Annotated in this window: 92 protein-coding genes, 3 tRNA genes and 1 pseudogene (1 of these 96 only partly in view); 38 read left to right on the top strand and 58 right to left on the bottom strand. The window is 66.5% G+C overall.

The features are described from left to right. Nucleotides 1-832, bottom strand: partial view of a DNA polymerase IV gene (gene dinB / locus MB901379_RS23500; protein WP_158018780.1) — the 5' portion only. It extends 377 nt beyond the left edge of the window; the window shows 832 of its 1,209 coding nt (coding positions 1-832); it begins with the start codon at nucleotides 830-832; the stop codon falls past the left edge of the window. A gap of 31 nt (nucleotides 833-863) precedes the next feature. Then, nucleotides 864-1,511 (bottom strand): TetR/AcrR family transcriptional regulator, encoded by a 648-nt coding sequence (locus MB901379_RS23495; protein WP_158018779.1) that lies wholly within the window; start codon nucleotides 1,509-1,511, stop codon nucleotides 864-866. Nucleotides 1,512-1,597: 86 nt separating this feature from the next. Here MB901379_RS23495 and MB901379_RS23490 point away from each other — a divergent pair, with 86 nt between their 5' ends. Beyond that, nucleotides 1,598-3,067 carry a flavin-containing monooxygenase gene (locus MB901379_RS23490; protein ID WP_158019411.1) on the top strand — a complete coding sequence of 490 codons (1,470 nt, stop codon included), beginning with the start codon at nucleotides 1,598-1,600 and terminating at the stop codon, nucleotides 3,065-3,067. On the opposite strand, the gene rraA is transcribed toward MB901379_RS23490, so the two are convergent. The 9 genes from rraA to MB901379_RS24125 all read right to left on the bottom strand — a co-directional run bounded on the left by rraA (nucleotide 3,064) and on the right by MB901379_RS24125 (nucleotide 8,823). Further along, a complete protein-coding gene (gene rraA / locus MB901379_RS23485; protein ID WP_158018778.1) occupies nucleotides 3,064-3,555 on the bottom strand; it encodes a ribonuclease E activity regulator RraA in 492 nt (163 codons plus the stop codon). The genes MB901379_RS23490 and rraA overlap by 4 nt on opposite strands. 2 nt (nucleotides 3,556-3,557) lie before the next feature. Beyond that, nucleotides 3,558-3,986, bottom strand: coding sequence for an Rv3852 family protein (locus MB901379_RS23480; protein WP_158019410.1), 429 nt, complete (start codon nucleotides 3,984-3,986; stop codon nucleotides 3,558-3,560). A gap of 84 nt (nucleotides 3,987-4,070) precedes the next feature. Next, nucleotides 4,071-4,553, bottom strand: coding sequence for a hypothetical protein (locus MB901379_RS23475; protein WP_232021947.1), 483 nt, complete (start codon nucleotides 4,551-4,553; stop codon nucleotides 4,071-4,073). 6 nt (nucleotides 4,554-4,559) lie between these two features. Then, nucleotides 4,560-5,216, bottom strand: a complete 657-nt coding sequence (locus tag MB901379_RS23470; RefSeq protein ID WP_158018776.1) for a DUF6474 family protein — start codon at nucleotides 5,214-5,216, stop codon at nucleotides 4,560-4,562. 125 nt (nucleotides 5,217-5,341) lie between these two features. Continuing rightward, nucleotides 5,342-5,740 carry a transcriptional regulator gene (locus MB901379_RS23465; RefSeq protein WP_158018775.1) on the bottom strand — a complete coding sequence of 133 codons (399 nt, stop codon included), beginning with the start codon at nucleotides 5,738-5,740 and terminating at the stop codon, nucleotides 5,342-5,344. A gap of 461 nt (nucleotides 5,741-6,201) precedes the next feature. Beyond that, the gene (locus tag MB901379_RS23460; protein ID WP_158018774.1) at nucleotides 6,202-6,897 is read right to left on the bottom strand and encodes a TMEM165/GDT1 family protein; all 696 of its coding nucleotides are present in this window, start codon (nucleotides 6,895-6,897) and stop codon (nucleotides 6,202-6,204) included. Nucleotides 6,898-7,147: 250 nt separating this feature from the next. Next, the gene (locus MB901379_RS23455) at nucleotides 7,148-7,681 is read right to left on the bottom strand and encodes a peptidase (protein ID WP_158018773.1); all 534 of its coding nucleotides are present in this window, start codon (nucleotides 7,679-7,681) and stop codon (nucleotides 7,148-7,150) included. 214 nt (nucleotides 7,682-7,895) lie between these two features. Then, nucleotides 7,896-8,519 (bottom strand): superoxide dismutase, encoded by a 624-nt coding sequence (locus MB901379_RS23450; protein ID WP_158019409.1) that lies wholly within the window; start codon nucleotides 8,517-8,519, stop codon nucleotides 7,896-7,898. Nucleotides 8,520-8,667: 148 nt separating this feature from the next. Next, a complete protein-coding gene (locus MB901379_RS24125; protein WP_174237063.1) occupies nucleotides 8,668-8,823 on the bottom strand; it encodes a hypothetical protein in 156 nt (51 codons plus the stop codon). 519 nt (nucleotides 8,824-9,342) lie between these two features. On the opposite strand from MB901379_RS24125, the gene MB901379_RS23445 reads away from it, so the two are divergent. Continuing rightward, nucleotides 9,343-10,392 (top strand): DUF4328 domain-containing protein, encoded by a 1,050-nt coding sequence (locus MB901379_RS23445; protein ID WP_158018772.1) that lies wholly within the window; start codon nucleotides 9,343-9,345, stop codon nucleotides 10,390-10,392. Between the two features lie 5 nt (nucleotides 10,393-10,397). Further along, entirely contained in the window at nucleotides 10,398-11,237 is an 840-nt protein-coding gene (locus MB901379_RS23440) for a glycerophosphodiester phosphodiesterase (protein ID WP_158019408.1), read from the top strand. On the opposite strand, the gene MB901379_RS23435 is transcribed toward MB901379_RS23440, so the two are convergent. The 3 genes from MB901379_RS23435 to MB901379_RS23425 form a co-directional block, all read right to left on the bottom strand. Continuing rightward, the gene (locus MB901379_RS23435; RefSeq protein WP_158018771.1) at nucleotides 11,234-11,779 is read right to left on the bottom strand and encodes a ferritin; all 546 of its coding nucleotides are present in this window, start codon (nucleotides 11,777-11,779) and stop codon (nucleotides 11,234-11,236) included. The two genes, MB901379_RS23440 and MB901379_RS23435, sit on opposite strands and share 4 nt — an antisense overlap. Before the next feature lie 189 nt (nucleotides 11,780-11,968). After that, nucleotides 11,969-13,222, bottom strand: a complete 1,254-nt coding sequence (locus MB901379_RS23430) for an LCP family protein (RefSeq protein WP_408632321.1) — start codon at nucleotides 13,220-13,222, stop codon at nucleotides 11,969-11,971. Between the two features lie 58 nt (nucleotides 13,223-13,280). Then, nucleotides 13,281-14,060: a DUF2470 domain-containing protein gene (locus MB901379_RS23425; RefSeq protein WP_158019406.1), complete on the bottom strand. Its 780-nt coding sequence runs from the start codon at nucleotides 14,058-14,060 to the stop codon at nucleotides 13,281-13,283. A 101-nt stretch (nucleotides 14,061-14,161) separates the two neighbouring features. On the opposite strand from MB901379_RS23425, the gene pheA reads away from it, so the two are divergent. After that, nucleotides 14,162-15,097 (top strand): prephenate dehydratase, encoded by a 936-nt coding sequence (gene pheA / locus MB901379_RS23420; protein ID WP_158018770.1) that lies wholly within the window; start codon nucleotides 14,162-14,164, stop codon nucleotides 15,095-15,097. Next, entirely contained in the window at nucleotides 15,094-15,780 is a 687-nt protein-coding gene (locus MB901379_RS23415) for a histidine phosphatase family protein (RefSeq protein ID WP_158018769.1), read from the top strand. The genes pheA and MB901379_RS23415 overlap by 4 nt, the downstream gene beginning before the upstream one ends. Nucleotides 15,781-15,783: 3 nt before the next feature. Here MB901379_RS23415 and MB901379_RS23410 read toward each other — a convergent pair whose 3' ends face one another. From MB901379_RS23410 to MB901379_RS23400, 3 genes are all read right to left on the bottom strand, one after another. Beyond that, nucleotides 15,784-15,990, bottom strand: coding sequence for a hypothetical protein (locus MB901379_RS23410; RefSeq protein WP_158019405.1), 207 nt, complete (start codon nucleotides 15,988-15,990; stop codon nucleotides 15,784-15,786). 80 nt (nucleotides 15,991-16,070) lie between these two features. Next, on the bottom strand, nucleotides 16,071-16,421 hold the full coding sequence (locus MB901379_RS23405) for a metallopeptidase family protein (protein WP_158018768.1): 351 nt from the start codon (nucleotides 16,419-16,421) through the stop codon (nucleotides 16,071-16,073). A 14-nt stretch (nucleotides 16,422-16,435) separates the two neighbouring features. Then, nucleotides 16,436-17,797: a septum formation family protein gene (locus tag MB901379_RS23400; protein WP_158018767.1), complete on the bottom strand. Its 1,362-nt coding sequence runs from the start codon at nucleotides 17,795-17,797 to the stop codon at nucleotides 16,436-16,438. Nucleotides 17,798-17,917: 120 nt separating this feature from the next. Here MB901379_RS23400 and serS point away from each other — a divergent pair, with 120 nt between their 5' ends. Then, nucleotides 17,918-19,177 carry a serine--tRNA ligase gene (gene serS / locus MB901379_RS23395; protein ID WP_158018766.1) on the top strand — a complete coding sequence of 420 codons (1,260 nt, stop codon included), beginning with the start codon at nucleotides 17,918-17,920 and terminating at the stop codon, nucleotides 19,175-19,177. Here serS and MB901379_RS23390 read toward each other — a convergent pair. Then, nucleotides 19,174-19,656 (bottom strand): DUF2834 domain-containing protein, encoded by a 483-nt coding sequence (locus MB901379_RS23390; protein ID WP_158018765.1) that lies wholly within the window; start codon nucleotides 19,654-19,656, stop codon nucleotides 19,174-19,176. The genes serS and MB901379_RS23390 overlap by 4 nt on opposite strands. A gap of 71 nt (nucleotides 19,657-19,727) precedes the next feature. Here MB901379_RS23390 and MB901379_RS23385 point away from each other — a divergent pair, with 71 nt between their 5' ends. Both MB901379_RS23385 and MB901379_RS23380 read left to right on the top strand, forming a co-directional pair. Further along, nucleotides 19,728-20,354, top strand: coding sequence for a TetR/AcrR family transcriptional regulator (locus MB901379_RS23385; RefSeq protein WP_158018764.1), 627 nt, complete (start codon nucleotides 19,728-19,730; stop codon nucleotides 20,352-20,354). Nucleotides 20,355-20,403: 49 nt separating this feature from the next. After that, nucleotides 20,404-21,981 (top strand): phytoene desaturase family protein, encoded by a 1,578-nt coding sequence (locus MB901379_RS23380; RefSeq protein WP_158018763.1) that lies wholly within the window; start codon nucleotides 20,404-20,406, stop codon nucleotides 21,979-21,981. 16 nt (nucleotides 21,982-21,997) lie between these two features. Here the strand turns inward: MB901379_RS23380 and MB901379_RS23375 are convergent, their stop codons facing one another. Genes MB901379_RS23375 through MB901379_RS23365 form a run of 3 tightly spaced genes read right to left on the bottom strand, consistent with a single transcriptional unit; the run spans nucleotide 21,998 to nucleotide 24,672 of the window. After that, nucleotides 21,998-22,330, bottom strand: a complete 333-nt coding sequence (locus tag MB901379_RS23375) for a hypothetical protein (protein WP_158018762.1) — start codon at nucleotides 22,328-22,330, stop codon at nucleotides 21,998-22,000. Further along, entirely contained in the window at nucleotides 22,327-23,877 is a 1,551-nt protein-coding gene (locus MB901379_RS23370; protein ID WP_158018761.1) for an MBL fold metallo-hydrolase, read from the bottom strand. Before MB901379_RS23370 ends, MB901379_RS23375 begins: the two co-directional genes overlap by 4 nt. 60 nt (nucleotides 23,878-23,937) lie before the next feature. Beyond that, nucleotides 23,938-24,672 carry a phosphotransferase gene (locus tag MB901379_RS23365; protein ID WP_158018760.1) on the bottom strand — a complete coding sequence of 245 codons (735 nt, stop codon included), beginning with the start codon at nucleotides 24,670-24,672 and terminating at the stop codon, nucleotides 23,938-23,940. 60 nt (nucleotides 24,673-24,732) lie between these two features. On the opposite strand from MB901379_RS23365, the gene MB901379_RS23360 reads away from it, so the two are divergent. Genes MB901379_RS23360 through MB901379_RS23345 form a run of 4 tightly spaced genes read left to right on the top strand, consistent with a single transcriptional unit; the run spans nucleotide 24,733 to nucleotide 27,916 of the window. Further along, entirely contained in the window at nucleotides 24,733-25,512 is a 780-nt protein-coding gene (locus tag MB901379_RS23360) for a lysophospholipid acyltransferase family protein (protein WP_158018759.1), read from the top strand. 3 nt (nucleotides 25,513-25,515) lie between these two features. Further along, nucleotides 25,516-26,271, top strand: a complete 756-nt coding sequence (locus MB901379_RS23355; RefSeq protein WP_158018758.1) for a lysophospholipid acyltransferase family protein — start codon at nucleotides 25,516-25,518, stop codon at nucleotides 26,269-26,271. A gap of 23 nt (nucleotides 26,272-26,294) precedes the next feature. After that, a complete protein-coding gene (locus MB901379_RS23350; protein WP_158018757.1) occupies nucleotides 26,295-27,080 on the top strand; it encodes a lysophospholipid acyltransferase family protein in 786 nt (261 codons plus the stop codon). Beyond that, nucleotides 27,077-27,916, top strand: coding sequence for an HAD family hydrolase (locus tag MB901379_RS23345; protein WP_158019404.1), 840 nt, complete (start codon nucleotides 27,077-27,079; stop codon nucleotides 27,914-27,916). The genes MB901379_RS23350 and MB901379_RS23345 overlap by 4 nt, the downstream gene beginning before the upstream one ends. Before the next feature lie 21 nt (nucleotides 27,917-27,937). Here the strand turns inward: MB901379_RS23345 and MB901379_RS23340 are convergent, their stop codons facing one another. From MB901379_RS23340 to MB901379_RS23330, 3 genes are all read right to left on the bottom strand, one after another. After that, complete coding sequence (locus MB901379_RS23340) at nucleotides 27,938-29,533, bottom strand: PE family protein (RefSeq protein WP_158018756.1); 1,596 nt, start codon at nucleotides 29,531-29,533, stop codon at nucleotides 27,938-27,940. A gap of 274 nt (nucleotides 29,534-29,807) precedes the next feature. Next, nucleotides 29,808-31,448, bottom strand: a complete 1,641-nt coding sequence (locus MB901379_RS23335; RefSeq protein ID WP_197717848.1) for an LGFP repeat-containing protein — start codon at nucleotides 31,446-31,448, stop codon at nucleotides 29,808-29,810. A 172-nt stretch (nucleotides 31,449-31,620) separates the two neighbouring features. Continuing rightward, on the bottom strand, nucleotides 31,621-32,610 hold the full coding sequence (locus MB901379_RS23330; protein ID WP_158018755.1) for a hypothetical protein: 990 nt from the start codon (nucleotides 32,608-32,610) through the stop codon (nucleotides 31,621-31,623). A gap of 290 nt (nucleotides 32,611-32,900) precedes the next feature. On the opposite strand from MB901379_RS23330, the gene glf reads away from it, so the two are divergent. From glf to MB901379_RS23275, 11 genes are all read left to right on the top strand, one after another. Then, nucleotides 32,901-34,109, top strand: coding sequence for a UDP-galactopyranose mutase (glf, locus tag MB901379_RS23325; RefSeq protein WP_158018754.1), 1,209 nt, complete (start codon nucleotides 32,901-32,903; stop codon nucleotides 34,107-34,109). Next, a complete protein-coding gene (locus tag MB901379_RS23320) occupies nucleotides 34,106-36,004 on the top strand; it encodes a glycosyltransferase (protein WP_158018753.1) in 1,899 nt (632 codons plus the stop codon). The genes glf and MB901379_RS23320 overlap by 4 nt, the downstream gene beginning before the upstream one ends. After that, complete coding sequence (locus MB901379_RS23315; protein ID WP_158018752.1) at nucleotides 35,997-36,572, top strand: phosphatase PAP2 family protein; 576 nt, start codon at nucleotides 35,997-35,999, stop codon at nucleotides 36,570-36,572. The genes MB901379_RS23320 and MB901379_RS23315 overlap by 8 nt, the downstream gene beginning before the upstream one ends. Beyond that, nucleotides 36,569-37,477: a decaprenyl-phosphate phosphoribosyltransferase gene (locus MB901379_RS23310; RefSeq protein ID WP_158018751.1), complete on the top strand. Its 909-nt coding sequence runs from the start codon at nucleotides 36,569-36,571 to the stop codon at nucleotides 37,475-37,477. Before MB901379_RS23315 ends, MB901379_RS23310 begins: the two co-directional genes overlap by 4 nt. A gap of 88 nt (nucleotides 37,478-37,565) precedes the next feature. After that, nucleotides 37,566-39,443 carry a terminal beta-(1->2)-arabinofuranosyltransferase gene (gene aftB, locus MB901379_RS23305; RefSeq protein ID WP_158019402.1) on the top strand — a complete coding sequence of 626 codons (1,878 nt, stop codon included), beginning with the start codon at nucleotides 37,566-37,568 and terminating at the stop codon, nucleotides 39,441-39,443. A gap of 382 nt (nucleotides 39,444-39,825) precedes the next feature. Continuing rightward, on the top strand, nucleotides 39,826-40,848 hold the full coding sequence (ag85A, locus tag MB901379_RS23300; RefSeq protein WP_158018750.1) for a diacylglycerol acyltransferase/mycolyltransferase Ag85A: 1,023 nt from the start codon (nucleotides 39,826-39,828) through the stop codon (nucleotides 40,846-40,848). A gap of 172 nt (nucleotides 40,849-41,020) precedes the next feature. Then, the gene (locus MB901379_RS23295) at nucleotides 41,021-41,926 is read left to right on the top strand and encodes an esterase family protein (protein WP_158018749.1); all 906 of its coding nucleotides are present in this window, start codon (nucleotides 41,021-41,023) and stop codon (nucleotides 41,924-41,926) included. Nucleotides 41,927-42,152: 226 nt separating this feature from the next. Further along, nucleotides 42,153-43,166 (top strand): carboxylesterase Culp6, encoded by a 1,014-nt coding sequence (gene culp6 / locus MB901379_RS23290; RefSeq protein ID WP_158018748.1) that lies wholly within the window; start codon nucleotides 42,153-42,155, stop codon nucleotides 43,164-43,166. 297 nt (nucleotides 43,167-43,463) lie between these two features. Continuing rightward, a complete protein-coding gene (fadD32, locus tag MB901379_RS23285) occupies nucleotides 43,464-45,353 on the top strand; it encodes a long-chain-fatty-acid--AMP ligase FadD32 (protein WP_158018747.1) in 1,890 nt (629 codons plus the stop codon). Between the two features lie 20 nt (nucleotides 45,354-45,373). Further along, nucleotides 45,374-50,713 (top strand): polyketide synthase Pks13, encoded by a 5,340-nt coding sequence (gene pks13, locus MB901379_RS23280; RefSeq protein WP_158018746.1) that lies wholly within the window; start codon nucleotides 45,374-45,376, stop codon nucleotides 50,711-50,713. Beyond that, the gene (locus tag MB901379_RS23275; RefSeq protein WP_158018745.1) at nucleotides 50,713-52,281 is read left to right on the top strand and encodes an acyl-CoA carboxylase subunit beta; all 1,569 of its coding nucleotides are present in this window, start codon (nucleotides 50,713-50,715) and stop codon (nucleotides 52,279-52,281) included. The genes pks13 and MB901379_RS23275 overlap by 1 nt, the downstream gene beginning before the upstream one ends. 26 nt (nucleotides 52,282-52,307) lie before the next feature. Here the strand turns inward: MB901379_RS23275 and MB901379_RS23270 are convergent, their stop codons facing one another. The 5 genes from MB901379_RS23270 to MB901379_RS23250 form a co-directional block, all read right to left on the bottom strand. After that, a complete protein-coding gene (locus MB901379_RS23270; protein WP_158018744.1) occupies nucleotides 52,308-55,262 on the bottom strand; it encodes a PE family protein in 2,955 nt (984 codons plus the stop codon). 338 nt (nucleotides 55,263-55,600) lie between these two features. Next, nucleotides 55,601-58,246 (bottom strand): PE family protein, encoded by a 2,646-nt coding sequence (locus tag MB901379_RS23265; protein ID WP_158018743.1) that lies wholly within the window; start codon nucleotides 58,244-58,246, stop codon nucleotides 55,601-55,603. A gap of 249 nt (nucleotides 58,247-58,495) precedes the next feature. After that, nucleotides 58,496-61,144: a PE family protein gene (locus MB901379_RS23260; protein ID WP_158018742.1), complete on the bottom strand. Its 2,649-nt coding sequence runs from the start codon at nucleotides 61,142-61,144 to the stop codon at nucleotides 58,496-58,498. A gap of 309 nt (nucleotides 61,145-61,453) precedes the next feature. Next, nucleotides 61,454-61,921, bottom strand: a complete 468-nt coding sequence (locus tag MB901379_RS23255) for a hypothetical protein (RefSeq protein WP_232021945.1) — start codon at nucleotides 61,919-61,921, stop codon at nucleotides 61,454-61,456. Between the two features lie 113 nt (nucleotides 61,922-62,034). Next, nucleotides 62,035-62,550, bottom strand: coding sequence for a hypothetical protein (locus tag MB901379_RS23250; protein WP_158018740.1), 516 nt, complete (start codon nucleotides 62,548-62,550; stop codon nucleotides 62,035-62,037). A 165-nt stretch (nucleotides 62,551-62,715) separates the two neighbouring features. Between MB901379_RS23250 and MB901379_RS23245 the strand changes: the two genes are divergently transcribed. After that, a complete protein-coding gene (locus tag MB901379_RS23245; protein ID WP_158018739.1) occupies nucleotides 62,716-64,170 on the top strand; it encodes an arylsulfotransferase family protein in 1,455 nt (484 codons plus the stop codon). Between the two features lie 102 nt (nucleotides 64,171-64,272). Here the strand turns inward: MB901379_RS23245 and embB are convergent, their stop codons facing one another. The 13 genes from embB to MB901379_RS23180 all read right to left on the bottom strand — a co-directional run bounded on the left by embB (nucleotide 64,273) and on the right by MB901379_RS23180 (nucleotide 83,484). Beyond that, nucleotides 64,273-67,563, bottom strand: coding sequence for an arabinosyltransferase EmbB (gene embB, locus MB901379_RS23240; protein ID WP_408632400.1), 3,291 nt, complete (start codon nucleotides 67,561-67,563; stop codon nucleotides 64,273-64,275). A 5-nt stretch (nucleotides 67,564-67,568) separates the two neighbouring features. Then, on the bottom strand, nucleotides 67,569-70,919 hold the full coding sequence (locus MB901379_RS23235; protein ID WP_158018737.1) for an arabinosyltransferase domain-containing protein: 3,351 nt from the start codon (nucleotides 70,917-70,919) through the stop codon (nucleotides 67,569-67,571). Nucleotides 70,920-71,114: 195 nt separating this feature from the next. Continuing rightward, entirely contained in the window at nucleotides 71,115-72,071 is a 957-nt protein-coding gene (locus tag MB901379_RS23230; protein WP_158018736.1) for an NHL repeat-containing protein, read from the bottom strand. Between the two features lie 66 nt (nucleotides 72,072-72,137). After that, entirely contained in the window at nucleotides 72,138-75,410 is a 3,273-nt protein-coding gene (locus tag MB901379_RS23225) for an arabinosyltransferase domain-containing protein (RefSeq protein ID WP_158018735.1), read from the bottom strand. Next, on the bottom strand, nucleotides 75,410-77,299 hold the full coding sequence (locus MB901379_RS23220) for a galactan 5-O-arabinofuranosyltransferase (RefSeq protein ID WP_158019401.1): 1,890 nt from the start codon (nucleotides 77,297-77,299) through the stop codon (nucleotides 75,410-75,412). The genes MB901379_RS23225 and MB901379_RS23220 overlap by 1 nt, the downstream gene beginning before the upstream one ends. A gap of 2 nt (nucleotides 77,300-77,301) precedes the next feature. Continuing rightward, on the bottom strand, nucleotides 77,302-78,066 hold the full coding sequence (locus MB901379_RS23215; protein WP_158018734.1) for a decaprenylphospho-beta-D-erythro-pentofuranosid-2-ulose 2-reductase: 765 nt from the start codon (nucleotides 78,064-78,066) through the stop codon (nucleotides 77,302-77,304). Then, nucleotides 78,067-79,461, bottom strand: a complete 1,395-nt coding sequence (locus MB901379_RS23210) for an FAD-binding oxidoreductase (RefSeq protein WP_158018733.1) — start codon at nucleotides 79,459-79,461, stop codon at nucleotides 78,067-78,069. Nucleotides 79,462-79,548: 87 nt separating this feature from the next. Then, nucleotides 79,549-79,914 (bottom strand): GtrA family protein, encoded by a 366-nt coding sequence (locus MB901379_RS23205; protein WP_158019400.1) that lies wholly within the window; start codon nucleotides 79,912-79,914, stop codon nucleotides 79,549-79,551. A gap of 134 nt (nucleotides 79,915-80,048) precedes the next feature. After that, complete coding sequence (locus MB901379_RS23200) at nucleotides 80,049-80,534, bottom strand: GreA/GreB family elongation factor (RefSeq protein WP_158018732.1); 486 nt, start codon at nucleotides 80,532-80,534, stop codon at nucleotides 80,049-80,051. A 191-nt stretch (nucleotides 80,535-80,725) separates the two neighbouring features. Continuing rightward, nucleotides 80,726-81,865, bottom strand: coding sequence for an SPFH domain-containing protein (locus MB901379_RS23195; protein ID WP_158018731.1), 1,140 nt, complete (start codon nucleotides 81,863-81,865; stop codon nucleotides 80,726-80,728). Nucleotides 81,866-81,896: 31 nt separating this feature from the next. Continuing rightward, entirely contained in the window at nucleotides 81,897-82,127 is a 231-nt protein-coding gene (locus MB901379_RS23190) for an NfeD family protein (protein WP_158018730.1), read from the bottom strand. A gap of 317 nt (nucleotides 82,128-82,444) precedes the next feature. Continuing rightward, nucleotides 82,445-82,978 carry a 6-carboxytetrahydropterin synthase gene (locus MB901379_RS23185; protein WP_158018729.1) on the bottom strand — a complete coding sequence of 178 codons (534 nt, stop codon included), beginning with the start codon at nucleotides 82,976-82,978 and terminating at the stop codon, nucleotides 82,445-82,447. Then, nucleotides 82,975-83,484, bottom strand: a complete 510-nt coding sequence (locus MB901379_RS23180) for a GTP cyclohydrolase I (protein ID WP_158018728.1) — start codon at nucleotides 83,482-83,484, stop codon at nucleotides 82,975-82,977. The genes MB901379_RS23185 and MB901379_RS23180 overlap by 4 nt, the downstream gene beginning before the upstream one ends. Before the next feature lie 390 nt (nucleotides 83,485-83,874). Here MB901379_RS23180 and MB901379_RS23175 point away from each other — a divergent pair, with 390 nt between their 5' ends. After that, on the top strand, nucleotides 83,875-85,341 hold the full coding sequence (locus MB901379_RS23175) for a MauE/DoxX family redox-associated membrane protein (protein WP_158018727.1): 1,467 nt from the start codon (nucleotides 83,875-83,877) through the stop codon (nucleotides 85,339-85,341). 104 nt (nucleotides 85,342-85,445) lie between these two features. Here the strand turns inward: MB901379_RS23175 and MB901379_RS23170 are convergent, their stop codons facing one another. Together MB901379_RS23170 and MB901379_RS25135 are read right to left on the bottom strand one after the other, a co-directional pair. Then, the gene (locus tag MB901379_RS23170) at nucleotides 85,446-88,628 is read right to left on the bottom strand and encodes a type 2 lanthipeptide synthetase LanM family protein (RefSeq protein ID WP_158018726.1); all 3,183 of its coding nucleotides are present in this window, start codon (nucleotides 88,626-88,628) and stop codon (nucleotides 85,446-85,448) included. Nucleotides 88,629-88,751: 123 nt separating this feature from the next. Continuing rightward, entirely contained in the window at nucleotides 88,752-88,877 is a 126-nt protein-coding gene (locus MB901379_RS25135) for a hypothetical protein (protein ID WP_269462773.1), read from the bottom strand. A gap of 271 nt (nucleotides 88,878-89,148) precedes the next feature. On the opposite strand from MB901379_RS25135, the gene MB901379_RS23165 reads away from it, so the two are divergent. The 4 genes from MB901379_RS23165 (at nucleotide 89,149) to MB901379_RS23150 (ending at nucleotide 94,166) form a co-directional block, all read left to right on the top strand. After that, nucleotides 89,149-90,459, top strand: a complete 1,311-nt coding sequence (locus MB901379_RS23165; RefSeq protein WP_174237128.1) for a cytochrome P450 — start codon at nucleotides 89,149-89,151, stop codon at nucleotides 90,457-90,459. A 407-nt stretch (nucleotides 90,460-90,866) separates the two neighbouring features. Continuing rightward, entirely contained in the window at nucleotides 90,867-91,838 is a 972-nt protein-coding gene (locus MB901379_RS23160; protein ID WP_174237062.1) for a class I SAM-dependent methyltransferase, read from the top strand. An 87-nt stretch (nucleotides 91,839-91,925) separates the two neighbouring features. Next, the gene (locus MB901379_RS23155) at nucleotides 91,926-92,597 is read left to right on the top strand and encodes a LuxR C-terminal-related transcriptional regulator (RefSeq protein ID WP_158018725.1); all 672 of its coding nucleotides are present in this window, start codon (nucleotides 91,926-91,928) and stop codon (nucleotides 92,595-92,597) included. A 12-nt stretch (nucleotides 92,598-92,609) separates the two neighbouring features. Then, entirely contained in the window at nucleotides 92,610-94,166 is a 1,557-nt protein-coding gene (locus MB901379_RS23150) for a GAF domain-containing sensor histidine kinase (protein ID WP_232021944.1), read from the top strand. A 60-nt stretch (nucleotides 94,167-94,226) separates the two neighbouring features. Here MB901379_RS23150 and MB901379_RS23145 read toward each other — a convergent pair whose 3' ends face one another. Continuing rightward, nucleotides 94,227-96,035: a PE family protein gene (locus tag MB901379_RS23145; RefSeq protein ID WP_158018724.1), complete on the bottom strand. Its 1,809-nt coding sequence runs from the start codon at nucleotides 96,033-96,035 to the stop codon at nucleotides 94,227-94,229. Between the two features lie 645 nt (nucleotides 96,036-96,680). On the opposite strand from MB901379_RS23145, the gene MB901379_RS23140 reads away from it, so the two are divergent. Further along, a complete protein-coding gene (locus tag MB901379_RS23140) occupies nucleotides 96,681-97,493 on the top strand; it encodes a substrate-binding periplasmic protein (protein WP_158018723.1) in 813 nt (270 codons plus the stop codon). 155 nt (nucleotides 97,494-97,648) lie between these two features. On the opposite strand, the gene wzm is transcribed toward MB901379_RS23140, so the two are convergent. The 5 genes from wzm to MB901379_RS23115 are packed head-to-tail and all read right to left on the bottom strand — an operon-like array spanning nucleotide 97,649 to nucleotide 102,818. Further along, the gene (wzm, locus tag MB901379_RS23135) at nucleotides 97,649-98,479 is read right to left on the bottom strand and encodes a galactan export ABC transporter permease subunit Wzm/RfbD (RefSeq protein ID WP_158018722.1); all 831 of its coding nucleotides are present in this window, start codon (nucleotides 98,477-98,479) and stop codon (nucleotides 97,649-97,651) included. After that, a complete protein-coding gene (gene glfT1 / locus MB901379_RS23130) occupies nucleotides 98,476-99,405 on the bottom strand; it encodes a galactofuranosyltransferase GlfT1 (RefSeq protein WP_158018721.1) in 930 nt (309 codons plus the stop codon). Before glfT1 ends, wzm begins: the two co-directional genes overlap by 4 nt. Continuing rightward, complete coding sequence (gene wzt / locus MB901379_RS23125) at nucleotides 99,398-100,240, bottom strand: galactan export ABC transporter ATP-binding subunit Wzt/RfbE (RefSeq protein ID WP_158018720.1); 843 nt, start codon at nucleotides 100,238-100,240, stop codon at nucleotides 99,398-99,400. The genes glfT1 and wzt overlap by 8 nt, the downstream gene beginning before the upstream one ends. A gap of 3 nt (nucleotides 100,241-100,243) precedes the next feature. Continuing rightward, nucleotides 100,244-100,780, bottom strand: a complete 537-nt coding sequence (locus MB901379_RS23120) for a bacterial proteasome activator family protein (RefSeq protein WP_158018719.1) — start codon at nucleotides 100,778-100,780, stop codon at nucleotides 100,244-100,246. A gap of 13 nt (nucleotides 100,781-100,793) precedes the next feature. After that, nucleotides 100,794-102,818, bottom strand: a complete 2,025-nt coding sequence (locus MB901379_RS23115) for a DUF6541 family protein (RefSeq protein WP_158018718.1) — start codon at nucleotides 102,816-102,818, stop codon at nucleotides 100,794-100,796. A 137-nt stretch (nucleotides 102,819-102,955) separates the two neighbouring features. On the opposite strand from MB901379_RS23115, the gene MB901379_RS23110 reads away from it, so the two are divergent. Beyond that, nucleotides 102,956-104,152: a cysteine desulfurase-like protein gene (locus tag MB901379_RS23110; RefSeq protein WP_158018717.1), complete on the top strand. Its 1,197-nt coding sequence runs from the start codon at nucleotides 102,956-102,958 to the stop codon at nucleotides 104,150-104,152. A gap of 13 nt (nucleotides 104,153-104,165) precedes the next feature. Here MB901379_RS23110 and MB901379_RS23105 read toward each other — a convergent pair whose 3' ends face one another. Further along, nucleotides 104,166-105,149, bottom strand: coding sequence for an NAD(P)H-quinone oxidoreductase (locus MB901379_RS23105; RefSeq protein WP_197717846.1), 984 nt, complete (start codon nucleotides 105,147-105,149; stop codon nucleotides 104,166-104,168). A gap of 49 nt (nucleotides 105,150-105,198) precedes the next feature. On the opposite strand from MB901379_RS23105, the gene MB901379_RS23100 reads away from it, so the two are divergent. Beyond that, nucleotides 105,199-105,285 (top strand) — tRNA-Ser (locus MB901379_RS23100). Between the two features lie 43 nt (nucleotides 105,286-105,328). On the opposite strand, the gene lipE is transcribed toward MB901379_RS23100, so the two are convergent. From lipE to MB901379_RS23090, 3 genes and pseudogenes are all read right to left on the bottom strand, one after another. Continuing rightward, complete coding sequence (gene lipE / locus MB901379_RS23095) at nucleotides 105,329-106,561, bottom strand: lipase LipE (RefSeq protein ID WP_158018715.1); 1,233 nt, start codon at nucleotides 106,559-106,561, stop codon at nucleotides 105,329-105,331. Between the two features lie 66 nt (nucleotides 106,562-106,627). Beyond that, nucleotides 106,628-106,701 (bottom strand): annotated as a pseudogene (locus MB901379_RS25395) (hypothetical protein); the annotation flags it as partial. 132 nt (nucleotides 106,702-106,833) lie between these two features. Next, a complete protein-coding gene (locus MB901379_RS23090) occupies nucleotides 106,834-107,658 on the bottom strand; it encodes a crotonase/enoyl-CoA hydratase family protein (protein WP_158018714.1) in 825 nt (274 codons plus the stop codon). A gap of 23 nt (nucleotides 107,659-107,681) precedes the next feature. Here MB901379_RS23090 and MB901379_RS23085 point away from each other — a divergent pair, with 23 nt between their 5' ends. Further along, a complete protein-coding gene (locus tag MB901379_RS23085; protein WP_158018713.1) occupies nucleotides 107,682-108,275 on the top strand; it encodes a TIGR03086 family metal-binding protein in 594 nt (197 codons plus the stop codon). Between the two features lie 21 nt (nucleotides 108,276-108,296). On the opposite strand, the gene MB901379_RS23080 is transcribed toward MB901379_RS23085, so the two are convergent. Together MB901379_RS23080 and MB901379_RS23075 are read right to left on the bottom strand one after the other, a co-directional pair. Further along, complete coding sequence (locus MB901379_RS23080) at nucleotides 108,297-108,764, bottom strand: DUF4334 domain-containing protein (protein ID WP_158018712.1); 468 nt, start codon at nucleotides 108,762-108,764, stop codon at nucleotides 108,297-108,299. Then, entirely contained in the window at nucleotides 108,761-109,846 is a 1,086-nt protein-coding gene (locus MB901379_RS23075) for a pyridoxal phosphate-dependent aminotransferase (protein WP_158018711.1), read from the bottom strand. Before MB901379_RS23075 ends, MB901379_RS23080 begins: the two co-directional genes overlap by 4 nt. An 84-nt stretch (nucleotides 109,847-109,930) precedes the next feature. Here MB901379_RS23075 and MB901379_RS23070 point away from each other — a divergent pair. The 4 genes from MB901379_RS23070 (at nucleotide 109,931) to MB901379_RS23055 (ending at nucleotide 112,823) form a co-directional block, all read left to right on the top strand. Further along, nucleotides 109,931-110,019: transfer RNA gene (locus MB901379_RS23070), tRNA-Ser, on the top strand. Between the two features lie 32 nt (nucleotides 110,020-110,051). Then, nucleotides 110,052-110,124, top strand: a tRNA-Arg gene (locus tag MB901379_RS23065). A 79-nt stretch (nucleotides 110,125-110,203) separates the two neighbouring features. After that, nucleotides 110,204-110,947: a TrkA C-terminal domain-containing protein gene (locus MB901379_RS23060; RefSeq protein ID WP_158018710.1), complete on the top strand. Its 744-nt coding sequence runs from the start codon at nucleotides 110,204-110,206 to the stop codon at nucleotides 110,945-110,947. 253 nt (nucleotides 110,948-111,200) lie between these two features. Then, the gene (locus MB901379_RS23055; RefSeq protein ID WP_158018709.1) at nucleotides 111,201-112,823 is read left to right on the top strand and encodes a PE family protein; all 1,623 of its coding nucleotides are present in this window, start codon (nucleotides 111,201-111,203) and stop codon (nucleotides 112,821-112,823) included. Nucleotides 112,824-112,833: 10 nt separating this feature from the next. Here MB901379_RS23055 and MB901379_RS23050 read toward each other — a convergent pair whose 3' ends face one another. Both MB901379_RS23050 and MB901379_RS23045 read right to left on the bottom strand, forming a co-directional pair. Further along, nucleotides 112,834-113,829 (bottom strand): phosphotransferase family protein, encoded by a 996-nt coding sequence (locus tag MB901379_RS23050; RefSeq protein ID WP_158019396.1) that lies wholly within the window; start codon nucleotides 113,827-113,829, stop codon nucleotides 112,834-112,836. Nucleotides 113,830-113,870: 41 nt separating this feature from the next. Beyond that, nucleotides 113,871-114,218 carry a nuclear transport factor 2 family protein gene (locus tag MB901379_RS23045; protein ID WP_158018708.1) on the bottom strand — a complete coding sequence of 116 codons (348 nt, stop codon included), beginning with the start codon at nucleotides 114,216-114,218 and terminating at the stop codon, nucleotides 113,871-113,873. Nucleotides 114,219-114,343: 125 nt separating this feature from the next. Here MB901379_RS23045 and MB901379_RS23040 point away from each other — a divergent pair, with 125 nt between their 5' ends. After that, nucleotides 114,344-115,288, top strand: coding sequence for a class I SAM-dependent methyltransferase (locus MB901379_RS23040; RefSeq protein ID WP_158018707.1), 945 nt, complete (start codon nucleotides 114,344-114,346; stop codon nucleotides 115,286-115,288). Nucleotides 115,289-115,343 lie beyond the last annotated feature (55 nt).

The raw sequence follows: 115,343 nt of genomic DNA, 5'->3' as shown, positions 1-115,343 counted from the left end.
GCATCCGGCCGGTGATCCGGTCGATCAGGGCGACCACCACCGTGTCGATCTCGGTGGGCGACATACTGTTGCCCGCGCGTCCCAGCGCTCGCTGGGCGCCCACCGAGCGACGCCGCACACCGGTCGTCACCCGGCGGTGGTCGATGTTGCGGGATAGTGCGTAGAGTCGGCGGCCCATCGCCCCACCCAGCATCGAGGCCAGCATCGACTCGCTGAGGTTGGCGATTTCGGCGACGGTGTAGATGCCGTGGGTGTGCAGCTTGTCGGTGGTCTTGGCGCCCACACCCCACAATCTGCGCACCGGCAGTGGACGCAGGAAGGCCAACTCTCGGTCCGGTGGGACCAGCAGCAACCCATCCGGTTTGGCTTCTTGGCTGGCGACTTTAGCGAGAAACTTTGTCCGGGCGATGCCTACCGTGATGGGCAAGCCGACCTGGTCACGCACGTCGGCGCGTAGCCGCGCGGCGATCTGAACGGGAGTGCCGGACACCCGGTACAGCCCCGAGACATCGAGAAACGCCTCGTCCACCGAGAGCGGCTCCACTATCGGTGTGCAGTCGTGAAACATGTCGAACACGGCATTGCTGGCCCGGGTGTAGGCGCTCATCCGCGGCGGCACCACCACGGCGTGCGGACACAACCGACGCGCCTGGGCCCCGCCCATCGCGGTGCGCACGCCGTAGGCCTTGGCCTCGTAGCTGGCCGCCAGAACGACTCCGCCGCCGACAATGACCGGCCTGCCCCGCAAGGCCGGGTCGTCACGCTGCTCGACGGACGCGTAGAACGAATCCAGGTCCGCGTGCAGGATGGTCGCCTCGCACCGCACGAACATATGTTCGCATGGCGGGGCGACAAGCGGGCGGCTAGCGGGCCTCGCCGTAGATGCTGCTGACCCAGACATGCACCAGCGTGTCCAGCACGTGCGATTCGGGCACGCAGGGCTCCTCGGCGAGAAGCGAGGCCGACAGCGTCCGCTCATTCATCAGGTTGAGCGCGGTGGCCAGTTCCACGGCCGGCAGGGTGTCCGGTGCTGCCCCCCGTTCGCGTTCGGCCGCGATGACTTCGGCGGTGTAGGCGATCCACTTCTGCATGAACGTCGACCACAGCTCCCGGACTTCGGCGCTGATCCCTCGGACGCCCTGGCCCCCTTGGATCACTGCGCGGTGGGCTCCGAAGGTCTCGAAGAACACGTTGATTCCGGTGCGCCACATTTTGACGCGGTCGACATCGGGGGTCTGGGCAAGATTTTCCAGCGCCGAATCGGCCTCGTTGACAACCCGGTCCAGCAAGGTCAGCAGCACGGCTTCCTTGGACGGGAAATAGAAGTAGAACGTCGGTCGCGAGATACCCGCGCCCTTGGCCAGGTCGTCGACCGAGATGTCCGCCAGCGGCCGGTCCTCCAGCAGTTTCTCGGCGGTATTGAGAATCGCGAGTTCCCGCTCATCGCCGGACGGTCGCGCGCTGCGCCGGCCCCGGTGCGACGCCGTCTCATTGGCGGTGGAAATGGTCACCACGCCATCTTACCCCGTGTTGAGATTCTCAACACCTCGTTGACGCACTCGACACGGCGTTGATAGCGTGGTTTGTTATGAGTCAGATCACCGAGCACCTTGACGTCGTGATCGTGGGGGCGGGAATATCCGGCGTGAGTGCGGCCTGGCACCTGCAGGACCGCTGTCCGACCAAGACCTATGCCATCTTGGAAAAGCGGTCGGCCATGGGCGGCACCTGGGACCTGTTCCGCTATCCCGGTATCCGCTCCGACTCGGACATGCATACCCTAGGTTTCCGCTTTCGTCCCTGGACGCAACGTCAAGCCATTGCCGACGGCAAACCGATACTCGAGTACGTGAACAGCACCGCGGCCATGTACGGCATCGACAAGCACATCAGGCTCAACCAGAAGGTCCTCGGGGCCGACTGGTCGTCGGCGGATAATCGCTGGACCGTGCGGATCGACAGCAGCGGCACACCCTGCGAGATCACCTGCTCGTTCCTGTTCCTATGCAGCGGGTATTACAACTACGACGAGGGCTATTCACCGAAGTTCGCTGGCGCGGAAGACTTCACCGGGCCGATCATTCACCCACAACACTGGCCCGAGGATCTCGACTACAAAGACAAGAACATCGTTGTGATCGGCAGCGGTGCCACGGCTGTCACTTTGGTTCCCGCACTCGCGAATTCCGGCGCCAAACACGTCACGATGCTGCAGCGCTCGCCCACTTACATCGTCTCGCAACCAGAGCGGGATGGGATTGCCGAGAAGCTCAACCGCTTGCTCCCGGAAAAAATGGCCTATGCCGCGGTTCGGTGGAAGAACGTGCTTCGTCAGGCGGCGGTGTACGGGGCCTGCCGGAAGTGGCCGCGGCGCATGCGCAAAACGTTCATGGGACTGGCCCAGCGTCAGCTCCCTGAAGGTTACGACGTACGAAAGCATTTCGGTCCGCACTACAACCCGTGGGACCAGCGGTTGTGTTTGGTGCCCAACGGCGACTTGTTCCGTGCGATTCGCCACGGACAGGTCGAGGTGGTCACCGAGACGATCGACCGGTTCACTCCGGCCGGCATTCGACTGCACTCAGGCCGCGAACTGCCAGCAGACATCATCATCACTGCAACCGGTTTGAATCTGCAGCTCTTTGGCGGCGCCGTTGCCACGGTTGACGGCCAACCAGTGGACCTCACCAAGCTGATGGCCTACAAGGGCATGATGCTCTCCGGACTGCCCAACATGGCGTACACCGTCGGCTACACCAATGCATCTTGGACGTTGAAAGCTGATCTGGTGTCGGAGTTTGTCTGCCGCGTGCTGAATTACATGGACGCCAAGGGCTTTGACACCGTGGTGGTGGAGCATCCGGGTTCAGAGGTCGAAGAGCGCCCGTTCATGGAGTTCACCCCGGGCTATGTCCTGCGTTCGCTGGATGAACTGCCCAAACAGGGCTCCCGGACCCCATGGCGCCTCAATCAGAACTATCTGCGCGATATCCACCTCATTCGGCGCGGCAAGATTGCAGATGAAGGCCTGCGGTTCTCCAAAAAACCTGCGCCAGTGGCTGTTTAAGCTATAGCAGTGGACACGACGACGATGCCGTCATCGTCGCTGTAGGCAAATTCGCCTGGCACGAATGTCACACCGCCGACCGTTACTTCCACGTCGCGTTCGCCGGCCCCGGTCTTGGTGCTTTTGCGCGGATTGGTGCCCAGCGCTTTCACCCCGATGTCGAGACCGCGCAGGGTGGCGGCATCGCGCACCGCACCATGGATGATCAACCCGGCCCAGCCGTTGCAGCGGGCCAAATCGGCGATGACATCGCCCACCAACGCGCTGTGCAGGGAACCGGCACCGTCGATCACCAGCACACCTCCGGCGCCCGGCTCGGAGAGCACTGACTTGAGTAAAGCATTGTCCTGAAGACACCGCACGGTCGTGATGCGACCGGCAAACTCCGCACGCCCGCCAAACTGGCGAAATTGCACATCGCAGCTGCGTACGTCGGGCCCGATGTCGTCGACGAGGTCGGCCGTCGGCCGAAATGGCACACCGTCCATCGTCAGCGCCGGCGCAACTGGCGGATCAGCAGCATCGCCAGCAGGCTGAGAGTGACGGCGACGACCACGGAAACGGTGGAGTGGCTCGGCGACTCTTCCGGTTCTGGAGGAAGTGGGTTATTTGCGCGGTCCACCGTCGATTTAGCTTGAGCCGCCGCGTCTTTCGCTGCTGCAGTCAGTTCGCCGCCGGCTTTCGCTGATGGCTTAGGGGTCGCCGGCTGGTCAGCAGATTTGGTGGGCGCAGATTCCGGCCGCTTCGTGGGTGCTTTGTTAGCGGGAGCCGTCTTGGCCGGAGCCTTTTTGGCGGGCGCCTTTTTGGCGGGCGCCTTTTTGGCCGGTGCCTTGGCCGCCTTCTTTGCGGGTTGCTTCTTGGCCGGCGGTGTCGCGGTGCCGTCCGATTCGCTGTCGGGTTGATCCTGCGGGTCTGCCATGCGGCCGCTCCTTTGCAGCTGTTTCTCGTTGCTCACCACGTCGCGAAGACTCGTGTCCCATCATGCCAGGACACCGCGATCGGGCTACGGCCTGCGCCGCACTGCCCAAATCGCCGCCGCACCGACTGCTGCGATTACGCCGACCGCCAACACCCAGGGTGGGATGTCGCCGCCGTCAGCGGCGGGAGGGTCACTGGCATAGACGGCAGCCGTGTCGGGCTTTCCGGTGACGGGCGCTATCAGGCGAGCTGGCCGCCAAACCGCGACTTCGGGTGGGGGTGTCACCTGGTGTTTCATCGGGTAGCCGACCGCCGGGCCCGATGCCGATGGGTGGCCGGTGGGCCACCGATGGCCGACGAGGTATGCGGCGGGATCGGTGTTCGCAGCGTGCGCCGGCGCCATCGGGACCGCCAGGCTCATGACGCTCAGCAGGGCGACCAGTAACAGCAATGGCCTGGTGACTCGACTTGGGCGGTTCGTGCGCAGTCGTACGGCTTCGACGCGACGAACATGCCCGGCACGCTCGGCAGCAGGACCCGACGAAAGCCAACCGGTGTCTGACCACATGGTGCGCTAGCCCAGCCCTAGGCGGGCCATCAGGTCGGCCTCGATGCCGTCGAGTTGCGATGAGATCGCCGAGTGAGCATCACGGCGCCGGGGCGCCGGCATGTTTTCTGCTGCGGTGATGGCCGCGGACAACTCGGACAGCCGTTGACCGATAGCCGATACGAACTGTTTGGTCTCGGCGTCCTTCGGTTTGTTTTCCTGAACGATCCGCAGCGACTGCTCCGCTCCGGCGACGCGGGCGGAAAGGCGCGCACCATGACCCGAGAACTGGCCTACCTGGGCCAGCGGGATCCCCAGCCGATCGGCGCGACGCTGGTCCATCAGCCCGCGGGCGGCGATGGCCGCACGATAGATCAAGGGCGTCAGCACCGGGGCAAGCAGCCGGGATACCGTCAGCATCCGCCGGATTCTCGTGGGCGACAGCACTTTACCCTCACGCGCCGCCTTGAGTTGAGTCTCGGCAACTTTCATTGCCGTCCGGTCGCTGTCGCGTTGGGCTTTGAGCTGCGCCTTGAGGGCCTTGTCGGCGGCCTTCTGCGCGGACTTGATGCGCCGTGCCTCGTTCTTGGCGGACAGCTTGGCCTCCAGCTTGGCACGGGCCTTGATCGCGCGGGCTTCAGCGCGACGAGTCGCGCGGCTCTTTCGCTTGCGGAACAGGCCCATTGCCGGCCGCCTCCCGGTATCTCGTGGACTATAGCGCTGCCTACGCGCCTCGCTGCGCCAACCCTAATCCGAGTAGGCCTTCGACAACCCGGCAGGTCAGAGGAGCGGCCCGCCGGCGGCCGCGGTCAAGCGTCGAGCCGCTCCGTCCGGCGCAGCTCATCGATGCGGTCCACGATCTCCTGCTGCGCCTGCGAGGACAGACCCTGGGAGCGCAGGGCAATGCGGCGTACGCCGTCGTCACGCATGGTGGCCAGCCACTGCAATTCCTGATCGAGCTTCCCGTAGTACTCGTCGTCGGTGAAATAGGCGGACTTGATACGAAAGAAGTTGGCCAGGGCGGCCATGGTCGCCACCGACGGGTTGGTGCGATTGCCGGAGCGTAGCTGTGACAGGTAGGGAGCCGACATCGTGATGCCTTCCGCTTTGAGCGCCGCGATCACTTCCGCGGAGGTGTGCGGCCCGCGGCCGGGCGGATACACCGTGTCAAACAAGCGGTTTAGGCGGGCAGCGAACGTCGTGCTCATCGATATGACCTCCACCGAGCTTTAAGATTGAACGCTTATCTATATGTATTTGCTGATCATGGTAGCGACAGTTATCTCCACAACCAAGTGCAAACCAGCGGGGATTGGGCGCCCGCGGGCAGGCCCGGCTACCAAGACCCCATCGATGAGGGTCTAACCGAATCGGTGAGGTGTCCACAGTATGAACGGATTTCACAGGCTATCCGCAGAATACGGGTTGCGGACCGCTGCGGGGAACCTTCGTTGTGGGCGCAGACAAGGGGTTGGTGCGGGGTTCGTCAGAGGGGTCAGCGGTGGTTTGGGCAACCTGCAAATCGCGAAAACCCGTCGATGGGCTGCTTTGCTGTCTAGGTGTGTGGTGTGGACGGCGGACGACGTGCTGCGTCCTGGTGGGTGCGTCGAAATCGTCGGGGGGAGGTCGTCGGCGGGGTCCGAGTGACGCGGATGTCGTTGAGTGCTGCTCAACCGAGGTGAGGTGAGTCGGACGCGGTCGCAAGCGCCGTGCGCCGCCGCCGCAGAGTTTGCGCCGTGGCGCCTGCTGCCGCGGCCAAACACACCGCGGCGGCCACACCGAGGGCGACCGAGCGCCATCCCAGCGCGGTGTCGAACAACATCCACAGTCCGAACAGCAGGAACAGCGCGCTGGCCAGAACGTGCAGCAGCTGCTCCGGCAGCCGCTGGTGTAATAGGAGCCCGGCGGCGATGGCCAGACCGTCGGCCAGGAGCATGCCAAGGGTTGTACCGATCCACACGCCGACCCAGTTGTGATCGCTGGCCAACGTGATCGTCGCGAGCGTCGTCTTGTCGCTAAGTTCGGCCAGCACGAACGAGGAGACCACGGTGAGCAGGGCGAACCGGGGTTCTGGCGGCGCGGCGGTCTTGTTATTGGCGGCTGCGCCTTCTCGCCAGGCCCACACCGCAAAAACGATGAAGGCGAACGCGCCCGCGAACGCCATCGGCCGGGCGGGCAGCGTGGCACCCAGGAAATGGCCGATTGCCACTGAGGCTCCGTGCACTGTAAAAGAAGCAATCGCCACTCCGGTCATGACGACCCACCAGCGATACCGAAGTGCATACGTCAAGGTGATGAGCTGCGACCGGTCGCCGAGTTCGGCAAGAAAAACCACGCCGAGGCTGAGTAGTGTGGCGGCGAGCATAAGAGGCGACCTTTCGACGCGTCGTCGGTGCCATGGGTCACCGAACATCGGTCGAAGGTCTCACCCACCGCCCCGTCGGGCGGTTCGCCGGCCGGGCTTTCGCCAGCATGTCGACCCGACGATTGGAGGCTACTCCCCTTCGCTAACGATCCCAGGCTAGCGGCCACCACCCGGATGCGCCAGCGGCATGATGGAGTTCGGGCACCCGTATTTTTGGATTCGATGATCGAACTGATTCGTTCGAATTTCCTTATGCTGCAAGCAGCATAGCCAGAATTGCGGTATCGGGGTGGCTGATTGGGTCGACGCCGACGCGACTCACCATCGATGTGATGGTGCCATCGGCTTCTGCCTCCACCCACGCGGCCCGATGCTCCAAGCCCAGATACGGTAGTCCCGGCAGTAGTACGCATCCCGATGCCGCGCCCGTGCATTCCGGCAATGACGGCGTGGTTTCCGATGGGGGATGCAGCATCAGCAGGGCGGGGGGCTGGTGATCGGCGAAATATCCCGGCTGGATCGCGGATTCACCGAAAACCGTGCCTTCGGCCAGCACCAAGCCGACGGTGCCGGGCGCGGGTTCTTCGGGTAGCTCCTCGCGCGCACCGAATACTGTTGTGGTCGATAGCAATCCGGGCAGGGAGGCGACCCGCACGGCAACCATGAGCAGTTGGGCCCATTCCTTCGTCGAATCGGGCCAACGTCCGGAGATGACAAACCCTTTCAGCGCGCCACGAGAATGAAAGGGAGCAACTCCGATAGGTCCATCCGACCCAGCATCCATTTCGCCCTCCGCGATGCCTCCATCCGACATAACAACGCTGGTAACTCGAATAAATGGTAGCTCGAATAATCAAGCATGCGCGGCGTTTTGGCGCGTTGCAAGTCGACACGGCCGGGGCGTGGCGGCGTTCACAGGGCCGCAATATTGCGGGCTGGACAAAGACAGGGGCGCCGTGCGATCCTTCGCGCGGCGCCCCAGTTCTGAGGTGTTCGAGTCAGCCGGAAATCAACCCCGTGGTTTTCGCGGTCGCCGCCTCATACCGTGACTGTACGTCGGCCCAGTTCACGACATTCCAAAAAGCCTTGGCGAAGTCGACCTTCACGTTCTTGTACTGCAGGTAGAAGGCGTGCTCCCACATGTCGAGCAGCAGCAGCGGAATGATGCCCAGCGGGAAATTGGTCTGATGGTCGTACACCTGGAAGATCAGCAGCCGGTTGCCCAGCGTGTCCCAGCCCAGTGCCGCCCATCCCGAGCCCTGCACGGTGGTCGCGGCCGCGTGGAACTGCGCACGGAATTTGTCGAACGATCCGAACGCCTCGTCGATAGCGGCGGCGAGTTCGCCGGTCGGCTTGTCACCACCGTTGGGCGACAGGTTCTTCCACCAGATGGTGTGATTGACGTGGCCGGCGAGGTTGAAGGCCAGGTTCTTTTCGTTGAGCAGGATCGCCGAGTGGTCATCCTTGGCGCGTGCGTCTTCGAGTTTGGCGACCGCGTCGTTGGCGCCCTTCACATAGGTCGCGTGGTGCTTGCTGTGGTGGAGTTCGTTGATCTGACCAGAGATATGCGGTTCGAGCGCTCCGTAGTCCCAGTCCAGGTCGGGCAGAGTGTATTCGGCCACGGCATTCCTTCCATTGATCGCTTGACAGGTCTTTCGCGTGGGCTTCCGCCACGCGGCGGGCTGACGTAGTAAACCCTGCTCCATGACCGCGCGCGAGGCAAGAACGACCCCTGTCGAGTCGATCACCGTATACCCCGGCTGGCGGGATCTAAGACAGCACGATCAGGACGAGTACCCCGAGTAATGCCAGTGCGATCAGGCCGGCGCGCAGTGCGGCCAAGACGTAGGCATGATTCCAGGCGGGCGAGCCGGAGTACGCACTCGACGGTGGAGTCGACCTCGGGCCGTAGGGATGTGTCGTCATGGAACGCCTTCCACCTGCATCGCCACCTGCCACCAGTGAGCCGAATCACAATGAACGTCGCGTCCGCGATCATAGCGCTTGGTGCTCGGTTAGGAAAATTCCGCGCTGAGCGGGGCTGTGAGCGGGGCTGAGCGGGGCTGAGCGGGCTGTCTCCCGTCCGATGGCGTGGCGTTGGCGCACCGGCCGAGTTCACGTGTGGCGCACATGTTTGACGAGGCGGCCGATCGGGTACTGATGCTTAGCGCGGCAATCCATTTCGCTCGGGCCCGTTTCGGGCTGTCTATCGACGCGCCCCATTTGCATCGCGTTATCCACAGTTCAAGTCAAACCTGGCCGATAGAAGGCGGCTGGACGACCCCGCGCTGCTGTGGATAAACCTGTGGAAACTGTGGATAGCCGTTGGTAGCTGAGTTCGCTTCCCGGGTTCCGGATGGCGGGTGGGATCGGGTTTGCTAATGGCCGACTCCGGTGCGGGCTACGTCTCGCCCTCCGCTCCGTCGCTGGGGATAGGCTTATGCGGTGATCCAGGTGTGCTCCCAGTGCGGCACTCGGTGGAACGTGCGCGACCGGCAACGGGTGTGGTGTCCGCGCTGTCGCGGCGCGTTGATGGCGCCGCTGGCCCCAGGTCCGGGCGGCGATCCACAGTGGCGTATGCTGGCTGGCCCGCGCCAGTCACCCCCGCTTCGTCGGCCCGCGCCGCCGCGGCTGCCCCCCGGCTTCCGGTGGATCGCGGTGCGTCCCGGCGCCGCCCCACGATTGCGAAGGGGAAGGCGGGTCCGTGGCCCGACTCCTCGGTATGCGGTGATGCCACGGTGGGGCTTGGCCGACCGGGTGGTCCAGCCCGGCCCTGTTGAGGTCGCCGCGCCGTCGCAGCCGAGACTGTCGGTGCCGACGGTGCGCGCCGTGCTCTTCGCCACCGTCCTGGCACTCGGTGGCGCCGCGGTGGTCTACGCGATGCGCTACGCGCTGTTGATCTTCAATCGCAACACGTTGCTGAACTCATGGGTGGCGGCCGTCGGGCTCTGGTTGGGGGTGCTCGCCAGCATCGCTGCCCTTACGGCGATGGCGGCCTGTTTCGGTGTGCTCACCCAGTGGCTGATCGGCCGGCGGGCCGCCGCTTTCACGCATCGAGGCCTGCCCGATCATCGTTCGACGCGGCAGTTGTGGGCGGGTTGTCTGCTGCCGCTGGCCAATTTGTTGTGGGCACCGGTGTACGTGATCGAGCTGGCGCGGGTCGAAGATCATTACCAGCGGCTGCAGAAATCGATCGTGGTGTGGTGGATCACCTGGGTTGTCAGTAACGCCGTTTCCCTCTTCGCCATCGCCACCAGCTTTTCCAGTGACGCCCAAGGCATCGCCAACAACACCGCGATGATGGTGGTTGCGTACGCGTTTGCCGCCGGCACCGTGGGCGCCGCCGCGAAGGTTCTTGAGGGATTTGAGCGGAAACCCGTCGAACGGCCCGCGCACCGATGGCTGGTGGTACCTCCCGAGCACTCAGAGCGGCCCGCCGCGGCGCCGTGTGCTGATGATGCCGAGGGGCCGGAAGGACAGGAATCCGCGGCATAATGGCGATGACCAGGGCCGACGAGGTGTTTGCTGGGCACCCATTTGTGGTTGCCCACCGCGGTGCATCGGCCGCCCGCCCCGAACACACACTGGCCGCCTACGACCTGGCTCTCAAGGAGGGCGCTGACGGCGTGGAATGCGACGTCCGGCTGACCCGTGATGGCCATCTGGTCTGTGTGCACGACCGGGACCTGGACCGGACCTCGACGGGAGCCGGCTTGGTCAGCACGATGACGCTGGCCCAGCTGCGTGAGTTCGAATACGGCGCCTGGCACGACAGCTGGCGCCCCGACGGTGCGCACGGCGACACCAGCCTGCTGACCCTGGAAGCACTTGTCGCGCTGGTCCTGGACTGGAATCGGCCGGTGAAGATCTTCGTGGAGACCAAGCACCCGGTACGGTACGGCTCGCTGGTCGAAAGTAAGGTGCTGGCGCTGTTGCACCGATTCGGCATCGCCCAGCCGCCCTCCGCCGATCGGTCCCGCGCGGTGGTGATGTCGTTTTCGGCCGCCGCGGTCTGGCGGATCCGTCGAGCTGCGCCGTTGCTGCCGACGGTGCTGCTGGGCAAGACGGCCCGGTACCTGGTGAGCAGCGCCGCCACCGCGGTCGGGGCCACGGCGGTGGGGCCTTCATTGGCGGCGTTGAAGGACTATCCGCAACTCGTGGACCGTGCGGCCGCCCAGGGGCGGGCGGTGTACTGCTGGAATGTGGACGAGTACGACGACATCGAGTTCTGCCGTCGGGTCGGCGTGGCGTGGATGGCTACCCATCACCCCGCCCGCACCAAGGCGTGGTTGCGGGACGGGCGGGCCGCCGAGAGTAGCGGCCCACCCGCCGGGGGTTAGAGGGCGCCGCCCGCAGGGCGCGGTGCCCCGGCGCCGGCTGGCGCCCGCTCCACCTCGCGGGCAACGTAGTTCTCCAGCTCGAACAGGTTGGCCCCGGCCCGGTCGGCGATCCGCACCAGGGTGGACATCAGCGATACCTCTTCGACCTGCTCCTGCAGGAACCACTGCATGAATTGCTCGCCGAGGAAATCGCCCTCATCGCGGGCGACGGCGGCAAGCCGGCTGACCTGGTCGGTCACCGCACGCTCCTGATCGAGGGCCAAGGCCAGTGCCTCGCGCGGATTGCCGAACTGGTTGCGCACCGCGTCGACCCCGGGAACCTCGACCCGAAGATCCCGGTCGAGCAGATGCTGTACCAGCATCATCGCGTGATTGCGTTCTTCGACCGCTTGGGCATAAAAGTGTTTCGCCAATTGCGGCAAATCTTCGCTATCGAAATATACGGCGATTGCTACGTATTGTTGGGCAGCGGTGAATTCGTTGAATATTTGTTCCTGCAATAGTGCATGGAATTTCGTCTTGGGTCCGTCGTAATCAGTCATGTAACTCAGGATAGTGCAGGTCGAAGAGCATTTGCAACGAAGGCTCGACTTAGTCAGGGAAGGTTTCCCTAAGGCCGATAACCAATTCGGCCAGGGCAGGATTACCTAAGTAAAGTAAGCCTTCGATCTCCCTTTTCCGGGGAAATGCATGGTGCGCTCGGCGTGGTTTGCGATAACAAATCGTGATTGTTATGGTTGCCCGTTTAGCGCCTCGTCAGGCACCGGTGCATCCGATGCCAACGCGTCGAACAATTCCGCGGCCGCACTGTGATTCCAGACCACGACCGAACCGACGTCGCTGCCGGTGAACTCCCCGATTGGGACCGTCATCGCGACGGTGTTGGCGTGTAGCGCCCAACCGAGTCGGGCGAGGTCGAACACGTGGTCGCCGCGATCGACGGTCAGCGCGGCCGCCACCGCGTGCGGTACCGAGTACCAGTGCCAGGGGTTGAGCCAGACCGCCGGGCGCTGGGCGCGGTGTAGCAATGCCGCCATGAACTGCCGTTGGTTGACCATTCGATCCAGATCTGCCCGGGGGGTGGCCCGAGACCTGACATAGCCCAGCGCGCTCGGGCCGTTCAGCTGCTGGCAGCCGGCCGGCAGATCGATGCCGGCCAAGGGATCGCTGATCGGCTCGGCGAGGCACATGGTCACTCCGCCGAGTGCGTCGACCAGGTCGGCGAACCCGTTGAATCCGACTTCGGCGTAATGGTCCATCCGCAACCCGGTGGCTCGCTCAACCGTCTGGGTCAGCAAGGGGGCGCCGCCGATGGCGAATGCGGCATTGATCTTGTCGCGGCCGTGACCGGGGATCGGCACATACGAGTCGCGCGGTATCGACACCATGGTGGTCGGCGTGCTGGACCCGAACCCCGGCACGTGCACCAGCAGTATTGTGTCGGTCCGCCCGGAGCCGACGTCGCCGCCGGTGGCAAGGTCCTGCTGCTGCTCGGCGGTCATGCCCTGACGACTGTCTGAGCCGACCAGCAGCCAGTTCGTGCCCCGCCCGGTCATCGGCCGATCGGGGTAGTCGTTCAATACGGGCTCGCGTCGCAGTGCGGTGTCCAGCCACAGTGTCCCGCCCAGCACGCCGGCGCTTGCCAGCAACACCATGAGCAGCAGACTCAGCGCCGCTATCCGGCCCCAGCGGCGTTTGGCCTTGTTGCGCCGTGCCTGCGGTGCCACCGGACGCGGGGGCGGCCCGGACGGAGAGGGGCCGCGCCGCCGTGGCGGATCGCTGGCGCCCGCGGGCCGGTGAGCTTCGGGTGGCTGGGCTCTTACGCGATGCTGCGGCGACGCAGCGCGGTCGGCCGCCCGCGGCAATGGCTGGCTTTCACGGCGGATCACCTGGGATGGTTCGGGCCGCGACGGCTGCGCTGGTGGCGCGATCGGCCGCTGCGGCCTGCCAGATGCTGGAGGCTCCGCGGATCGATCGCCATTCACCCGGACAACCTACGTGGGTTGATCCGTCAATGCAGCCGGCCGACGGCGTGATTGTCACCTAGCGGGCGCGCAGCCCGTTGACGAACGGGCAACCCAGCAACACCCGGATTGCCTGGCTTAGCCCGGTCATGTCATCCACCGGTCGGTGGAAGGGCAATCGGATGTCGCGATCGCCGGCGTTGCTTTCCACCCGAAATCGCACACCGTAGCGATCCAGGCCTAGTGGGCGGACCTGTCCGCGGCGCAGCTGCGCCGGCAGCCTGGACACCAATCGGGCGACGACATCTTCATGGGCGCTGGTCAGATGCCATAGCAAGGTGGATTCGATTTCACAGAACGGATCGGGTCGAGCGGCAAGCAGATCGATGACGCTGACCGGCTCGGCGCCGGTGGAGTCGGTCACCACCACAGACTCGATCTGCAGCCGCAGCAGGGTGTACCGGCTCTCCGTCTCGTCTGCGGGACCTGATTGCGGAGTCTCGACTTGCAGCAAGACCGGATCCGGGTTGGCGGCGGCTATCTCGTCGAGCATTGCGGTCACGGCTGCTGGCCGCACCTGGTGAAGTGGGCCACGGACCCATACCAGGGAACGGACGGGTTCGCGGACGGGCAATGGGGCGTAGTCGGTTAGCTCCAGGAGTGCGTGTGATCCGCCGTTAACCGCGCGACCGTGTTCGGTGGGAACCGCCACGGCGAAGGATCCGTCGTGCAACAGGTGGTGTACGGCCGTGGCCACCGGTTCTTTTCGGTCCACCGCGAGGAGAGCTCCTCCGGCCCGTGCGCACGCGCTGCGGATACGCTCGGCAGTCGTCGGCGTCGAGCTGGTGAGCGGCATCACGATCAAGACCCTCCTACATAAATTAGGCAAGGCTAAGTTAACTCAGTTGGGGGTGCGCCGCAAGGACCGGGGACGCCCGGTGCGCCGTTAGTGTTGTCACCGTGGTCCGCATCGCCTATCTCGGTCCCGAGGGGACATTCACCGAGGCCGCGCTGATCCAGATCGTGGCCGACGGACTGGTTCCCGACCACGATCCGGGCGCCGCGCAACGGCTGTCGGTGGAGAGCGCCCCTGCCGCGCTGGATGCCGTGCGGGACGGTAGCGCGGATTTTGCCTGCGTACCCATCGAGAACTCGATCGACGGGTCGTTGGCGCCCACCTTGGACAGCCTGGCCATCGGTTCACCGCTGCAGGTGTTCGCCGAGACGACGCTCGATGTGGCCTTCAGCATCGTGGTTCGCCCGGGCCGCAGCGCCGCGGACGTGCGTACGCTGGCGGCCTTTCCGGTGGCCGCTGCGCAGGTGCGGAGCTGGCTGACGGCGCATCTTCCCGAAACCGAGCTGTGCCCCGCGTATTCCAATGCCGACGCCGCGCGCCAGGTGGCCGATGGTCAGGTGGACGCGGCCGTGACCTCGCCGCTGGCCGCACAGCACTGGGCACTGGAATCGCTGGCCGATGGTGTCGTCGACGAATCCAGCGCGCGCACCCGATTTCTCCTCATCGGCCCGCCGGGGCGGCCACCGGCTCGTACCGGGGCTGATCGCACCTCGGCGGTACTGCGCATCGCTAACATGCCCGGCGCCCTCGTCCAAGCGCTGACCGAGTTCGGTATGCGTGGCATCGATCTCACGCGGATCGAATCCCGACCCACCCGCACCGGACTGGGCACCTACATGTTTTTCGTGGACTGCCTCGGTCACATTGACGATGACGCCGTCGCCGAGGCACTCAAGGCGTTGCGCCGTCGTTGTGCTGATGTGCGGTATCTGGGTTCCTGGCCGACGGGGCAGGCGGACGGTGTGCATCCACACCCACCGGACGAGGCATCGATCTGGCTGGCGCGGCTGCGCGGAGGCAAACAGGAGTCGGGACGATGAGTGGTCGGTTGGTGTTGGTACGACATGGCCAGTCCCTTGGCAACGTCGAGCACCGGTTGGATACGCTCCCGCCCGGAACGGAGTTGACGCAGTTGGGCCGGACCCAGGCCCAAGCCTTCGCGCGCAGCGGGGGTAGTCGCCCCGCCATGGTGGCGCACTCGGTGGCCACTCGGGCGTCGCAAACCGCCGCGGTGATCGCCGCGGAAATCGGCGTGTTGACCCACGAGGTTGCCGGCATCCACGAGGTCCAGGTTGGCGAGCTGGAAAACCGCAACGACGAAGAGGCCGTAGCGGAATTCAATGCGATCTACCATCGATGGCATCGTGGTGAGCTGGACATCGCGCTGCCGGGTGGGGAGACTGCCAGCGAGGTGCTGGACCGCTACGTACCGGTGCTTACCGACCTGCGGATGCGCTACCTGGACAACGACGACTGGGACACCGACATCGTCGTGGTGAGCCACGGAGCGGCGATCCGGCTCGCTTCGGCGGTGCTGGCTGGAGTGGACGGTAACTTCGCGCTGGACAACCACCTCGACAATGCCGAATCGGTGGTGTTGACCCCGATCACCGACGGTCGATGGAGTTGTGTCCGGTGGGGAACCAGGACGCCGCCTTTCTATCCGGAAGCCGAACCCACCATCTCCGACACCATGGCATCGAGCAAGGACCCCATGGGCTGACTGTCACCCAGCCAGGGTGACGGCGTCCTGGCCGCATGCGCAGCCAACGGCCGCGCAATCGATGACGAACGCGTGCGGGATCAGCTCGGGGCTTGCGCAGTCGGGTTCGGTACATTCCGACCGGCCGAAAAGTGGGCCTTCCGAATGGCGAATGATGGTGCCGTGGCAGTGATCCAAGCCTGCCCGGCAGTCGCGGCAGCCGGTGCTCATAGCTCCGTTCATAGCACCACCCTCGGACGAATTCGGGATGCCGCGCCCGACGCGGGCGTCGGGCGTTGCTGACGTTCACGTCAGGCCCAACCCAACTGCTCTAGTCGATCGTCGTCGATCCCGAAGTGATGGGCGATTTCATGGATCACCGTGATCGCTACCTGGGCGACCACCTCATCGGCGGATGCGCAGATCTCCAACAATGCATCGCGGTAGATGGTGATGGTGTCGGGCAGGGCGCCGGCGTAGTCCGAGTCGCGCTCGGTCAGCGCCACCCCCTCGTACAGCCCGAGTAGGTCGGCCTCGAGGGGATGGCGATCGGCGACCAGGACAACCACGTTGTCCATGGCGGCCGCCAGTCTGGGCGGGATCAGGTCCAGCGCGTCGGAAACCAGTTCGTCGAACCGCTGCGGGTCCATCCCGACGGCCACGGTGCCGGCCCGAACTAGCCGGCCGGCGCGGGCTCGGCGGGCGCTCCGGCGTCCGGCGCCTGGCCGGGCGGTGGCGCACCGCCATCCGCTGGCGGCGGCTGATCCTGCGCCGGCGCCTGGGTGGTCGGGGACGCAGGTGCTTGAGATGCCGGTGAAGCGGGTGCGCGGGACGGCGTCACCACCGGCTGTTGGTTGGGAAGGTGCTGGTTACCGGGCGGGGTCGTCGGGCCCGATTGCACCGGAGCGGCGGGCTGGGTGGTGGGCACCTGAACGGGGATCGGTGGCAGGCTGAGCCGTTCCTCGGGAATGTCGGGGGGCGGAACCGGTGGTTGCCCGTTGATCAGCAACTGCCCTTTGGCGCTGTTGACCAATGTTGCCCAGCCGCCATTGCCCAGGGTGGCACCGATGCTGCACGCCACCTCGCGGCTTCCCGCCGACCAGCTCGGCAGCGACAACGTCGGGTAGATCAGGGTCAGCGTGGTGGTGCGCAGCTTGATGGGCGCCAGATAGGCGTCGGTCATCCGGGTGCAGGCGTCCTTGATGAACGTGTCCTGCTCGGGTTCGGGCGGCAGGGCATCAGGGAACTTCTCGGCGAGGTTGACCGTGCCGGTGACCTCCATCGCGTGCGGCGCGGCGCAGTCGACGGGTACGTCGATCGGTTGGTTAGTGGTCGAATCGATGCCCAAACAGGTACCGGCCGGCCATACCTTGGACTGGTTGATCTCGGCGACCTTGCCCTTGAAGGCGGTCTGCTGATTGTTCGGCCCGGGTAGCTGCAGACCGCACAACATGCGGCGCTCGCCCGCCTGCCGCCACGCACGGTCGCCGGACCAGAGCATGCTGATGGTGAATTTGCTGTTGGGATCGAACTTGGTGCCCAGGTATCGGCGTACCGCGGCCTCGCACTGCTCCTGACTGATCTGTTGGATACGTGCCGGCGACGGGGGAGCCGCATCGGGTCCGTACTCCGATCCGGGGAAGGTCCGCATGTCGATGGACTCGGCGACCTCGAACCGGTGCTCTTCGGCACAGCTGACGATGGTGGCCGACTCCGGTGAGGCATTCGGCCAGGTGAGGCAGTCGCCGCTGGTGGCGCGGTTAAAAGCGGCGTTGTTCTTAGCGCCGGTGCTGGGCACCGGGTTGTTGCCGAAGTAGCCAGCCAGCCGGCCCGGCCCGGTGGCCACCGTGGGAATGGCTGTGACCAGGCCGGCGATCAGCAGGCCGCCCAGCGCGGTGAGGAGCAGCGACCGCCGGGTCGCCGACGCTTGGAGGGCGCGTGGCCAGCGAAACCCGGCCGGTGGCTGCTCCGCTTCGACGGGGGCTGCTTCGGCGGGTTCGCTGTCCGGTGAGAGTTCCTTCTCGGGCGCGTCCAACATCCGTTCCATTCTGACAGGGCCATAAAGCGCGCGTGACCAATGTTGCATATGTGAGATCTGAGCCGTACGTCCGGCGATCTGCCGTGAACCGGCCGTGCCGTGAAAAGTAGTCTTGCGGCCGTGATCGACCTGAAGCTGCTCCGGGACGACCCCGACGCCGTACGCCGTTCCCAACTGAGCCGTGGTGAAGACCCGGCGCTGGTTGACGCATTGCTAGCCGCCGACACCGAACGTCGCGCCGCGATCTCGACCGCGGACTCGCTGCGCGCCGAGCAGAAAGCCGCCAGCAAGAGCGTGGGCGGCGCGTCGCCCGAGGAGCGCCCGGCGCTTCTCCAGCGCGCGAAGGATCTCGCCGAGCGGGTCAAGACCGCCGAGGCGGGCCAGGCCGACGCCGAAGCGGCATTCAGCGCCGCGCACATGGCGATTCCGAACGTGATCATTGACGGCGTCCCGGCCGGTGGGGAGGACGACTACGCCGTGCTCGACGTCGTCGGAGAGCCATCGACCTTTGATAGCCCGAAAGACCATCTCGAACTCGGGGAGTCGCTGGGTCTGATCGACATGACGCGCGGCGCAAAGGTATCCGGTTCTCGGTTCTACTTCTTGACCGGCCGGGGCGCGCTATTGCAGCTGGGCCTGCTGCAGCTGGCCTTGCGGCTGGCCGTGGACAACGGCTTCATCCCGATGATCCCGCCGGTATTGGTGCGCCCCGAGGTGATGGCCGGCACCGGATTTTTGGGCGCCCATGCCGACGAGGTCTACCGGCTCGAGGCCGACGACCTCTACCTAGTGGGCACTTCCGAGGTTCCATTGGCCGGCTATCACGCCGACGAGATCCTGGATTTGTCCGACGGGCCGCTGCGCTATGCGGGCTGGTCCTCATGTTTCCGGCGCGAGGCGGGCAGCTACGGGAAGGACACCCGCGGCATCATCCGGGTGCATCAGTTCGACAAGGTGGAAGGGTTCGTCTACTGCACGCCCGCCGACGCCGAAGCCGAACACCAGCGGCTGCTGGGATGGCAACGCGAGATGCTGGCGCGGATCGAAGTGCCGTATCGAGTGATCGATGTGGCCGCGGGGGATCTCGGTTCCTCGGCGGCCCGCAAATTCGACTGCGAGGCGTGGGTTCCCACCCAGCAGACCTACCGCGAGCTGACATCGACGTCGAACTGCACCACCTTCCAGGCCCGCCGGCTGGCGACGCGCTACCGCGATGCCAAGGGCAAACCGCAGATCGCGGCGACGCTCAACGGCACCCTGGGCACCACTCGATGGCTGGTATCGATTCTGGAAAACCACCAACAGCCCGACGGCAGTGTGCGCGTTCCCGCGGCCTTGGTGCCTTTCGTGGGCACCGAGGTGCTTGAGCCCGGGGCCTAGACGCCCACCCTGTCGCCGGCCTGTTCGTGCCGGTGTTGACGTTCGATGGTGGCGAAGTAGAAGGCAAACGCGAAGGCGAAGCTGGTGAACAGACTGCTGACGAAGTACAGCCAGGGGCGCCGCAGGCCACGCCGGTAGCCGTCGGTGATGCTGAACAATGGCAGCAGAATCACGTTCGCGATCGTGTAGTCCTGGCTGGCAGAGCTTGCGGCCGGGTTGGTGAACATCAACCGGATGTAGTCCGCCCAGCTGCCGGGTCCCCAGATCGGGTTGGCCGATCCGTGCGCGTATTGCTGCACGAAATGAATGTTGAAATACCAGCCCAGCGCGATGGACGCGATGCCGACCGCGTAGTAGGTGCACTCCAGCGGTGAGAACCACGATCCGCCGGCCGGCTTGGCATAGACACCGGGGTTGGACTTGACGATCCAACCAATGACGGCGAGGCCAAGAATTGCGTGAGCGAGAAGCGAGACCATGGCCGCAGTTTTACTCGGTCCCAAAGTTTTGTCAATAATGACATAACGATCCTCTGCGGTAGTTTACTGCCATGGTGAGGCCAGCACAGACGGCGCGCAGCGAACGCACCCGAGAGGCGCTGCGGCAGGCCGCGCTGGTGCGGTTTTTGGCTCAGGGTGTGGAGGACACCTCCGCGGAGCAGATCGCCTCGGATGCCGGGGTATCGCTGCGCACCTTCTATCGGCATTTCCGGTCCAAGCATGACCTGCTGTTTGCTGACTACACCGGCTTGAACTGGTTCCGCGCTGCGCTGGCGGCCAGACCGGCCGACGAACCCATCATCGACTCCGTGCAGTCGGCGATCTTCGCATTTCCCTATGACGTTGAGGCCGTAACGAAAATCGCCGCGCTAAGGGGTGATGAGCTTGACCCGGGTCGCATCGTCCGACACATCCAGGAAGTTCAAGCCGACTTTGCCAGTGCGATCGCCGCCCAGCTGCAATGTCGTAGCTGCGCCGCGGGCCAGCCGCGCGATGCCCGGCTGCGGATCGCGGTGACCGCGCGCTGTATCGCGGCGGCAATCTTCGGGGCGATGGAGGTGTGGATGCTCGGCGAGGATCGCTCGCTCGGCGAGTTGGCGAGGGTCTGTCACGTGGCGCTGGAATCGCTGCGGGTCGGTCTCGCCGACTCCGGGACGGCGCATCCAGTTTCGTCATAATTGACAAAACTTCGGGTCCGTGCCAGCCTCCAATCCTGGAGGTCAGGACATGTCGGAATATGACGCCATAGTCATCGGCGCAGGTCACAACGGATTAACCGCGGCGGTGCTGCTGCAGCGAGCCGGGCTTCGCACCGTGTGCCTGGACGCCAAGCTCTACGCCGGCGGCATGGCCTCGACCGTGGAGCTATTCGACGGCTACAAGTTCGAGATCGCCGGCTCGGTGCAGTTCCCGACGTCCGCGGTGGTCATCCGCGAGCTTGGTCTGGATACCTTGCCGACGGTCGACCTGGACGTGATGGCGGTCGCATTGCGTGGTGTCGGTGACGATCCACTGGTCCAATACACCGACCCGGTCAAGATGTTTACCCACCTCAACGAGGTGCACGGGGCAGATGCGGTCACCGGGATGGCCGGCCTGTTGGCCTGGAGTCAGGCGCCCACACGAGCGCTGGGCCGCTTCGAGGCGGACACGCTGCCGAAGACCTTCGACGAGATGTACGCGTGCGCCACCAACGAATTCGAGCGCTCTGCGATCGACGACATGCTGTTTGGCTCGGTAACCGACGTGCTGGATCGCTACTTCCCGGACCGCGAGAAGCACGCAGCGGTACGCGGTTCGATGACCGTGCTAGCCGTCAATACCATCTACCGGGGACCGGCCACGCCCGGCAGCGCGGCCGCGCTCGCCTTCGGCCTCGGCATCCCCGACGGGGATTTCGTCCAAATGAAGAAGTTGCGCGGCGGCATCGGAGCGCTCACCGCTCACCTATGCCAACTGCTGGAGAGCCACGGTGGCGAGGTGCGGTTGCGATCCAAGGTGACCGAGATTCTGGTCGACAACGGTGCGGCCCAGGGCCGGGTGAGTGGTGTGCGCACCGAGTCGGGGGACACCCTGCACGCGCCGATCGTCGTGTCCGCTATCGCGCCTGACGTCACACTCAACCAGCTGGTCGACCCCGCGCTATTACCCACCGATGTCCGTGACCGCTATGCGCGTATCGACCACCGCGGCAGCTACTTACAGATGCATTTCGCCCTGCAGGAGGCACCGGCGTTTGCGGCACCCTATGAGGCGCTCAACGATCCGAGCATGCAGGCGTCCATTGGCCTGTTTTGCACACCGGAGGACGTGCAGCAGCAATGGGAGGATTGTCGGCACGGCATTGTGCCGGCCGACCCAACCGTGGTGCTGCAAATTCCCTCGGTGCACGATCCCGACCTGGCCCCCCCGGGCAAGCACGCCGCGTCGGCGTTCGCGATGTGGTTCCCCATCGAAGGCGGTCACGAGGACGGTGCCTACGGGGCGGCCAAGGTCGAAATGGGGCAACGCGTGATCGACAAGATCACTCGATTGGCACCCAACTTTGAACGCAGCATCATCCGGCATACCACCTTCACCCCACGGCACATGGGTGTGATGTTCGGTGCGCCGGGCGGCGACTATTGCCACGGGCTGCTGCACCCGGACCAGATCGGTCAGAATCGTCCGGGCCCGAAAGGCTTTATCGGCCAGCCGATCCCGATCGCCGGACTGTACCTGGGTAGCGCAGGATGTCACGGCGGACCGGGAATCACGTTCATTCCCGGCTTTAACGCCGGTCGCGCCGCACTGGCTGATCTCTAGGGTTTCGGGCTAAACGTCAGCTGCGTTCGCTCAGCAGGTCGTCCAGCAACGCGGTGAAGTCGTCCGGACGCTCCGGCGTGAAAGCTGGTTGCCATCGAGCCCCTGGTATGTCCAGAGTGATCAACGTCGACTTAAGGGGTCGGTAGACGTCCATCGGCAGCCAACGACGTAGATCCGAACTGCCCCAAATCCGGAATCGCTGTGTGAGCAGGCCCAGTGGTTCGGACTTGTAGCCACCGATAGCGTTGAGCGGAATAACCTTGGCCGTGCCCGAAGGAAAGTGATACCGGCGCAACGTTAGTGCCTGGCTGTCCAATTGGACCACACCATCGTCGTAAAAGCGCATCATTGCCGTGAACTCCGTAGCTGGTGACCACGGGTGGTGAGGCACCGGCCGTCATCCAGACGCCACTGCCACCCATGCAAGTTGCAAGTCAACGTATTGCCCTCCACCACACCAAATTTCGATAGGTCGGCTTTGAGGTGAGGGCAACGCCGCTGAATCTCCCAGCCGTCCATCGTGATCGAGGCGGATTCGTCGTGAGTTTCGGCGAACCAACCGTCGGCATAGGCGATCCGCTCGGCAGTGAGACATTTGAAAAATGTGTACAGATACTCGTTGTAGCCGCCAACGCGCCAAGCGCGAAACCGGGTGGACAGGAATATGGTATTGACCCAGTCCGGTTCGCCGTCGCGCAACACGGTACGCACAAGCGCGGGCTCGATCTCGAAACCGTAGCGTACCTTCTCATCGGGAATACGCTCCCGCACTGTGCGTTTCGGAAAATCCAACACCACCGTCTCGGGGCCCAGGACCAGCTCCACCGGGTACCCGATGCCGTCACAGATCTCGTCGCTCTGCATCATGATCGGCTCGAACAATGCGCGCAGCGGTGCCAGCAGCGCCTCGCCGGAATCGGGGGCCCAGCGCGCCCGCTCCGCTGCGAGTACGGGCGCCATCCGCTTTGCGTAGTCGGCGATGTACTCTGCTTTGCCGGTGGTGAAGATGGTCTCGACCTGATCGACGGGCAGCGGGTGGTCAAGCGAATTCAGCTCCGAGCCAGTGAAATTCGCGATCGACCCGGGGATCATGAGCAGGCCACGATCGTGGCCGTGGGTGCGCATTTGGTCCAGGAAGACCACCTGGTCAGGGAAAATGTTGGCTGGATCGCTGCCGTCGTCGTTGAGGTGACGCAGCTCGGGGTCCAAAAAGCAGGGCGGACCGGCCGACGGCACTACCCAGGTCGCCCCGACCTGCGCGATGTATTGGCGGGCGCGGTCCATCTGCCGCTGGCGCTTTTGGCTGCCGAATGCCGACTTGGCGCGCGCCGGCATGTCGTACACCATCGGGTACCAGATCGCGCCGGAGTACTGCAGCATATGCACGTCGATCTCGCCGAACTCCAGCGCAAGTACGTCCAAATCGACCGGGCGGGCGTCGTTCATGTTGAAAACGGTTGTCTCGTCATCCGAAACCACTAGCGCCGAGTCGCCGATCGGCCCGTCGGCCGGGGCTCGCAGCGCAATGATCATGATGTCGAGCTCGCCCTTGGGCCCACTTACCCGCTGTTTGACCGAGTCAGTGGTTTCGATGAACCGGTTAAACCCCAGCTCTTGCAACGCATTTTGCAAGTCGGGCACCGGAAAGTCCGGGAGCAGGACCACCGCATTTTTGTTGACATGCGCTCGCAGGTTTTCCGCGTCGTAGTGATCCCTATGCAGGTGCGAGATGTAGAGATAGTCACAGTCTCCAATGGTGGCCCAGTCCAGCGAGCTGTTGTCCGGAAACGGGAACCAGGACGCGAAGTATGCCGGATTGACCCAGGGGTCGCACAGAATGCTGCCTGACTGGGTTTGGATCAGAAAGCCGGCGTGACCGACGCTTGTGATCTGCACAAATACCTTCCCGGAACACCTGTTGTGCACCCTTACGCATCGCAAAACGCAGCATCGAGCTTAGCTTGCGTCGGCATCGTCGTACTGCCACAGCCGTTGGTAGTAGTCCAACCGCAGCGGGTCCGGGGCGACCCCGTAGGCGGCGAAGAACTCCGTCTCCCAGACCCGGCCGGGATAATTCCAACGCAAAGACAGCGTTGCCACCGCCAGGTCGGCCCATCGGTCGGCCACACCCAGCGCGCCGAAATCGACATGTCCACAGCAGTGGCCGTCCTCGTCGATCAGCGTGTTGGGGGAACACGCGTCGCCATGACAAACCACCTGCCGATCCACCGGTGGCGGGGCGCCGAGCTCGGCCCGGCGGGCCGGGGACAGGACCGCTAGCCGGCCGGCCGCCGACCAGTCGAAGGGACACGTCGACGCCGGCAGGGTGTCGTGCACGGCGCGCAAGCCCGCCGCAATCGCCCGAACGGCCACCTCCGGTGTGGCCGCCCAGCGTGGATGGACCGCCGATAGGCCGTTGAGGCCCGCGGTACGCAGCCACGCCCAGTCGCCGTCGACGCCGAAATCCAAGACCTTCGGCACGGTGATGTATTGGATTGCCCAGCGCAAGCGGCGCGCCTCATCGGCGAAGTCGAAGGTGCCCGGCCGGGCCACCTTGATGAACTCGGTGCCCGAGCCCACCCGGAAGGTGACACCGCCCAGCTCATTGGTCCAGATCGCGCGCACGGCCCGTCCGGCGGCAAGCCGGCGGACAACCGCGGGCACGGTGGGCGGGGACGCCGGATAAGTCAACGAACACCTCTTCTCCCCACTTCGGGTGGATGGCGACCCGGAGCACTAGGCTGGATAGCTGTGGAACCGGTATACGGGACTGTCATTCAGCTTGCCCGGTTGACCTGGCGCATTCAGGGGCTCCGGATCACCGTCATGGGTGTGGAAAACATACCGACCACTGGGGGTGCGGTCGTTGCGATCAACCACACCGGATACCTCGACTTCACCTTCGCCGGTTTGCCGGCCTACCTGCAGGGCCGGGGGCGCAAGGTGCGGTTCATGGCCAAGGAGGAGGTGTTCGCCCATAGGGTCACCGGCCCGATCATGCGCAGGCTGCGGCACATCCCGGTGGACCGCCAAGACGGGGCCGCGTCCTACGACGAGGCAGTGCGCCGGCTGAAAGCCGGTGAGCTGGTGGGCGTGTATCCCGAAGCCACGATCAGTCGCAGTTTCGAGATCAAGCAATTCAAGACGGGCGCCGCGCGGATGGCGGTCGAGGCCGGGGTGCCGATCGTTCCGCACATCGTCTGGGGTGCGCAGCGGATCTGGACAAAGGGTTACCCAAAGAAGCTGTTCCGTCCGAAGGTCCCGATCACGGTGGTGGTCGGCGAGCCGATCGAGCCGACGCTGCCCACGCCGGAGCTGAACAATCTGCTGCATTCGCGGATGCAGCACTTGCTGGAACGGGCGCAGGAGCACTACGGACCGCATCCCGCTGGCGAATTCTGGGTGCCGCACAGGCTGGGTGGCGGGGCGCCATCGCTGGCTGAGGCGGCCCGCATGGACGCGCAGGACGCGGCGGAGAAGGCGGCCCGACGGGCTCAACGTGCGCACCCCGCCGGAGCGTCGGAGCAGTGACCGATGGCGGAACCGACGTACCGCATCTTGGAGATCCTGGCTAAGTCGCTGGTACTAGCCACCGGAACCCGGGTCAGCTATGTCGGTGCGGAGAACGTGCCGGACCGGGGTGGTGCGGTGATCTCGATCAACCACACCAGCTATGTCGACTGGCTGCCTGCCGCACTGGCCATGAATCGCCGGCACCGTCGGATGAGGTTCATGATCAAGGCCGAGATGCAGCGGGTGAAGGTGATCAATTTTTTGATCAAGCGCACCAAAACCATCCCGGTCGATCGCGGCGCCGGCGCCGGCGCATACGCCGCAGCGGTGCGGCGGCTACGCGAGGGGGAGCTGGTCGGTGTCTATCCAGAGGCTACAATCAGCCGCAGTTTCGAGCTCAAGGAGTTCAAGACGGGCGCCGCCCGGATGGCGCTGGAGGCAGACGTGCCGATTGTCCCCGTTATTGTTTGGGGTGCTCAGCGGATCTGGACCAAAGACCATCCGAAGCGCATAGGACGCGCCAAGGTGCCGATCACTGTGCAGGTGGGCCCGCCGTTGCAGGCCGCTGGTGACCTCGAGCAGACAGAGGACGCCCTGCGCGCGGCGATGACCAACCTGCTGCACCAGGTACAGCAGGGCTATCCGCAGCCGGCTGGCGAGTATTGGGTGCCGCGGCGGCTGGGCGGCGGAGCGCCGACGCTTGCCGAAGCGGCGCAGATGGACGCAGATGAGGCGGCTGCCAGGGCCGCCAGCCGTACACCGCATCGGTCGCGGTAGCGGGGGAAGGAGAGGTTTGACAAATGGCAGAGCCATTCTTCCGCATGATGGAATTTCTTGTTCCATCAATCGTCGCGGCGAACGGAAACAGGATCACCTACCACGGCCTGGAGAACATTCCTGACAGCGGCGGCGCGTTGATCGCCCTCAACCACACCAGCTATGTGGACTGGATTCCCGCCTCGATCGCCGCCAAAGAGCGTAGGCGGCGGCTGCGTTTCATGATCAAGGCCGAGATGCAGGAAGTGAAAGCGGTCAATTACGTGATCAAGCACGCGCAGTTAATCCCGGTGGACCGCTCGGAGGGGGCCAACGCGTACGCGGTGGCCGTGCAGCGCCTGCGCGAGGGCGAAATAATCGGGTTACACCCGGAGGCGACCATCAGCCGCAGCTTGGAGCTCAGGGAATTCAAGACGGGAGCGGCGCGGATGGCGATAGAAGCGCAGGTGCCGATAGTTCCCATGATCGTCTGGGGCGCACACCGGATTTGGCCCAAGGACCGTCCCAAGAACCTGTTTCGTAACAAGGTTCCCATCACCGTCGCCGTTGGGCCGCCGCTGCAGCCCGGCGAGGATGCGGGCAAGCTCAACGACACGTTGCGCCAAGCGATGGAATCGATGCTCTATCGGGTCCAGGAGGCCTATCCCCACCCCAAGGGGGAGTACTGGGTTCCGCGTCGGCTCGGAGGCTCCGCGCCGACCCCGGAGGAGTCGAAGCAATTTCGGATAGCCGAACTGGCCGAACGAGCGCGCAAGCGCGGTCACGACGGCGTGACGTCCCAGGGCTCAAGCAAAGGCAGGCAGCACTGACCACGCCCGCCAGCTGGCCGGTCAGCCGGCCGGCGCTGATCGCCTGCGACGTCGACGGCACACTGTTAGATGACGACGAAACCGTCACCCCCCGCACCCGCGATGCGGTGCGTGCCGCGGTCGCCGGCGGCGCGACGTTCATCCTGGCGACCGGCCGCCCACCGCGTTGGGTGCGGCCCGTTGTCGATGCGCTCGGCTTCGCGCCGATGGCCGTGTGCGCCAACGGCGCCGTCGTCTACGATCCCGCGACCGACCGGGTGGTATCGGCTCGAACCCTGTCCGTTGACGCGCTGTCCACGTTGGCAGAGGTTGCCAAGCGCGTCATCCCTGGCGCGGGGCTTGCCGTCGAGCGGATCGGCGAGAGCGCTCACGACACGGCGACCCCGCAGTTCGTCAGTTCACCAGGCTATGAGCACGCCTGGCTCAACCCGGACAACACCGAGGTGTCGATCGAAGATCTGCTCAGCACGCCGGCGATCAAACTGCTAATCCGTAAGGCCGGCGCCGCCAGCGCGGAGATGGCGGCGAAACTAGCCAAACATGTTGGCATTGAGGGTGATATCACTTATTCGACCAACAACGGGCTGGTGGAGATCGTCCCGTTGGGCGTGAGCAAGGCCACCGGCGTGGAAGAGATCACCCGGCCGTTAGGAATCGGTGAGGCTGCGGTGCTGGCTTTCGGCGACATGCCCAACGACGTGCCGATGCTGCTGCACGCCGGGATGGGCGTGGCGATGGGTAATGCTCATCCCGAAGCCGTCGCCGCCGCTAACGAAGTCACCGCGCCCAACACCGAGGACGGCGTCGCCAGAGTGTTGGAGCGCTGGTGGCGTTGACCTGGCCGCCGATGACGCCGGCTACGCCGCCGGGGTGATCGCGCTGGCGAGCTGCTGGGGCACGTAGTTGATCACCAGCGGCACCATTCCGGAGAACGGTGTGCCGCCGATGGGTACGTCAATGGTGCCGCCGCCGATCGACCGCAGATCTACCGTTGCCGTAACGGCATGGGGAGGAACGAGAATCCCGTCGATGGGCATGTGCAACACGACCGCTAGGGTCTGGGTGAATGGCTGGGGAAGTGGGACCGGCACCGTCAGATCCAGGACGGAGTGGTTGTTGAGGAAGCCGTTGGCGATGACGGCCGGTGCATCGACGAGGCTGCCGAGCGCTGCGAATCCGTTCCCGGTCGCCAAGGCCTGTTGAATCGCCGTCGCGCTGCTTGCCGCTGCGTACATGGCGGAGACCGGCGCACCCGCCGCCGCGTAGGTGAGCACCAACGGTGTGCCGAACAGCGCGCTGACGTCAACGCCCAGAGGCGACACCCGTAACGTGGCGGTCGCCGAGATGGTGGGGTCGGTCAGCGTTTTGATCATGTTGGCGAAGTTCTGCGACATCTGTCGCGGGATCGATCCGGCAGGCAGCTGGTTGGTCAAGTACTGCGCCTCTTGGCCCGGGATCCCGGCGAGCGTGAAGAGGTGTCCCAGCGGGCCAAGCAGCTTGACGTTCTCGGTCACGCGGAGATTGGGTATGTCAAACACCACGTTGCTGGTATCGACCCCTGTGACGAGAAGATTCGCGTGGGCCTTCGCCAACTCGACTGCTGCGCCGCTGAAATCGCCGGCTAGCAGCGTGTGGAAGGCGAGCTCGAGTCCCGACGAATAGGCGGGTAACCCGGCCATGACCTCGTTAATCGCCGCGCTGAGCTCGGAACCGGCCGTCTGGGCGAAGCCGAGCTGTGTGGCGATGAACTGCTGCAAGTAATACGCCACATCGAAGTTCAAGAGTTGCTGGATGGCGGCTTGAATGGTGGCCGGCAAATTCGCCAGCGCGGCAGGGAAATTCGCAATGGCATTGGCCAGCGCCACTGCCAGTTGCTGACCGTAGACTTGCTGGTTGGCGATGATCTGGCTGAGCAGCGGGAACGGGCGTGCCGCCCAGGCACTGCCGAGCGATTGCAGGTTCGCGGCAGTGTTGGCAAAGAGCTGTTGGTATGCGCCGCCGGGAAGCGGAGCGGCGGCCGCGCTGGACGCTGACAACCCGCTTACCAGCGCCGCCCCGAATCGTCGCAATGCCGGTGCGCCCGCAATGGCCCCGGAGGCGGCTTGAATCTCTGCCCCGATCTGACCGGACATCAGCCCGCTGGCCGGCCCGGACGCCAGATTCTGTTCGGCGTTGGCGATCTCGGCGTTGAGGTATGCCGTCGCCCCGCCATTCAACAGGTCCACAAAGTCGGCATGAAATGCCGCCGCCTGGGAACTGATGGCTTGAAACTCCTGCCCGAACGTGCCGAACAGCTGCGAGATTGCAATCGAAACTTCGTCCGCGGCGGCCGTTGCGACTTGGGTCGTGGGGCCCACTGCCGCTGCGACCGCGTTCTCGATCGTCGAGCCGATTTGCGCCAGGTTCCCGGCGGCAGCCGTGACCATCTCCGGCGCCGTGACCACAAATGACACGTTGGTTCCTTTCCGTGCAGATCCCGAGACCTCGCGATCAGCAATGGGAATGGAGCGTAGTGTTACGCGGCCCGATTGCGCCGAAGATTCGACGCCGCGAACTGTGGACTGTGAACAGTGCACAGGTTGCTGTGAATAGTGCACAGACGTCAAGCCATGGATTTCCACCGTGTGGGCCGAACCGCCGCGCGAAAGGCCGACCATTTCGCCAACCGTATGGCGGCCAGAGACGAGTCCTTCACCGGCCCAGGCCAATTCGCCTGACCTCGGTTGCTCAGGGGATCGGGTGTTTCGGCAGCGAGAAGTGTTCGGGCGGAATCATGGGGCCGCTCGGGGGTTTGGTCGCCAATGGAGTTGTGATTCCATCGACGACTTCGGTTATGTTGCCGGTGAGCCGTTCAAAGTTGAGCACACCATGCTGGAAATTCTGGGTGATCCGCAGGGGCTCTTGGATTTCCGCGCTGGTCGGCAGCCCAAGCGGGCCGCGTTCATAGCTCAGCGCGGCCCACGCGTCGTAGATCGCGCCGGTGACGGGCTGGGCGCCGGTGTCGGAAGACCAGTACATGGCACCTTTGGCGAAGGTTGAATAGCGTGCTGTGCCAGCGGCTTCGGCCTCGGGCGAGGTTGGTGCGCCCAGCACGCTGTTCATCCCGCCCAGCGCTAGCCAACGCTCGTAGATTGCGCCACCTTCCAGTGACTTAAGCAGCTCCTCTGGGGGATCATTGAAATGCGCTGCAATGTCTCGAATTTCGTCCATCAAGGCGTAGGCGGCGTTGCCGGGGCAGTCGGTGTTGCCCACATCGCGGTGGGTGAAGATGGCCGGCAGTTTCGCAATTGCGCCACCCGGATAGGTGGTGTATGAACTGCCCGTCGACTCGAGTTCCACCATGCCCCTTGGGTCTACATCGGCTAGGCCTAGTCGCCAGCCGAGCAGGCGGCCGACGGTCCGGATCTGGATCGGGGTGGGCGCGACGTCATCGAAATTGCCGATCATCGCCACGCCCCATGTGTCGCGGTTGAAACCGCCGGTGTGAAACCCTTCCACCGGTTTGGTGAGCCCGCCGGCGCCGCCCTCGAACACCTGGCCGTACTTGTCAACCAGAGCGTTGTATGCGATGTCGCACCAACCCAATGTCTTGCTGTGATAGGTGTAGATCGCCTTGACAATTCCTGCTGATTCCAGCGGAGAGTAGTCATTGCTGCCGGCGGTGTGGTGGATCACCGCGGCGCGGACGGCCCGGTCGTATTGGGGGCTTTCGCAGCGCAGTGACTCGTCGGCTCCCCACTCCGCACGGCTAATGATGGGCGGTGCCTGGCCGGGCATGGTGACCCCCGTCGGCGGTGTCCAATGTGTTCCGGCGGGTGCCTGCGGCGGCGAGATCAGGATCGCCGAGATGTTCTGCCCGAATGGTTGTTCCTTGGTGGCCGGGCGGTACCCGAGGTCGGCGGGGTCGGACTGGGCCGCAGGCGGTGGCTGGGTCAGCGGCGCATCGATCGGGCGGGTGACCGCGATCTGGATCGTGGTGGTGCTGCCGACAAACGTTGGGACGGTGCTGCGCGGCTGCTCGGCGGGTCCGGTCGGGTTTGGCATGTCCTGGTCGGGTGCGGCGGTCTCATACTCGGTCTGATACCAAGGGCCCCACGATCCGTCGGGACGTTTGGCGCGCACCCGCGTCGAGGTGCCGGCGAGGTCGCCGGTCAGCGCGACCAGGGAAAATGGTGTGTCCTGGCTGAGTTCGCGCACCGTGACGCCCCCGCCCAGGCCGACCAGCGGCTGCTCGACGAGGCGGGTGTCCTGAGCCGGCGGTCGCTCATGGGTGCTGTTGGGAGGACGGGTCAGCACCCACGAGACGATGACCACCGTCGCCGCGATAGCGGTGAGCAACATCGTCGGTGCGCGGCTGCGGGACGGCACCAGCCGATGTTACTTGTGTGTCTAATGTTTCTGATGAGGCGACACGGTATTTGCCAGGAAAACTTGTCGACGACACCGCAGAGGTTGATTGGCTGGGCGGGGTTTCGGGGATTCGAGTCCAGCGCATCTCTGCGGTGCCGTCGGGTGACAGGTCCTTGGGCCGCCGGGTGCCTTAGACCGGCGGCACCGCTGCCGCGGCGGCCGGTGCGGCGGCCGCCGGTGCGGCAGCCACTGGGGCCGCCGCCGCCGGTGCGGCCGGTACCGCGGGCACCGCGGGCACCGCAGGCAACTCGGGGGTGGCGGCTGCCGGTGCGGCCGCGCCGCCGCTCTGCACGGCTTGCATGATCGAGGGCATCAGCACGCCCTTGAGCAAGTCGATCGCCTGGCCGGCGCCCAACTGATTCGCGGCCTGCATCACGTCGTTGAGGAGTCCGCCCCCACCGCCGGTGCTCCCCAGGCCGGTGCCGGCGCCGGAGCCGATCGGGCTGGTCGCGGGCCCGTAGCCAAGGGTCGGATCACCCAGAATCGGATAGGTGCCGTCGGCTCCCGGGTCCAGTGCGGCCGGGGTCGTGATGGGAATCTCGTTGGCGCCCCCGAGTGCGGGATCCAGGCCCGTCGGACTGGTCAGGCCCGGCGCCAGCCCGGTCGGGCTGGTCAGTGCCGGGTTGACTCCGGCTCCCGGCGTCGGCGAGATTGTGGTGCCAGGCAGGGCCAGCGATCCTGGCGTCGAGGGTGTCAGTCCGGGTGTAGTCAGGCCCGGACTGGTCAGGCCCGGACTGGTCAGGCCCGGACTGGTCAGACCCGGACTGGTCAGACCCGGACTGGTCAGACCCGGACTGGTCAGACCCGGACCGGCGAGGCCGGGGTCATAGAGTCCCGGACCGGTCAGTCCCGGGCTGGTCATGCCCGTGGCGCCACTGCCGGTCAGGCTCGGCACCGGCGGCAGGTTGATCCCAAAGGACGACAATCCCTGCGATAGGGCCGTCATCAGCTCGGTGGGCAGGTCGGCCACACTGGCCGCACGCACAAAGTCGTGGTGCTCGGTCGGTTTGGCGTCTTCGGTCGATTCGTAGACAAGAAAGTATGCACATGGACTCGCAACTGCCAGGGCGGCGACCGCGCTCATGGCTGTAGAGAGCTTGCGTCGGCGTCGATTCGGCACGGAAGTCTCCTCAATCTGGACTACTCAAAAGGACTGCGCGTTGCGTCGGTTCGTTGCGTCCGTCGTCGACGGCAATAAACCCACACGCTCGATGGTACGAGTGAGGCTTGTGTGACTAGCGTGGTTATATCGAATCGTGAGGCAATCGCTACCAAAGGTGCGACATTCGAACAACGGCCCTCGCCGCTGTCGCCCGCGTGGCCGAAACTCGAGGTAACCCTGTTGCTGCGCGGCTGCTGGGCGCCGCCAAATCGGGTTTTGCTAGCAAGGTCGGATACCCTAGGCAACCGATGACCGCACGTTTCGACCTCTTTGTCGTCGGCTCCGGATTTTTCGGCCTGACGATTGCCGAGCGCGTGGCTAGCCAACTCGACAAGCGCGTCCTGGTAGTCGAGCGGCGCCCGCATGTCGGCGGCAATGCGTATTCCGAACCCGAGCCGCAGACCGGGATCGAAGTCCACAAATACGGTGCGCATCTGTTTCACACCTCCAATAAGAAGGTGTGGGACTACGTGCGGCAGTTCACCGAATTCACCGACTACCAGCACCGGGTGTTCGCCATGTACCGCGGACAGGCCTACCAGTTCCCGATGGGTCTTGGCCTGGTCTCGCAGTTCTTCGGCAAGTATTTCACTCCCGATCAAGCTCGCCAGCTGATCACCGAACAAGCCGCTGAGATCGATACCGGCGACGCGCAGAACCTTGAAGAGAAGGCGATCTCGCTGATCGGCCGACCGCTCTACGAGGCGTTCGTCAAGGGTTACACCGCCAAGCAGTGGCAGACCGACCCCGTCAAGTTGCCGGCTTCGGTCATCAGTCGCCTTCCGGTGCGCTACACGTTTGACAACCGGTACTTCAACGACGCCTATGAAGGTTTGCCGGTCGATGGCTACACCGCCTGGCTGACCAAGATGGCCGCCGACGACCGCATCGAGGTCCGGCTGGACACCGACTGGTTCGACGTGCGCGACGAACTGCGCGCGGCCAATCCAGACGCCCCGGTGGTGTACACCGGGCCGCTGGACCGCTATTTCGACTACGTCGACGGTCGGCTGGGTTGGCGCACCCTTGACTTTGAGGTAGAAGTTCTGCCGACCGGTGACTTTCAGGGCACACCGGTGATGAACTACAACGATCTCGACGTCCCCTACACCCGCATCCACGAGTTCCGGCACTTTCACCCCGAGCGCGACTATCCCACGGACAAGACGGTGATCATGCGGGAGTACTCCCGGTTCGCCGAGGATGACGACGAGCCCTACTATCCGATCAACACCGAGGCCGACCGCGCCCTGTTGGCCGCCTATCGGGCCAGGGCGAAGTCCGAGACCGCGTCATCGAAGGTACTTTTCGGCGGGCGCTTGGGCACCTATCAATATCTGGATATGCACATGGCCATTGCCAGCGCCCTGAACATGTACGAAAACGTCCTCGCGCCACACCTGCGCGACGGTAGACCGCTGGCCGAACCGCCGGCAGAGGAGAGTGCCCGCTCATGAGTGCTGTGAGCCTGCTGTCCCGAATTATCCTGCCGCGTCCAGGCGAGCCCCTCGACGTGCGCAAGCTGTATCTGGAGGAATCGACCACCAACGCCAAACGCGCCCACGCGACCAGCCGCACCTCGCTGCAGGTGGGCCCGGAGTCCGAAGTGTCGTTCGCCACCTACTTCAATGCGTTCCCGGCCAGCTATTGGCGACGCTGGTCGATCTGCACATCCGTGGTGTTGCGCGTCGAACTGGCCGGGGCCGGACGCGTCGACGTCTATCGAACCAAGGCCACCGGAGCGCGCATCTTCGTCGAGGGTCGCGCCTTCGCCGGTGCCGAAGACAATCCGGCGGTGCTGGAAATCGAGGTGGCACTGCAGCCGTTCGAGGACGGCGGGTGGATCTGGTTCGACATCACCACCGACACCGCGGTCACCCTGCTCAGCGGCGGTTGGTATGCGACCATCCCCGCTCCGGGCACGGCCAACATCGCCGTGGGTATCCCGACCTTCAATCGCCCCGGGGACTGTGTCAACGCGTTGCGCGAACTCACCGCGGACCCGCGAGTCGATGAGGTGGTCGGCGCGGTGATCGTGCCTGACCAAGGCACCCGCAAAGTGCGGGACCATCCGGACTTCCCGGACGCGGCCGCGCGATTAGGTGTCCGGCTCTCTATCCATGACCAGCCCAACCTGGGCGGGTCCGGAGGTTACAGCCGGGTGATGTATGAGGCGTTGAAAAACACCGACTGCCAGCAGATCCTGTTCATGGACGACGACATCCGCATCGAACCGGACTCGATCCTGCGGGTGCTGGCGATGCATCGCTTCGCCAAGGCGCCGATGCTGGTGGGTGGGCAGATGCTCAACCTGCAGGAGCCCTCGCACCTGCACATCATGGGCGAAGTGGTGAACCGGGCGAACTTCATGTGGACCGCGGCGTCGCACGCCGAATACGACCACGATTTCGCCGAATACCCGTTGAACGACAACGAGGACAAGAGCAAGCTGCTGCACCGGCGCATCGATGTCGACTACAACGGTTGGTGGACCTGCATGATCCCGCGGCAGGTCGCCGAGGAACTGGGACAGCCACTGCCGTTGTTCATCAAATGGGACGACGCCGACTACGGTCTGCGGGCCGCCGAGCACGGATATCCCACCGTCACGCTGCCCGGCGCCGCGGTCTGGCATATGGCCTGGAGCGACAAGGACGATGCCATCGACTGGCAGGCCTATTTCCATCTGCGCAACCGGCTGGTGGTCGCGGCGATGCACTGGGACGGTGACATTGCCGGCCTGGTCCGCAGTCACCTCAAGGCGACCCTGAAACACCTTGCCTGCCTGGAATATTCGACGGTGGAAATTCAGAACAAGGCCATTGACGACTTCCTAGCTGGGCCGGAGCACATCTTCTCCATCCTGGAATCGGCGCTGCCGGAAGTGCATCGCATCCGTAAGGGCTATCCCGATGCGGTGGTGCTGCCCGCCGCCAGCGAGCTGCCGGCACCGCGGCACAAGAACATCGTGAACAAGCCGCCGACTAACCCGGTGACGATCGGTTATCGACTGGCTCGCGGCATCTGGCACAACCTCAAGATCGCCGACACCGCCCATCATGTGCGCCCCGAGTTCAACGTGCCGACCCAGGACGCGCGTTGGTTTCGGTTGTGCACGGTCGACGGCGTTACCGTCACCACCGCCGACGGGTGTGGTGTGGTCTACCGGCAGCGCGATCGAGCCAAGATGTTCGCGTTGCTCTGGCAATCGCTGCGCCGTCAACGCCAGCTCGCGCGCCGGTTCGATGAGATGCGGCGGGCCTACCGCGAGGCGTTGCCCGCGCTGTCCAGCAAGGAGAAGTGGGAAACGGCGCTGCTCCCGGCCGCGAACCAAGAGTCAGAACATGCCTGACCCGGCAGCGCCGCCGCGCGGCGAGGTTGCCGCGATAGTGGCCGTTCAGTCGGCGCTGGCCGACCGCCCGGGGGTACTGGCCACGGCACAAGGGCTTTCCCACTTTGGCGAGCACAGCATCGGCTGGGTGGCGGTGGCCGCGCTTGGTGCGATCTTCTCGCCGCGGCGGCGCCGCGAATGGGTGGTCACCGGGCTGGGTGCCTTCGCCGCGCATGCGGCCGCCGTACTGGTCAAACGGCTGGTGCGACGAAAGCGGCCGCATCATCCGGCCGTCGAGGTCAACGTCGGCACGCCCAGTCAATTGAGCTTCCCGTCGGCGCACGCCACCTCAACCACGGCTGCGGCCATTCTGATGAGCAGGGCGTCCGGGCTGCCCACCGGAATGGGCGCCGCGGCGCTGGTGGCCCCGATGGCGCTGTCGCGAATCCTGCTCGGCGTGCACTATCCCAGCGACGTTGCCACCGGTGCGGTGCTCGGTGCCGGTGTCGCGGCCGCTGCGGCCCGACTCGACGCGGGCTGGACAAAAAGGCTGGATAAGAGGGGCTCGACAAGAGGTATGTCGGTATGAGTGAAGACGTGGTGATCGGCCCTCCGACGAACCTGGTCGCCGGCGTGATCAAAGCCATGCGCCCGCGGCAGTGGGTGAAAAACGTGCTCGTGCTGGCGGCGCCGGTGGCCGCGGCGGGCCGCGGCGTCCGCTACGACTACTTCGAGGTGCTGACCAAGGTTTCGGTGGCCTTCGCGGTGTTCAGCCTGGCGGCCTCGGCGGTGTACCTGATCAACGACGTGCGCGACGTTGAGGCCGATCGCGAGCATCCCACCAAGAGGTTTCGCCCGATCGCAGCTGGAGTGGTGCCCGAATGGCTGGCCTATGCATTGTCGGCGGTGTTGGCTGTGGCCTCGCTGGGCATTGCGTGGTGGCTGACCCCGAATCTGGCGTTGGTGATGGCCGTCTACCTGGTCATGCAACTGGGGTACTGCTTCGGCCTCAAGCATCAAGCGGTAATCGACATCTGCATCGTGTCGTCGGCGTATCTGATCCGCGCCATCGCCGGCGGCGCGGCCACCGATATTCCGCTGTCGCAGTGGTTCTTGTTGACGGCGGCTTTCGGGTCGTTGTTCATGGTGGCCGGTAAGCGCTATGCGGAGCTGCAACTGGCCGAGCGCACCGGCGCCGCGATCCGCAAGTCGCTGGAAAGCTATACCAGCACCTACCTGCGGTTTGTCTGGACGCTATCGGCCACGGCGGTGGTGGTGTGCTACGGGCTGTGGGCGTTCGAGCGGGACCGCTACTCGGGGTCGTGGTTTGCGGTGTCGATGGTGCCGTTCACCATCGCGATCCTGCGTTACGCGGTCGACGTCGACGGCGGGCTCGCCGGAGAGCCCGAAGAGATTGCGCTGCGGGACCGCGTCCTGCAGCTGCTGGCACTGGCATGGATAGGAACAGTTGGGGCCGCTGTTGCCTTCAGCTAGCTCCAAACTCAAGGTGTTGCAGGCCAGTGCGCTGGCCCGCCGGCCGGCACCACGACCGGCCAGGTGGCCGCTGTTTCCTTACGACACGGTGGTCCGGGTCAGCCTGTGGATCAGCGTGGCGGTGGTCGCCGCGCTCTTCGGCTGGGGCGCTTGGCAACGCCGCTGGATCGCCGATGACGGCCTGATCGTGCTGCGCACGGTGCGCAATCTGCTGGCCGGCAATGGGCCGGTGTTCAACATGGGCGAGCGGGTGGAGGCGAACACCTCGACGGCGTGGACCTTCCTGCTGTATGCCGCCAGCTGGGTGGGTGGGCCAATGCGGCTGGAGTACGTGGCGCTGGCCGTCGCCTTGACGCTGTCGGTGCTGGGCGTGGCGCTGCTGATGCTGGGAACGGGCCGGCTGTACGCACCGAGCCTGCGCGGTCGCCGCGCCATCATGTTGCCCGCCGGGGCGTTGGTCTACATCGCGGTGCCGCCAGCACGTGACTTCGCCACGTCCGGCCTCGAGAGCGGTCTGGTCCTGGCATATCTCGGGTTGCTGTGGTGGATGATGGTCTGCTGGTCCCAACCGCTGCGGGCTCGCCCGCACGGCCGTGCATTCATCGGTGCGCTGGCGTTCGTCGCAGGATTCAGCGTTCTGGTCCGCCCGGAACTGGCGCTGATCGGCGGGCTGGCGCTGATCATGATGATGATCGCCGCCCGCAATTGGCGTCGCCGGGCGCTGATCGTTGTGGCCGGCGGCTTGCTGCCCGTCGCCTACCAGATCTTCCGGATGGGCTACTACGCATTGCTGGTGCCCGGCACCGCTCTGGCCAAGGACGCCGCCGGCGACAAGTGGTCACAAGGCATGATCTACCTCTCGAACTTCAACCGACCGTACGCCTTATGGATCCCGGTGGTGCTGTTGGTGCCGTTGGGATTGGTGCTGATGCTGGCGCGCCGCCGGCCGTCGTTCCTGCGTCCGGTGTTGGCGCCGGACTATGGCCGGCTGGCGAAAGCGGTGCAAAGCCCCGCCGCGGTGGTGGCGTTCATGGTCGTCAGCGGCCTACTCCAAGCGCTGTACTGGATTCGACAAGGCGGCGATTTCATGCACGGCAGAGTGCTGCTGGCGCCGCTATTTTGTTTGCTGGCTCCGGTGGCGGTGATCCCCGTGGTCATACCCGACGGCAAGGACTACTCGCGGGAGACCGGGTACTGGCTGGCCGGTGCGGTCAGCCTGCTGTGGCTGGGCGTAGCGGGGTGGTCAGTGTGGGCGGCGAACTCGCCGGGGATGGGCGATGATGCCACTCACGTCACCTACTCAGGAATCGTCGACGAGCGCCGTTTCTACGCTCAGGCCACCGGACACGCGCACCCCGTGACCGCCGCCGACTACCTGGACTACCCGCGAATGGCGGCCATCCTGACGGCAATAGACAACACCCCCGAGGGCGCGTTGCTGCTGCCCTCTGGCAATTACACGCAGTGGGACCTGGTGCCGATGATCCGGCCGGGAACGGCACCGGGCATCCCCGCCAGCCAAAAGCCGCAGCACACGGTGTTTTTTACGAACTTGGGCATGGTTGGCATGAACGTCGGGCTAGACGTCAGGGTGTTGGACCAGATCGGGCTGGCCAACCCGCTGGCCGCGCACACCGAGCGGCTGAAGCACGGGCGGATCGGTCACGACAAGAACCTCTTCCCGGACTGGGTGATTGCCGACGGACCCTGGGTGAAGTGGTATCCCGGTGTGCCGGCCTACCTCGATCCGCAATGGGTGGCGCAAGCCGAGGCCGCGCTACGGTGCCCCGCCACCGAGGCGGTGTTGAACTCGGTACGGGCGCCGATGACTTTGCATCGGTTTGTCTCCAACGTGCTGCACTCCTTCGAGTTCACCCGGTACCGGATCAACCGGGTTCCGCTCTTCGAGCTGATCAGGTGCGGGCTGGACGTGCCCGACGTGCCACCGGCGCCGCCCCGGGAGTGATTTGGGGTGAATTTCAGCCGGATTCGGTGCCCCAGGCGGGCCCTGCGGCAGCCAATTTTCACGAATCTCATCGCCGCGCGCGCCGGCACCGCCCCCCGCCCAGCCGCATACTGACAGCAACATCACATTTGAGTCCTCACCAGCGGGCACCGCACCGCGGGCACATGCGGAAACGCCTCTTCAGGCCGTCCTGCGGGAACGAGCAATCACGCCGAATCGGCCCTCTGTAACGCTTTTGGCGCGCCGCTCGATGAGAGATCCGTGTCGAAGTTGTGGTTGACTACACGGGCACTGCGGCGTCCAGCGCACGCAGTCCGACCTAGTTGATGATGCGCCCAATCCACCGGATGCGCAGAAAAATGATGAGGTGAGGAAGCTAAGGATGAAGCTTGTTGACAGGTTTCGTGGCGCCTTGACGGGTATGCCGCGCCGACTCATGGTGGGAGCCGTTGGTGCGGCCCTGCTGTCGGGTCTGGTCGGTGTCCTGGACGTCACTGGCGGCTCGGCGACCGCGAGTGCGTTCTCGCGGCCGGGACTGCCGGTGGAGTACCTGCAGGTGCCGTCGGCGGCGATGGGCCGCGACATCAAGGTCCAGTTCCAAAGCGGCGGGGCCAACTCGCCGGCGCTGTACCTGCTCGACGGTATGCGCGCCCAGGACGACTTCAATGGCTGGGACATCAACACCCCGGCGTTCGAGTGGTACTACCAGTCCGGCCTTTCGGTGGTCATGCCGGTCGGTGGGCAGTCGAGCTTCTACTCCGACTGGTACAACCCGGCCTGCGGTAAGGCGGGCTGCACCACCTACAAGTGGGAGACCTTCCTGACGAGCGAGTTGCCGCAGTACCTGTCGGCCAACAAGAGCGTCAAGCCCACCGGTAGCGCCGCAGTCGGTCTGTCGATGGCCGGATCGTCGGCGTTGATCCTGGCGGCTTACCACCCCAACCAGTTCGTCTACGCCGGCTCGCTGTCGGCGCTGCTGGACCCGTCGCAGGCGATGGGCCCGTCGCTGATCGGCTTGGCCATGGGCGACGCGGGCGGCTACAAGGCCTCCGACATGTGGGGACCCAAGGATGACCCGGCGTGGGCGCGCAACGACCCGACGCTGCAGGTCGGCAAGCTGGTCGCCAACAACACCCGTATCTGGGTGTACTGCGGTAACGGCAAGCCGTCCGACCTGGGTGGCGACAACCTGCCGGCGAAGTTCCTAGAGGGCTTCGTGCGGACCAGCAACTTGAAGTTCCAGACCGCCTACAACGCCGCTGGTGGTCACAACGCGGTGTGGAATTTCGACGACAACGGTACCCACAGCTGGGAGTACTGGGGCGCGCAGCTCAACGCTATGAAGCCTGACCTGCAGCGCACCCTGGGTGCTACGCCGAACACCGGCTCCACCCAGGGCGCCTAGACGATAGCTAGGCGTCACCAAAGCACGCGATTGACGGCGGCGGCCCTTCGGGGTCGCCGCCGTCAATCGTTTCCGGCGTTATCTCCTCTTTATCCCGTCGTATCCGGTGTGGTTAGCTACCTGCGGGCCGGGCCTTGCTGTGAGCACGCAGCGATACACGATGGAGGTGGACATGAGGGGTCTGTCGGTGCTGCTACGGCTGCTCTGCATTGCCGTGCTGTCAATCGCGTCGGGTGGTGTCACGGTAGCGGCGGGGTCCCTCGGTAAGGCCAACGCGGCCCCGTACGAGACGCTGATGGTGCCGTCGGGCGCCATGGGCCGTGACATCCCGGTGGCCTTCCTGGGCGGCGGGCCGCACGCCGTGTATCTGCTGGATGCTTTCGACGCTGCCCCCGAGGTCAGCAACTGGGTGACCGCGGGCAATGCGATGGGCACCCTGGCCGGTAAGGGAATTTCGGTGGTGGCGCCGGCCGGTGGCGCCTACAGCATGTACACCGACTGGGAGCAGGACGGCAGCAAGCAGTGGGACACCTTCCTGTCCCGCGAGCTACCCGACTGGCTGGCGGCCAACAAGGGCTTGGCACCGGGTGGCCATGGTGCGGTAGGTGCGGCGCAGGGCGGCTATGCCGCGATGGCGCTGGCCGCCTTCCACCCCGACCGGTTCGGTTTCGCCGGTTCGCTCTCGGGCTTCCTGTATCCGTCGAGTACCTCGTCGAACGGGGCGATCCTGGCCGGCCTGCAGCAATTCGGTGGCGTGGACGGCAACGGAATGTGGGGCGCCCCACAGTTGGGCCGGTGGAAGTGGCACGACCCGTGGGTGCATGCGGCCTTGCTGGCGCAGAACAACACCCGAGTGTGGGTTTGGAGTCCGACCAACACCGGGGCCAGCAATCCGGCCGCGATGATCGGTCAGGCCGGCGAGGCGATGGGCAGCAGCCGGTCGTTCTACCAGCAATATCGCAACGTCGGTGGGCACAATGGCCACTTTGATTTTCCCGGTGGCGGTGACAACGGATGGGGTTCGTGGTCGGCGCAACTGGGCGCGATGTCGGGCGATATCGTCGGCGCCATTCGGTAACCGGGTGACGGTGCGGTCGGCGTAGTGGCCGCGCGCGACGGATGCTGAGGCGCCGCGGGCGGGATCGGACGCTGGGGCGAGCCGGTACCGTGTATGGGGTGCAGCTAAGGGCGGTACCACCGCGTCACTACACGGCGCGGGTGAGTTCGGGTGGCTCGGGTGGTGAGCGTGCGCGACGCCGCCGCCCGCACACCCACTGACACGTACCGACTCTCTAGCAGGAGACATGGCCTCGAATTCCCGGCGCAGACGGCGCCACCGAATCCTTGCCTGGACGGCGGCCGGCGCGATGGCGGCCGTCGTGGCTTTGGTCATCGTGGCCGGGGTGATTCTGTTGCGCCACTCCGATAGCCCGCCCAGCGCGGTGCCGCCCGGCATTCTGCCTTCGGGTCCCACCACGTCACATCCACGCAAGCCGCGACCGGCCTTCCAGGACGCGTCGTGCCCGGACGTGCAGTTGATTGCCGTTCCCGGCACCTGGGAATCGTCACCGCAGGACGACCCGCTGAACCCGGTGCAGTTTCCGAAGGCGTTGCTGCTCAAAGTGACCGGCCCCATCGCCCAGCAGTTCCCCGAATCGCGGGTGCAGACGTTCACGGTGCCCTACACCGCGCAGTTTCATAATCCGCTGAGCGCCGACGGTCAGATGTCCTACAACGACAGCCGCGCGGAAGGCACCCGCGCGATGGTCCAGGCGATGACGGACATGAACAACAAGTGCCCGTTGACGAGCTACGTCGTGGTCGGGTTCTCGCAGGGGGCGGTGATCGCCGGAGATGTGGCGAGCGACATCGGCAATGGGCGTGGGCCCGTCGACGACGACCTGGTGCTGGGCGTGACGTTGATTGCCGATGGTCGCCGCCAGCCGGGAGTGGGCAACGACATCCCGCCCAGCCCACCGGGAGAGGGCGCCGAGATCACCCTGCATGAGGTACCGGTGCTCTCCGGGCTGGGCTTGACGATGACGGGCCCGCGACCGGGCGGGTTCGGTGCGCTCGATGCCCGGACCAACGAGATCTGCGCCGAGGGCGACTTGATCTGCGCGGCCCCGAAAGAGGCGTTCAGCCCCGCCAACCTGCCGACCACGCTGAACACCCTGGCCGGCGGCGCCGGCCAGCCCGTCCATGCGATGTATGCCACGCCGGATTTCTGGAGTTCGGACGGGGAACCGGCGACCGATTGGACCCTGAACTGGGTCCGCGGCCTCATTGATAAGGCGCCGCACCCCAAGCATGGATGACGGTTCACCCAGTCAGCCGCGGGACACAGCCGCGAGTGCCCCGATAGTGGGCACGATCAGCGGTACCTTGTGATTTGGTCTGTCGCGCCCGGGCCCTTAACATTAAGAGAAATTTAAGAGCATGTGGATGGCCCCGTCGGGTCGAAGCTGGCTACGAGCGGTGCGCCTTCGCTCGCGTGCGCCGCTCGGGGGCTGGTCCGCGCACAGGTGTAACAGATGTAGCCGTCGGCAAAGCCGACCGAAATTGAACCCTGTCGGCGTAGCCGACCGAGCAGTGTTGTGACAGGAGAGGGCGGCATGGCATACCACAACCCGTTCATCGTGAATGGAAAGATCCGGTTCCCGGACAACACCAACCTGGTGCGTCACGTCGAAAAATGGGCGAGGGTTCGTGGCGACAAGCTGGCCTACCGGTTCTTGGACTTCTCCACCGAACGGGACGGCGTCGAACGCGACATTCTGTGGTCCGACTTCAGCGCCCGCAATCGCGCCGTGGGCGCCCGCCTGCAGCAGGTCACCAAGCCGGGTGACCGCATTGCCATCCTGTGCCCCCAGAACCTGGACTACCTCATCTCCTTCTTCGGCGCGCTGTACTCCGGCCGGATCGCGGTGCCGTTGTTCGACCCGGCCGAGCCGGGCCATGTCGGCCGGCTGCACGCCGTGCTTGACGACTGCACCCCGTCGACCATCTTGACCACCAGTGACTCCGCCGAGGGTGTGCGCAAGTTCATTCGCAGCCGTTCGGCCAAGGAACGGCCCCGCGTCATCGCGGTTGACGCGGTGCCCACCGAGGTCGCCTCCACCTGGGAGGAGCCGGAGGCCAGCGAGGACAGCACCGCCTACTTGCAGTACACGTCCGGCTCGACCCGCGTCCCCAGCGGCGTGCAGATCACGCATCTGAGCTTGCCCACCAACGTGCTGCAGGTGTTGAACGCGCTGGAAGGCCAAGAAGGCGACCGCGGCTGCATGTGGCTGCCGTTCTTCCACGACATGGGCCTGATCACGGCACTGCTGTCGCCGGTGCTCGGACACAGCTTCACCTTCATGACGCCGGCCGCGTTCGTGCGCCGGCCCGGTCGCTGGATCCGCGAACTCGCGCGCAAGCCCGGCGAGACGGGCGGTGTTTTCTCCGCCGCACCGAACTTTGCGTTCGAGCACGCCGCGGTGCGCGGCCTGCCTCGCGACGACGAGCCACCACTGGACCTGAGCAACGTCAAGGGGATCCTCAACGGCAGCGAGCCGGTGAGCCCGGCGTCGATGCGCAAGTTTTACGAGGCTTTCGCGCCCTATGGCCTGAAGGAGACCGCCATCAAGCCGTCCTACGGCCTGGCCGAGGCGACGCTGTTCGTCTCGACCACCCCGATGGACGAGACACCGACGGTCATCCACGTGGACCGCGACGAGCTGAACAAGCAACGCTTCGTCGAGGTGTCGGCCGACGCACCGAACGCCGTCGCCCAGGTCTCCGCCGGCAAGATCGGCGTTGACGAATGGGCGGTGATCGTCGACAACGAGACCGCCAGCGAGCTGCCGGACGGTCAGATCGGCGAGATCTGGCTGCACGGCAACAACTTGGGCATCGGCTACTGGGGCAAGGAAGACGAAACCACCGAGACGTTCAAGAACATCCTCAAGTCGCGCATCGCCGAGTCACACGCCGAGGGAGCGCCGGACGATGGCATGTGGGTGCGCACCGGCGACTACGGCACCTACTTCAAGGGGCACCTCTATATTGCGGGTCGGATCAAGGACCTGGTCATCATCGACGGCCGCAACCACTACCCGCAGGACCTCGAGTACACGGCGCAGGAGGCGACCAAGGCGTTGCGGGTGGGCTACGTGGCCGCCTTCTCGGTGCCGGCCAACCAGCTGCCCAAGAACGTGTTCGACGACCCGCACACCGGTCTGAAGTTCGACGAGGAGGACACGTCCGAACAGCTGGTGATCGTCGGGGAGCGCGCCGCCGGTGCGCACAAGCTGGAATATCAACCGATCGCCGACGACATCCGGGCCGCGGTTGCCGTCGGGCACGGGGTCACCGTGCGTGACGTGCTGCTGGTGCAGGCCGGAACCATTCCCCGGACCTCCAGTGGAAAGATCGGCCGCCGCGCCTGCCGCGCCGCCTACCTCGATGGCAGCCTGCGCAGCGGCGTGGGTTCCCCAACGGTCTTCGCCACCGACTCCTAAGACCAGAGCTAAAGGTACCCATGTCTGATTTAGACGCACCCCAATCGAACGAGGACCCGCGAACCGACCAGCCCGGCACCCCGCCCGCCAACAAGAGCGACATGACGGTCCCCGAGATGCGGCAGTGGCTGCGCAACTGGGTGGGCAATGCCGTCGGAAAGTCACCGGACTCGATCGATGAGTCGGTGCCGATGGTGGAGTTGGGCCTGTCGTCGCGCGATGCCGTGGCGATGGCCGCCGACATCGAGGACATGACCGGTGTCACCTTGTCGGTCGCGGTGGCCTTCCAGCATCCAACCATCGAGTCGCTGGCCACTCGGATCATCGAGGGTGAGCCGGAGATCGACACTGCGGGCGTCGACGACATGGACTGGTCGCGCACCGGCCCTGCCGAGCGCGTCGACATCGCAATCGTGGGCCTGTCCACCCGTTTCCCGGGCGACATGGAGACTCCCGACCAGACTTGGCAGGCGCTGCTGGAAGGCCGCGACGCCATCACCGATCTGCCCGAGGGCCGCTGGTCGGAATTCCTCGAAGAGCCACGGCTGGCCGCGCGGGTCGCGAGCGCCCGGACCCGCGGCGGCTACCTGAAGGACATCAAGGGCTTTGACTCCGAGTTCTTCGCGGTCGCCAAGACCGAAGCCGACAACATCGACCCGCAGCAGCGGATGGCGCTGGAACTGACCTGGGAGGCGCTCGAGCACGCCCGTATCCCGGCCTCGAGCCTGCGGGGTCAGTCGGTCGGTGTGTACGTCGGCAGCTCCACCAACGACTACAGTTTCCTGGCCGTTTCCGATCCGACGGTCGCGCACCCGTACGCCATCACCGGTACCAGCAGCTCGATCATCGCCAACCGGGTGTCGTACTTCTATGACTTCCGGGGGCCCTCGGTCACCGTCGACACCGCATGCTCGAGTTCGCTAGTCGCCATGCACCAGGGCGTGCAGGCGCTGCGCAACGGGGAGGCCGACGTCGTCCTCGCCGGCGGGGTGAACGCGCTGATCACGCCGATGGTGACGCTCGGTTTCGACGAGATTGGCGCGGTTCTGGCTCCCGATGGCCGGATCAAGTCGTTCTCGTCGGACGCCGACGGCTATACCCGCTCCGAAGGCGGCGGCATGCTGGTGCTCAAGCGTGTCGACGACGCCCGCCGCGACGGTGACCAGATCCTGGCGGTGATCGCCGGCAGCGCGGTCAACCATGACGGGCGGTCCAACGGTCTGATCGCGCCCAACCAGGACGCACAAGCGGACGTGCTGCGCAGGGCCTACAAGGACGCCGGCATCGATCCGCGCAACGTCGACTACGTCGAGGCGCACGGCACCGGCACCATCCTCGGCGACCCGATCGAGGCCGAGGCGCTGGGCCGCGTCGTCGGCCGGGGACGTCCCGCCGACCGGCCGGCGTTGCTGGGCGCGGTCAAGACCAACGTCGGCCACCTGGAGTCCGCCGCCGGCGCGGCCAGCATGGCCAAGGTGGTTTTGGCGCTGCAGCACAACAAGCTGCCACCGTCGATCAACTTCGCTGGGCCGAGCCCCTACATCGACTTCGACGCGATGCGCCTGAAGGTGGTCGACACCGCCACGGACTGGCCGCGCTACGGCGGCTACGCCCTGGCCGGTGTTTCCAGCTTCGGTTTTGGCGGCGCCAACGCGCACCTAGTGGTGCGCGAGGTCCTACCCCGTGACGTGGTGGAAAAGGAAGCGCGTGAGCCGCAGTCCCAGCCCGCTGCGGCGGCGGACGCCGACGCGGCCGAGACCGTCGCGCTGGAAAGCCACGCGCTGCGGTTCGACGAGTACGGCGAAATCATCACCGACGCACCCGGCATCGAAGAGGCCGAGCCCGAACTGCCGGGCGTGACCGACGAAGCGCTGCGGCTCAAGGAAGCTGCGCTGCAAGAGCTTGCGGCCCAAGAGGCTGAAGAGGGTGTCAAGCCCGCGTTGATTCCGCTGGCGGTGTCGGCGTTTTTGACCTCGCGCAAGAAGGCCGCGGCCGCCGAGCTGGCGGACTGGATGGAGACGCCGGAAGGCCAGGCCGCGTCGCTGGAGTCGATCGGGCGGTCGCTGTCGCGCCGCAACCACGGCCGCTCCCGTGCGGTGGTGCTGGCCCATGATCACGAAGAAGCCATCAAAGGCCTGCGGGCGGTCGCCGAGGGCAAGCAGCGACCGAACGTGTTTAGCGTCGACGGGCCGGTGACCAACGGTCCGGTCTGGGTGCTGGCCGGGTTCGGCGCCCAGCACCGCAAGATGGGCAAGAGCCTCTACCTGCGCAACCCGGTGTTTGCCGAGTGGATCGAGAGGGTAGACGCGCTGGTCCAGGATGAGCTGGGGTACTCGGTGCTGGAACTGATCCTGGACGACTCGCAGGACTACGGCATCGAGACCACCCAGGTCACCATCTTCGCGATCCAGATCGCGCTTGGTGAGCTGCTCAAGCATCACGGTGCCAAGCCCGCCGCGGTGGTCGGTCAGTCGCTGGGCGAGGCCGCGTGCGCCTACTTCGCCGGCGGCCTGTCGCTGCGCGACGCCACCCGCACGATCTGCTCGCGTTCGCACCTGATGGGCGAGGGTGAGGCGATGCTGTTCGGCGAGTACATCCGGTTGATGGCGCTGGTGGAGTACTCCGCCGACGAGATCAAGACGGTGTTCTCCGACTTCCCCGATCTGGAGGTCTGCGTCTACGCCGCGCCGAGCCAGACGGTCATCGGCGGCCCGCCCGAGCAGGTGGATGCGATCATCGCGCGCGCGGAATCCGAGGGCAAGTTCGCCCGTAAGTTCCAGACCAAGGGCGCCAGCCACACCCAGCAGATGGATCCGCTGCTCGGCGAGCTTTCGGCGGAACTGCAGGGCATCAAGCCGATGAGTCCGACGGCCGGGATCTATTCGACCGTGCACGAGGGCACCTATATCAAGCCCGGCAGTGAACCCATTCACGACGTCGACTACTGGAAGAAGGGGCTGCGGCACAGCGTCTACTTCACCCACGGGATCCGCAACGCGGTCGACAGCGGGCACACCACGTTCCTAGAGCTGGCGCCCAACCCGGTCGCGCTGATGCAGGTGGGTCTGACGACGGCCGCCGCCGGCCTCCATGATGCCCAGCTGATCCCGACGTTGGCCCGAAAGCAAGACGAGGTGGAATCGATCACCTCCACCCTGGCGCAGCTCTACGTGCATGGCCACGACCTGGATATCTGGACGCTGTTCAGCCGCGCTTCGGGGCCCGACGATTATGCGAACGTCCCGCCGACCAGGTTCAAGCGCAAAGAGCACTGGCTGCCCGCCCACTTCTCCGGCGACGCATCGGTCATCATGCCGGGTAACCATGTGGCGTTGCCGGATGGTCGTCATGTCTGGGAGTACTCGCCACGGGACGGCAACACGGACCTGGCCGCATTGGTGCGCGCCGCGGCGGTCCAAGTGCTTTCGGACGCCCAACTGACGGCCGCGGAACAGCGCGCGGTGCCCGGCGACGGTGCGCGGTTGGTGACCACCATGACCCGGCATCCCGGCGGCGCCGCCGTCCAGGTGCACGCCCGCATCGACGAATCCTTCACGCTGGTCTACGACGCACTGGTCGCCCGCGCCGGTCAAGACTCGGTCTTGCCGGCGGCCGTCGGTGCGGGCATGGCGGTGGTGGCCCCCGCTGAGGGGACCGGCGCGCCGGAGGCCCCCGCCGAAGCGCCGGACGCCGAAACGCTGTCGGACAGCCTGACCAACCGCTACCTGCCCTCTGACGTGGGCAGGTGGTCGCCGGACTCGGGGGAAACCATCGCGGACCGACTGGGTCTGATCGTCGGTTCCGCCATGGGCTACGAGCCCGAGGACCTGCCTTGGGAAGTGCCGCTGATCGAGCTGGGTCTGGACTCACTGATGGCGGTGCGGATCAAAAACCGTGTCGAATACGACTTCGATCTACCGCCCATTCAGCTGACCGCAGTCCGCGACGCGAACCTGTACAACGTCGAAAAGCTGATCGAGTACGCGGTCGAGCATCGCGACGAAGTCGAACAGCTACACGAGCACCAGAAGACGCAGACGGCCGAGGAAATCGCTCGGGCGCAGGCGGAGCTGATGCACGGCACGGCCGGCTCTCACACGCCAGCGGCGCCGGAGGAGCCTGCCCCGACCCCACCCCCGTCGTCACCGGCCTCGGACGCGCCCATTCCGCCGCCGCCAACGGACCCGTCCGGCCCGGCGGGCAACGGGCAACCGAACCTCGCCGGGGTGGCCGAGGCGCTCAGCCAGGAAACCGTTGCCAAGGCACTGAACTCCGACGTGCCCCCGCGTGATGCGGCCGAGCGGGTCACCTTCGCGACCTGGGCGATCGTGACCGGCAAGTCCCCGGGCGGCATCTTCAATCCGCTGCCCAAACTGGACGCCGACCAAGCCGCCAAGATGGCTCAGCGGCTCTCCGAGCGCGCCGAAGGACCGATCAGCGCCGAGGACGTGCTGACGTCGCAAAACATCGAGGCGCTGGCCGAGAAGGTGCGCGGCTACCTCGAGGCGGGCACAATCGATGGGTTCGTGCGCACCCTGCGGGCACGGCCGGAGGGCAGCACGAAGCCACCGGTATTCGTGTTCCATCCGGCCGGCGGATCGACGGTGGTGTACGAACCGCTGCTCAACCGGCTACCGGCGGATACACCGATGTACGGATTCGAACGGGTCGAGGGGTCGATCGAAGAACGTGCGGAGGCCTATGTGCCGAAGCTGATCGAGATGCAGGGCGACGGCCCCTACATCCTGGTCGGCTGGTCGTTGGGTGGCGTGCTGGCCTATGCCTGCGCAATCGGGCTCAAACGGGCGGGCAAAGACGTCCGGTTCGTGGGTCTGATCGACGCGGTGCGTGCCGGTGAGGAGATCCCGCAAACCAAGGAGGAGATCCGCAAGCGTTGGGACCGCTACGCCCGCTTCGCCGAGAAGACTTTTAACGTCACCGTCCCGGAGATCCCGTACGAGCAGCTTGAAGAGCTCGACGACGAGGGCCAGGTCCGGTTTGTGCTGGATGCGGTCAGCCAAAGTGGTGTGCAGATCCCGGCCGGGATCATCGAACACCAGCGGACGTCGTACCTGGACAACCGGGCGATCGACACCGCACAGATCCAGCCATTCGACGGGCATGTCACCCTCTACATGGCCGATCGTTACCATGACGACGCGATCATGTTCGAGCCGCGCTATGCCGTTCGCCAGCCCGACGGTGGCTGGGGCGAGTACGTCTCCGACCTCGAGGTCGTGCCGATCGGTGGCGAACACATCCAGGCCATCGACGAGCCGATCATCGCCAAAGTGGGCGAACACATGAGTCGCGCGCTGGACGCCATCCAGGCTGAACCGACGAGTGAGGTAGGCAAGTAGTGACGGTGACCGAGCCAACTCTGCACACCACAGCCGAGAAGCTGGCCGAGCTGCGCGCTCGGCTGGAGTTGGCCAAGGAGCCGGGCGGTGAGAAGGCCGCCGCCAAGCGCGATAAGAAGGGCATCCCGAGCGCCCGCGCCCGCGTGCACGCGCTGGTCGACCCGGGCACGTTCTTCGAGATCGGCGCCTTGTGCAAGACACCGGGCGACCCCAACGCGCTCTACGGCGATGGCGTGGTCACCGGCCACGCCATGATCGACGGCCGCCCGGTCGGGGTGTTCTCCCACGACCAGACCGTGTTTCAAGGTTCCGTTGGCGAGATGTTCGGCCGCAAGGTGTCCCGGTTGATGGAGTGGTGCGCGATGGTTGGTTGCCCGATCATCGGCATCAACGACTCGGCCGGCGCTCGCATCCAGGACACAGCGACCTCGCTGGCGTGGTACGCCGAACTGGGCCGTCGACACGAGCTGTTGTCCGGAGTGGTGCCGCAGATCTCCATCATCCTGGGCAAATGCGCCGGGGGAGCGGTGTATTCGCCGATCCAGACGGATCTGGTGGTGGCGGTGCGCGACCAGGGCTACATGTTCGTCACCGGGCCCGACGTGATCAAGGACGTCACCGGCGAGGAGGTCACCCTCGACGAGTTGGGCGGCGCCGACGCGCAGGCTCGCTACGGCAATATCCACCAGGTGGTGGAGTCGGAGGAAGCCGCCTTCCAGTACGTGCGCGACTTCTTGTCGTTTCTGCCGTCCAACTGCTTCGGTGAGCCGCCGATCGTAAACCCCGGGCTGGAGCCCGAACTCACCCCGAGCGATCTGGAACTCGACTCGATCGTGCCGGACTCCGACAACATGGCCTACGACATGCACGAGATCCTGTTGCGGATCTTCGACGACGGCGATTTTCTCGATGTCGCCGCCCAAGGCGGGCAGGCTATGATCACCGGCTACGCGCGCGTCGACGGACGCGCCGTGGGTGTGGTCGCCAACCAGCCCATGCACATGTCCGGGGCCATTGACAATGAGGCCTCCGACAAGGCCGCGCGTTTCGTCCGGTTCTGTGACTCGTTCAAGATTCCGTTGGTTTTCGTGGTGGATACGCCGGGGTTCCTGCCCGGGGCGGAGCAGGAGAAGAACGGCATCATCAAGCGCGGCGGGCGGTTCCTGTACGCCGTGGTGGAAGCAGACGTGCCGAAGGTGACCATCACTATTCGCAAGTCCTACGGCGGCGCGTATGCCGTGATGGGCTCCAAGCAGCTGACCGCCGACTTCAACTTCGCCTGGCCCACCGCGCGCATCGCGGTGATCGGTGCCGACGGTGCCGCGCAGTTGTTGATGAAACGCTTCCCCGACCCGACTACGCCTGAGGCTCAGGCCATCAAGCGAGACTTCATCGAGGGCTACAACCTCAACATGGCGATCCCGTGGATCGCCGCGGAGCGCGGGTTTATCGACGCGGTCGTCGACCCGCATGAGACCCGGCTGCTCATCCGCAAGTCGATGCATTTGTTGCGGGACAAGCAGCAGTGGGCTCGGTTAGCCCGAAAGCATGGCCTGATCCCGGTCTAGTAGTTAGCGCTCGCGCCACTCCGCGGTTACCGTCCAGCGGAACCGTTCTGGCCGAGAAGCGACCCGGCGGTACCGCCGGCGCCGCCGGGGCCACCGGAGTCGCCGGGTCCACCGTCGCCACCATTGCCGACCAACTGCGCGTTGCCGCCGTTGCCGCCGGCGCTGGGAACGGTGACGGAACTTCGGCTGCTGCCCGCGGCCCCGCCGGTTCCGCCGTCGCCGATTAGTCCGGACCGGCCCCCGTTGCCGCCGTTGCCGCCCGCGTAGCCGTTGCTCGGAGAGTCGAGGCCGCCGGTTCCGCCGGAGCCGCCGACGCCGCCGCGACCAAATATCCTGGCGCCGTTTCCACCGTCACCGCCAGTACCGCCGGCCGAGTCGAAGCGGGCGGTTCCGCCGGTGCCGCCGTCGCCGCCGTCGCCGAACAGCCCCACGGCGTGGCCGCCGGCTCCACCCGTGGCGAGGGCCCCGGCGACTGCGGCATTGCCGCCGTCGCCCCCGTCGCCGACCATTAGCCCGCCATTGCCTCCGGAACCGCCGACACCATTTTCGCCGTTACCGCCGCCGTCACCACCATGGCCGAACCACCCGGCGTTGCCGCCGGCGCCAGCGGCGCTACCGGAACCGCCACCGGGCACATCACCGCCGTCGCCGCCGCTGCCGAAGACTCCGCCGTTGCCGCCAACTCCACCGGTGGCATTCGCCCCGCTGTGCGCATGGCCACCGTCCCCGCCGTCGCCGATGAGCCAGCCGCCCTTGCCGCCGGCACCACCGGCGCCGTTGGCGCCGGTGCCAGCGTGGCCGCCGTCACCGCCGTAGCCAATCAGCCGTGCAGCGCCGCCAGCCCCAGCGGTGGCACCGGCGGGGGCGTTGCCCACTCCGGTGTTGCCGCCGTTGCCGCCGTTGCCGTACAGCCAGCCGCCGGTGCCGCCGTCACCGCCGTTGCCGCCCGTGTTGAATCTGGGCCCACGCAACCCGCCGTCGCCGCCGTCACCGCCGTCGCCGAACAGCCCGACGGCGTTGCCGCCGGCGCCACCGACTCCGCCAACTCCGGTCGTGCCGCCCCCGCCGATCCCGCCATTGCCGCCGTCGCCGATGAGCCAGCCGCCGGCCCCACCCGCGCCCCCGGGTTGGCCGCTGGTGCCAGGCCCGCCGATTCCCCCGTTGCCGCCGTTGCCGATCAACCCGGCGGCCCCGCCGGCACCTCCGGGCGCACCGGGCAATCCGTTGCCACCATCGCCGCCGTCGCCGTAGAGCAACCCGCCGGCCTCACCGGCTTGCCCTGGGGCCCCATCGGCGCCGTCGCCGAACAGCGGGCGCCCGAACAGCGCCCGGGTGGGGGCGTTGATCGGGTCTAGCGGATTGCCGAACAGTGGGCCATCGGTACCGTTTGCCCCGCCGGGGCCGCCTGAGTCGCCCAACCCGCCGGTGCCGCCGGTGCCGATCAACTGGGCATCCCCGCCGTTGCCGCCGGCACTTGGGGCGGTGTTGGGGCTCAGGCTGGCGCCGGCGGCGCCACCGGAACCACCGTTGCCGAGTAGTGCGCCGGTGCCGCCGTTGCCGCCGGCGCCGCCAGCGTAGGCGTCGGTACCGGCGTAGCCCAGACCACCGACACCTCCGCCGCCGCCGGACCCACCGTCGCCGAACAACCAGGCGCCGTTGCCGCCGTTGCCACCGCGGCCACCGGCACTACTGTCGAAACCGGACAACGTGCTGCTGGCGCCACCGGTGCCGCCGTCGCCACCGTTGCCGATCATGCCGACGGCGTGGCCGCCGTTGCCACCAGTGGTCGGGGTGCCGCCTGAAATGATGCCGTCACCGGTCCCGCCATCGCCGCCGTTGCCGATAAGCATGCCGCCGTTGCCGCCGTTGCCGCCGGTGCCGGCTCCCCCGATGGAGCCACCGTCGCCGCCGTTGCCGAACCCTCCTGCGTGACCGCCGGCGCCCGCGATCGTTCCGGTCGTGCCATGGATCACGTCGCCGCCATCGCCACCGTTGCCGAACACGCCGCTGCTACCGCCGGCGCCGCCGGCGCCTCCGGACAGGTTGTAGCCGCCGTTGCCGCCGTTGCCGTACAGCAGCCCGCCGTTTCCGCCGGCGCCGCCCACCGAATCGAGGCTGCCGCCGGCAGTCCAGCCGCCGGTGCCGCCGTGTCCGAACAGGCGAGCATCCCCCCCAGCGCCGGCGTCACCGAGGCCGGCGTAGTTGTTGCCGCCGTTGCCCCCGTTGCCATACAACAGCGCGCCGGCGCCGCCGGCACCGCCGGTACCGCCAGTCCCGCTGCGGGGGATGCCGCCGTCGCCGCCATTGCCGCCGTGTCCGAACAGGCCCACCGCGGTGCCTCCGGTCCCGCCGACGCCACTGACGCTCTGGAAATCGGTGGCGCCACCGGTTCCGCCGTTGCCGCCGTTGCCGAACAGCCACCCGCCGGTGCCGCCGGTGCCGCCGGCGAAGCCGGTCGCTGCCCCGGGCCCGCCGACCCCGCCGTTGCCGCCGTTGCCGATCAGCCCCGCGTTGCCGCCGGCACCACCTGCCTGGCCGGCCGCACCGTTGCCGCCGTTGCCGCCGTTGCCGTAGAGCAGTCCGCCGGCGCCGCCGGCTTGTCCGGGTGCCCCGTTGGCGCCATCGCCGATCAGCGGGCGGTTCAGCAGCGCCTGGGTGGGTGCGTTGAGCAGGTCGAGTCCAGCCTGCAGCGGTGTCGCGTTGGCCGCCTCGGCGATCGCATACGACGTCGCGGTGCCGCTCAAGGTCTCGACGAACTGGGTGTGAAACGCCGCGGCTTGAGTGCTGAGTTGTTGATAGGCCTGTCCGTGCATGCCGAATAGCGCGGCGATCGCCTGCGATATCTCGTCGGCGCCGGCGGCGAGCACGCTGGTGGTCGGGGCCGCTGCGGCCGCGCTGGCCTGGCTCACGGCGGTGCCGATAGTGCCTAGATCCGTTGCTGCCCTGGTCATTATCTCCGGGATTGCGGCAACATACGACAAAGCGAACCCTCCAACTGGCCCGGGAATCGGCCTATTGAGACATTGCGTCCATCATTTATTGACAAGTATCAACATACGATGTTTTCGGTGACTCGGGCAATCCGCCCGGTCGCAGGTTGGGCGTGACCGTCGCCAAGGAACTCGCTGCGGTGCGCGGCCACCGCGAGAACGGGCCAGCCCGCGAGTTCACGCCGCAGGAGTACAAGCGCCGCGATTGCCTAGACCCGCGGTGCCGATTGGCCTTGGCCGGGAGGTGCCACGCCAACGTCGGGGCCGACAATTCGGCAGCCTGCGGGGCGCCGCCGTGCGGCAGCCGGGACAACCCAAGGACGTTGTGGCTACGTCCCCGGCGTTCCGGGTTGACCGAACAGCAGCCCCCAGGTGCCACCGGCTCCGCCGGTCCCGTTCGGCGCACCGACGCCGCCGTTGCCGCCGTTACCGCCGTTGCCGATCAGCCGCGCGTCGCCGCCATTGCCGCCGTTGCCGCCACCGCCGACGACGCCGCCAATCCCGCCGCTTTGGCCGCCGTCACCTCCGCGGCCGCCGAGTCCGCCATCGCCGACCAGTGCGGCGTGCCCGCCCCCGCCGGCGTTGCCACCGCTGCCGCCGTCCCCGCCATCGGCGGGATTGCCGATACCGTCCAGGCCCGGATCGCCGCCCGTGCCGCCGGTGCCGCCCTGCCCGCCGGCTCCGCCGGCCCCGAATACCGTCCCTCCGCTTCCACCGGTGCCGCCGGTCCCGCCGCCACCAGCCGTCCCACCGGCACCTCCTGTGGTGATACCGGCGCCGCCGGCGCCGCCGTCTCCGCCACTGCCGGCATGCCCACCGGCCCCGCCGTCGCCGAGCAGCTGTCCGCCGGTCCCGCCGTTGCCGGCGTCGCCGCCGTCGCCCCCCTGCCCGCCTTGTCCGCCACCGATGTTGCCTTGCCCGCCTTGCCCGCCTTGACCGCCGCTGCCTCCGTGTCCGCCTTGTCCGCCCTCGCCGAACAGCTGCCCGCCGGCTCCGCCGCTGCCGCCGCTGCCGCCGACGCCGCCGTCCCCGCCGAGGCGCCCGATCCCGACCCCGCCGAGACCCACGCCGCCGGCGCCGCCATCACCACCGCCACCGCCCTGTCCGCCGGACCCGCCGGCGCCGAACAGCCAGCCCGCACTGCCGGCCGCTCCGCCGACGCCGCCATCACCACCGATTCCCCCGAGGCCGTCGCTGGTGAGGATGGCTGAACCGCCGCCGCCACCGTCGCCGCCACCGCCGCCGTTACCACCGCTTCCGATCAGTAGCCCGGCCTTGCCGCCCGCGGCGCCATCGCCTCCGGCACCACCGGCGCCGGCGTCTCCGACCGGGACGCTGCCGGCCAATTCCGAATCGCTGCCGGCGGCACCGTCTCCGCCGCCACCGCCGGCTCCGCCATTGCCGAAGAACAATCCCGCGTCACCAGCGGCGCCGCCGGCCCCGCCCGTGCCGCCGCTCGCGTTGCCACGGTTTGCCCAGGTAGACCCGCTACTACCGGCGTTGCCGCCGCTACCTCCGGACCCGCCGTTGCCCCAGAGCAGTCCCGCCTTGCTGGCTGCCCCGCCATCTCCGCCGCTGGCACCGACTCCGATACCGGCTCCGCCGTTGCCGCCGTCACCGCCGTCACCTCCAGCGCCGCCGTGGCCGAATAACAATCCCGCCGCGCCGGCGTGCCCGCCCGCGGCACCACTGCCGCCATCGCCGCCCGTGCTGTCGCCCAGACGGCGGTTGCCGTTATCGCCGCCGTCGCCGCCGTTGCCGCCGGCTCCGCCGTCGCCTCCATTACCGAACAGCACACCGGCGCGGCCGGCTGACCCGGCGCCACCTCCAGCTCCGCCTGCGCCGCCCTGGCTGTCGGCCGAGGCGGGATTTCCGCCGGCTCCGCCGTCGCCGCCGGCACCGCCCGCGCCCGCGACACCGCCGTTGCCCCACAACCACGAGTTGCCCGCATTGCCGCCGGTCCCCCCGGCGCCACCGGCCCCGCCGACGGTACCGGCGGCGACACTCGCAGCGGTGCCGCCGTCGCCACCCGCTCCGCCGGTTCCGCCGGATCCGCCGCTACCCAACAACACGCCAGCGGAGCCGCCGCTGCCCCCGTCGCCGCCTTTACCGCCCGCCCCGCCGTCGCCGTTTGTGCCGGCATCTCCGGCCCCACCGGCGCCGCCGTCACCGCCTTGCCCGCCGGTCCCGCCGTTACCGAATAGCAGCCCGCCGTTGCCTGCTTGGCCGCCGGCTCCGCCGAGGCCGCCGTCGCCGGAGCCGGCCGCACCCATGCCGCCACCGCCGCCGTCGCCGCCGGAGCCACCGTTGCCCCACAGTCCGGCGCTGCCACCGGCGCCGCCCGCGCCGCCGACAGCGCCCGGGAAGCCGACCGCGGTCGCGGTACCGCCGGCGCCGCCGGCGCCGCCGTTGCCGATCAGCCAGCCGCCGCGCCCGCCGGCACCGCCGATCGCGCCGGCGCCGCCACCGCCGCCGGCCCCGCCGTTGCCGATCAGCCCGGCATCGCCACCGGCGCCGCCGGCCACCCCGGCGGTGGTGCTGGTGCCGCCGTTGCCGCCGTTGCCGTAGAGCAGTCCGCCGGCGCCGCCGGCTTGTCCGGGTGCCCCGTTGGCGCCATCGCCGATCAGCGGGCGCCCCAGCAGCGCCTGGGTGGGTGCGTTGATCAGGTCGAGTCCAGCCTGCAGCGGTGTCGCGTTGGCCGCCTCGGCGATCGCATACGACGTCGCGGTGCCGCTCAAGGTCTCGACGAACTGGGTGTGAAACGCCGCGGCTTGAGTGCTGAGTTGTTGATAGGCCTGTCCGTGCATGCCGAATAGCGCGGCGATCGCCTGCGATATCTCGTCGGCGCCGGCGGCGAGCACGCTGGTGGTCGGGGCCGCTGCGGCCGCGCTGGCCTGGCTCACGGCGGTGCCGATAGTGCCTAGATCCGTTGCTGCCCTGGTCATTATCTCCGGGATTGCGGCAACATACGACAAAGCGAACCCTCCAACTGGCCCGGGAATCGACCTACCGAGACACTGTGTCCAGTGGTCATTGACGACTACCAACGTATGGCGACGTTGGCCACGTTCGCTGGGTTTTCGCGTAATCGGCTCCGGCGCAGGGCTGGCCGGGACCCAGGGGAGCGCACCCGCGGCCACCACGCTGTGCCCGCAGGCAATCGCCGGCGCCGCCAAGACGACGCTGGCCAGCCGCACACCCCGGCCGCCACACGCTGCCGCGGGCTATGTCCAGGTGGCGGCGGCCTGGCCGGGCAGCAGCACCCCGGCGCCGTTGGCGCCGTCGGTCCCGCTGGGTACGCCGATCCCGCCGTCCCCGCCGCTGCCGCCCCTGCCGAGCTGCCGAGCATCGCCGCCGTTGCCGCCGTCGCCGCCGGCGCCCACGGCGCCGCTTGGCCCACCGTGCGCGCCGCTGCCGCCGTTGCCGCTGTCACCGCCGTGCCCGCCGTTGCCGCCGTTGCCGAACGAGGCGGCCGTGCCACCGTCGCCGGCGGCGCCGCCGGCCCCGCCATTCCCGCCGCTGCTGGGAATTCCCAGGCTGGCGGTGCCGCCGGGACCGCCGGTACCGCCGGTACCGCCCCGGCCGCCGAGCCCGCCGTCGCCGAACAGCTCTCCGCCGGCCCCACCGGAGCCGCCGGCCCCGCCGTTACCGGCGTCGCCGCCCTTGCCGCCGGCCCCACCGTAGCCGCCGGCCCCGCCGTTGCCGCCGCCACCGGCTTGACCGCCGGCCCCGCCGTTGCCGAACAGCAGCCCGCCGGCACCGGCGCTCCCGGCGTCGCCGCCGTCGCCGCCGTCGCCGCCGACGCCACCAGCCGTGTTTCCTTGACCGCCTTGGGCGCCGCCGCCGCCGTCGCCTCCCTGTCCTCCGAGTCCGCCATCGCCGAACAACAGCCCGCCCGTTCCGCCGCCGCCGCCGTTGCCGCCGGTGCCACCGTCTCCGCCGGTGCGGCCGATGCCGCCGTTGCCGCCGTAGCCACCGGCGTCGCCGCCGCCGCCCCCACCGCCACCGTGTCCGCCGGCGCCGCCGGTGCCGAACAGCCAGCCGGCGTTGCCGCCCGACCCAGCCACACCGCCGCCACCGCCGTTGCCACCCAGGCCGTCGCCGCCGCCGCCGTTGGCGGAACCGCCCCCACCGCCGTCACCGCCGTCGCCGCCGGCCCCGCCGTCGCCGAACAGCAGCCCGGCCGTGCCGCCGGTGGCGCCGGCCCCGCCCGCGCCGCCGAGCCCGCCGTCACCGGAGGGAGCGGTGCCGGAGATGCGGGCGTTGCTGCCGGCGCCGCCGTCGCCGCCGGCCCCTCCGGCTCCGCCATTGCCGAACAGCAGGCCCGCATTGCCGGCGGTGCCGCCGGTGCCGCCGGCCCCACCGATGACGGATTCGTGGTTCTGCGCGGTGCCGCCGCTGTTGCCGCCGGCGCCGCCGGCACCGCCGGCCCCGCCGTCACCCCACAGCAGTCCTGCCTTGCTGGCCGCTCCGCCGTCACCGCCGACGCCGGGCGCGCCAGAACCCGCCCCGCCGGCCCCGCCGGCACCGCCTGCGCCGCCGGCCCCGCCGTCACCCCCAAGCAGCCCCGCCCGGCCGGCGTTTCCGCCAGCGGCGCCACCGCCACCGGCCCCGCCGTTCTCACCGCGTTCTGAGCCGCCACTGTCGCCGCCGTTTCCGCCGGCACCGCCTTGGCCGCCCGCTCCGCCGTTGCCGAACAGCAGCCCACCGCTACCGGCCACACCGGCGACACCGCCAGACCCGCCGTCGCCACCGCTGGTCGGATCTAAAGCGTTGTACCCGCCGTCGCCGCCGGAGCCGCCGTGGCCGCCCGCCCCGGCGGCCCCGCCGGAGCCCCACAACCCGGCATTGCCGGCAGTGCCGCCGGCCCCGCCGTCGCCGCCCGCGCCGCCGCGCGCGGTGGTGAAGAAGTCGCCGGCGCCGCCGTCGCCGCCGGTGCCGCCGTCGCCCGCGGCGCCACCGCTGCCGAAGAGCAGGCCCCCGGTACCGCCACCGCCGCCATGGCCGCCGTTACCGCCGGCGCCGGCGATACCTTCGACGGCCTCGCCGCCGCCGGTCCCGCCGGCGCCGCCTTGCCCGCCGGTCCCGCCGTTACCGAATAGCAGCCCGCCGTTGCCTGCTTGGCCGCCGGCTCCGCCGAGGCCGCCGTCGCCGGAGCCGGCCGCACCCATGCCGCCACCGCCGCCGTCGCCGCCGGAGCCACCGTTGCCCCACAGTCCGGCGCTGCCACCGGCGCCGCCCGCGCCGCCGACAGCGCCCGGGAAGCCGACCGCGGTCGCGGTACCGCCGGCGCCGCCGGCCCCGCCGTTGCCGATCAGCCAGCCGCCGCGCCCGCCGGCACCGCCGATCGCGCCGGCGCCGCCACCGCCGCCGGCCCCGCCGTTGCCGATCAGCCCGGCATCGCCACCGGCGCCGCCGGCCACCCCGGCGGTGGTGCTGGTGCCGCCGTTGCCGCCGTTGCCGTAGAGTAGTCCGCCGGCGCCGCCGGCTTGTCCGGGTGCCCCGTTGGCGCCATCGCCGATCAGCGGGCGCCCCAGCAGCGCCTGGGTGGGTGCGTTGAGCAGGTCGAGTCCAGCCTGCAGCGGTGTCGCGTTGGCCGCCTCGGCGATCGCATACGACGTCGCGGTGCCGCTCAAGGTCTCGACGAACTGGGTGTGAAACGCCGCGGCTTGAGTGCTGAGTTGTTGATAGGCCTGTCCGTGCATGCCGAATAGCGCGGCGATCGCCTGCGATATCTCGTCGGCGCCGGCGGCGAGCACGCTGGTGGTCGGGGCCGCTGCGGCCGCGCTGGCCTGGCTCACGGCGGTGCCGATAGTGCCTAGATCCGTTGCTGCCCTGGTCATTATCTCCGGGATTGCGGCAACATACGACAAAGCGAACCCTCCAACTGGCCCGGGAATCGACCTACCGAGACACTGTGTCCCTCATTTATTGACAGCCATCAACATACGATGGTGTCGGTCAACCCCGCTGGGTTTTCGCGTAATCGGCTCCGGCGCAGGGTTGGCCGGGACCCAGGGGCGCGCACCCGCGGCCACCACGCTGTGCCCGCAGGCAATCGCCGGCGCCGCCAAGACGACGCTGGCCAGCCGCACACCCCGGCCGCCACACACCCCGCTGATCGGTCGCGGCGGCCCGGGTGAGGGTTGGTGGCAGGGCGCCACCTCGATGTCGATGCCCGGTTACGCGGCCCGCGGAAGATTCGGCGTCGCCGTTGCCGTGTGCTGCGTCGGCCGGCTGGGGCTCGGGGCCCAGCCAACATAGGTCAAGTAGATCCCGACCAGTGCGAAAGCGATGCACAGCCCGACCCATAGGGCTGTCGCACCAACCATGGTGTTGGCCAGCGATATGAATGCCTTGGGGAACGCCAGCAAGAACAGGCCGCGCAGCGTGACAAGCCAGCCCAGCAACGACACGATGATCGCCGCTGCGCCGCGCCAATACTGGTGGCCCGCGACGATGACAAGGCCAATTCCCAAAATGAAGGCGCCAGTCACCCAGGTCCACAGGGAGTTCGCCTCAAACTGAGACAGCAAGCTCCGCATATCCGAGGCGCGCACCACAGCCATCGCATCGATGATCACAAGGAAGGGGCCGAGCACCCGGGCATACATGCGGGTCCGGGCTTGCGACTCTGGTGAAACGTTCATGGCCATACCTCCATTCGACGCCATTGCCGAATCACCTTCCATCGGACCACTCACCGGACTGCCGCGGTAGGGACTGAAGTCCCGTCTGTTCAGGGATTTCGTCAGGCCGCGTGCTATACCGGCACCAAGAATTCGGACGTGTAGACCTCAGCGGGATTTTGGGAATGGTCGCTAGGGCGCTCGACGATCACCCAGACAGCGGTCGTGCCGGATCGAACGGCGTCACCGATGGTGACTGCGCCCCGGCCGGCGGCATCGAGATCCATGCCCGCGAATACGGTGTTTGGATCGCCCGGACCGCACGGAGCCGCAGCGGACCGGGGTGCCTGGATCAGGCCGACGTCGTAGTGCATTCCCGGCAAGGCGGCGTTGACCAGGTTGACCTCCACGGCGACCGTCGACCCCGCCTGGTGGACGACGGCCGTACCGGTACCCAGTGGGGCCTGCGGCACCACGGGCGCAAACGCGGTTGGGCTGAAATCGCAGTGCCGCAAATTCGCGCGTAGTGCGACCCTGGTGCCGGCGGAACTTGGAGACCCAGCGGCGAGACCACTTCCGGCCAATGTCGCGGTGCCGATCCCCGCTGTGGTTGCTGCCACCAACGTCAATGCTCGTATCGGCCTGCGCATTGCCCCACCGTCTCTGCTCATTGGTTTGCCCGCCCGCTGTAGCTATTGACCGCATCGCCGAGGCGCAAACGTCGCCTGTGGTTGTTGTCCCGGACTCAAAGGCGCGGCTGGTATAACCACAATCGACCGACGGCACTAGGTGCGCCCCCGCGAAGGAGGTCAGGATTGCGGATCTCCCGGCGACAGTTCGGAGCCGCGGCCGGTGGCGTTCTCGTCGGCGGGTTGGCCGCCGCGTGCGGTTCACATGAGAGCACCTCGGCGACCTCATCGCCGATCGCCGGCGTCTCGGCGCAATCGCTGGGCTATACGGTCAACGTCAACGGCCCCAGGGGTGCGCCCGGCCATGTGTTCTTCGTCTACGGCACCACGGCGGCCAATCCCGGGATCGACTCGCGCCCCAGCGTGCTGGTCATTTCCGACCGGGCCGGCAATTTGGTGTGGCAACGCGAACTGCCGGCCGGCCAAACCGCGGGCAACCTGCGGGTCCAGCACTACCGGGGAAAGCCGGTGCTCACCTGGTGGCAGGGTCTCAAACAGGGTGGCCACGGGCTCGGGGTCAGCTACATCGCCGACGAGCACTACAAGGTGATCGCCACGCTGACCCCCGGCGGCGACCTCTCGTCAGACATCCACGAATTCCGGCTCACCGCCGATGGCCGCGCCCTGATCAGCTCATACCAGCAGGTCAGCGCCGACCTGACCGCCGTCGGCGGGCCAAAAGACGGCAAGGCCTACAACTGTGTCGCCTCGGTGATCGACGTAGCGTCTCGGCAGACGCTGTTCCAGTGGGACGCGATGAGTCACGTGCCGATCGCGGACTCGCCGGCTACCTACACCCCCGGACAGGTCTTCGACCCGTATCACCTGAATTCGATCGCGCTGGATCCGGTCGGAAACCTGGTGATCAGCATGCGGTCGCTATCCACGGTCTTCAACATCGACTACCGCACCGGTGCCATCAATTGGCGGCTGGGCGGCAAGCACTCCACCTTCGCCATGTCCGACGGCGTCGAATTTGCCTACCAGCACGATGCCGAGATGCCTGAGGCCAACACGCTCACGCTGTTTGACAACCATTTCGAAGGTAACCAGGGACAAAAGAGTGGCGGTAGCGTGCCGAGCAGTTTGAAATGGATCCGCTTGGACACCAAGGCCGGCCGGGCCAGTTTGATCCGCGCGCAGCGGCATCCGGCAAATCTCAGCGCCGGTGCCATGGGCAACCTGCAACAACTGCCGGGCGGCAACACCTTCTCCGGATGGGGTACCGCCGAACACATCGCCGAGTTCACCGCGGCCGGTGACATGGTGTACGACGCCACCCTGACCGGCGGCACCTATCGCGCGTTCCTGGAGGAATGGACTGGCGATCCCATCGAACCGCCGCAGCTGACCTTCACCGCCAACACCGCGCACGCCGTCTGGAACGGTGCCACCAAGGTGGCCCAGTGGCGATTGCTGCGCGGGCCGCAGAGCAACGCGATGACGCCGCTGAGCACGGTGGCCTGGGCCGGGTACGACACCGCAATCACCCTCACCGGTGACTCCGACGGCTACTACCAGCTGCAGGCACTCGACGTTGACGGCGCTGTGCTCAACCAGTCAGCGCCGGTCATCCGCTAAGCCGCGCGGGGTTGATCCACCCAGTCTGCGATCGTGGCGGCGAGTCTGCGACCAGGGCGCCGCTAGCGGCGACTTGGGCGCGCTAGGCGCAGCCTCGACTAACTACGGTCCGATCCGGATCTTGCCCGGTGACCACAATCCGCTGTGGGTCGCGGTACCCAAATCGAGTCGCGCAGGCGGGGCGTCGACCAGAGTGTCGAACTGACGCAGTGACCCCCAGTCGCGGGCCCAGTCGCGGGACAGATAGGTCGCCATGACGTGGGCCCGCAGCAGCAGATCGGTGATGCCCAGCAGGCCGCCGTTGACGCCGTCTTCCCAGGTGTCGGTGTCCAACTTCTTGGCGTTGTAGTCCGGCGTAATGCGGAACTTCGGGATCTCGGTCACGCCGTTGACGTGCAACATCGGTTGCTGGCACGGGAACGCCAGCCCGACCGCCCAGTCCAGCAGCACCGGTTGTGTCGACCCGACGTATTCCTGCAACGAGCGCAGGTCCGGCACCCGTGGCGGGGTGATGGCGATCCAGTCTTCCGGCGTCAACGACAAGTCTTCGGCCACCACCCGGACCGCGACCGCGTCGGCGGGCATCTTGTCACGGGCAAAGCGCAGATTGCGCCACGCTTTGGGCTGCTCCCCGAACAGATCATCGGGCACCATCCGTCCTGCGGGCACCAGCGGGCCGGGGCCCGGTCTGGCGTACTCGAGGACCACGGTTTGCCCCGGGGTATAGCCGTGCAGGACGCTGTTTCCGGCGATCTTGCCGGCGGCGGTGATCACCACCAACGGATGCCCGTCGTCCGGCTTGGGCAGTTGATACCACGCCGACGTGAGCGTGCTCTGCTGCTGCGCCCCGGTGGTGTACGTGCCGGCCAGCGGAACCCTCGCCGGATCCAACTGGTACGGCAACGGCACGGTGGACCCGTTGATACCCGGGGTCGTCAGCTTGGTGGGCTGATCCCAGTCGTAGTCGGTGCCAGGCTGATTCGGCTTCATCACGATCGCCTCCGCGACGGTGTGCTCCGGCACGCCGTTGGATGTGAAGCCGACCGGGCTGACCCCGCCCAAGGGACCCAGCGGACTGTAGTGGCCGGGCAGCGGTGTCATGAAGCCCGCATTGGTGTCCGGCTCGACCAGCACGTCGTCGGCCAGACCGCAGCCGCCCACGAATGCCCGCAGGTTGGACCAGCCATTGGAATAGGTGGGGTATTGCCTGACGATCCCGATACCCATCGACGCGACGAACACCAGCGCCATGAAGCCGGCGGCAATTGCTACCGGCGCCGTGGTCAGCGCTGTGGTCACGCGCCCCTCCCCGCTGCCGCGCGGGGCGAAGTGCAACCACGACGCATACAGCAGGGAGATCGCGAACAGAGCGAAAAATATTGTGCTGACTGTAATGCCGGCGATCTTCGGCATGGTGCTGTTGAACGGGACTCCGTAACTGGACACGTACCACCAGCCATTGGTGGTGGCCCAGCACAACGCCAGCAAGAAGAACAGCGCCGCCAAAAACGCCATCCGATTGCGCGACCAGCGCAGCACGGCTGGCGATACCAGCACCGTCGTCAGCGCGGCCATCGCCGCGCCCACGGCGGCGAACAGCCCGAAATGGTGCACCCATTTGGTGGGGGTGAACATCAGGAAGAACATGGTGCCGAAGATGACGCCCATCAGCCGCCACGCCGGCCCCCGGGCCACGCCGGGAATCCGCTTGCGCCGCAACATGATGAACACCGCGGTGAACAAGCACAGGGCGGTGATCAGGAAGCCGAACCTACGGGAAAGCGAGCCGTCGACGGTGGGCAGGATGAGGTAGTAGTAGCGCAGGTTCTCGGTGTACCAGGCCTGGCTGGGGCCGATCTTGCCCCGAACCCGGGTCGCTTCGAACACGGTGGACAGTGTTTGGTCGGCGAACACCACGGTCAGGATGATGGTGCCGGCGGCCAGCATCGGGGACAGCAACGGCAACGTGCCGACCTGGCGTCGGCGTTTGACCAGGATCCGCAGGATGGGACGGCCGCCGGCGACCAGCGCGGCCACCGCGATCAGGCCGGTGGGTTGGACGCCCAACGTAAACGCGGCGGCGATGATCGCCAGCGCCGCCGGCGTCAACCGCCCGTAACGCATCGACCGCTCGATGAGTACGTAGGTAACCAGCGAGCCCAGCGCGATGATGCCCTCCGGGCGCAGGCCGTTGTTGAACGGCATCCACGCGGTCAGCAGGACCATCGCCGCGGCCCAGTTCGCGGGTTTGCTGGCCGTCACGGCCGGCCCCAGCCTGGGCAGCACCTCACGGGACAACAGCAACCAGCACACCAGCGCGGCGAACAGGTCCGGCAGCCGCATCCAGATGCTGGCGTCGCTGACGTGAGTCATCAGCGCCAGCAGGTTGTAATACCAGCCGAACGGGTCCTCGGGGCTGCCGAACCAGCGGAAGTAGTTGGACATGTAGCCCGCGTGGTCGGCCACGCGCGCCATGCCCAGGATGTAGCCGTCGTCGGAGGAGTTGGCCCCAATGACATGCCAGAGCAGGAAGGCGAAGATCACCACGGCGTCGACCAGGGTGAAGGTGCGCCAGTTGGCCGGGATCAGGCGGCGCATGCGGCGGGCCGGCGACGATGCAGACCGGAACGGCCTGAGGAGGTGCTGCGTCATCGAGCCGCGGCCATCGAGCTGGTCGAGGCGCCACAGCGCGATCAGCGAGACGGTGGTGGCCACGATCGCGCCGATGATCGCCAACAACTTCAGCGTCGTCGGGGTGGTGGAGAACCGGGTATCGATGGTCGCCGAGAGCCGCAATCCGTCCGGTGCCGGCCCGGACAGGTCGGTGAACACCCCGACAATCTGCGGACGCAGGTTCGGATCCGGATAGCCACTGCGCAGCGGGGCGCCGGATGGGTCCTTGAGGCCGACGAAGGTGGCGAAGGTGCCGGCATGGGTGGAGCTGATCTCGATGGTTGAACATCCCGGCGCATTCGCGCCGCCGACCACCTGGTCGCGTGGTACCGACAAGATCACCACGTTGCGATCGGTCACATCCACCCGTTGGCTGCTGACCACGACGAACAACGCCTGTAGGTTGGCGTCTTTGCCTTGCTTGGGCGCGGTGCCCAGCACCACCCCGCCCTTGGCGGGCATGTCGCGGATCACGCTGCACGGCACCGTGGCCGTCAGATCGACCGGCGTCAGCGAGATCAACGGCGCCGTCACGCTGCCCAGCTGCCCGTTTTGCGGCCAGTTGAGCATCGCGGTGGTCTGCACGACGGGTAGCAGCGGTGTCGCTATCGACAGCAAGAAGCCGATCAGGCCCGCGATCGTCGCCATCCACCGCGTCACCCGCACGTCGTTGCGGCCCCGCGTCGGTACCGCGGAAGTGACCTGCTCGTTTTCGTTCATGACGCTCATGGCAGGGCCCTAATCGGTCCTTGTCGACTCCAGCCGGGCACCGTAATCACACCCTCTTCGATGACGGCGTTGGGCGCCTGGTCGGCCGGCACCAGCCGGTAATACTGTTCGACCGATCCCCAGTCGCGATGCCAGTCGCCCCGCAAATACGTCGCGATGGTCGACGTTCGCAGCAGACCCTGGGTGAACAGGAACGGCCCACCGTTTTGGGCGGACTGCCACAGGTTCGACGACACCGCGGTCTGCTTGTGATCGGGCAGGATCCGATACTGCGGAAGTTCGGCGACACCGAGGTGTTCGGCGAACGGTCGCTGACACGGGAAGCTGGACGCGGTAGCGATGTCCATCAGCACCGGGGTTTGCGACCCGACCAGCTGTTGCAAGGTCTCCAGCACCGGAACCCGCGGTGGCGTGAACGCGAACCATTGTTCGGGGCTCAGGTTTGGGTCGTAGGCGACGATGCGTGCGACGTTGGCCTCGGGCGGCGCCCAGGCCAACGGGAACCGCAGGTTGCGCCACGCCGGCTGGGGCCCGATATCGATCGGGAACACCTGGCCGAGTGGCTGGGTGGTGCCGTCGGGTCGGGTCACGCCCCACTGCAGCTTCAGCGACTGGCCGTACACGAAGTCACCGTCTTCTTTGTAGGACCAGATCGCGCCCGCCGCGGTAACCACCACCAGCGGCCGATCTGCGGTGTCGGCTTGCCAATCGGTGGGCAGCTGATACCAGGCCGACGTCGCGGTTGCGGCTAACGAGTTCTCGCCATAGCTGCCCATCACGGGCGTGCGCGCCGGATCCAGGCCGAAGGGCAGCGCCGCGTGCGACCCGTTCACACCGGCCGGGCCCCGTCCGCCAGCGGTACCCGCCGAGTCGGTGATGGCGGCATTGGGTTTGTTGGGGGAGGCGTCGGAATTGACCACGCCGGGCTTGCTGACCACCGGGTCGGACTTGAGATCCTCGCCCACGCCCCCGGGTTTGAAGCCGACGGGATTGATGCCCCCGAGCGGGCCGTCCGGCCCGAATGTCTGGCCCGGAAGTGGCTGCAGCATGCCGGCATTGGGATCCGGCTCGGCCAGCACATCGTCGGCCATGGCGCAGCTGGTCGGTGACAGCTCGGACGTCAGCGCGGCCAGGTTGGCCTTCGCGGTGGTGTACAGCGGGTAGCGAAACACCGCGCCCTTGGCCAGCGAACCGACTTCGCCCAGCACCATGATGACGGCCACCACCAGCAGTGGGGTGGAGGCCAGCACTCGGTTGCGCCGATTGTCTTTGACCTCGGTGTGCCCGGCGTAGTCCATCCGGAAGTGGTACCAAGCGGACAGCAGCCCGGTCAGGATCGACAACGTCAGGAACATCGACGTCACCGGGTGACTGGCGATGACGGGCTGAATGTCGTACCACGGCACCCCATAGTTGCCCACGTAGAACCACCCGTTGATGCCGGATGTGGCCCACGCCAGCACGAACAGCAGGGCGGTGACGTACAGCGCCAGGTTGCGTCGACTGTGCAGGCCGATTCGGGACACGGTGAACGCGGTCAGCGCCCCCAGGGCGCCGGCCAATCCGGCGAACGCGCCGAACTGGATGGCCCATTTTGTGGGGGTGAACGTCAGCAGCAGCAGCCCAATGGCGGTGCTCCCGATCAGCCGCCAGGCGGGGCCGCTGGCCACCCCCGACACCCGGCCGCGGCGCAGCAACACGAACAGCATCCCGAACATGCAGAGCAGCAGCACCAGCACCGCGAACCGCCTCGCCATCGACCCTTCGGCGTTGCTCTCCACGGTCAGGAAGTAGTACCGCAGGAAGTCCTGATACCAGGCGATCGTCGGACCGACCTTGTACTTGATACGTGCCGACTCGGCGACCGTGGCCAGCGTCTGGTCGCGGAACACCACCACCGCGATCAGCGACAACGACGCGGCCAGTGTCGCCAATGGCGCCAGCAGCCCGTCCGCGGCCCGGCGACGCTGAATCGCCTGGGCGATGGCCTTGGCGCCGGTAAGCAGTGCGGCGACGGCGATCAGTCCTTGCGGCGCCAGTGTCGCGGTCAGCATGGCCACGAAGATGGCAACCGCAGCGGGAGCCAGTCGGCCCAGCCCGATCGCGCGTTCCACCAACATCCAGGTCACCAGCACGCCCAGCGCGATCAGCGGCTCCGGCCGCAGTCCGTTGTTGAACGGTAGCCAGGCGGCCAGGAATACCGCCCCGGCGGTGAATACCGCCACCGGGTTGCCGGCCAGGCCTCCTCGCCCGGGTCCCAGGCGCCGCAGCGCGCATCGGCTGATGATCAGCCAGCAGGCGATCCCGGCCAGCGTGGCTGGCAGGCGCATCCACACGCCGGCCGTGCTCTCGGACGCCAGCTTGGCCAGCAGGCTCGGATACCAGTCGAAGGGTGCCTCGGTTGTGCCGAAGTAACGGTAGTAGTTGGCGACGTAGCCGGCATTCGGCGCGATCCGCGCGATGGTCAGGTTGTAGCCGTCGTCGGAGGAGATGGCGCCGATGACATGCCAGAGCAGCAGGGTGGCGATGACGCCGGCATCGGCGAGCCAGGTCGCGGCGCCGACGCGCCAGCAGGTGGCCCGGTGCACCCGCGGGCGATAGCGGGCCAGCCAGGCGATCGGCGAGCGCCAGCTGCGCAGCGCCTCGCCGCCCCGGCTAAGGCGATCCAGGGCCGTGAGGGCGAGGATGGCGCCCAGGACGGCCAGCGTGCCCAGCACCATCACGATCGTCTTGGTCGCCGTCGGCGTCGTGATGAATCGGGTGTCGATGTCGATGCGCGCGGATAGGCCGGGCTGAGCGGGGACCTTCAGGTCGGTGAAGATTCCACCGATCTGAGGCTTCTTCTCGGGGGGCAGCGTCCCCGCGGCGCCGGGAATTCCGACGAAGTCTGCGCCTGCGCCGGTGGCGTCGGCCCAGATGTGCAGCACGTCGCAGCGGCCGTCGGCAATCGCCGACCGCGGTGCGGCCGTGGCCACCGTGTCCCGGAAGGCGACCACAACCGCATCCTTGTTGGCGCGCACGAACAGTCCGTGCTTGCCGGTGTCCACGCCGCCGGCCGGCAGGGTGGACAGCACCAGGCCGCCGTCGGCGGGCAGGGTGGCGATCGCCGAGCACGGGATGGAGATATCCAATGCCCGCGGGGCCCCGGACACCAGCGGCGCGGTGATCTGGGTGATCTGGGTGTTATTGCCCTCCGCCGGATTGCCCTGAGGCCACAGGATCGTCGCCGTCGTCTGCTTGACCGGCAGCAAGGGCACCAAGGCGCACAAGAGCAGTCCGGCGATCCCCAGGACGACGGCTGCTAATCGGGCGATCCGGTGGGATCGCTCATTACCGTCGAGGGGCACGAGGGTCGATGGTAGGCGACGCGCCTGAGCGCATTTCGGACCCCGGGCCGCGCCGGGGCCAGTCGGGGGAGATAGGGTCTCGTCGCCGGAAGTGCGGTCACCGTTTGTGCGACGCGCCCGCGACCATGTCACTGCTGGCCGGAAAGCAAGTGGGAAGCGAAAACCGCATGTGCCCGCGGAGCAGTTGCCGCTGACTCATTCGATCGGCAACTTGAGCACCCGGGCGTTGCTTACGTCCACGACGTAGACCGTGCCATCGGAATCCACCGCCAGTCCGTCTGTCGTGCGGACGCCATCAAGCGGCAGTTCGGTGGGTGCGCCGGCCCCGGCGTCGTATTTCAGCACGTGAGCGTAACCCCGTCGGTCCGGGTCGGTGACATAGATGGCGCCGCTCGCGTCGACCGCCACCCGCTGGCCGGTGAGAGATAGTTTTGCGGGCTTGGCCGCTCCCGGGGCCAGCTTGCGCACCGGATCGTGGGGGCCGAGGCGGTGGGTGTTGGCAGCGGAGGTCGCCAGATAGACGTTGCCAGCCGCATCGACGGCCAAGCCGGAAGGAACGGCGATTTCGGTGAACGGCAGTTGGATCGGTGTCGCCGCCCCGTGGGGCAGCTTGCGCACCCGGTTGTTCCCCTGCTCCGCCACGTACACGGCGCCGGCCGTGTCGACGGCGATGGCGGACGGCACCGAAAGATCGGGGAACGGCAGCTCCGTGGGCGCGGTCGCCCCGGCGGGCAGCTTCTGCACTCGATCGTCGCGGCCCGCGACGCCATCGGTGCCAAGGTCGGCTACGTAGACAGCGCCCACGGTGTCCACGGCCAGCGCCATTGGTAGGTCGAGGTCGTGAAAGGGCAGCTCGGTGGGTGCGTCGCTGCCCGCAGCCAACACCAGCACCCGGTCGTTGCGACGGTCGGCGACATAGACGGCGCCGGCGGCGTCGACGGCTACCTCGCCGGGCTCCTGCAGGCCAGGAAACGGCAGGATGATCTGCGAGCCGTACCCCCGGCCGGTTGGCGCACTGTCCGGTCGCGGGACCAAGACCACGATGACCGCGATCACGGCGGCGATCGTCAGCAGGGCGGCCGGGACCGTGATGGTGGTCCGTCGCCACCACGGCGGAGGTCGCGCACAGGTATCCGCTGGCCCGGCTGCCATCTGCCCATCGTAGGCAACGCGACGCTGTTTGTTGGGGGCCCCGAGTGGACCGTGCCGCATTGGAGGCTAGCCGCGCCGCAGTGGTCCGGGATTCCACAAACCGCTGCGAGTCACCGTGCCCAGCCGTAGTTGTGCGGGCGTCGCGTCGGGGTAGTAGGGGGTCAACCGCTGCAGCGAGCCCCAATCGCGGAACCAGTCGTCCTTGAGGTAACTGGCCACTGTCGTGGCGCGCGACAGCAATTCGGTGATGCCCAGCGGGCCACCGCCGTTCTTGTCCATGACGGGCGAGTTTGCCTCCGCGCCGAACCGGTCCGGCAGGATCCGCCATTTCGGCGTTTCATCGACGCCGTTTTGGTGGCCGAACGGCCGCTGACAGGGGAATGCCAGCCCCACCAGCCAGTCCAGGAACACCGGATCAGTCGATCCCACCACTTGCTGCAGCGTTTGCACCTGTGGAATCCGGGGCGGGGTCAGCGCGATCCAGTGCTGTGGGGCCAAGTCCTGGTCGTCGGCGACCAGACGAACCTGGGTAGCGGTTTTCGGGATCGCCGACAACGGCGCCCGCAGGTTGCGCCAGGCCGGGGCCGCCCCGACATCGCCAAACTCCATCGACCCGCCGGCATGCCCGCTGGCCGCTTGCGCATCGGTGGCCCACTGCAGCTGAACCTCACGCGGGTCGAACCGGCCGGCCGCCGTCACCACGATCAGCGGCGCTTTCTCCATCTGCTCCGGGGAGGGCAATCGATACCAGCCCGAGCGCAACATGGCGGGTACCTGGATGCCGGCACGCCAGCTGCCCAGCACCGGAGTTCGGGCCGGATTGAGGTTGAACGGCAGGCGGGCACGAGACCCGTTGATTCCCGGTGCGGCCGTGGTGCCGCCCTCGGTGCCCGCTTCGGTACCGGTCACCAGTCCGTCGTCGTCGAGGAAGCTGCGATCACCTGGGCGTTCCATCACCGGGTCGGCGGAGACGTTGGCGGGAACTCCGTTGGGCGTGAATGCTTCTGACAGGGCGGCGCCCAGCGCGTCGGCCACCGGAGCGCGTACCGGAGCCAGCATTCCCGCGTCGGGATCCAACTCCACCAACACGTCTTCGGCCAGCCCGCAGCTCTTCCCGGTGAGCGCTTGCAGATTGGACCGGCCCACCGACCATGCCGGGTATTGGGAAATCATTCCCTGGGTCAGTGAGACGACCTCCATGATGACCAGCAACCACGTCGCAATCGCCAACGGGGACTGGACAATTCCGGCCAGTCGTGCCCCTAGCCGGGTCCGGGGCGACCCGTTGTCGGTAGCGACGAAGTGAAACCACGCCGCCACCAGCAGCACCACGACGGAGAGCTCCAGCAGCGCGGTGGTCAGCGACCACCGCCACTTCGGAAACGAATTCGACCACGGCACACCAAAGTTGGAGACATACCACCAGCCATTGACACTGGCGAATGACAGCGCCATCACGAAGAGCACCACGGCGGCGAACACGGTGCGATTGCGTCGCGAGCGTAGCGCTGCCGCCGTCACCGCGACCGCGGCCAGCGCCCCCAAAGAACCGGCCAATCCGGCGAACACCCCGAAGTGGTGTGTCCATTTGGTGGGCGTGAACATCATCGCCAGAAATGAGATGATGGTGATCCCCATGATGCGCCGGCTCGGCCCTGCCGCGGTGCCCGGAATTCGCCCTTTACGCAACGACATTGCTACCACTACGGCGAGCGCAAGGACCAGGGCTAGCACCGCGAAGCGGCGGGCCACCGAGCCGTCCGGGCTGGCCATGAACAGCCGCTCGTAGCGGATATGTTCGTCAAACCACTTGAGGCTAGGCCCGACCGCACGTTTGAGCATGCTGGCCTGGGCCTCGCCCGCGAAGGTTTGGTCGCGGAAGATGAGGATCGCGGTGACGGTGGCCGCGGCCAGCAGCGGCGCCAGCAGCGGCAGTGCACCGAACTGTTTGTAGCGTCGGTGCAGGATGGTCAGGAGCGGGCCGATCGCGACCAGCAGCGCGCCGATGGAGGCGATGCCGGTGGGCCCGGAGAACAGCGTCAGCGCACCGATGATGCAGGCGATGGCGACCGGCAGCAGCCGGCTGGTGGCCACCGCGCGCTCCACCGAACACCAGGTCAGCAGGATGCCCAGGGCGATGATCGGCTCCGGCCGCAGCCCGTTGTCGAGCGGCAACCACACTGCCAGGAACATGCCCGCCGCGGTCCAGGCGGCGGCGCGGCTCTGCTTTACCGCGTGCCCCAACCGCGGGATCACCTCACGGCTGATCACCCACCAGCAGGTCAGCGCCATCGCCAGGGTGGGCAGCCGCATCCAGATGCTGCTGGTGCTGACGTGCGCCCACAACGCAAGTAGGTCGTAGTACCAGCCGAACGGCGCCTCGGGTGTGCCGAACCAGCGGTAGTAATTCGCCATGTAGCCGGCATGCTCGGAGACCCGGGCCATGGTCAGGATGTACCCGTCGTCGGAGGTGTTGGCCCCGACGAAGTGCCACCACACCAGTACGGCGATGACCAACGTGTCCAACCCGCCGATCGACCACCAGCGCGGCGGGAGTATCCGCCGGTGGCGGGTGCCGTCTGCGGTGTCCAGGATGTGCAACGCGACCAGTGCGGCGGCGGTGGTCAACAGGCCCAGGATCATCGCCGCCATCTTCAGCGGCGTGGGGCTGCTGCTGTAGCGGGTGTCGACGGTCGCGGAGAAGGTCAAACCCGGTGGGGTGGGCCCGGAAAGATCGGTGAAAACCCCGACGATCTGCGGCCGGAAGTCGTAGCCGCCCCGTTCGCCGCGCAGCGGTTCGCCGGGACGCTCGGCGCGGGGCCCCTGCTTGAGCCCCACGAATTCGGCGGTGACCTGGTCGGCATGCGCGGTGAAGGTCAATCGCTGGCAGGCTGGGCCGAGGACTTCGCTCAGCGGCGCGGTGACGACCGGAACGTTGCGCACCACCAGCACCAGATCGTCGTTGGCGCGCTGGATGAGCAGGCCGCGGTCGACGGCGTTCGGGGCTTGCTTGGGGACCGTCGACAACAGCACGGTCTTGCCGTTGTTTTGCGGTCCGGCGAGCCCGGCGGCGGCCTGACAGGGCACGCTGACGTTGAGTTCGGTGGCCACATACCCTATCAGCGGCGCCTCCACGCTGCTGAACGTGTTGTCCTGCGGCCAGTTCAACTGCGCGGTGGTCTGGTCCACCGGCAACACCGGGGTGGCCAGCGCCAGAACCGTGCCGAGCAGACCTGCGACGACTGCGACAAGTCGAGCAATCCGGTATTTTGCTCCCGCGTCGCTCACGGAGGTAGATGGTAATTGTTTCAATGTGCCCGGTTCGGTTTCGGTGGCCATCAGGCGCTAGCCTCCGGCTTGCGGATGGCAAGCACGAACGGCCCGATGGTGTCGACGGCGAAACGCGGGTCGTCGAACAGCGCCGCTTTGAGGTTCACCGGGTAGCGACGGACATTGGGTTGGTTGGGGTAGACGTCCTGGGCCAGCCGCAGCGTATAGGTGTCGTGTGCGCCGCGGCGCATCAAAAAGACCGTCGGCGCCGACCACGGTAGTTTGTCCAGAGCCTGAACGAGTTCGTCGGCCGTCTTGAGCTTGGCCCAGCTCTCGATGTGTGCGGCTCGCTTGTCGAACTGTGCCAGCGGGTTGGCGTAGTGCGAGGTCAAACCCTGAAAGCCCCAATAGGGGTAATACGACAGGAAGCTGTAGTCGGCGGTCAGCACGACGAGCTGGTCACGCGGCTTGCCGGTGACCCTTCGGATGGCGGCGTCGATTGTCGGATAGTACTTCTCGGCACCGGGCGGTCGGCGGTCGCCGCGCTGACCGAGGCCGTCGGTGTCGGTGTATGCGATGGTGAGGTCGGGTCGCAGTACGTCGGGAATGTCCTGGCTGAACGCGATCGCCCCAGCCAGGCCGATGGCGCCGGCCGCCGGGATGACTGCGCGCGCCTTGGGAGCCAGCGCCAGCGTCGTTTCGACGAAGCCAAATACCCCGGCGGCGGCCAACAGCACGGTCAAAGTGGGTTGCAGCCGGAACGACAGCAGCGTGGTGCGCGCCAGCGTGGTCAGCATCGATAGCAGCGACCACAGGTAGACGGCCAGCACGCCGATGGCAAGGGCGCCGGCCCGTGTCGACGATCGCGCTCGCACCACCAGCCACAGGGCGCCCAGCATGCATAGCGCGCCCAGCAGCGAGAACTGCAGCATCGGAAAGGTCAGTTCGGCGCCGTCGGCCGGCAGATAGTGCTGCGCGCTGCCGGTGTTGCTGACCGGGCTATGGGCTGCCCGCAGCAGGAAGGGCAGCCAGGTCGTGGCGGCGATCACCGCCGCGATGGCGGCGATGACGGCCAGCCGGCGCAGCGGGTCGAGGGCAGCGCGGAAACCGGCCCTGAGCCCGCCGCGTTGCCAGCGCGATGCGGCCAGCAGCAGCGCCATCAGCGTGACCGTGAACGCGCTGTAGGCGACGAGCAGGGTGTACCAGGTGGCGGCAAAGCCGAGGAAGACTCCGGCGCCGACCACTGCCGCCCAGCCGCCGCGCGCGGTAGCGCCGGCGCGCAGTCCCGACCAGGTCAGCACCAGCATCGGCGGCAGCAGCACCGTGATCATCGCGGCGTAGGGCTCCGGCGAGCTGTAGGCGAGGGTCACGGCCGCGGTGGCGATGGTGACCAGCAGCGCGTACTCGAAGCGGATCATCCGCCACCACAGCACCAACGCGATCGCCACCGCGACGGTGATCGAGGTGATCGCCCAGGGCTTGAACACCTCCCACGCGGGTGTCCCGGTCAACGCGGCGGCGCGTCCGCCGATCCAGAACCAGCCCGGCGGATAAAACGGCGGTAGGCCGAGGTAGGTCATGTCGTGCAGGGCAGGGCTGTCGGTGAGTCGGGTCAGGTATTCGGTGCGAAATTGTTGATCGACGGAGATGCCGAACAGGTAGAGCCGGGTGGCTCCCAGCGGCATGCCCAGCGTCACCACAGCGAATGCGGAGACGAACACCAGCCCGCCGAGGCGAGCCAGCCACCGCGACCGGCCGCGTCGCCACGCCCAGCCGGCGGCCAGCAACCCGGTCAGACAACCAACCTGGCCGACGGTGGTCAGCGCATGTAGCTGGTTTGATGACGGGAACGCCGGCCACTGGACGCGGGAGATGGCGGCCAGCGAGATCACCGCCACCAGCATGGCCACTGCCGCCGCCGCGGCCATCTGGCCGAGCGTGGCCAGCGCATTACGCATGCTCAAATTGGGAGCTTGCGGAAGATGCTCCGCGGGATATGACGCAACACCATCATCACGTAACGGAATGTTGCTGGCGCCCAAACCAATTCCTTACCTTTTGCGGAAGCGGTCACCGCGAGGTTGGCGACGTACTCCTTGTCGACGGTCAGCGGAGCTTCCTTGAGATGCGAACTCATTCGGGTGCGTACCTGGCCAGGCCGGATTACCAGCACGCGGACGCCATGCTCGCGCAGCGCTTCGGACAGCCCCAGGTAGAAGCCGTCCAGACCGGCCTTGGTGGAGCCGTAGACGAAATTGGCGCGCCGCACCCGCTCGCCCGCAGCCGAGCTCATGGCGATGATCTGGCCGAATCCCTGGGCGCGCATCTTTTCGGCCAGCAGAACGCCGACCGAAACCGCTGCGGTGTAGTTGATTTCGGCGATCTGCACGGCCTTGCGTTGGTTCTGCCACAGCTCCTCGGCATCGCCTAGTAAGCCGAACGCGACGATCGCCACATCGATATCGCCGCCGGTGAACGCCTGCTCAATCACCTTCGGATGACTGTCGGTGTCCACGGCATCGAAGTCGATCAGCTCCACCGATCGCGCGCCGGCGGCGCGCACCTCAGCGACGGCGTCCTCCCGGCCCGGGTCGTCGGGCAGGCAGGCCAACACAATCCGGGCCGGCGCATTGCGCAGGTAGCGCTCGCAGATGGCCAGCCCGATCTCCGAAGTGCCGCCGAGCAGCAGCACCGACTGGGGGTTTCCTACAGCATCGAGCACCATTTAGAGCAGCTCCAAACGTCGGGCCATGTCGGAGGCGAACACGTGCAAGGGATCAACCTTGCGGCGCACGGCAATCCACTCGTCAATGCGCGGATACATGGCGTGGAAGGTTTCAGCGGTGGTCCGTGAGTCCTTGGCGGTGTAGAGGCGACCGCCGAATTCCAGCACCCGGCGATCGAGTTCGCCCACGAATTCGTTGAGGCCGGCCTTGATCGGGAAGTCGACGCAGATGTTCCAGCCCGGGATGGGGAAGCTCAGCGGCGCCCGATTGCCGGGGCCGAACAACTTGAACACGTTGAGGAAGGAGTAGTGGCCACTGGTTTGGATGTCACGGATGATGCTTTTGAACTCGTCAACCGCCTCGGTGGGAACCACGAACTGGTATTGCAGAAAGCCGGCTTGGCCATAGGCGCGGTTCCATTCACCGAACATGTCCAGCGGGTGGTAGAACTGCGTCAGATTCTGAATCTTGCCGCGATAGCTGCCGGATTTGCGATACCACAATTCGCCGATCGGGCCGAACGTGTACTTGTTGGCCAGCCCGTTGGGAAATAGGTCGGGCAGCGTAAGTAGTTGTGGCGCATCGAATTTCAGCGGGTTGCGGCGAAGCTTCGGGGGCAGCTGCTCGACGGTGGCCAAACGGCCGCGTGAGACGGCCGCGCGGCCCAGCTTCGGGGGCGCGCTGATCGCGTCGAACCAGGCGCTGGAGTAGGTGTAATTGCCCTCGCTGCCGTCGCTGTGCAGGGCGATCGTTTCGTCCAGGCTGGCGGTGACGTCACCGTCGGCGATGAAGTACGCCGTTTCGGTGGGAGTCATCTCGATGGTCGCCCGCAGGATGATGCCGGTCAGGCCGTTGCCGCCGACGGTGGCCCAAAACAGTTCGCAGTCGTCGCCGGTCGGGGTGAGGTGGCGGATCTGGCCGTCGGCGGTGAGCAGCTCCATGCTGCGTACGTGGTTGCCGAAGCTGCCCGCGCTGTGGTGGTTCTTGCCGTGGATGTCGCATGCGATCGCGCCGCCGATGGTGACCTGGCGGGTGCCGGGCAGCACCGGTACCCACAGCCCGAACGGCAGGGCCGCTTTCATCAGCTGGTCGAGATTGACCCCGGCGTCGACGTCAGCGAGCTTGGTGTCGGCGTTGAGGCAGTGAATCGTGCGCAGCGAACTCATGTCGATCACCAGGCCGCCCCCGTTTTGGGCGTTGTCGCCGTAGGACCTGCCCAGACCGCGCGCGATCACGCCGCGCCCGCCGGAGTCGGCCGCCCGCGCGACCGCCCGGGCGATCACCTCTGGGTCTGGCGTGCGAAGTACCTCGGCCACTGACGGTGCCGTGCGGCCCCACCCGGTCAGCCGGGTGGCCGTGGTGGAAACCGCGCTGGGTTCGGAGGTGGTCGACATCGTCAAAGAGGGTACCGCCTGCCCGGGCGCGGATGGGTGCGCAAGCCCGCTGGACAGTCGGACAAACCCCAGTCGGCGCCGGCCCGTTCAGCGCATCCGGAAGATCACGGCTCGCTGAACGACGAAGTTGATCACCGTGGCAACGCCCTGCGCGATCACAAAGGCGACGGGTATCGCCCACGCCTGGTAGTGCATCAGGGCAAGGCAGAGGTGATTGATTCCGACCTGGGCGGCGAAGGTCACCGCGTAGAGGGCCATGACCGCGGCAAACCGTGCTCCGCTGGGAGCGGCCTGGAAGGTCCACCTGCGGTTGATCAGGTAGGCGGTGATGGTGCCAACCACGACACTGATGAGTTTCGCCAGGTCAACCTGTAGACCCACCGCTTTGTAGAGCGTCACATAGACGCTGAAGTCGACGATCGCTGCGAAAATCCCGGTGACGACGAAGCGCATCACCTGAGTCGTCAAATGCAGGTGTTGTCGCTGGTGCTGATGAGTCGGAGTGGCACCAGGCTCAGGCGGGATCATCGGGGGAAGTCTAACGGGGTTGGCGCGCGTCTCTGCCGGCTTGCCGTCGCACGGGCGTCTCAGGCGGGCAACTTCAGCGCGATGATCTCGACTTGACTTGGCCCCCGCGGGGTGGAGTAGGTCACCGTGTCGCCCGCCTTGTGCCCGGCCAGGGCTTGTCCCAGTGGGCTGTGCGCGGTCAGCGTTTCGGCTTCGTGGCCAACCGCGTTCTCTTCGACGATGGAGATCACGTGCATCGTGACGACTTCACCGTCGGCAAAACGCAGGGTCACCTCGGTGCCTCCGGGCAGCGTTTCGGAATCGGACGCCTGCGCAGGCCCGGCCTTGAGCCGTCGGTCGAGTTCGTGGATGCGGTCCGCAAGGACGGCCAGCTCGTCGGCGCGCTGGATCGCCTCGGCCGCGTCACCGTGGTCCCCGACCATGCCGCGGTCATTTTTGACCTCGGTTTCCAGGCGATCATGTCGTTGCCGGAGCCGGGCCAATTCGGCTGCTAGATGATCGCGCGCTGCATCCGCTAGCCCGGTTGATTGGACTTTCTTGGTCACGTCGGCCGACCTTTCGCCCGGTTACCTGTTGGCGCCAGTTGCCGGTTACCGATCGCCGTTCCTGGCGTTTCAGTGTTATACCACCGTGCGGCCGCCGTCACAGATATTCAGCAAACGGATTTATTGCCCGGTATCGTTCCGAATCCGCTTGGGTCGGCCGCGTCGACGCGGCCGCTGCACGAGTCGAATTGTCACGAGCCATCTTTCGCGCCGCCGCCGATCGGGGACACGATGTTCTCCGAGGCCTCGTCGTCATAGTCGAGTGTCCCGCCGCGCAGCGTGTCGAAGAGAGCAAGTCCCTGGGAGACCAGGCCGGCGGCGACCTGGCTAAGTCCCTCGGCGCCGTTGAGCACGGTCAAGTTCGCGCCGGAGAGCCCCTGGGCGGCCTTCTCGACGATCTCGGGTAGCTGGTCGATGAGCATCCGGTCCAACGCCACTCGATTGTGTGACGCTGCGGCTTCGGCCTGGATCTTCATCTTCTCGGCGTCTGCGACGGCCAAGATCCGAACTCGTTCGGCTTCGGCCTCCGCAGGTTTGACCACCTCGGCGACCAATTCCTGCTGGCGTAGTTCAGCTGCGCGTTGCGCCAATTCGGTGCGCATCTCTAGCACCTCGCGCTGCGATTGCGCGTCGGCCAGCGGGCCGGCCTGGTTGGCCTGGGCTTGAGCCTTGTCGACCTCGGCCTTGTATTGCGCCTTGACCACCGCGGTTTCACGGGCGAACTCGGCTTGCTTGCGCTGCGATTCTTGCTCGGCCTCTGCGGCTGCCTGGTTCGCTTGTGCCTGGGCGATCTGCGCTTGCTGCTGGATAGCGGCGTTGTGTGGTGCCGACATCGCGTCGATGTAGCCAAGCCCGTCGTCGTCGATGGACTGGATCTGCAGGGCGTCGACGGCCAGGCCAATCCGCGCCATCTCTTCCTTGGAACCGTCGAGGACCTCGGTCGCCAGCTTCTGTCGCTCCCGGATGATCTCTTCGACGGTCATCGAGCCGATGATGGAGCGTAGGTGGCCGGCGAAGATGCGCCCGGTCAACACCGACATCTGGTCTTGCTCGGATAGGAACCGCTGCGCTGCGGCGATGATGCTCTCGGTGTCGTTGCCGACCTTGAAGGCGATCACCGCACGCACGTTGAGGGTGATGCCCTGCTGGGTCACGCACTTCTCGGCGACCTCCGCTTCACACATGGCCAGCGTAAGGAACCGCACCTTGCGGAAGAACGGCATGATGAAGGAGCCGTGGCCAGTCACGACGCGGAACGGGGCATTGCTTTTGGTGCGGCCTCCGGATATCAGCATCGCCTCATCGGGATCGGGCACCTTATAACCGAGCATTGTTGGACTCCTTGGTTTGTTCGCGGTTTCTTCAGAGCAATTCGGTTGCCGCCATCTCGGTCCAAGGTTCGACAAGCACCGTTCTGCTACCTCGAACCCCAACCACCAGCACGGGGGTGCCCTTCGGCAATGGCTCGTGGGAGCGGGCCAGAAATGTCTCCTTGGACCCCCGCACGGAGAGCACGACCTCGCCGGGGCCGTGCGCGCCGCGGGTCGCCACGATCAACGTCCCGACGCACCCAATCATCGAGGCGTCGCTCACGATCGCATACTCCTCCTTCGGCGAGCCCAGAGTGTCCAGTTGGTGGCCTTGTGTGGGCGTCGGGCTTCGGCAAGGTTCCCTGGTACGCATCGACGACGATAGCCGGGTCCCGGCGGTGTTGGGGCACCCACGACGCTGGTGGTTGCGGTGGGATGCCTTGACCGCGGCCGCCCCACGCGCCCGTATTGTCGGTGTACCTCCTATCTCGCTGGCAAGCAGGGACCCCTCAATCACTGCTTGCGCCGGCGTGCGCGACTCGTTTGTTCATCCCGGAACCCTTGAGCTGCAATGGTTTAGCCGCATTTCCAGTTGGATGATCAATCGAAGCGATCTTCCGGTTCGGCGGTCAGGGTGACCACGTTGTTGCGGCTCTCCCGAGCCGCTATGCGAGAGACCCAGACCCGGCCGTCGGTGGCCGGCGCCACGATGTGTTCGACAGTGTCGAACACCCAGGCTGCGGCCCCCTCCATGCTGGTGGCGTTCATGATTCGCAGGTCGATGACGCCTTCGCCGGCCAGCTGTTCGAACAGGTTTCGCTGTGGGTCGTCAGCGGCGATCAATGTAGTGTGATCGAACTGGTGTTGTAGCGCTGCGCGGACCTCGTTGAGGCAACGGTTGTTGACCACCAGGCCGGTGCGGGTTTCGGTTTCCGTGCAGGCGAACTCGATCTCGAAGGTCAGTTCGTACCCGTGCAGAAACACCCGCTTGTCGTGCCTGGACCACGAGCGATGACAGCAGGGTAGATCGCTAAACCGCTTGTTTAGGTGGAATCTTGCGGTGCGGCCGATGGGTGCGTCCGCCCGGTGGACGGTGACGGCGCGCACCCGGTCGCTGATTGTGATGTCGTTCATTGGCCGGCCGCCCCTTTGTGCCGCTCCCGGCGGGCGAGTGCCACGAATTCCTGTCGCTCGTCTGCGCTGTGCCGCATCGAGCCGCAGAACGCCATTGTGGTCGCCGGCCGGCCTAGGTGCGCGTCGCCGCGCGCCGCCGCCGCACAGGCGTAGTTCGCCTTGACCAGCACTCCTACCCCTCGTGGGACCAGCTGATGGTGCAGCCACAGGCCAATCCTGATCGTCATCGGCTGCTGCGTTTGAATGCTGCGCGTACACGCCGCCACGATGCGAGTTAATTCAGGTGTGCTCAAATGGTTTTCGCTGTCGATGTGCCCGATATGCACGACACCTTGGAACGGAAGTAAGTGATCGGCGCACAGCGACCGGAACGGTACCGGCCGAACCACCACCAGTTCGGCATCGCCGAGGGCTCGCGTAGCGGCGCCGGTAGTGATGGACGAGGGCGGCTGGGATGCGTCGGCACGGGGATATCCGGTGCCATGGAGCGCTCGAATGTGATGCACGGCGCCAGCCTCGGGGCGATACCTTGGCGAATTCTCAAAGGATTCTTGGCGGATTCTCAATGGCTGCTTTGGACCGGGCCCTCGGTCGGGCGCATCGGATCGGCGCCCGCAGCGTATGGATACGTTCACCGGCCGAAGGCAAGTGCAAACGTCTGCAGGGGCCCTGGTCGCGACGTTCGTCGCCGTGTGGGATGCCCGAGAAGCGATCACGTAGTCCCCCGATCGGGGGACAGTCGCGATCCCTGCTGCCAGGAATTCGAATTTCACCCACACGATCTACCTTGTGACTGGAAAAGGACTATCGGTGGGTACTCGCCCGGCCTACGTCGGGCCGAGCGTGGCGGACAGCGCATCTGTGTTGTCCTCGGCAGAACTGGAGGTGGGCGCCAGATGACGATGTTGGCAGCGAGGATTCTGCTGGCCGGGGTGTTCGCAATCGCGGCACTGGCGAAGTTGTCGGATTGGGCGGGCGTTCGTCGCGCGGTGGTGGCATTTGGGGTACCGAAAGCGGCGGCCGCAGTTGTCGGGTCGGTGCTGGTCGCCATGGAGCTCGGTGTCGTGCTTCTGCTGGTGGGGGGCTGGGCTTATCGGGGTGCGGTGCTCGCGCTCCTTGCGCTGACGGGATTCAGCGCGGCGATCCTGGTGAACCTCGCCCGGGGCCGAAGTCTGGACTGCCACTGCTTCGGGCGGTTATCGGCGGGGACGCTGGGATGGCCCACCCTGGCCAGGAACGGATGCCTGGCGACGATCGCTGCATTCGTCGCGCTTGACGGCCGTTTCAGTTGGTCGTTAGCGATGTTGGCGCTCGTGATGTTCGCGTTGTGGATCGGACCCGTTGCATACCGCCGGTGGACGACGCGCGCGGGCACCAGCGTGAACGGCCCGGCGCTGCCGGACCGGACCGGACAAGTATGGACGCTGGACAGACTCTCGGCGGATCACCGACCGGTTGTGTTCATCTTCAGTCAGCCCGGTTGCGGCGCATGTGCGGCACTGCTACCTGAGGTGGACCAATGGCAACGTGATCTGGGTGAGCGCGTCACAGTGGCTTTGGTCAGCACCGCCCCCACTAATCACGTTGTGCCGTTCGAACTTATCGATGAGCAAAGACTGTCATTCGCCTCCTACGGCATCACCGCCACGCCCAGCGCGGTGCTTATCGACAACGGCCGACGGTTGTCCTCGGCCAGCGGAGCGCCCGCCATCAAGGACCTCGTGCAGCGAGCCGTGCAGGTCGCCGCGGAGTCCAGGTTCACGCGGCGGGGACTGCTGCGGCACGCCTCGGTCGGCTTGGCGTCCGCCGGTGTACTACCGGCCCTGGCTGCCTGCGATACCGGTCACAACGGCACCGCGTCTCTGGATACCAAGGCATTGGAGGTTGACGGCGCCTGGTTGTGCGATCAAACCTTTGCGCTGTGCACCACTGCGCCGTGTGTGCCATCGGCAACCGATCCCACTATCTCGGTTTGTGACTGCGTCGTTGTGAATGGCTACTCGATCGGATTCAAGACTTGCCCCGAGCGTGCTCAGTCGGGCACCTCTGTGCGGTCGGCATTTTCGACGGTGAATGTCAACACCGAGTTCGGCGTACTGAGCTGTCCCTCCGGAGTGCCATGGGCCAATTGCCTGGACGTGGAGTGCGAGATCGATCCCACCAACCCCGCCCGGGCAAGGTGCCAATGCATCACGGTGAAGACTGGTGAGTCGCGGACTTTCGGCGGCGGGTGCGACACCGACACCTGCACTTCGACGATATGGTCGGCCGCGACTCCCGACTTGCCAGGCAGCACGCAGTACAAGAAGGGTATGAAAAAACTCGGTCAGCCGGTGGAATTCCCCACCACCTGTCCCGCGTAGCACCCGCAGACCAAGCGCGGCCCGCGGCTGGTGAGGGTTGGTCACGGCGCCAGTCGCGGCGGTGCCCACGTCCGAGGATCGAGAAGCGCGGTTTCCCAAGCGTTTTACTCCCAGATTAGGGCGTTGGGAAGCGCGGGGTCGACCCGCCGCAACATCGTATAGGCGACGCCCGCGATTCCGCGGAAGAGACCAAGATTAAAGCGTCGGGTTCCGTTGTCCCACCGATAATCACCCCGCGACCGGGCGGCCTGGGCGACGGTCAGCAGCCGCCGGACCGCGTTTTCGCGGAGATCGTCGCGGTCCAGCAAGTCACCGGCTTCCCAGATGAATTCGATGGTGCCGAGGGTCCCGCAGCACAGCGTGTCGGTCGGGTCCAGCCCACGGTGCTCTACTCCCGCTAGTGCGCGGCGGATATCGGCTCGGACGAGGCGGCCACCCGCCGCTGTATGTTTGATCATCGCCGCGCGGGCTAGGCCGATGCCGGGAAGTCCGTGGCACCACTCGCCGCGCGCGCCGGCGCCCTCGGTGTCGCGCCAACTGCTATGTTCGGCTTCGAATGTCGCGTTTTCAAAAGCGATGCATTCCTGGGACGCGCTGGCGAACTCCGCGCTCCCGGTGGCCGCGGCCAGTGCGGCCAACGCATAGGCGAAGCCGGCGGCGCCATGCGACATCCCGCCAAGGGCGCTGCCAGAACCGGGTGCCGGCCAGCTGCGCCGGCCCACGGTGCCAACGCGCTGTTGGGCCAGCAGGTGTTGCCCGCACTTGATCGCGCGCTCGAGTGCATCGCCACAACCCGTTTGACGGTACAGCCGAAGCAGTCCCAGGATGGCGCCGGCGCTGCCACCCAGAACGTCAAGCTGCCGATCCGCCGAAATGACGTCCGGAGTGATCAGCTGCGCCGCCCGCTGCGCGTCCGACAGCACATCGTCGTCTTCCAGCAGCGCCGCAATCACCGCGAGGCCGTAGACGATCGATCCCACGCCGAACCCCGCTCCCAGCCCGAGCAAGCGAGCCATTTTGGGGGCATTGCGGCCCCGTAGGGTTTCCCGGAGCCGGGACATCGCCGCATAGGCAAGGCTCGTCGAGGAATCGGCGGTGGTAACGGCGGTGTGTGCGGCGAGGAACAGCGCGATGCCGCAACTGCCGTTGTAGAGGTCGTCGCCGAGTGGAACCAGATGGGACACCTCGGAGTCACCGAGCCAGTCGAGACCGATCCAGGCCGCCGCCGAACTTTCGAGGTAAGCGTGCTCGAAGAGCGATCGAGCGGCGCGGTCGGCTTCGGCCATGAAAATCTCGCGGCTAGCCGCGTTCGACACGTCAACGCGTCGAACGGGCGTGGTCGCCGAGCCATGCGGCGAGATCCCGGTGCTCGTGCTCAGCCGAATGATCTCTGCCTGCCATGCGACTTCCATCTCGTCGAGGTCGCCCAGCCGGGCGCGCGCCCGGTCGAGGCCAGACATCCCCTTTACCGGGATCGAGGCTCCGGTCGCGTCGCGGATCTCGTGGCCGTCGCTGGTCATCACAAAATGCGGCACGTTCAACTGCACCACCGCCGCGCGCTCGAGACGCTGCAGCGGCCACAACGGGTCGTTGTCCTGCTGCCAGTCCGCCAGCCTGGCGATGAAGTCCGCCTGAGCGGACCACGTGACACCGTCTTCCATCGTGCGGTGATCTTTGAGGCGCTGCACCAACATGTGATAAAACCTCGTCGGCCGGGCGACCTTGCGAACCGTCAATCCGGCGAAGCCTTCGAAAAGGTCGTTTGGGCGCTGCCGTTGTAGGAAGGTCGCGTACTCGGTGAAACCGGACCGGAAGTCGTCGATGTGGTCTCCGAATCGGGCGTGCTGGCCGCGCGCTTGCGGCAGATTGGAGATCGCCTCGATTTCAGCGATTTTCGCTGGCCGCATGGTGTCGGAATTGACGTCGATCCAGGTCAGTCCGATGCGTGGAGTGGAATGCGAAATCATTCCGCCGATCGAGAACGCGCTGTGAGAATGCTTGCCATAGGTCGGAAGCAGGCCGACCGACAGGACCGAGTCGCGAAGCTTTTCCATCGCGGTGTGATAGGCGCGCCCCGCGCCCGAGTCGGCGTCCGCGCCAGGTGGCTCGGCGAACTGGAGAACCATCTCCAGGTCGATCGGCATCGGATGGTCGCCGGCGGCGATGATGTTTTCCTGGTGCATGTCACTACCGGCAAAGCAGTGGAAGAGCGCGAGCCATGCCCCCGCGCGCTGGAAGTAGGCCTGAAAGCCTTGCGGGTCTGGGCAGCTCGTATGATCGACGAATTCTGTCCAGCCATAGCCGGTGCGTGCTAACACCCGTGCCGCGCGGAGCTCGATCGGGGCGTCGCGGTTCAGTCGCTCAATCAACGCATGCCATGCGACGTCGACCTCGAGATCTTTCGGCTTGTACACGACACGTGAACCGTCGGCAAAGCCGATGATGTGGACGGTACGCCCAAAGTTGTGTGGATCGGAGAGGCCACCGTCGATGCTCGTCACTTCGCAGCAGGTGTCGGCTCCAAGCAAGCCGTGACGAATCGCGGGCAGGTCCGCGCCCAGCCGCGCGATCAGCTCACCCGAGGTATCGATCCACTGCCGGGTGAGCGAGGCCATTAGCCGTAGTAGGACAGGCTTGTCGTCGAACAAGCGACGAAATCCATACGCCCGCATATCCGCAACGAACTCTGGGTAGCGGACGGTCGAGCGGCTATCGTCGCGGGCCTTGGTGAATTGCTCGTAGATCGCCGGAGCCGTCAGGTTCGACAGCTCAGCCACCAGTGAGCGACGCAGGCATGCGCGGGCCTGCTCGCCGACGTCGGCCGCCACACGACTGCCGACATGGCGCCAAAGGCGTGACTCCGCGCCGCGGATCACCGGTTCCAGCAGGTCTTCGAACGCGCAGGAATCCACCTCGGAAGCAAGGGGTTCCGAAGCAAGGGGTTCCGAAGCAATGTCCGAAGCAATGTCCGAAGCAATGGTGGTGGAACTGTGCAACGCTTCGCCGATCCATACGGCGTCGCCGAACCATGGCGGTGCCGGCCGGGCCGCGTCGCGGCGGGCGGTGGCGAATTTTGCCAACACACCCTCGAGCGCTAGCCCATCGGCTGCTAGCCGGTGCGTGAACAGCGACCAGTCGCCGCTGGCCGACGCCTGGCACCAGGAGGCGAGGCGACGCGCGGCCAACTCGCTGTCAGCCTTTTGGCCGGGCAAGGGTTCGAATGCGTCAGACAGTAACTCGTCGATGGTTGCGGCCCGGTATATGAGCCGCTGGTAAAACTCTTCCATTTCATTCTTCCGACTCGGCCCGCGAGGACCGCAACGGAGAACGTTGCTCGTCGCAGTCGATTTCGGCGGCCGCTAGTAAAGATCAGCGACCGCCAAATCGTCTTCCGAATCGGAAGTGTTGTGTTACTTAGCCGTTGGATTCAAGATCGTTATCGCTGCCACGCCCATGCCGCCGGCGCCTTCCAAGGCTTCATCGGAATAGGCGGGGAGGAGGATGCTGTCGATGCGGTCGCTGGTAGCAGAATTCATGTTCGTCTTCTTTCATTGATTTCCTGGGTAGTGGATGGGTTGGCATGGCCGTACAACTGAGCGGCCATGCCAACCCTTGGCGATCGCCACGGTAGTCGGGCGGGAGGCGCATTGTCCCCCCTGCTACCCGGCATTGTGCGGGTACCGCTAGCGCCCAGTCGGGGTGGGCCACTGGGTCGGAATTGGGGGCTAGCCGGGTTGCTGGGGCTCCGATATCCGGCGAGCGTGGCAGGAACGTTGTTTGCCGCTGTTCCGAATTGGAGGTATTCGCTTGGTAATCGGTGCGTTGCCGGCTGGTCCTCGACTCCCGGTTGGCGTTCAGACCGCCGCGTGGATCGCCAACCCGTGGGCATTCATGGAGCGGGCGGCGGCTCGGTACGGCGACACTTTCACGATGCGGTTGGCGGGTGAGGGCACCTGGGTGATGATGTCGCATCCGGACTCCGTGAGAGAGGTTTTCACGGCGCCCCCGAAGTTGTTGCGGGCGGGGGCGGCAAATCGCATTCTGCTGCCGGTGGTCGGTGCCAACTCGGTGCTCCTTCGCGACGATGACGCGCATCGGGAACAGCGTCGTCTGCTCGTGCCGCCCTTTCGTGGCGATCGATTGAAGTGCCATGTCAATGCGATGGCCGACATCGCCCATAGTGAAATCGCGGACTGGCCGCGGGGTGAGCCGGTGCCATTGCATTCCCGTATGCAGGCGTTGACGCTGGAGGTCATCCTGCGTGCGGTGTTGGGGGCATCGGACACCGGGCGCCTTGGTCAGCTACGCGCAGAACTGGTGCGGGTGTTGAGCACGGCGGCCGGCAGCCCGGGCCGGCTTTTGTTGCTGGTCCTCAGCCCGCAGCGTGTGAGGGCGGAGCTGACACGTAGGTTGTTCAGCCGCGTCGACCGGCTGTTGATCGCCGAGATTCAGGATCGGCGCGGTGCGGATAGCCTAGACGAGCGCAATGACATCACCTCGATGCTGTTGCGGGCAACGCAGGGGGATGGCCGGCCGTTGAGCGATGTCGAGGTCCGTGATGAGGTGATGACGCTGCTGCTGGCCGGTCACGAAACCACGGCCACCGCGCTCGCGTGGGCGGTGGAGTGCATCGTCGCTCACCCCGCGGTGCAGGACCGGCTCGTCGAGGAATTGCGCTGTGGCAGCCACGATTTCCTCGATGCGATCGTAAAGGAGACGCTGCGCTTGCTGCCCGTCTTCTCACTGGTTCCGCGGCGGTTGACGGCGTCGATGGAGATCGGCGGCAGGCTGTTGCCGGCAGGCGTCACCGTGGTGCCATCGATCTATCTGATGCATCGGCGACCGGATGTTTATCCCGACCCGGAGCGGTTTCGGCCTGAGAGATTTTTGGAACAGCGGGCCGGGGCCTACACGTGGATTCCGTTCGGTGGCGGTGTTCGCCGTTGTTTGGGCGCGGCGTTCGGGCAACACGAGATGAGGATCGTGTTGGGCGCGCTGTTCGGCAGTTACCAGGTGCGTCCGGTCGCTGAGAAACGCCAACCTGGCCGGGCGACGGTGTCGCTGGGATGGCGTCCGGTGCCAGAGCCTTGCCAACTTCGGGTCACGGTCGAGCCGTGACGAAACGTCGATCGGCCACCGAAACTTCAACCGAATCCTCAACACTGCCTGGCTTGGTTGAGACCGACAGGTTGGCAATGTGGCTACTCGCGAAACCTGCCTGACCACCGCTGTCCGCTGATCGGGGGACGACGTGGTTACCCGCTGCCAGGGATTCGACACCCATTCTTATTGCCTACTCTTCGAGTAACGCCGCACAGGAGAGGAGGTGTCCACCATGTCCCACGAACTTTTGTTCACCGAAGATGAAGCCGTGTACGGCTTTCCCGGATTCTTTTCGACCAACATGACCGATTGAGTGCGCTTGGCGACGCGGCTGCCGGACTGCTCGATGGGTTCGATGCCAGCGAATAGTCCGTCGTCGCGGCGCGCACCAACCAGTGTCCCCGAAGACAGGAGCAATTTGTATGACTGGCCGCTCGGGCAGATATGAGGGCGACAGCTGGGATCCGGCGTGCAACGTGGGAGCGACGGCCACCATGATCGCGACCTACCGGGCGCTAGCCTCACAGGGCCCCGACGCGCTGCTGAACGATCGGCTGGCCGATCCGCTGGTACGCGCGGTGGGGCTAGAGCAATTCGTCCGGTTGTTGGACGGTGAAATCGCCTTCGAGGACGACCCGCTGCTGCGCCGTGCGGAGGCGAATCGGCAAATCGCCGTGCGTACCAGGTTTTTTGACAACTTCTGCCTGACCGCCACCGACGCCGGAGTCCGCCAGGCGGTGATCCTGGCCTCCGGTTTGGACACTAGGGCCTACCGTTTGCCCTGGCCCGACGAGATGGTGGTTTACGAGATCGATCAGCCACTCGTCATCGACTTCAAGACGTGGACGCTGGCCGAACTCGGCGCCGACCCGACCGCCGACCGGCGGCCGATCGGCATCGATCTGCGCGACGACTGGCCCGCAGCGTTGCACCAGCACGGATTTGACGCGAACAAACCAACGGCGTGGATCGTCGAGGGCCTGCTGATTTATCTGCCGCCGGACGCGCAGGATCGACTGTTCGACAGCATCGCCTCGCTCAGCGTACCAACCAGCCAACTTGCTACCGAGCACTTCCCGGACCCCGTGGGATTGACCGGCGAGCACGCGCAGCAACTTTCGGCGCGCTGGAGTCGGATGGGACTCGATCTCGACATGTCGGAGTTGGTCTACTCCGGTGACCGCCACACCGTCATTGAGTATCTGACGATGCACGGTTGGCAACTGACGGCCCGTACGATTAAGGAGCTATACGCCCACAACGGATTTGAGTTTCCCGACGATGATACTGCGGCCGTCTTCGGCGAACTGAGCCTCGTCGCCGCAACGTTTGCCGGCGCGGACGCAGCTTGCCCTGCCAATGCGGGGCGGGACGGTCCTGGCGGCGTCCGCTGAGAACACGCCGCCTGCCTGCTGCCGGCCCACCCACGAGCTGCAATTACGCTCGACGCTATCGGGTGGTGTCGCAAGTGAGGGGACGACATGGCGGAGCAGCCGGGGCAAACGGGTCTGCGGGTCGTGCTCGCCGACGACGATGTGTTGCTGCGAGAAGGACTGGCCAGCTTGCTGACCCGATCGGGCCATGACGTCCTAGACACCGTGGGCGACGCGACGACTCTGGTCGATGTGGTTCGCGCCAAGCGTCCGCAGCTGGTGGTTGTCGATATCCGGATGCCTCCTACCAACAGCTCCGACGGACTCGATGCCGCGTTAGCTATCCGGGAAGAGATGCCCGAAATCGCGCTGCTCGTGCTATCGGCGCATGTGGAAGTTGAGCACGCGACCCAGTTACTGGCCAGCGGATACGGTGTCGGCTACCTGTTGAAGACCCGCGTTTCCGACGTCGCCGAATTTCTCGACTCGCTTCAGCGGATCGCCGGCGGGTCATCGGTGATCGATCCGGCCCTGGTTCAGGAATTGGTCTGCGCACGCAAGCGCGCTGATCCGCTTGCCGTGCTTAGCCCGCGCGAAATGGAAGTACTGGCATTGATGGCAGAGGGCCGCTCCAACGCCGGGATCGCCCGGCAGCTGTGGGTAGCCGAAGGCACCGTCGAAAAGCACATCCGCAGCATCATGACCAAACTGGAGCTGCATGAGACCCCGGACGATCACCGCCGCGTGCGTGCGGTCGTCACCTTCCTGGAAACCCGCTGACTGGAATCCACCGTGACGAAGGCGAGTCCACTCTTGCGGGTCGGGTGGGGACCCTGGTTGTCTCGGACGCCGCCACCGAGGTCCCTGGGTGTTGCGGTAGCGGCCGGACTTATCGCGGTGCAGACGGCAGTGCTGCTGTTACTTAAGAAACTCGCGTCGGACAATGCTTTCGGGGCCGTGTATCTGATTGGTGTCTTGGTCATCGCGACGGGCTGGGGCCCGGGCTTGACCCTCGCGATGGCGGCGCTGAGCGCGATCGCCTATTCGGGTTTCCGTAACTGGCCAGAACATGGCGTGGTGATGAGCCAACTTCAGGATTGGGTCGTCTTGGTCGTCTACGTCGTCGTTGCGCTGGTGGCACACGCGTTGGCCGGTACCGCACGAAAGCGTGCTGCGGACGCGGCGAAACGTCGGCAAGAATCCGAGGCTAGCGGCGCAGCGCTCGGCGACCTGGCTGGCCGACAAGCCGCGCTTCGACGAATCGCGACGCTGGTCGCGCGCGGAGCTCCGGCCTCCGAGATCTTTCCCGCGGTGGCCGAGGAGCTGGCGCACTGTCTCGGTGTTACCGACACCTCGCTGTGGCGGTACGAATCCGATGACACCGCAACACTTGTCGCCGCGTATGAAGGTACGGGTCACGCTGAGCGGAAACCCGTCGGCACTCGCTGGCCCGTGCGCGGCGACAACATCGTCGCCAAGGTCGCTCGCACCGGCGGTCCTGCACGATTGGATGATGACCAAACGGCGACTGGGGATATACCCGCGCTCGTTCGTGGGCTGGGGCTACGCGCCGGGGTGGGAACGCCGATCATCGTTGAACGCCGGCTGTGGGGTGCGGCCGTGGTCGGATCTCGGCAAGTCATGTCGCTGCCACCGGACACCGAAGAACGGGTCGCCGAGTTCACCGAGCTTGTGGCGACCGCCATCGCAAATGCCGAGGCGCACTCCGCCCTGAAGGCCTCACGCGCGCGCATTGTCACCGCCGCCGACGACGCTCGCCGGCGATTGGAGCGCGATCTGCACGACGGCGCGCAACAACGGCTGGTGTCGCTTGCTGTGCAACTTCGCTTGATCGAAGCCGAGGTGCCGCCCGAACTCGGCTCGGTCAAAGGGCGAATAGCCAGGGTCGTCGCCGAGCTGGCCGCAGCGTCAGCAGATCTCCAGGAGATTGCCCGGGGCATTCATCCGGCGATCGTCTCCAGCGGCGGCCTTGGTCCGGCGCTTAAGTCGCTCGCGCGACGCTGCCCCATCCCGGTCACCCTTAACCTGGCAATTGAAGAACGCCTGTCGGAGTCGACGGAGATCGCGGCGTATTACGTTGTCGCCGAGGCGCTCACCAACGCCGCACGACATGCACACGCTTCCGGGGTGGACATCGACGCCAAAGCCCAGGGTTCGGATCTGGTGCTTTCCATACGCGACGACGGTGCCGGCGGTGCGGACAGTAGCCAAGGGTCCGGCCTTCTCGGCTTGATCGACCGAGTTGAAGCGATCGGCGGTCACCTGCGGGTACTAAGCCCCCCGGGTGCTGGCACCACTCTGCAGGTGGTAATCCCGATCTCCGCCTGAGAAGGCTCGACCGCGGGTAACCCCCACCGCCGCGGGGCAATTGGAAGAGGACGGATCAGGTTACCCGCCGGCACCGTCGGAGCCGTTGGCTCCTTGCGAGCCGGTTGCGCCAACCTCGCCCCCCGCGCCGGCCGTGCCAAGAGCGCCGCTGGTGCCGCCGGCACCGCCGCTACCGGCCGCGCCCGCGGCGCCACCGCTACCGCCGGTGCCGCCGGTACCCGCGTTCCCGGCCTCGCCATCGTTGACTGGGTTGTCTGCGGATCCACCCTGGCCCGCGCCGCCGCCGTTTCCGCCGCTTCCTCCCATACCGCCGTCTCCGCCGGTGCCGCCGACACCGCCATCACCGCCGGTGCCCAGCAGCAGACCTCCGGCGCCACCGCTGCCGCCGGTGCCGCCGGCGCCACCACTGCCGCCGGCGCCGCCCTCGCCGCCGTCGCCGCCGTCGCCGCCGTTACCGCCGAAGCTCGTCGCCATGTCGACTGCTTGGGCGTTGCCGCCGTTTCCGCCGCCACCACCCGCGCCGCCGCTGTCGGCGCCGCCGCCGGCGCCACCGATCCCACCGGCGCCCCCATGACCTCCGTTGCCGATCAGCAGCCCACCTCGACCGCCGTTCCCGCCGGCGCCGCCGGCGCCGCCGTCGTTGCCGACCGCACCCGTGGCGCCGGCGCCACCGGCCCCACCGGTACCACCGATAGCCGAGGCGCCATGCATAAGCGTCCCGGCGTCGGCGGAGCCGCCGGCGCCGCCGGCGCCGCCGTCTCCGCCCAATTCCCCGCCCGGCGCCCCGGTACCTCCGGTGCCACCGCGCGCGAAGGTGCTGGAAAAGGAGTCGCCGACGTTATCCTGCGCGGTTGCGCTGCCTCCAGTGCCGCCGGCGCCGCCGGTAGCGCCGGCACCCGCCGCGCCGCCGTCTCCGCCGTTGCCGCCGGCGGCCAAGATGTGGTTGGTGCCGGTGCCGGTGGCCACCGCCGAGCCTGCGCCGCCCTTCCCGCCGGTGCCGCCGGCCACCCCGGTGCCGCCGGTATGGCCGGCGCCGCCTGGGACCCCGCTGGCTTGCGCGTTGCTGCCGGTGCTGGTGTTGCCGGTCCCGTCGGTTCCGCTCGGCGCCTGGGCGCCGGTGGGGGTGGCGTTGACCCCGTCCGCCCCGGTGAGACCGGTGCCGCCCTGCCCGCCGTTACCTCCAGAGCCGAACAACACGGCCCGGCCGCCGTCGCCGCCCTGGCCGGGGTTGCCGCCGTTGATACCGGCCAGGGCGGACCCACCGATTCCCCCGGCTCCACCGTTGCCGTACAGCAGCCCGCCGCTGCCGCCGGTGCCGCCGGCGGCGCCGCCACCGCCCTGCCCGCCGGCCCCACCGTGGCCGATCAGCCCCGCGCTACCGCCGGCGCCGCCGGCCTGACCCGCCGCGCCCGCCGCGCCGTCACCGCCGTTACCGAATAGCAACCCGCCGGCGCCGCCCGCTTGTCCGGGCGCGGATCCGTCGGTGCCGTCGCCGATCAGCGGGCGTCCCAACAGCTGCTGGGTGGGTGTATTCACCGCACCGAGGAATTGTTGTTGCAAGGTCTGTAGCGACTGCAGAAGCGTCACGTTCGCGGCCTCACCGCCGGCATAGACCCCAGCGGCGTCGCTCAACGTTTGGGTGAACTGAGCGTGAAACTCGGCGGCCTGATTGCTCAGCGCCTGATAGGTGCGGCCGTGCGCGGCAAATAGCGCGGCGATCTGGGCGGACACCTCATCGGCGGCCGCGGTCAACACGTTTGTGGTGGGCAGCGCGGCCGCGGCATTCGCGTCGCGGATCGCCAGTCCAATTTCGGCAACGTCGGCCGTTGTCGCCGACATGGCCTCCGGGGCTGCGATCACATACGACATGAATAACCTCCTCGCGCTAGGCGGACCCAGCAGGTTGCTCGTTCGGCGCATCGCCGAGCCAAAGGGAATAGGCGGATACTATAGCCGCGAAGGACATTAGGTGTGGTGTTCTAACCGGCTGGCTGGATTCGACTGAGTCACACCCAATTAGCGAGTGCAAGCGTAATGCGGGAGCGCCGCCGGTGCGGTTGTCCTGCGCCGTGCGGTTCGCGCCAATCGTGCCACCCACGCCGGGATTTCTGATCGGGAACCCGACTGTCGTGACCGATCCGCCGGGCGTGCTGGGATCACCGCCATGGCCCCCCGTGCCGCCGGTCCTGCCTTCTGCGTAGCCCGAAGCGTCGGACCGATGAATTAGTCGTTGGCTTGCGCACCGCGGTGTCCTGATCGGGCTGCGCGGTGCCCGCCGCTGCCGTCAATTTGCAATTTTGGTCCGCGATGGCATCGAGGAGTCCCCTAGCCTGCAGTCCGCCACACCAGCTGTAAAGACGGCGAGAATCGCAATTTATGGTCGCGCAAGGGCTTGCGGGCCGCGCCATCCGAGGGGTTCTATTTGCCGTGATTTAAGGTCGACCATTTTCGGCAGCGCCGACCTAAAGTGTGGCGGTGATCAAGTGGCCATCCCGAATGTTCAAAATGTTCAAAATGTCGCTCGTGTTGGCGTCGGCTCTGCTATTGGTTGCTCCAGCTGACAGCCGAGGCGACTCTCGTCTGCGCACGTTGAATCCTGGTGTTCTCCAAGTCTGTTTGTACCCAGGTTTTGCCCCGTTTACCAGCAAAGACGGCAAGGGCGAATGGACCGGGTGGGATGTCAGTTATCTAGATCACTTTGCCGCCAGCGAGCGACTGCGTTTTCAGCCGGTGGAGGTGACGCGCTTCGATGGAATATGGACCCTGCCCGCAGGTGACGTGTGCGACGTGGCCGCGGCCGGAATCTCGGACACCCAGGATCGGCGCGCGGAATCCGGTGCACGGGCCGCATGGTCGCAGCACTACTACCGGGTGCTGCGCGCGTTTCTGGTGCGCTCGCAGGACGCGCATGGTCTCAACTCCATTGCGGATCTCCGCGACAGGACGGTCATTGTGACCGGCAACGCGACGGCCGACAGCGACATCCAACACAGGTTGGCGCGGGCCGGAATCACCACAACAACCATTTTGACCACGTTCAATGAGGTCGACGCCGCGCGCGAGGTGCTGGATGGCCAATCGTTCGCCTACGCCGGTGGGCTCGGCAGTGTGCAGCATCTGGCAGCACAACTTGGCGGTCTTGCGGTCACCTGGCCGCATTGCAACATGCTCGCCGACGGTTCAGAGGTCGACGAACCGTTTTCGTTTGTGGTTCGCAGCGCCAGCACCGGAGTAATCGCGGCCCTTGATCGGTTCATCTCCGACCCCGCAACGCCATATCCCGGTAAAAGTGCTTTCGATCCCGGTTGCTCTGAGGGCTCCTTATAACGGATTGTTCTTGATCGCGACGCGCGATTACCGAGTTGCCGCGCGTGATCGGGCCGTTATCAGCGCATGAAGAGGCCAATTTCCGGAAAGCTTCAAAACGTGTGTGCTTGATGGGCCGAAGCGCGGTGTTTGCCGAACCGTGCCGCGCCTGTGCCTTACACCCAGTAGGGCACTCGCGCGCGGTATTGGCGCATCGCGAACGCCGCCAACGCCCAGCCCACGACCGTCAGCGCCAGAACCACTACCCAGTGCCGCAGTTCCTGGTGCGCGCCCAGCAGCGGCGCTCGCACGATGTCGAGGTAGTGCAGCAGGGGGTTGAGCTCGATGATGCTCGACCATCGCCCGGCTCCCTGGCGGTGCAGGGTTTCGTCGTTCCAGATAATCGGCGTCATGAAGAACAGCAGCTGCACAACGGAATTCAGCAGCGGCCCGATGTCGCGGTAGCGGGTCGCGAGTATGCCGAAGCATAGGGACACCCACACGCAATTGAGCACGATCAGTGCCAACGCCGGAAACACCGTGAGATCGGCCCACGACCACGGCTTGGGGAAGATGATCGCGATGACGAAGTAGATCACGATGTTGTGGCCGAAAAAGATCAGCTGCCGCCACACCAGCCGATAGACGTGCACGCTCAACGGAGCCGGCAATTGCTTGATCAGGCCCTCATTGGAAACGAAGACATCGGCTCCGTCCAGGATGGAGGCATTGATGAGATTCCAGACGATCAAACCGAGCGTGACATACGGTAAATGCTCGGATAGCTCAAGGTGGAACAGCTTGGAATACAGCCCGCCCATCGCGATGGCGGTGGTGCCGGTCGCGATCGTGATCCAGAACGGGCCCAGGACCGATCTGCGGTACCGCTGTTTGATGTCCTGCCAGCCCAGGTGCAGCCACAGTTCATGACGCCTGAATCCTTCGGCCAGGTCTGAACGGGCGCGGGCAAACGTCCTGGACTGTGACGCCGCGTCGATGAACGTCATGAGCCACCTCCAAGATCGGGCTTGCCGAACCTCTCGCGACGCCCCAAGCGACGCAACCTAATCCACTCCCGCAGGCCTTTGGGGTCGCGGCGGGTCACCAGGAAGAACCAGCCGAACCGCAGCCACTCCTGCGGCAGTAGCTTACGTAAGCCGGGTTGAGACAACACGTAGCCGCGGTTGCGGTAGGTGAAGAATCGCTTGCCCGGATCGTCGGGATACTGGGTGTGCATGCGGCCACCGAGGATCGGCTTGAACTCGTCGGAGCCGCAAGGGTGCAGGTAAACAGCATCCAGGCAGGTGCCAAACGGCAGGCCCGACCGGACCAGCCGCCGATGCATCTCCACCTCGTCGCCGCGGATGAACAATCGCAGGTCCGGGACACCGATCATGTCCACGGCGGACGCCTGGATTAGCGCGCCGTTGAAAAGCGAAGCGATCCCCGGCAGCAGATCCTGGCCGGCCTCGGTACGCAATTCGCTTGCTCGCCTGCGCCATACCAGACCACGTCGCAGCGGAAATGCCAACCGCTGCGGGTCATCCATATTGCAGACCATCGGCGACACTTCCGCCAGGCCGTACTTCTCGGCGCACGCCAACAGCGTCGCCAGTACGCGTGTGTCCTGTGCGTGCCCGTCATCGTCGGCCAGCCAAACCCAGTCGGCGCCCTGTGCGAGCGCATGCAACATACCGAGTGCGAAGCCGCCCGCACCGCCAAGGTTTCGGCGCGACTTCAGATACGTAGTGGGGATTGGTTGTCCGGCAACGAGATCACCGACCCGGCCGGCGTCAGACCCCTCCGCAGTATCGTTGTCGACCACGATCAAGTGGTCAGGCAACCTGGTCTGGGTGGTCAGCGCATTTAACGACTTAGCCAGCTGGTCGGGGCGCCGGTGAGTGACCACGACGGCAATGACGGTGTCACTCATCCCCGGAAACTTTGTGCGCCAGTGGCTCTCGGGTAGTGCCTGCGCGCTGAGTCTCGGCGAGCACGTCGTGGACGTGTCGGGCGGCGTCTTCTCCCTCGTAGGCGCGCACGACGTCCTCGATTCCGCCGCTGAGTCGGACGACACCGTGGTCGATCCACATCGCGGTCTTGCATAGCCGCGCCAGAAATTCGTTGGAATGGCTTGCGAATACCAGGATTCCGGATCGCTCAACCAACCTCTGCAACCGTGACTGTGCCTTCTTGAGGAAGTCGGCGTCCACGGCGCCGATGCCCTCGTCCAGTAGAAGGATCTCCGGATCGATGCTGGTGACCACGCCCATGGCCAGCCGTACTCGCATGCCGGTGGAGTAGGTGCGCAGCGGCATCGACAGGTAATCACCCAACTCGGTGAATTCGGCGATCTCGTCCACCTTGGCCAGCATCTGCTTACGGGTCTGTCCCAAAAAAAGGCCGCGGATGATGATGTTCTCGTAGCCGGAGATCTCGGGGTCCATGCCGATGCCCAGATCGAACACCGGCGCTACCCGCCCGGTGACCGTGGCCGAGCCCCGGGTCGGCTCGTAGATACCCGAAAGTAGACGCAGCAGTGTCGATTTGCCCGCCCCGTTGTGGCCGACCAAGCCCACCCGGTCACCCAGTTCCAGGGACATGGTGATGTCCCGCAGTGCCTCGATGACCACCACGTTGGAGCTGTTGCGGCCGATCGCGCCGCCGGCCTTGCCCAGGAACGCCTTCTTCAGGGAGCGCGACTTGGCGTCGAAGATGGGGAATTCGACCCACGCGTTGCGGGTCTCGATCCGTGGACCTTCGGACACGGTCTACAGGTACTGTCCGGTGCCGTGACCGTGCTGGCCCGCCTTGCCGAGACCAGGCGGCAGCGCGCCCTGGCGCATCTGTTCCAGCTGCGCGCGCGCCGCCATCTGCTGAGCGAATAGCGCGGTCTGGATGCCGTGGAAGAGGCCTTCCAACCAGCCGACCAGCTGTGCCTGCGCGATACGCAACTCGGCGTCCGTGGGTGCGGAATCCTCGCTGAACGGCAGGGTCAGTCGTTCCAGCTCCTCGCGCAGCTCCGGGGCCAGGCCGTCTTCGAGCTCACGGATACTGGTGGCGTGGATGTCGCGTAACCGGTTGCGGCTTGCATCGTCCAACGGTGCGGCGCGCACTTCTTCGAGCAATTGCTTGATCATCGTGCCAATCCGCATCACTTTGGCGGGCTGCTCGACCAGGTCGGTCAGCGAGGGTTCGTCGGAATCGTCGTCCTCGGGTACCGCCATGAGCCTCGGGTCCACGCCACCAATGACCTCGACGCCATCGATATCTGGGCCATCGTTGCCGGTACTCAATCCAGTCACCATCCTCTTTAACTACCTACGGGGAGTGCGTCCCTGCGGTCTTGCCGCGCCACTCGAAAATTCGAGCTCCGCCGTTGTCGTAGATCTTCTGCCACCACGGCGAATTCTCCAGAGAGACTAGTCCGTCGGGAACGGCAAACCCCCTCACCGTCGGGCTGCTGGTGAGGATATAGCGGATATTGAGGACCTTAATGGACTCCAGTACACGCGGGTCCGCGGCGCCGTTGCGGGCATAAGCCCAAAAAATGAACCGGTGATATCCCGGGCCCTGCTGCACGGGGTAGTCGTAGTGCGTCCATAGCGGGTGCAGGCCGGCCACCGCGTACATCCACGCCGTACCGTCGGTATTGGCGTTGCCGATCAGGGTGTCGCGCGCGCCGGGCAGTGTTGCCAGATAGGCCATGGCGTCGAGGTCCTGCTGGTTGACCATCACCGAGTCGTACTTGTCGCCGAACAGGAACCGGTGGCGCGGAAAATAGTGCCACGTGCTGACCAGGCAGGTTGCCACCAACAGCGCCACGGTGACCGTCGACCAGAATGGCTGCGGCAGCGTCTTGAACCGATCGCAGAGTCGTCTGGTCCCCGCCACCGCCAGCATGACCAGGGCAAACAGCGCGACGCCGGCCATCGGCATCAGCAGCAGTGTTGTGGCCGCGGCAATGCGGCGCGGGTCGTTGTAGAAGAATTCGCCGAATGCCCCGGCCACGGCTTCCGGCGGGCCGCCCAACGGCGTTCCGGCATTGACATTCATGAAGACCAGCAGCAGCCACACCGCCAGCGGCCACCAAATCTTCTTGACCAGCAAGATGAACCCGCCGATCGCGGCTACCACGATCAGGGCGTACTGCACCGGGAAATCGTTGAGGTGGCGCGAGTGCTGGAAAATCGCGTCGAACACGCCGCGCTTCTTGCTCAGATAGGTAAGGAATGAATGCCCGGCGATGATGTCTTCCTGCTGTTCCACGCTGAGGAATTGCGGCAACATGATCAGTCCGGAAATCGCCGCCACCCCAGCGAGCGTCACCAGGTCGGCCAGCCGGCTTCGTACCGGGCGCCACAACGCCTCGAACAACCACCAGGCCGACACCAGCAGGACGACCACCATGCCGCCGGTGATGTGTACGGACAACACCCCCACCAGGGCCAGCACCGCAATCGGGATGCGGTCGCGGTGTCGCAGCGTCGAGGCGATCAACGCCATGGTCGGCACCGCGACTCCGTAGGACGCCAGGTTGGGCATCGCGGCGGTATCGAACTCGACGTAGGGAATCGCCGTGAACGACGCCGACAGTGCTGCCGCGGTGGCCGCCGCCCCCGCAGCGAGCCACTGGCCGGGGGCCGACCGCTCGGCTCCCGAAGCGCCGGAGGCCGACCACAGTGACCAGCTGCGCGAGCGCATCACGCACCAGGTGAGGACGGCGGCGCTCACCGGAAACAGCCAGATCGCGGCCGCCAGCGAACTCAGCGTGTAGCCGGTGGTCGCCGCCGCCCCGGTGAGCTGACAAAACACCGCCACCAGGCCATGGAACACCGACGGGTAGTACAGCAGGGCGTGCGTCTCGACGTTACGCAGCTCGCCCATGTGGGTGGGGGAGGCCTGCCCGGTGTCGAGGATGAAACGCACGGTGTTGGCGTGCCACACGGCGTCCCAGGTGCTGGGGATGGACTGCCAGTGCGGGATGCCGCGGAAGGCGGCCCAGGCAATGAACGACGCGCCCAGCACCACTCCGGCGGCAACCGTCAGCGCCGGCCCGCGCCTGACCGCGCGGGCTTCAGCGGCCTTGTCACGAAAGCGCTCGAGCGCCAGCGCAAAACCCGTCACCACCGCCGACACGATGGCCAGGGCGATCATCGCCGTCCAGCCGTTCCATGGGATGCCCAGGGCGCCGTAGGGAACGATCGCCAACGCGACCACCCCGTAGGTCAGCGGGGGACCGACCGCGATAGCGACCGGCCACCTTAGCTGCGCGATACGTGCGATGAGCGTCCCTGGCGCGATCAGCAAGACCAATGCGATCAGCGTTCCGAACCACAAGCTCACTCGACTAGTATGGCGTGGCCGGGTGACCTGGCTCGGGAGGCCGCAAGGGCTGGAACGTCTGGAACTGCTGGAAGTATTCGGGCCACCCGCTAACGTCACCGAGTTGCGTGAATAGCTGGAGCTCTAAGGTGGCTGGCATGGCATACGACGTTGCCCGGGTGCGCGGACTGCACCCGTCGCTGGGCGACGGATGGGTGCATTTCGATGCGCCGGCCGGCATGCTGATTCCCGATTCCGTCGCGACCACCGTGTCGACGGCCTTCCGCAGGTCCGCCGCCAGTACCCAAGGTGCCCACCCATCGGCGCAGCGCAGCGCCGCAGTGCTGGACGCCGCGCGCGAGGCCGTGGCCGATCTGGTCAACGCCGACCCGAGCGGCGTCGTGCTGGGCGCTGACCGTGCGGTGTTGTTATCAGCGCTGGCAGAAGCGTCCTCCTCGCGGGCCGGCCTGGGCTACGAGGTGATCGTCAGCCGCCTCGACGACGAGGCCAATATCGCGCCGTGGCTACGGGCGGCGCATCGCTACGGTGCCAAGGTGAAATGGGCCGAGGTCGACATCGAGACCGGCGAGCTGCCGACGTGGCAGTGGGAAAGCCTGATCTGCAAGTCGACCCGACTGGTCGCGGTCGCGTCCGCGTCGGGAACGCTGGGTGCGGTCACCGATCTGCGGGCCATGACCAAATTGGTTCACGACATCGGCGGTCTGGTGGTGGTCGATCACTCCGCCGCCGCCCCCTACCGGCTGTTCGACATCAGGGAAACCGACGCCGACGTGGTGGCGCTCAACGCGGTCGGGTGGGGTGGCCCGCCGGTCGGGGCGATCGTTTTCCGCGATCCGGCGTTGATCAACACCTTCGGCTCGGTGTCGACCAATACGAACGCCACCGGCGCCGCCCGGCTCGAGATCGGCGCGCACCAGTTCGGTCTGCTGGCCGGGGCGGTCGCCAGCATCGAGTACCTCGCATCCCTCGACGAGTCGGCACGCGGCAGCCGCCGCGAACGTCTGTCCGTTTCGATGCAATCCGCCTCGGCCTACCTGAACCGGATCTTCGACTACCTGATGGCGTCACTCAGGTCGCTGCCGTTGGTGATCCTGATCGGTCGTCCGGAAGCGCGGATCCCGGTCATCAGTTTTGCGGTCCACCAGGTGCCGGCCGACCGGGTGGTGCAGCGGTTGGCCGACAACGGAATTCTGGCGATCGCCAACGCCCACTCCCGTGTGCTCGACGTGCTCGGTGTCAGCGACGTCGGCGGCGCGGTAACCGTCGGGCTGGCGCACTACTCAACGATGGCCGAAGTCGACCAACTGGTGCGTGCGCTGGCATCCCTGGGTTGAGGTGCCCTCGCGGCTAGTCGTCGACGGTCAGCAGGATCTTTCCGTAGGTCTTGCCCGACAGCATCAATTGATGAGCCTCTGCGGCCTGTTGAATCCGTAGGCGGCTGCCGATAACCGGTCGAACCCGGCCGCTGGCGATCATCGGCCAGACCGAGGTGGTGACCGCTTGCGCAATAGCGCTCTTACCGTTCGCGCCGCTCACCGGCCGGGCCCGTAACGTGGTCCCGATAATCCGGGCTCGCTTGGTGAGCAGCTTGCCCAGGTTGAGCTCGGCTTTCACCCCGCCTTGCATGCCGATGACGATCAGTTGTCCGTCGGTGGCCAGCGCGTTGATATTGCGGTCGAGGTAGGCCGCCCCCATGATGTCGAGAATCACGTTGGCGCCGGCGCCACCGGTCTCTTCATGCAGCCGCGCGACGAAGTCCTCGTCGCGGTAGTTGATGGTGATCTCTGCTCCCAGGTCGCGACAGAGGTCCAGCTTTTCCGGTGATCCCGCGGTGGCCGCCACCCGGGCGCCCAAGGTGTGTGCCACCTGGATCGCGTGGGTGCCGATGCCGCTGGCGCCGCCGTGAATGAGCACCAGCTGCCCGGGGCCCAGGCGGGCGGCCATCACCAGGTTGGACCACACCGTGCAGGCGACTTCAGGCAACGCCGCGGCGTCGACGAGCTCGATCGGTTCGGGTATCGGCATCACCTGACCGGCCGGAACGGCGACGTACTCGGCGTATCCGCCGCCAGCCAGCAATGCGCAAACTTCCTGTCCCGCAGACCATTCCGTGACATCGGAGCCGACTTCGGCAACGGTGCCACTGACCTCCATGCCGATAATCTCGCTGGCTCCCGGCGGGGGCGGATACTTACCGGCCGCCTGCAGCACGTCGGCACGGTTCACCCCGGCCGCGGCGACTTTGATGAGGATTTCGTCGGGTCCGACGGCCGGATCGGGGACCTGCTGCCAAACCAGTTGGTCCGCGGAGGCGGCGACGATGGCGTGCACGACCGCCACGCTACTACCCGCCGATTCCGACCCCGTTACCCTTAGCAGCGGTGGCGTGGCAGAGCGGCCTAATGCACTCGCCTTGAAAGCGAGAGACGGCTAAAACCGTCCGGGGGTTCAAATCCCTCCGCCACCGCCGTTGGGGTGCCGCGATGATCGTGGGGCAACCCCGTCGATGATCAACGCGGTATGGCGGCCGTGATGGTGTTCAGTAGCGCGCCGTAGCGGCCGGATTCGGGATCTTTACCGGGCTTCCCACTACTGACTACCGCGGCCGACAGCCGACGCTCTGGGTCGGCCCACAAGGCGATGTTGATCAGCCCCAGATGACCGAACGCTGCCGGCGCGTTGCGCCCGAACGGGCCGAATCGCCTCGAGCCCAGCATGTAGCCGGTACCCCAGCGCAGCGGCATCAGGCCGACCGCAACATCGGGTCGCAGCCGCCGGCATTCCCGCACCGCATTGCGCAGCGTTTCCGGCTGCATGATTCGCACGCCGTCGAGTTCCCCGCCGCGGCGCAGGATCTCCATGAATCGGGACAGTTCGTTGGCCGTCGACACGGTGTTTGACGACGGGATGATGGTGCTGAGGTAGAGCGGCTGGTTGGTGTAGGGAATCACCTCATGCACGGTTCCGCCGATCGCCTTGCGGAATACCGCCGCGACCACCGGCGGCAACGGCCGCCCGGTGGCGTGGCTCGGCGCGATCAGCGGAAGGTCTTTCTTGGCGACGCCGAAGTTGGTCCACCGAAAGCCCAGCGGGTCGAGGATCTCGGTGGCCAAAACGTCGCGAATCTCCTTGCCGGTGGTGGCCCAGACGATCTCACGCATCAGCGGGCCCCACGTCAGTGCGTGATACATGTGCAGCAGCCCGGGTCGGTAGAGCGGTTTGAGTTCGCCAAGTTTTTCCAGGGCGTATTCGTGGTCGTCCGCTCGGGTGACGTCGGGCCTGGGCCCGGTGGCGAACGGCACGCCGGCGCTGTGGGTCAGCACGTGGCGGATGGTGGTGCGGTCCTTGCCGTGACTGGTGTAGCTGGGCAGATATTCGCAGACGCGGTCGTCGAGGGAAAAGTACCCGCGTTCGACCAGCATGTGGATGACGGTGGCAGTGATGGCCTTAGCCGAGGAGTAGACGCAAAATGGGGTGTCCGTCATGGCGGGGATTTTTTCGGCGTCGGGGGAATCGGTCGGGGCGTTACCCCAGCCGTGGCCGATCGCACGGTTGAGCACCACGCGGCCGTTGTGGCGGATACAGAGCTGGATCGCAGGGTGCATCCCGGCCTGGTACCAGTAGCGGGCCGCCCCCCAGATTCGTTCGATGGTGGCGGTCTCGATCTCGGAGTGGTCCTCGTCACCGATCGCCGTCACGGCGTCGAGGTCGGCCGGGACACGGATCGTGCCGTCGGGAGTCATCGGCGCCACTCCTCCTCATCGCTGCGCTCTGCATCGTCGCCGGCGGGAGTCATCGGCGCCACTCCTCCTCATCGCTGCGCTCTGCATCGTCGCCGGCGGGAGTCATCGGCGCCACTCCTCCTCATCGCTGCGCTCTGCATCGTCGCCGGCGGGAGTCATCGGCGCCACTCCCAGCGAGAGTACGTGCGCAACGGCGAGACTGCCGCCATGGTCGTGGTCGGGCCGGCCACCACAACCCCCACCGCATTCTCGGCGAGTCGCGTCAGGCCGTTCTACTCGCCGGTGAACTGCGGGGGACGCTTGGCGAATGTCGCCGAAATACCTTCGGTCAGGTCCTTGGACGGTAGAAACGCCGCATTCCAGGCGGCCACATAGCGCAGATTCTCCGAGATTCTGGACGTGCGCTGCTGATCAAGGACGTCCTTGACACCGTAGACCGCCAACGGCGGGTTGGCCGCGATCTCGGCGGCGGTGGCGTGAGCCGCGGCCAGGGTTGCCTCGGCGTCCTGGTAGACGCTGTTGACCAGGCCGATCTTTTCAGCCCGAGCCGCATCGATGTCGCGGCCGGTCAATGCCAGCTCCCGTAGGTGGCCGTCGTTCAGGATCAGCGGCAGCCGGGCCAGACTGCCCATGTCGGCGACGATTGCCAGCTTGACTTCCCGCACCGAGAACTTGGCATCGGCGCTGGCGTAGCGGATGTCCACCGCGGAGACCAGATCGACGCCGCCGCCGATGCACCAGCCGTGCACCGAGGCGATGGTGGGGGTGCGGCAATCCGCGACGGCGTTGGTGGCTTTCTGCATTCTCAGCACCTCGGCGTGGAAGTCGGTCCGCGGACGCGCCAATGCACCTTCGGCCATCAGCGGGGCAAAGGTTCCGCCCATCGCCGGGACGTCCAGTCCGTAACTGAAATTCCTGCCCGACCCGGTAATGACGATGGCCCGCACCTGGCGGTCGGCGTCCAGCGCCGCGAATACCTCTGGCAGCTCCGACCAGAAGGCGGGCCCCATCGCATTGCCCTTGCCCGGTCCAATCAAGGTCACCTGCGCGACCTGGTCCTTGATTTCGACGGTGACGGATTCGTATGTTTCACCCATCTCCAGACCGTAGCGTGGCCGATATGGCCTCTGATTTGCGACCCGGACCAGATTCCCCGCCGACCAATGAGCTGGCGAGTGCCGAAGCCGCACTTTCGGTACTGCAGCAAGTCCTGCACACCATTGCCGGCGACGATATGTCGCGACCGACACCGTGCCGCGAGTACGACGTGTCGGGGCTGACCGGGCATCTGCTGAACTCGATCACGGTCCTGGGCGGAATGGCCGGCGCCGACTTCGCCGGCCCCTCAGCGAACGACGACACCGCCTCCGTCGAGGGACAAGTGATCGGTGCCGCCCGGCCGGCCCTGGACGCCTGGCATCGTAGGGGCATAGACGGCGATGTATCCCTGGGCCCGGGCTCGATGCCCGCCAGGGTGGCGGTTTCGGTGTTTTCGATCGAATTCCTGGTCCACGCGTGGGATTACGCCACGGCCGTGGGCCACGACATGCAGGCGCCGGATTCGTTGACCGACTACGTGCTGGGGTTGGCGCGCACGCTGATCAAGCCACAGGAACGCAGTGCCGCCGGATTCGACGAACCGGTGGAAGTGCCCGAGCATGCCAGCGGGCTGCATCGGCTGGTGGCTTTCACCGGCCGCAATCCGACCCGGTAGGCGCCCGACATCCGGGTAGGGCTACACCCGCTCGAGATAAAAGTAGTAGTACCGGCCGTTGTCGAGAACGCCCTTGCCGTTCATGATGCCCATCACCGCGTCGTCGTCGATTCGCTTGAAGTGGTCGTGTACGGGTTGGCCGTCATAGACCATGGTCGCGGTGATCTCGCCGCGGAATTGCTCCAGCCACAAGCTGGCCTCGCCCTTGCCCATCGCCACGTTGGAGAACCTGTTTCCGTCGGCGTCCAGACACACCAGTGGCTGAACATCGGTGGGCGAGTTGAATGTCTTGCCGAACCAGTTGGCCTCCTGCAGTCGGCCGTTCATCTTGTGGCCGGTGTGAAATTCGCCGCCCTTCCACTGGCCGATCATGCCGTCGATGGTTGCGGGCGCAAGCGTCTGCCAGAAATCGTCGAGTTCTGCGTCCGGGATGGGGTGGGCGCAGTTCTTGAAGTCGGTGAACTGCTGGCGGGCTGTCCATGCGCTCATTGCAGGTCTCCCCGGTGCCCGTGCCAGCTGCGGGCGAATCGCAGCAAGGCGTCATTTTCTTCCGGCGCGCCCACGGTCACCCGGACACCGTCGGTACCGTGCGGGCGGACCACGATGCGGGCGTCGGCGGCCTGCTCGACGAAGTCTCGGGTGCGGGGGCCCAGCGGCAGCCAGACGAAATTGGACTGCGACGGCGGCAGCGTGAATCCGGCATCGCGCAACGCAGCGCTGACCCGTGCCCGCTCGGCGACGACGGCGTCCGTGCGGGCCAGCAGCTCGTCGGCGGCATCCAGCGACGCGATGGCGCCGGCTTGCGCGATGCTCGAGACCGTGAACGGGACGTAGACCTTGTCCAGAGCGGTGATCACATCGGGTTGACCGATCGCGTAGCCGACCCGCAGACCTGCCAGCCCGTAGGCCTTGGAGAACGTTCGCAACACCACGACGTTGCTATGGGAGCCGACCAGCTCGAGGCTGGCGGGAGCCATGCCGTCGCGGATGTACTCGACGTAGGCCTCGTCGATGGCAATCAGGATGTGCGGCGGAACGGTCTCGACGAAGCGTGTCAGCGCGTCCGGCTCGACCACGGTGGAGGTCGGATTGTTGGGGTTGCACACCAAAATCAGGCGGGTGCGCTCGGTGACCGCGGCGAGCATGGCGTAGAGGTCGTGGGTGTGGTTGGTCAACGGCACCCCGACGGCGGTTGCGCCGGCCACCTCTACCTGGGGCGGGTACAGCTCGAAGCTGCGCCACCCGTAGATCACCTCGTCGCCCACCGATGCGGTGATCTGGACGAGCTGCTGGCACAGGCTCACCGAACCGCAACCCACGGCGATGTGTTCGGGACCGAAATCCGAGGCGCTCTGCGCGGTGACGTGCTTGGCCAGCGCCGCCTTGAGCTCCAGACAGCCGTTGTCGGGATAGCGGTTGATCGACGCGGCGGCGTGCTCGATGGCCGCCCTGACGCCGGGTAGCGGGCCGAACACCGTCTCGTTGCTGGCCAGTTTGATGGCGCCCGGCACGGTCTTACCGGGAACGTAAACCGGCAGCCCGGCCAACTCGGGCCTCAGGCGGGCAGTCACGTCGACAGCATATGTGGCGCCTGTGTACGCTGAGCCTCCGGCGGCTGCGGGATTCCGCGGTCGGGTACCCTCATGAAGTTCGATGGAGGCGTGCCAGAGCGGCCGAATGGGGCTCACTGCTAATGAGTTGTCCCCCTCAAAGGGGACCGGAGGTTCAAATCCTCTCGCCTCCGCGCAGCACCTGCGAGGACACAACTGAACAACGGCGCCCGTAGCTCAACGGATAGAGCATCTGACTACGGATCAGAAGGTTGGGAGTTCGAATCTCTTCGGGCGCGCTTTTAGCTGGCGAGACGTGCGGCCCTGCCCGGGCGCACGGGGGGTTTACCCAATTTGTCCTCGGGGCAAGCTCGGGGCATGTACGCAATCGCTTCACTGCTCGCCGTGCTGGCCGTCTCGCTGCTCGTCACCAGGGTTGCAACCGTGGTGCTGGCCGCCTCGGGGATGTCCGGGGAGGCGGCGCGGTTCCAAGCCCGGTCGGCGTTCACCGGTGCCGGCTTCACCACCACAGAGTCCGAGGTTGTGGTGTCGCATCCGGTGCGCCGCCGAGTGGTGATGCTGCTCATGCTGGTGGGTAACATCGGCTTCGTTGCGGTCGCGAGTTCGCTGATTCTCGGTTTCCGAGGCGACGCCGTCGGGGCGTCGTGGATGCGGGTCTTCGTGCTGGCGGCGGGACTGCTGCTGCTGGTGTATCTGTCTCGCAGTCCCTGGGTGAACCGCTGGCTGACGGCGCTGATCGGTCGGGCATTGCGCCGCTGGACCGACATGGCGGGCCGGGACTCCGCGGTGTTGGCCGACCTGGGGGACGGCTACGTGGTCAGTGAGTTGGCGATCGAGGCGGACGACTGGGTGTCCGGAAGCACGCTGCGGGAGCTCCGGTTGCCGGAGGAGGGTTTGCTGGTGCTCGGGATCAATCGAGATGACGGCGACTACGAGGCGCATCCGGGCCCGGATAGCCGGGTTTCGTGCGGCGACGTGCTGGTGCTCTACGGCCACGCCGACGCGATCGCCGACCTCGATCAGCGAGCCGTTGACGACGGTGACGCCTCCCATGCCCGTGCGGTGCAGCGACATATGGCCCGCGGCGGCGTCCCCGGGTGATGCTGGTTGTGTCGCCCGCCTGAGGATGGGACAAACGGGCCCGACATCGACAGGAAACCCATTGCCGACCCAGCGACACGGCGCTTGTCCAAGGAATTGACAATAAATAGCAAGGCTTTTGTCTAGACAGTTTACAACGCCAAGATCACTTATCACAGTTATATAACGGTTGAAATTCTGTTCTATATCTGCAGGCCTGTGTAGTGCACTATCACCAGGATCTCCGCATTTCACAAGGGCCAAAGGAACTGTCATGTCGTTTTTATTTACACAGCCGGATATGCTAGTGGCGGCGGCAGCGGATTTGGCCGGCATTGGTTCGACGATCAGCCAGGCAACGGTGGCGGCGGCAATGCCGACCACGGGCATACTGGCCGCGGGTGCGGACGAGGTGTCGGCAGCCGTGGTCGCCCTGTTCGGTGCGCACGCCCAGAATTACCAATCGCTGAGCGCCCAGGCGCTGCAGTTTCACCAGCAATTCGTGCGGGCGCTGACCTCGGCTGGGGAAGCCTACGGCGGTGCTGAGGCCGTCAACGCGGCGCAGCAAGCGCTGAACATGGTCAATGCGCCCACGCAGGCGCTGTTGGGTCGCCCGCTGATCGGCAATGGTGGCGATGGCGCGGCGGGCAGCGGGCAAGCCGGCGGGGCCGGCGGGTTGTTGTATGGCAACGGGGGCAACGGCGGATCCGGCGGACCCGGTCAAGCGGGAGGCAACGGGGGCGCCGCTGGACTAATCGGCCAAGGCGGAGCCGGCGGGCAAGGCGGGGTCGGCGGCAGCGGCGGTAGCGGTGGGGCCGGAGGCTGGCTTTACGGTAGCGGCGGCCAAGGCGGCGCCGGCGGCCCGTCCGGCGGCAACGGCGGGGCCGGGGGCAACGCCGGGCTATGGGGAGCCGGTGGAGCTGGAGGCGTCGGCGGGGCCGGCAGCACCGGTTCGCAGGGAGTCAATCCGGGGCCCGACTATGCGGATCCGGCGGCGGCCAATGGTCACAACGGCGCCAACGGCGGCATCGGCGAACGGGGCGGAAACGGAACGTCCGGCGCCCCCGGCGGCGACCATCAGGCCGGGGGCAACGGGGGAAGCGGCGGGACTGGCGGTGCCGGGGATCCCGGTGGCAACGGCGGCAACGGCGGCGACGGCGGCCTTGGTGCACCTGGCGGTAACGGTGGTGGCGGGGGCGCTGGCCAACCCCAGGGTGGTATCGGCGGCCAGGGGGGCGCCGGCGGTGCGGGAGCCCCGGGCGGTAACGGCGGTGCCGGCGGCGATGTCACCAACGCCCCATTTTCCCTGGGCGGCAACGGCGGCGATGGCGGCGATGGCGGCGCCGGTGCGGCCGGCGGAAGGGGCGGCAATGGTGGGGGCAACAGCAGCACCTCCTATCTTCAAGGCCGTGGGGGCACCGGTGGCCATGGCGGGGATGCCACCGGTCCGCTGAGCGCCGGCGGCAACGGTAGCGCCGGTGGCCACGGTGGCGCCGGCGGTCGTGGCGGGTGGTTGATGGGCGATGGCGGGGCTGGTGGCGCCGGCGGTCTGGGCGGCATCGGCGGTGCCGGCGCTGCGGGCGGTCCGGGCGGCGCCGGCGGCAATGGCGTCAACACCAGCGATTATCTCGGCGGCACGGGCGGGGACGGCGGTGCCGGTGCGTCCGGCGGGGCGGGCGGTACCGGCGGCAACGGCGGGGCGGGCGGGGCCGGCGGACTGCTGGGTCACGCGGGTGCCGCTGGAGTCGGCGGCGTGGGCGGTAACGGTGGTGCGGGTGGCGCGGGTGGTGCGGGCGGCGCCGGGGGTTACGGCCCATTTGGTGGCCAAGGGTTATCCGGTGCAACCGGTCACACCGGGGCGCAGGGCGCTACTGGCGCCAATGGAATGCCCGGCTGAGAAACTCCGCTCAGGGCCTTCCGATCAGGTTGAGCGCACGTTCGAACAAGTGCACCGTGGCGGCGTGCAGCTGGTCGCCGACTTCTTTCTCGGCCTGGCCCGCGCAGGCGCGAGCCAGCGTTCCCTCGATCACGATGCCGAGCTTGAAACAGGCCAGCACGGTGTACCAGGTGATGTGGGACAGGTCGCGGGTGGTGTTGGCGGCGTACTGCCGCAGTAGGTCCTCGGTGCTGGCCAACCCGTCCTGCCCGCCGAGCGCATGGCTGAACACGCTGGATCCATCCGGCTGGCGCCAGGTGGCCAGCAGCCAGCCCAAATCGAGCAGCGGGTCACCGATGGTGCACATCTCCCAATCGACGATGGCGACCACCTGCGGCCCGGTCAGGGAGAACACGACGTTGGCCGCGTGATAGTCGCCGTGCATGATGCCCGGTGTCCAGCGTGCGGGTCGGTGGCTCTGCAACCAGGCCGACACCTCCTCGATGCCGGGGATCTGCGGCCCCGGGTAGCCCTCGTACTGTTGATAGGAGTCCAGCTCGGAAAGCCAGCGCGGCACTTGGCGTTCCAGGAATCCTTCCGGTTTGCCGAAATCTGCCAGGCCCACCGCAACATGGTCGATGGCGCCGAGTTTGGCCAGCGCGTCGGCCATCGAAAGTCCCATGCCGAAGCGGATGCGTGCATCACCGGCGTGCAGCGGCGGCAGTCCTTCGCCGGCGTTGAATCCGTCGATCGGCTCCATCAGGTAGAAGACGGCGTCACCAAGCACCGAGGGGTCGTCGCAGGTGGCGATCAACGATGGGTGGGGAACATCGGTATCCGCTAGCGCCGCAAGCACTTTGGTTTCACGCAGGATCACACTGTTGCTGCGCGCACGCAGGTGGCGTGGTCCGCGACGCAGTACATAGGTACGTCCGGACCTGGTGAAACGCAGCATGACGTTCTGCGTTCCGCCGGTGACCGTCGAAACGTCGGACAACGGGCCCTCGCCCAGTCCCTGTCCCGACATCCATGCCGCTACCGCATCGAGGTCCACCGGGTTCACCGAGGTCACCCCTTGGTGCGGGGGGTGTAGCGCACGGTCTGGGCTCGGATCATCCCGTCGCGAAACACAAACGTGTCGACGCCGTCATCGACCCGGTTATCCGCCGACTCGGCGGCCCACTCGAGAAACAGCAGGTCGCCCTCAAAAACTTGAGACTTCAAGTCCCAGGCGGCGTTGGGCAGATCATCGAGCAACGTGGCGAACACTTTTCGGATGGCGTCCTTGCCGCGTGCGACGCCCGCCGATGTCGGCAGCACGGAGTCGTCGGCGTAATCGGCAACGATCTCGTCAAGGTCGCCGGTGGCAAGCGCTCGTCCGTGGTGGACGAATACCTCCTGGGGTGTACGCGTCATGGTGCTCCTTTGCAACCTGTCGATTCTCTGGGAAAAAGCCTAGGACACCGGCGACGAGCGGCCGCGGCCCTCGACGACTGCAAGACTGGTTCCCAAGGATGGCTTTTCTTCCTGGGAAGGTGCCAATGCCGCGAACCGATAGCGATACCTGGAACATCACCGAGAGCGTGGGAGCCACCGCGCTCGGTGTGGCGGCCGCGCGAGCGGCCGAAACCGAGAGCGATGATCCGCTCATCCACGACCCGTTTGCGCGCATCTTTGTCGATGCCGCCGGCGATGGGATGTGGACCTTGTTCGCCAACCCCGCGCTGCTGGCCGCGGCGTCCGACATCGAGCCCTTGGTGCGGACACGGGTGCGGCAGATGATCGACTTCATGGCGGCGCGCACGGCATTCTTCGACGAGTTCTTCCTCGGTGCGGCCGACGCCGATGTCAGACAGGTCGTGATCCTGGCCTCGGGACTGGATTCGCGTGCCTGGCGGTTGCCGTGGCCGAACGGCACCGTCGTCTACGAACTCGATCAGCCCAGGGTGCTGGAGTTCAAATCCGCCACATTGAGCCGGCACGGCGCGCGACCGACAGCCAAACTGGTGAACATTCCGATAGACCTGCGCCAAGACTGGCCGGCGGCCTTGCGGGACAGCGGTTTTGACGCGTCGAAAGCTAGTGCCTGGTCGGCCGAAGGGCTGGTGCGTTACCTGCCGGCGCGGGCGCAGGACCTCTTGTTCGAGCGCATCGACGCGCTGAGTCCTGCCGGCAGTTGGCTGGCTGCCAACGTGCCAGAAGAGGGCTTCCTGGATCCCGATCTGGTGCGACGCCAACACGAGGACATGCGGCGAATGCGGGCGGCGGCCGGCAAGCTGGTGGAAATCCAGATGCCGGACGTGGAAGAGCTCTGGTACGCCGAAGAGCGCACCGTGCTCGCCGACTGGCTGGCTGACCGCGGCTGGGAGGCGTCGGTGACAACCTCGGCCGAGTTGCTTGCCCACCACGGGCGCCCGGTGCCCAACGACTCTGAAGGCCCGATCCCGCCGACCCTGTTCGTATCAGCGCGGCGGCCCGTGACCTGATCCTGGGCCAGCCGCCCATCGTTTGGGAGCTGGTTGACATTTGTGCGATTTGGGT

This window comes from Mycobacterium basiliense, assembly GCF_900292015.1.
Taxonomy (GTDB): domain Bacteria; phylum Actinomycetota; class Actinomycetes; order Mycobacteriales; family Mycobacteriaceae; genus Mycobacterium; species Mycobacterium basiliense.
This window is presented reverse-complemented; position numbering and strand designations above follow the sequence as displayed.

What these genes read in the sequence shown, in the direction of transcription:
- wzm (WP_158018722.1), bottom strand. Translation starts at nt 98,479, where the DNA reads ATGACGTTCATCGACGCGGCGTCACAGTCCAGGACGTTTGCCCGCGCC.
- MB901379_RS23250 (WP_158018740.1), bottom strand. Translation starts at nt 62,550, where the DNA reads ATGCGCAGGCCGATACGAGCATTGACGTTGGTGGCAGCAACCACAGCG.
- MB901379_RS23215 (WP_158018734.1), bottom strand. Translation starts at nt 78,066, where the DNA reads ATGGTGCTCGATGCTGTAGGAAACCCCCAGTCGGTGCTGCTGCTCGGC.
- MB901379_RS23380 (WP_158018763.1), top strand. Translation starts at nt 20,404, where the DNA reads ATGTCGGAATATGACGCCATAGTCATCGGCGCAGGTCACAACGGATTA.
- MB901379_RS23255 (WP_232021945.1), bottom strand. Translation starts at nt 61,921, where the DNA reads ATGAACGTTTCACCAGAGTCGCAAGCCCGGACCCGCATGTATGCCCGG.
- MB901379_RS23220 (WP_158019401.1), bottom strand. Translation starts at nt 77,299, where the DNA reads ATGCGTAATGCGCTGGCCACGCTCGGCCAGATGGCCGCGGCGGCGGCA.
- pks13 (WP_158018746.1), top strand. Translation starts at nt 45,374, where the DNA reads ATGTCTGATTTAGACGCACCCCAATCGAACGAGGACCCGCGAACCGAC.
- MB901379_RS23170 (WP_158018726.1), bottom strand. Translation starts at nt 88,628, where the DNA reads ATGGAAGAGTTTTACCAGCGGCTCATATACCGGGCCGCAACCATCGAC.
- MB901379_RS23120 (WP_158018719.1), bottom strand. Translation starts at nt 100,780, where the DNA reads ATGGTGACTGGATTGAGTACCGGCAACGATGGCCCAGATATCGATGGC.
- MB901379_RS23470 (WP_158018776.1), bottom strand. Translation starts at nt 5,216, where the DNA reads ATGGGCCTGTTCCGCAAGCGAAAGAGCCGCGCGACTCGTCGCGCTGAA.
- MB901379_RS23085 (WP_158018713.1), top strand. Translation starts at nt 107,682, where the DNA reads ATGGCCTCTGATTTGCGACCCGGACCAGATTCCCCGCCGACCAATGAG.
- MB901379_RS23145 (WP_158018724.1), bottom strand. Translation starts at nt 96,035, where the DNA reads ATGTCGTATGTGATCGCAGCCCCGGAGGCCATGTCGGCGACAACGGCC.
- MB901379_RS23415 (WP_158018769.1), top strand. Translation starts at nt 15,094, where the DNA reads ATGAGTGGTCGGTTGGTGTTGGTACGACATGGCCAGTCCCTTGGCAAC.
- MB901379_RS23385 (WP_158018764.1), top strand. Translation starts at nt 19,728, where the DNA reads ATGGTGAGGCCAGCACAGACGGCGCGCAGCGAACGCACCCGAGAGGCG.
- MB901379_RS25135 (WP_269462773.1), bottom strand. Translation starts at nt 88,877, where the DNA reads ATGAATTCTGCTACCAGCGACCGCATCGACAGCATCCTCCTCCCCGCC.
- MB901379_RS23480 (WP_158019410.1), bottom strand. Translation starts at nt 3,986, where the DNA reads ATGGCAGACCCGCAGGATCAACCCGACAGCGAATCGGACGGCACCGCG.
- MB901379_RS23400 (WP_158018767.1), bottom strand. Translation starts at nt 17,797, where the DNA reads ATGTTGGACGCGCCCGAGAAGGAACTCTCACCGGACAGCGAACCCGCC.
- MB901379_RS23090 (WP_158018714.1), bottom strand. Translation starts at nt 107,658, where the DNA reads ATGGGTGAAACATACGAATCCGTCACCGTCGAAATCAAGGACCAGGTC.
- MB901379_RS23175 (WP_158018727.1), top strand. Translation starts at nt 83,875, where the DNA reads ATGACGATGTTGGCAGCGAGGATTCTGCTGGCCGGGGTGTTCGCAATC.
- MB901379_RS23435 (WP_158018771.1), bottom strand. Translation starts at nt 11,779, where the DNA reads ATGACTGATTACGACGGACCCAAGACGAAATTCCATGCACTATTGCAG.
- MB901379_RS23195 (WP_158018731.1), bottom strand. Translation starts at nt 81,865, where the DNA reads ATGCTCGGTTATAAGGTGCCCGATCCCGATGAGGCGATGCTGATATCC.
- rraA (WP_158018778.1), bottom strand. Translation starts at nt 3,555, where the DNA reads ATGGACGGTGTGCCATTTCGGCCGACGGCCGACCTCGTCGACGACATC.
- MB901379_RS23320 (WP_158018753.1), top strand. Translation starts at nt 34,106, where the DNA reads ATGAGTGCTGTGAGCCTGCTGTCCCGAATTATCCTGCCGCGTCCAGGC.
- MB901379_RS23315 (WP_158018752.1), top strand. Translation starts at nt 35,997, where the DNA reads ATGCCTGACCCGGCAGCGCCGCCGCGCGGCGAGGTTGCCGCGATAGTG.
- MB901379_RS23040 (WP_158018707.1), top strand. Translation starts at nt 114,344, where the DNA reads ATGCCGCGAACCGATAGCGATACCTGGAACATCACCGAGAGCGTGGGA.
- culp6 (WP_158018748.1), top strand. Translation starts at nt 42,153, where the DNA reads ATGGCCTCGAATTCCCGGCGCAGACGGCGCCACCGAATCCTTGCCTGG.
- MB901379_RS24125 (WP_174237063.1), bottom strand. Translation starts at nt 8,823, where the DNA reads ATGACGACACATCCCTACGGCCCGAGGTCGACTCCACCGTCGAGTGCG.
- MB901379_RS23230 (WP_158018736.1), bottom strand. Translation starts at nt 72,071, where the DNA reads ATGGCAGCCGGGCCAGCGGATACCTGTGCGCGACCTCCGCCGTGGTGG.
- MB901379_RS23055 (WP_158018709.1), top strand. Translation starts at nt 111,201, where the DNA reads ATGTCGTTTTTATTTACACAGCCGGATATGCTAGTGGCGGCGGCAGCG.
- MB901379_RS23440 (WP_158019408.1), top strand. Translation starts at nt 10,398, where the DNA reads ATGACCAGGGCCGACGAGGTGTTTGCTGGGCACCCATTTGTGGTTGCC.
- MB901379_RS23295 (WP_158018749.1), top strand. Translation starts at nt 41,021, where the DNA reads ATGAGGGGTCTGTCGGTGCTGCTACGGCTGCTCTGCATTGCCGTGCTG.
- MB901379_RS23465 (WP_158018775.1), bottom strand. Translation starts at nt 5,740, where the DNA reads ATGAGCACGACGTTCGCTGCCCGCCTAAACCGCTTGTTTGACACGGTG.
- MB901379_RS23050 (WP_158019396.1), bottom strand. Translation starts at nt 113,829, where the DNA reads ATGTCGGGACAGGGACTGGGCGAGGGCCCGTTGTCCGACGTTTCGACG.
- MB901379_RS23225 (WP_158018735.1), bottom strand. Translation starts at nt 75,410, where the DNA reads ATGGCCACCGAAACCGAACCGGGCACATTGAAACAATTACCATCTACC.
- MB901379_RS23355 (WP_158018758.1), top strand. Translation starts at nt 25,516, where the DNA reads ATGGCGGAACCGACGTACCGCATCTTGGAGATCCTGGCTAAGTCGCTG.
- MB901379_RS23475 (WP_232021947.1), bottom strand. Translation starts at nt 4,553, where the DNA reads ATGTGGTCAGACACCGGTTGGCTTTCGTCGGGTCCTGCTGCCGAGCGT.
- MB901379_RS23390 (WP_158018765.1), bottom strand. Translation starts at nt 19,656, where the DNA reads ATGGTCTCGCTTCTCGCTCACGCAATTCTTGGCCTCGCCGTCATTGGT.
- embB (WP_408632400.1), bottom strand. Translation starts at nt 67,563, where the DNA reads ATGAACGAAAACGAGCAGGTCACTTCCGCGGTACCGACGCGGGGCCGC.
- MB901379_RS23060 (WP_158018710.1), top strand. Translation starts at nt 110,204, where the DNA reads ATGTACGCAATCGCTTCACTGCTCGCCGTGCTGGCCGTCTCGCTGCTC.
- MB901379_RS23205 (WP_158019400.1), bottom strand. Translation starts at nt 79,914, where the DNA reads ATGCGCTTCGTCGTCACCGGGATTTTCGCAGCGATCGTCGACTTCAGC.
- MB901379_RS23350 (WP_158018757.1), top strand. Translation starts at nt 26,295, where the DNA reads ATGGCAGAGCCATTCTTCCGCATGATGGAATTTCTTGTTCCATCAATC.
- MB901379_RS23210 (WP_158018733.1), bottom strand. Translation starts at nt 79,461, where the DNA reads ATGTCGACCACCTCCGAACCCAGCGCGGTTTCCACCACGGCCACCCGG.
- ag85A (WP_158018750.1), top strand. Translation starts at nt 39,826, where the DNA reads ATGAAGCTTGTTGACAGGTTTCGTGGCGCCTTGACGGGTATGCCGCGC.
- MB901379_RS23410 (WP_158019405.1), bottom strand. Translation starts at nt 15,990, where the DNA reads ATGAGCACCGGCTGCCGCGACTGCCGGGCAGGCTTGGATCACTGCCAC.
- MB901379_RS23110 (WP_158018717.1), top strand. Translation starts at nt 102,956, where the DNA reads ATGGCATACGACGTTGCCCGGGTGCGCGGACTGCACCCGTCGCTGGGC.
- MB901379_RS23155 (WP_158018725.1), top strand. Translation starts at nt 91,926, where the DNA reads ATGGCGGAGCAGCCGGGGCAAACGGGTCTGCGGGTCGTGCTCGCCGAC.
- MB901379_RS23455 (WP_158018773.1), bottom strand. Translation starts at nt 7,681, where the DNA reads ATGGATGCTGGGTCGGATGGACCTATCGGAGTTGCTCCCTTTCATTCT.
- fadD32 (WP_158018747.1), top strand. Translation starts at nt 43,464, where the DNA reads ATGGCATACCACAACCCGTTCATCGTGAATGGAAAGATCCGGTTCCCG.
- MB901379_RS23460 (WP_158018774.1), bottom strand. Translation starts at nt 6,897, where the DNA reads ATGCTCGCCGCCACACTACTCAGCCTCGGCGTGGTTTTTCTTGCCGAA.
- MB901379_RS23140 (WP_158018723.1), top strand. Translation starts at nt 96,681, where the DNA reads ATGTCGCTCGTGTTGGCGTCGGCTCTGCTATTGGTTGCTCCAGCTGAC.
- lipE (WP_158018715.1), bottom strand. Translation starts at nt 106,561, where the DNA reads ATGACTCCCGACGGCACGATCCGTGTCCCGGCCGACCTCGACGCCGTG.
- MB901379_RS23160 (WP_174237062.1), top strand. Translation starts at nt 90,867, where the DNA reads ATGACTGGCCGCTCGGGCAGATATGAGGGCGACAGCTGGGATCCGGCG.
- MB901379_RS23080 (WP_158018712.1), bottom strand. Translation starts at nt 108,764, where the DNA reads ATGAGCGCATGGACAGCCCGCCAGCAGTTCACCGACTTCAAGAACTGC.
- MB901379_RS23375 (WP_158018762.1), bottom strand. Translation starts at nt 22,330, where the DNA reads ATGATGCGCTTTTACGACGATGGTGTGGTCCAATTGGACAGCCAGGCA.
- MB901379_RS23045 (WP_158018708.1), bottom strand. Translation starts at nt 114,218, where the DNA reads ATGACGCGTACACCCCAGGAGGTATTCGTCCACCACGGACGAGCGCTT.
- glf (WP_158018754.1), top strand. Translation starts at nt 32,901, where the DNA reads ATGACCGCACGTTTCGACCTCTTTGTCGTCGGCTCCGGATTTTTCGGC.
- MB901379_RS23310 (WP_158018751.1), top strand. Translation starts at nt 36,569, where the DNA reads ATGAGTGAAGACGTGGTGATCGGCCCTCCGACGAACCTGGTCGCCGGC.
- glfT1 (WP_158018721.1), bottom strand. Translation starts at nt 99,405, where the DNA reads ATGAGTGACACCGTCATTGCCGTCGTGGTCACTCACCGGCGCCCCGAC.
- MB901379_RS23185 (WP_158018729.1), bottom strand. Translation starts at nt 82,978, where the DNA reads ATGAACGACATCACAATCAGCGACCGGGTGCGCGCCGTCACCGTCCAC.